Source organism: Halomicrobium sp. HArcht3-1 (assembly GCF_058933345.1).
Window position 1 is genome coordinate 52,831 of sequence record NZ_JBZYDM010000009.1, and the last position, 100,465, is coordinate 153,295.

A 100,465-nucleotide genomic window follows, 5' to 3' on the forward strand; every position below is an offset into this window, starting at 1 on the left:
GCGAGTCCGAGCGCCGCCGCGATGACGTTGACCGCCCAGAACAGCGCGAGCGAGGCGGCCGCGAGCGCAAGCCCGAAGACGAGCGCGTTACGGACTGGTAGCTGGTGGGTGGCGACCGGTCGGTCGGACGTTCGGTCCATCCGCTTGTCGATGTCTCGTTCGAGGACGTGGTTGAACGTCCCCGACGCACCGATAGAGAGGACGCCACCGCCGAGGGTCAACACGATAGTCTCGGTCGTCAGGTCGTGACCGACGCTTGCAGCGAGTGCCATCCCGGCCCCGGCAACGAGACAGAGCAGCCACATCAGCCGCGGTTTCATCAGTCGGAAGTACGCGAACGCCGTCGCAGTCAGTCGTTCACGGGTAGAGAGGGCAGTGGCGGGAGGGGTCTCGTTCGCTTCGTCTGCTGGCTCCTCGGACAGGTCGGGTACGTCCACCGTCTCGCTGACCGGCGTCTCGTCGTCGCTGCCCGTTTCGGCTTCGAGTTGCCACGCCAGCGCCGCGATCAGAGCGGCGAAGATCGCCATTCCGGCGACGAGGTGGGCACCCGGCAGTCCCATCTCGGCACCGCTCGTGGCGACGAACGCGCCCAGCGCGATCTGGACCGGGTACAGCACGAGACCGACAGCCAGCGCGGCGAGTACTCGCCGGCTCGCACCGGCTCGAACGCCGCTGACCGTTGCCACGACGATCAGGAGGCCGACGACTGCAGCGAGCAGTCGGTGCGTCCAGGCGACGAGCAGATCCATGTCGCCGAGGACGGCACCTTCACAGGTCGGCCATGTCGAACAGGAGTGGACGACCTCTGCGATCGACGCCGTCGCCCCGGCGACGACCAGCAGGTACACACCGATCGCACTGGCTGCGAGCAGGGTCGCGAACTGGGGGCGACGACGTTCCATCGTACGAATCACTCTTGTCTAGGTCTTTGCCCCACTCCACTTAGACCCCGCGTTTTCCGCGTCGGTCGCGCCGTTTCACTCCCCATATACTGCGGGCAGGGGCCGTATCACGGCACGGACACTGCCCACACCGGATCGAAGACAGCAGCTATTTACATACGAAATTCTAAGCGGCGAATACGCATGAAGAGACATCGAGTCGGGCTCGTCGCGCTGTTCGGTGCAGTGGTGCTCGCTGCGCTCGCACAGCCCGCTGCGGCCCAGACGTCTGCCTCACGGACGTCGGAACTCATCTGGGGGCTCAACCTGAACCTCCTGTACGTCGCCATCCCGATCACGGTGCTCGTCGAGGGCATCCTGATCTACACGGTCTGGCGATTCAGCAAAAACGACGATCCGCTGCCGACGATGGAGAACCGCCGCCTCGAAATCACCTGGACGATCGCGACTGCGATCATCCTCCTGTTCGTCGGCGTCGCCTCCTATCAGGTGCTCGCCGAACCGATGGTCACGGCGTCCTCGACGCAACAGCTGGACACCAGCGAGGAACCCGTCGAAGTCGAGGTCGTCGCCCAGAAGTACTTCTGGACGTTCAACTACAACGGCACGGCCGCGAACACCTCCCAGGAGTACAGCGCCGACAACCGACTGAGTACGAGTGGTGAGATGGTGATCCCGGCCAACCGCACAGTCAGGCTCTCGGTTACGTCGAAAGACTGGCTCCACGCGGTGCACGTTCCGTCGCTCGGTCTGAAGCAGGACGCCATGCCCGGGCAGCACAACGTGATCCAGACGACGGTGAACGAACCCGGAACCTATCAGCTCTACTGTGCGGAATACTGTGGCTCGGGCCACTCCGGGATGCTCGGGACGGTCCGCGTGCTGCCCCAGGACGAGTATCAGAACTGGGTCGAAAATCAGCAGACTAGCGCAGCCGACGAGTAACGACCCACTCCAACCGGGGCGTGGACCTTTTTTCTCCTGGCCGTCCTCGATACGGTATGGACTATTTCGAGGACCTCTCGATCGGCCACTCGATGTCGTTCGGCGAGTACGAAGTGACGGGTGACGAGATCGTCTCGTTCGGCCAGCAGTACGATCCACAGTCGTTTCACACTGATCCGGAGGCGGCATCGTCGTCGATGTTCGGCGGGCTAGTCGCCAGTGGCTGGCACACGGCAGCCATGACGATGCGGCTCCTCGTCGATAACTACATCAGCGAGTCTCGGGCGCTCGGTGCGGCCGGCGTCGACGAACTTCGGTGGCGTGAGCCGGTCAGGCCGGGTGACGCACTCTCCGTCGAGACCGAGATCGTCGACAAGCAGCCGTGGGACGAGGGGCGGGGCCTGGTCCACGTCGACGTGACGACGGTGGACGAGTCGGACCGGCCGGTGTTGACGATGACTGCACAGGTCCTCTGGGAGCGCAAGCGGTCGAACTGATACGGATTATTGTCGCCGTCTTCTCGTTCGACCGCACGACGGGGACGTTCGTAGAGTGAACTGTCGCCGCTGTCCAGTGACTACTCGATGGCGAGTCGCTCGCGTGTCGACCCCGGATCACGGTCGACGATCAGTTCGCCTCGCGCTGTGAGGCGATACAGCGGCTCCTCGGAGACGCGTTCGAGCACGCCGTTCTCGGTCAGGCGATCGCAGTACAGTTCGAACTCGGCGTTGTCCATGTCTAGCTGGTACGCGATCACTGGCCCGTACTCCGGTCCCGTTCGTGAAAGCGTCGCGAGGATGTCTCCATCGTTGGGTTTCATCCAGTCGACGACAGTGTCTGTCATGATCCGTAACCGTTCTTTCATGGGTGTTGGTAACACATAACAGTATCGGTGGGGCGGACCCACAGTCGCCACTGTCGAGTGGGTCCGTCACTGCAGGACCGACGACAGGGAAAAGTCGGTATCGTTACGCGCAGATCGCCGCCGAGGCGTACACGCGATTGTCGTCGGTAATCGTGACGCCGATGCCGATCAGTTCCGTCCCGTCGTTGAACAGCGGTCGCCGGTACGTCGTGGAGTCGATCCAGTTCTCGACGATGGCGGTCGCGACAGCCGATTCGTTCCCGTTGAAACGGGTCTCACCGTCGACCAGATACTCTTGACCGGCGACGGTCCGCCCGACTGCCTGGAATTTGTTGTCCGGTTCGTCGAGGTACCCCTCATCGGGGTCCTGATACTTACATCGGTCGTACAGTTCTGCACCCCGATAGCGCTGGGCGGCGTTCGAGTAGTTCTCGGTCGCGAACGACACGCGCTGTTCTGCAGCCATCGCCTTGCTGTGGGTTCGGGCCATCTGCGTGACCCGGTTCGAGGTCGTCGTCCCGTTGATGAACGCTTCGAGGTCGCGGTCTGCCCGAGCGCGGTTGATCTGCTCGAACATCTCGACTTCGATCTGTTCGGCACTGAAGTTCTCTGGTGGGATTGTCGTCGCCGTTGGTGTCGGTGTCGCCGTCGCCGTGGGCGTCGCAGTCTGGGTCGCGGTTCGGGTCACCGTCGCTGTCGGCGTGGCGGTTCGCGTCTCGGTCGCGTTGGTCGCCGTACCGTTGGCCGCTGTCTCGGCCGTGTCTGTGGCCGGCGTCTCTGCACCGCCTGTGTCGGTCGAGGACCCGTCACCGCCGTCTGCACCGTCGGTGGGTGCCCCAGCGTTGCCACCCCCTAGCTGTGTCCCGATGAGGACACCCACGCCCAGAGACGTGAGAACGATGAGAACGAGAATACCGACGATCGCCTTGTTCACCATATTATTCGACCCCTTGCAGGTGGTCCTTTGTAAGTCTATATCTCTCTGTGGCTGACGTGTCGAACGGGGTCTGGCTCCGTGGTCGCGACGGTCGTTGCCACGTCTTCGACCGACGCGTGCGTCGCTCGGGCAGTGAGGCGCTCGTACTCGCGACTACGCTGCTCGTCGGCGTGGTTGCGTTCCGAGAGTGGCCGGGTCTCGACGGCGATCAGCCCCGAGGCCTGTGTCGCGAGGTCGAGGTACGTGTTCGACGGCGTGAGAGTCAGGTCGGCGAGCACCGTCACGTCGGCGGCACCGATCCGCTCGCGCGCCGCCGCCAGCGAGTCGCCGTCGAGTGTCGCGAACGGCGGAACCGTTTCGGCGGGCACGTCGAGTGTCTCCGCGACGGTGAGCGCCGTGTCACCTTCGACGAGCGGTCCGGCGGTGACCTCGTGGCCGGCGGCGTCGAGTCGGGCGATCACGCGAGCACCGACATCGCCGCCCCCGAGGACGTGGACCCGTCGGCTGGCCGCTGTGGCGCTAGCAAGCGGCGTCACCGTCGGCGTTCCCGTGATCGGGTTCGTCGTGACGACACTCTCCACGTCGAAGGCCGCCGCGAGTGCGTCGGTCGTGAGGACTTCCGTCGGGGAGCCAGCCGCGACGATTCGGCCGTCCGAGATCAGCGCCAGTCGGTCACAGAACCGCGCGGCGGCTTCGAGGTCGTGAATCGCGCCCAGCACGGCCCGATCCTCGTCGACGAGGTCCCGGACCAGCGAGAGCGTCTCCGTCGCGTGGTTGATGTCGAGGCTGGCCGTCGGTTCATCGAGGACGAGCGCCGGGGCGTCCTGTGCGAGCGCCCGGGCGACGAACACGCGCTGGCGTTCGCCCCCGCTGAGCGTACTGATCCGTCGGTTACGCAGTGACGCCGTGTCGGTTCGGTCGAGTGCCCGGTCGACGTGGGATGCTGTGTCGTCGCTTCCACCGAAGCGCTCGCGGTGGGGCGTCCGGCCCATCGCGACCACGTCCTCGACACTGAACGCGAATCTGACGCTCGTGTCCTGTGGCACCGTCGCGACGCGTCGACTTCCCGCACGCGATGAGAGGTCTGCCATCCGGTCGCCGTCGACGCGCACGCTGCCGCTGTCGGGGGCGAGTGCACCGTTGATCGTCCGAAGCAGCGTCGTCTTGCCGGCACCGTTGGGACCGACGAGACCGACGAACTCGCCGGCCTCGACGGTGAGTGACACGTCGTCGAGAATCTCGACCTCACCCAGCGCGACGCTGACGCCGTCGGCTTCGATCATACGGTGTGGACCTCCCGGCGGCGAAGGAGATACAGGAAGAAGGGTGCGCCGACGGCGGCGGTGACGATGCCGACGGGAATCTCCGCTGCGCCGCTTCGCGCCAGCGTGTCGGCGGCGACCAGGAATGTTGCTCCCGCGAGCGCGCTCGTGGGGAGCAGGATTCGGTGATCGGGACCGACCAGCAGTCGCATCACGTGTGGGACGATCAGCCCAACGAAGCCGATGACGCCAGCCACCGCGACGGCCGCCGCGGTGACGATACTGGACAGTGCGAGCAGGAGTCGTTTGGTCCGCTCGACCTCGATGCCCAGCGCGTGTGCGTCCGCCTCACCCATCAGCAAGACGTTGAGGTCGTGGGCGTAGGCATAGAGGACGCCGACGGTGAGCACGGCGAGCGGGAACGTCACCTCGACTTCTGCCCACGTGCTGTTGTGGAGATGGCCCATCAGCCAGAGCACGGCCTCGCGGAGGCTCTCGCCCGACTGGACGAGCAGAAAGGAGATGACGGCACCGAGGAACGTCTGGATCGCGACGCCAGCGAGCAGGAGCGTCGCGACCGGCGTCTCGCCGTTCTGGGTGGCGATGGCGTAAACGGCGAAAGCGGCCAGCAGCGCCCCCACGAAGGCCATCACCGGGAGCGGGAGCGCGATTGCGAAGACGATGGCGGCGACCGCACCGACCGCCGCCCCGGAGGAGACGCCGATGATCGACGGATCGGCCAGCGGGTTCCTGAAAAACCCCTGCATGACGGTCCCGGCGGCGGCCAGCGCGAACCCGACGACGGCCCCGAGGACGATCCGCGGGAGCCTGATCTGGCGGACGATGATCTCGTTGGTCTCGGCGACGGGGAAGTCGAACGGATAGACGTAGGTGACCGACGGCGTCGGGACCGGAATCCCAACGCCGAACACGGTCCCCGTCTCGACTGGGAGGGAGAGACCGACCGGGACGGCGACGGCGTTGATCGTCGCCTTCACTACGGTGGGTAGATCGATCGGGATCGGCCCGGTGGTCGCGCTCGTCAGGGCCGTCAGGACAAGCACCGCGAGGAGTCCTGCGAGAACCGGCAATCGTCTGTTCGACACGGTATCAATCACACTTTCAGTAGTCAAGTATTTATTGTACACGGTCCGAGCGGCCACACGATGAAAGCTACGCGGACACTCACCGTCGTCGCACTGTTGCTTCTGACGGCCGCTGCGGGACCGGGAATAGCCCCAGCGAGCGCGAACACGGCTCAGTCGTCCTGTGACTATCCGTACACTGTCACCGACACGACCGGGACCGAGATGACCATCGAGGAGGCACCGGAGACCGTCGCCACACTCCAGCCAAGCGACGCCCAGACGATGTGGGAGATCGGTGCCAGCGAACAGGTCGTCGCGATGCCACAGAATCAGTACACGTCCTACCTCAACGACACCGAGGGGCGGACCAACGTCGCCAACAGTGACGGATCGACCAACGTCGAGGCGGTCGTCGGTTCGAACCCCGACATCGTCCTCGCGGCCAACGTCACTCGTTCGAGCACGATCCAACAGCTCCGCAACGCCGGGCTGACGGTGTATCACTTCCCGCTGGTCGAGAGCATCGACGGGATCATCGAGCAGACCGAGACTATCGGTCGCCTCACCGGCAACTGTGATGGCGCGAGCGAGACGGTCACGGAGATGCAAGATCGTGTCGAGCAGGTCGAAAACGCAGTCGCCGACCGAGACTCCCCACGCGTTCTCTACTACTCCTACAGCTACACCACCGGCAACGACACGCACATCCACGATCTGATCGACACCGCCGGCGGGGACAACATCGCCGCGGCGGCCGGACTCTCGGGGTACGTCCAGATCAACCCCGAACTCGTCGCCGACCGTGATCCCGAATGGATCGTCCTCCAGAGCGGCGCCCCCGCTCCCAGCGGATCGCCCTACAACGAGACGACTGCGATGCAGGAAAATCAGATCGTCCGCGTCGACGCGAACTACCTCAGTCAGCCGGCACCGCGGTTCGTGATCGCACTGGAGACGCTGGCCGAGGCGTTCCACTCCGAGGCCTTGGCCGATAGCGACGCGACGAGCACCGAAACCACGACGGCGACGGAGACCGTGACCGACACGCCAACCGAAACCCCGACGGCAACCGCTGAGGCGACCGCGACGACGGCCAACGACACGCCGACCGCGACCACGTCGGCTGACGGCCCCGGTTTCGGCGTCGCCGTGACCCTGCTGGCGCTCGTCGGCACCCTGCTGCTCGCCGTCCGTCGGAAAGGCACATAAGGCCCGCCGCGCCACTCCCTGTATGGTCGAGAACGTCATCTGGCCGGCCGCGCTCGACGCGGACCTGACGCGCAAGCAAGGGCGTCGCGTGCCACAGGAGCAGGCCGTCTCCGAGCCGACGGTCGACGAGATCGCGAAAGCCGTCCAGCAAGTCGGCTACGACGCCGTCATCGAACGCGATAAGACGTATCCACGAGAGTACGAGGCTCGCGGGCGCGTCCTCGTGAAAGACGCCGACGACGCGGGCAAGAGCGACCTGCTCGGTGCCGTCGCCGCGTACATGCAGGCACTCCGGGCGTGATCGTCCGATGAAGCGCGTCGGCGAAGTGGTTCGGATCGCACAGGGCCTCGCGATCGTTCGCTGTCCCGACGAGGAGTACCCGAGCGTCGGCTCCGAAGTCGTCACCGACGACCTCGACACGGCGGGGTCGATCGTCGACGTGTTCGGCCCGGTCGACCGGCCCTACGTCGCGGTCACGCCGACTGACGGCATTCGACTGCCAACGCTGGTGGGCCAGCGCCTGTACGCCCGGTGATTTTTGGCCCGCCAGCCCCGCTCGCTGCTCCGAAATCCTGATACCCACGGCGACGGAGTCTCCGAGCATGGAGCAGCGACAGCGCGCCGCACTGGGGGTCGGGATCGTCGCCGCGATCTTCCTGTTCGTCCAGTTGGCCGCGCTCGCACTCGTCGAACCGTTCGATCAGGTGTACCAGCCCGTCGAGAACCCACAGGACCCGACCAACAGCATCTACTACGTCCTCGCCATCCTCGTCGCGACGGGTGTGATGCTCGCGGCGTTCAAACTCGGCGTCGACGAACTGATCCGCCTGCTCGTCGTCGGCTCGGGGGCGTGGCTCTCGCTGTACGTCTTCAGCGTGCTCGTCCCGCCGGCCCCGCTCGTCGCGGGTGTCAACGTCATCGCACTCGTCGGTGCGGTCGTCATCGGCGTCGCACTGTACGTCTACCCCGAGTGGTACGTCATCGACACCGCCGGGGCGCTGATGGGGGCGGCCGGTGCCGGGATGTTCGGGATCAGCTTCGGTGTGTTGCCGGCGCTCATCCTGCTGACAGTGCTGGCCGTCTACGACGCCATCAGCGTCTACGGCACCGAGCACATGCTTACCCTCGCCAACGGCGTCATGGACCTGAAGGTCCCGGTCGTGCTCGTGATCCCGTTGTCGCCGTCGTATTCGTTCCTCGACGCCGAGACGCCGGATCCGACGGCGGACGAGGAGACCGACGGAACGGGCGCAAACACCGACGGGGGGACCGGAAAAGCCGTCGCGGACGGTGACGGAAGCGAGCAGGCACCGGACGCCGAGACTGTCGCTGCCGACCAGGGACCGCTCGACCGCGACGCGCTCTTTATCGGACTGGGCGACGTGGTTATCCCGACCGTGCTCGTCGCCAGTGCGGCCCACTTCGCACCCGATGGGATTCAGACCGTCCTCTCGATTCCGCTGCCAGCCCTGACCGCGATGATCGGCTCGTTCGTCGGGCTGGCATTCCTGATGCGGATGGTTCTGAAAGGCAGTGCCCACGCCGGACTCCCGCTGCTCAACGGTGGTACGATCGCCGGCTACCTCGTCGGCGCGCTCGCCAGCGGGATCACATTGATCGACGCGCTCGGTCTCGGCCCGTATCTCTAACTGGGAGCGACGCTCCGAGGACTGTCCGTCTGTTTTATCGTCCGGTGAGTGCCTCACTGGCGGGCGCAAACTCGATCTCGCTACCCAGATCCGTCTCGATGGCACGGTCGTACAGCATCTTCGCAGCGGCGACCGTCTCGATGGCCGTGCCGCCACTGTCGAACAGCGTGATCTCGTCGTCGCTCGTCCGCCCGCGCGACGTGCCGGCGACGACCTCGCCGAGTTCGGCGTGGATGTCCGCTTCCGTGACAGCACCCTCGTCGACGGCGTTGATGAACGACCCGGCGTCGTTCATCACGCGGTCACGCAGGTCGGGGATGTAGGTCGCGCGTTCGATCGTCTCCGCATCTACCTCGTGTTTCTCGGGGTGGTACTGCCCCATGATCGTGACGTGGGTGCCCGGTTCGAGCATCGATCCGTCGAACACCGGTTCGCTCGCGTTCGTCGCCGTAACGACGATGTCGGCCCCTTCGACGGCTGCCGAGGGTGATGCGACGGCGGCGACGGTCGCGTCCAGTTGCTCGTTCATCTCCGCGGCAAAGCCCATCCGGTGGTCGCCCGTCGGCGAGTACACCTCGACGCGTTCGAGTTCACGCACCGATGCGGCGGCTTTGAGCTGTGCCCGGGCTTGCGGTCCGCTCCCGAACAGCGCCAGATCGTCGGCACGTGCCGGGGCGAGTTCGTCGATTGCCACGCCACCGGTCGCACCGGTCTTGAATGGGTTCAGCGACGCCCCGTCGAAGACGGCGAGCGGGTCGCCACTCGCTGCGTCGAACAGCGGGAGCACGAAGTGGGCATCTTCACCGCCGAACCCGGCGGCGTACGTGTACCCACCCATCGCTCCGACATCGGGGAGGATCGCCGAATAGCCGGTGAGCATCCCCGGCGGGGACTCGGAGAGCAGTGTGGTCCGGGGTTCGGCCGGCGCGCCGCGGCCACGGTCACGATAGCCCGTCCGAACGGCCTCGACGTACTCAGCCATCGTCGCGAGCCCGGACACGTCGTCACTCGTCAAAAAGCGCGTCGTCTGTTCGGTGTCTGCCATGCTCACCCGTTTGTGGGGGCGGGATATGAAACGTCGTGACGGGACCAGTCGACTAGTCGGCAGCCTGCAACGATTCGGAGGTCGTCGCCGTGGTCGGAGGCGAGTCGACGGGGGCACGCACGAACATCGCGTGGCCGATCAGTGCCACGGCGACGAGGGAGGCCAGCGGGATAGCGGTCGTCAGTTCGAGACTCGCAAAGCCGGTGAGTGCGCCAGTGATCCCTGCCAGTGCGAGTGGAATGAGGCCGAGTACAAGATCGTAGTAGCCCGTCATGAATATACTCATTAATAAGTCGAATACCCTCATAAGTGTTTCCCATAATTCTCTGATAACGTTCTATGTAGGCACTCTGTACTTCCTCAGATTGTAATAGGAATTATCTCTATAACTTATGAGTGGCTACACAGGCCTAAAACCCCTTGCGCGTGCCGCTGACGGCCTGTTCGAATTGTGGGTCGCCGTGGCGTGGTATTCGGGGACTAACAGTTCTGCGCTGGTGGTGGAACAACCGCCCTGCCACCGCCGGGTCTGCGCGAGATTTCGTTGTTTTTCGCAAAATTTCTTTTCTGATAATCCCTTTTGGGGCAGTTAGCGGGCGCATTCGCCGGATTATTCGACGTGATAACTGGGGGGTCGTGTTTAAGTTGTATCACGACCTACCGATATATGGAGGGACAGAGGCATATCCTACTGCTCCCCCGTGACACTATGAGTACGAATGCCACGGATGACGTGACGGGCGCCACGAACGACGATCAGTCTCGGCGGTACGCCGAACTTACTATCGGTGACGACGAGTTCGTGATCTACGACCGGGAGAACCACCAGGCGTGGATCCAGTCGACAGTGGCACTCGACGTCGGCAATCTTCAGTAGCTCGGGCGAGTAGTAGACGATCCCTCCGGGACACTCTCCAATCGGGCATGGCACCGCTGGACGTTGTCCCTGTGAGGCGGCGGGATCGGTCTCCCCCGGTCGATCCCAGTACCGTTTCGTACGGGACACTCTCCGTCGTTTTTATCAAACCGTGAACCGACAGAGAGCGCCGCGTGGGGCCGGCACGTCGCCACCTAGAGGACGACCGAAGCGATCGATCGCCAGATCACCAGCAGCAACCCACCGACCGCCATCGAGACGAGCGCGAACGTCACGGCCGCGCTCCCGGGGAAAAAGGCCGTCGCCCTGAGCACCTGCGCGATCAACACGGCACCGATCCACGCCGGGACGATGAGCGATACCGCGCGCTTGGGACTCCTGATCGCGTCTCGTGTGTACAGCCCACCCAGCAGGGCGACGAGTAGCAAGCCCAGCAGGAAGGGAGCCAACACCCCGAGGACGCGCCCAGGCTGTGCGATCGGGTCGACGTTGTGCGTGATCTCACCGACGACCACGAACACGAGTACCGCAAAGAAGTCACCGACGGCCAGCGCGGCGATCGAAGGTTCGAGGTCGACCCGCCAGCGAAGCGACGACGTGGCTGACATAATCGACGGTCGGTCCCCCAGCGTCTTTGTTCTCCCGTTTTCTCCTACACGTCGGTCGAACGGACACCGGCGACGACGTAGCCGAACCCGTCCGTGACGGTCGTCGGCGCGAGACCGGCGTCTCTCATCCGGTCGCGCATCTGTGCCGGTGTGTCGAATCGCGAATCGAAGCCGACGAGTCGTTCGGCAAGTACGAGTCCACGGCCCCTGAGCGTCGACGGATCGAAGTCCGCGACGACGAGTACGCCCCCTGGCGCGAGCGCGCGAGCGGCCGCGGCGATGGCACCCCCACGGTCGGGGAGGTGGTGGAACGCGTCGACGATCACGACCGCGTCCGCACGGCCGTCTCTGATCGGCAGCGTCGCCCCGTCGCCCTGCACCACGGTGAGACCGTGTCTCCTCGCCTGTTCGAGCATGCCCCGCGCCGCGTCGACGACGACTCGTCGGGGTGCGTCCACTGCCCGACTCGCCCGCCCGCTCCCACCGCCGACGTCGACGACCAGTTCGACCGGTCGTTCGGCCCGAGCAAGTCCCGATGCGAGCGCCTCGGCGTCTGCCGGGGGCATGACGCGGTCGTATGCCCACGCGAACCGGTCGAACACTGCGGCATCTCCGTGCACGGCGTCCCGTTCGCACCACTGGCACTTAGCCGTCCCACCCGTCTGCGGTGACGAACTGACCGAACGTGTAGCCGTCTCCGGCCGACGTATTGAGAATATAATTAGTTTTAGGACACACATCATATGCTTCTGGTGAGAAGAACGGAATATGAGGCCGCAATTGTCAAAGGGAGTCGAAGAACTGTACGAATGTTTCGAATGTGGTGCCCGCGTCGAGGCTCCGACCGGACGGCGCTGTCAGTCCTGTGGCGGGACGCTGCGCAACATCGCCCGCTCACGAGACCTGTAGGGGACCATCGCGTACTTGCCGGCGGGGTCCCAACGCCGAGCATGGAGTTCGCCTTGCTCGGGTGGGCACCGGACGGTCCGACACTCGAACTCGACTACCGCACCTTTAGTTACGCCGGCAAGTTCGTCATGTCCTCGACCGGGAAAGCCGTCGCACGCGAGGACGAGACGGTCGTCGGAGCGGTCGCGTTCAACGACGACCGGACGGATGCTTCGACGCTGTGGCTCCGCTACGTCACCGTCCACGAGCAGCGACGCGGCGAGGCCATCGGTCCGCGACTCCTCGCGTTCACGCGCGAGCGGGCCGCCACGCGCGGATACGACCGGGTCAAAATCGCCGTCAACAATCCGTTCGCCTACGAAGCGGGCTACCGCGCCGGCTTTGCCTTCACGGGCGAGACCACCGGCATCGCCGAACTCGTCCTCGCGTGGCCGGGTGACCGGTCGACAGCGACCTATCAGTCCGGGCTGGATCGCTATCGTGACCGCGACCTCTCCGCCGAAGAAGCGTCGTTTCTGTCCCGCAAACAGGATACCGATCCGCCGTCGGTCGTCGCAGTGCCCGCCTCAGGCGACGGCGTCTGACTCGAACAGTCGCGTCTCACAGGTCTCACAGGAGACGGCAGCGACCTCTCGCGTCGTACAACAGGACTCGACGGTGTCGGTGCCGAAGGCGAGGTCGCCCCCACAGTCGGGGCAGGTCGTCAGGAACAGTCGAAGCCCGTTGAGCAACTGCCCGCGGTGGGCGACGTGGACCCCGTCCCAGTCGTCCAGCCACTCGCTCAACACGTCCGCGGCGGCGATGTCGGCGACGAACGCCGCCCGCGATTCCCACGTCCCGACGTACTGGCCGTCCACTCTGGCACGGAACGCCTCGCCGTGTTCTTCGACGGTCACGTCCTCGGCGGCGATGTCGAGAAGCGCCGGCAGTCGCTCGCGGCCCACGTCCTGCTGCTCGATCTGGTCCATCTGGTCGTGCCACGATTCACGAAAGGCGTCGGTGAGACAGAGGTCGGCCCCGCCCTGACATGGTTCCAGCGCACCGGCCCCGACAAGGACCTCTTCGAGATCGATCTCCTCGGGTGGCTCTGCGGGCGTCTCCTCGGGCGTCTGGTGTCGATCCCGATTCGTGGCCGACTCTCTCCCTCCCATCGCCGGTTCCGGGGCTTTTCCGAACGCGTCGAGCAACCACGGCGGGAAATACTGCTTGGTCAGCGTCGGTGTTCCCGGCACCAGATACCCCTTGAAGTAGATACTCGCAGCCGAGACGAGCAGGGCGAGGCCCCCGGCCACGCCACCGACCGTCGGCGTCGCCCAGATCACGCCCGCCGTTCCGATACCCCCAGCGAGCACCACTGCGATTAGACTGTTGACGAGTGTACAGGGGAGACAGCGGTTCGCACCGGTGTACTCCGGGTCCTGCCACCGTCGTAGCGTTCCCGTTGCCATACGATTCAGTTGCGACTGGGGCGATAATAAAGTTCGTGGCAATCGACCCGCAGTGTTCAGAGACGTAACTGGATCACCTGAGTGGGAGACACCGCTTTCTCTGCGCGTGACCGACCGCACAGATCGACAGTCGGTAGCCTCAAACCCCACTCGTCCTTACCTCGGGCCGATGGGAAACGCTGATCTGCGATCGCTGGCCGTGATCGATGACGTGACGTTCGAGGACGTGTCCGGGAGCGTCGTCGCCGTCGACGCCCACAACTGGCTCTATCGCTATCTCACGACGACGGTTCGCTTCACCAGTGACGCGAAGTACACGACCGCCGACGGTGCCGAGGTGGCGAACCTCATCGGCGTCGTACAGGGCCTCCCGAAGTTCTTCGAGCACGACCTGACGCCGGTGTTCGTCTTCGACGGCAGCGTCGCCGACCTCAAAGAGGACGAAGTCGCACAGCGACGCGAGGAACGCGAGAAGCGCGAAGCGAAACTCGAAGACGCACGCGAGCGCGGCGATGCGGAAGCGGTCTCGCGCCTCGACTCACAGACCCAGCGCCTGACCGACACGATCTTGACGACGACGCGGGAGGTACTCCGCCGTCTCGACGTGCCGATCATCGACGCACCCGCCGAGGGCGAGGCACAGGCCGCCCACATGGCCCGACAGGGAGCCGTCGACTACGTTGGCACCGAGGACTACGACGCGCTCTTGCTTGGCGCGCCACTGACGCTGCGACAGCTCACGAGCAGCGGCGACCCCGAGCTGATGGACTTCGAGGCGACGCTGGACCACCACGGCATCACGTGGGAGCAACTGGTCGACGCGGCGATTCTCATGGGGACTGACTTCAACCCCGGTATCGACGGCGTTGGCCCGAAGACGGCGATCACACTCGTGAAAGACCACGGCGACCTCTGGGGCGCGCTGGAAGCCAGAGACGAACACATCGACCACGCCGACCGCATCCGCGGGATGTTCCTCGACCCGACCGTCACCGACGACTACGACCTCGATCTGACGGTCTCCCCCGACCTCGATGCCGCCCGCACCTACGTCACCGAGGAGTGGGAGGTCGACGCCAGCGAGGTCGAACGCGGCTTCGAACGCATCGAGGAGAGCGTCGTCCAGACCGGGCTGGATAAGTGGACCTAACGTCGGCATATTCTGCGGTTCCGGGTTCTAACAGTTCGGTTGGTGACGAAGGCTGAGGAGAGTGGGCCGATAGCAACACAGGTCAGATGGTGGTTGTACATTACACCTTCTAGAGCTGGCATAAAATATTAATAACTATTATTTGATTACAACCTCATGAAGAATAATAATTGTCAAACTCGCAGGCGAGTCCTCAAGTCGATCGCGGCGACGGGGGTCGCCGTGGGATCGATGGGGAGCGTGTCGGGCCAATCGAACGGGCCAGCCGCCGATCTCGAAGACCGGATCACGACGTTTCGAGAGCACTACGACGTGCCCGGACTCTCGGTGGCACTGTCCGACGACTCGTCGAACGTCTTCGCACAGGGGTACGGAAGCGCGGGTGTCATCGGAGGGACGCAGGTCGACCTCACGTCCTGCCATCGATTCAGGATCGCCAGTCTCTCGAAGCCGATCACCGCAACGGCGGTCATGACCCTCGTCGACCGCGGCGAGATCGCTCTCGACGATCCCGTGTTCGGCTCCGACGGATTGCTTCCCGCCGACTACGGGACCCCGACGTTCAGCGACACCGTCCCAGCCGCGGACCCCAACCGTGTCACCGTCGAGTCACTGCTCACGCATCTGAGTGGCTTCGACTCCGATCAGACGAAGTACAGCACCGGAGAGGACAGCTTCGACGCCGTGTATCCAGAAGAGTGTCACGTTCCGAACGACGGCGCACACGCGATGAGCCGCCGGGAAATCATCGAATGGGTCCTCGACGACATGGAATTCGCGTACAATCCCGGGACGATTCCGCACTACGCTGATGGCTACCAGTACGAGAACCTCAATTACATGCTCCTCGGAGCGATCATCGAACAGGTCTCCGGGGAGAGCTACGAGCAGTTCACGCAGACAGCGGTCCTGGCAAACTGTGGTGTGACAGCCTTCGATGTTGCGGGAGACAGTCGCGAGGACCGCCACGATCGAGAGGTGGCCTACCACGAAACGATCGCGGACGATTCCGACGAGGAGCCGTACGGGCGTGATCTCGTCAGAGCACGTTCGCTCCCACACGGTAGCTGGGTCGCGTCACCGGCCGAGATACTCGAATTCGCCGATGCAGCCACGAACGGGGATATCCTTTCCTCATCCGCGGTGAAGAAAATGACCGAGATCTCGAAACCGGATCCTAGTTACGGGTTCGGGTGGGGAACCGCCAATGAGTACGTCGAGCATCACGGCTCTCTTCCCGGTTGTTTCTCGGTCCTGCGGTGTCGCGACGACGGCTACTCCATCGCCGCGTGTGCGAACCGCAATCCCGGCTCCGGACTGTCAGTGCCCCGTGACAAGATCGATATCGACCTGAGCGGTATCGACGACGATGACGATGACCACCACGTCGATGTCCTCGATGCGATCCTCACGGCGTTCGTCGACGATGTCGCCACAGCGGGACTGTCCACCGAGCGACCACCCCAATCGGACGATTCCTGTAATATTTCCGAGAACAACGAGTTCGCCGTTACCATCGACCCGCCCGAAGACACGTACCACAACGAGGAGTGTACGTTCTCGGCTACCACAGAGAACGCGCCTGGCCCGGTCGATCTGACCTGGGAGAAACGGCGGTGTCAGGATCGAACCGAAGTCGGATCGGGCGACAGCACCAGTATGAACGTCGGACTGGACCCGTTCTATCTCGTCGTCCGGGCGAACTACGGTGCATCCGGGTCAAATTTGGTTCCGACCGGTGACACGCCCCCGACAAACCGAGCCGTTGCGGTCGACCACCTGCACGTCGTCCCCGTCGAGAACCCGAACACGCTCGAGGTCTCCATCGAGGACCCGGCGAATCCGACCGTCGGAGAACAGAGCACGTTCGAGGCGATACCGACCAACGCCGAGGGCGAGGTGTCCTACTCCTGGACGCAGTACGGCTCCGAGATCGACACGGGCAAGACCCACACCGTCACGTTCGAGAGTACGGACAGCTACACCGTCGGCGTCGAGGCGATGGACGGCGACGGGGACGTGACCGCCGGTGACAGTACGACCGTCGTCCCCACGGAGGGGTCCACCGTCCCAGACCTTTCGGTCGCCATCGACGGCCCGTCCGACGTGACGGTGGGCCAAACGCGGACGTACTCGGCCGATCTCGATCACGAGACCGGGACCGAGGAGTTCGAGTGGCTCAACACCAGCGGTGATCGACCGGCGACGGTCGGGACCAGCAAGAGCGTCGACGTTACGTTCAACAACACGAACTCGTACGAACTCCAGCTACTGGTGACCCGCGGCGAGGACTCCGACAGCGCATCGAAGGTCATCCAGCCCGACCCAGAACAGACGCCGACGGCAACGGAGACCGAAACGGAGACGCCGACGCCGGTCCCCCTCGACGTGTCGATCGGCGGGGAGACGAACGTGACCGTCGGTGATACCGAAACGTACACCGCTCAGTTCGCGAGCGATCCGGGCACCGTCGAGTACGAGTGGCTCAATACGAGCGGCTCCCGGCCCTCGACGATCGGGACCGGCGACAGCGTCCAGATCACGTTCAACAACACGAATCCGTACGAACTCCAGCTACTGGTGACCCGCGGCGAAGACTCAGACACCGCGTCGAAAGTCATCCAGCCGGACCCGGAGCCGACCCCAACCCCGACCGACACGCCGGCAGATGACGACTCTGGCGGTGGTGGCGGGGACAGTGGCGGCGGGGACAGTGGCGGCAACGACGGTGGTGAGAGCGGTGGGGACGACGACTATCCCGATTACTGTGACGACCTTCCGACCGGGTACTATCCGCCCGAGTGTTGATCGATGTCGGCCCACGTCGCTTTGCAGTCCTGACACACGGACACGGGCGTCTCACCGTCTGCTGTCAGTTCTGCACGCACGTCGTCGCCACCACAGTCCGGGCACTCGACGATCGATTCGTGCCCGCACTCGGGACAGACGAGATGTGGTCCCGCGTCGAACACTCGCGGCTCCATTCTGTCGTGTCCACACGACGAACACCCCACGGGAACACGAAGCGCGTCGGAGTCCCGTGGCGCACCGATCGCCAGCACGCTCGCCGTCGTGGTCCCGTCGTTCTTGCCGGACTGGAACTCGCCTGGTGGGAATCGGACCGCTTGGCCGGCCTCGACAGCGTGCTCACCATCGAGCGTTTCGAAAGCGATGGCACCGTCGAGGGGGACGAAGATCTCTTCCTGATCCTCGTGGGCGTGCAGGCCTGCGAGTCGTTCGCCCGGCGGCACCTGATAGTGATTGATCGCGACGTTTGTCGTCCCCAGCGATTCGGTGAAGCGGTCACGAACCAGCGTCTCCGAGTCACGAGCGGACTCCTCAGTGTCGACAGTGACTCTCTCCATCGCTCTCCGTCCGTCGCTCAGGGCTGTAGCTTCGACTGCATCTCTGTCACGCGTTCCTGCAGTTCTTCGAGTTGCTCGGAAAAGTCGCCCTCGGCCGTCTCCTGTAGCTCCTCGATCTGTGACCGGGTCTCTTCGAGGAACGTTTCGGACTGTTCTTCTAGGTCTTCGTGGGCCGACAGCAGCACGTCGAGTTGCTGGTCCACGGAGTCGACGTAGGACTCGGAGAGTTCTTCGGCGCTCTCGATGCCCGCCTCGGTCGCTTCCAGCGCCTCGTCGCCGGCCTCCTCGATGGCGTCGAACTGCTGGTCGATGGCTGCGCGAACCTGTTCGATCCCCTCGGTCGATCCGGGGACCGATTCCTCGATGGTGTCCAGCGAGTCGTGCAGGGCCTCGCGGGTGGCTTCTGCCCCGCGCTGGTTCAGTTCGGCCTGACTCTCCAGGCCCGACAGCAGCGACTCGTTGACCTGCTGCTGGAACTCCATACTCCGGGTGAGCGCTTCGTGACTCTGTTCGACAGCCTTGCGCTGGAGTTCGAACGCCAGTGACAGTGGGTTGTCTCGTGCCATAGCGGAGGGGTCGGCCGCCGACACCATCAAACCCGGCGTCGGTGTCTCACTCGACGGTTGTACCGGCGTCGAAGCGGTGGGTTTTACGCGTCTCCGAGCCACGATCCACGTGTCATGACCGACGAATTCAGGACCGAACGCGACAGTCTCGGAGAGATGCAGGTGCCGGCCGACGCGTACTGGGGCGCACAGACCCAGCGCGCGGTCGAGAACTTCCCGATCTCGAACGAGACGTTCGGGCGACGATTCGTCCGCGCGCTCGGGGTCGTCAAGAAGGCCGCCGCACAGGCCAACGAGGACCTTGGAAAGCTGGACGCGGAGACGGCCGGCTACATCGTCGAGGCGGCCGACGAAGTGATCGCCGGCGAGCACGACGATCAGTTCCCCGTCGACGTGTTCCAGACCGGCTCTGGCACGTCCTCGAACATGAACGCCAACGAGGTCATCGCCAACCGCGCGACCGAACTCTCGGGCGGCGAGGTCGGGACGCGGTCGATCCATCCCAACGACCACGTCAACTACGGCCAGTCCAGCAACGACGTGATCCCGACCGCAATGCACGTCGCCGCGCTGGAAGCCGTCGAGAAGGACGTGCTTCCGGCGCTTGGCACGCTGCTGGACGCGCTCGCCGAGAAAGAAGACGAGTTCGACGACGTGGTCAAGACCGGCCGCACCCACCTGCAGGACGCGACACCGATCACGCTGGGTCAGGAGTTCTCGGGCTACCGGACCCAGATCGAGAAGGGGATCACCCGCGTCCAGAACACGCGTCCACACCTCGCAGAGCTTGCACTCGGTGGCACGGCCGTCGGGACGGGGCTGAACACCGATCCCGAGTTCCCGGAGAAAGCCGCCGAGTACATCGGAGAGGAGACCGGCATCGCGTTCCGGGAAGCCGACAACCACTTCGAGGCACAGGCCGCTCACGACGCCATGAGCGAGGCCCACAGCGCACTGCGCACGGTCGCCGGCAGCCTCAACAAGATCGCCAACGACCTGCGCCTGCTCGCCTCCGGCCCACGCAACGGTCTCGGTGAGGTCGATCAGCCCGAGAATCAGCCCGGCTCGTCGATCATGCCCGGCAAGATCAATCCCGTCGTCGCCGAGGCGGTCAATCAGGTCCACAAACAGGTCGTCGGCAACGACGCCGCCGTCTCAGCGGGTGCTGCGGAGGGCCAGATCGACCTCAATCTCTACAAGCCCGTACTCGCGAACGACTTCCTCCAGTCGGCGCGCCTGATCGCCAACGGCAGCGAGGTCTTCGCAGAGAAGTTCGTCGCCAAACTCGAAGCCGACCGCGAGCACTGCCGCGAACGCGTCGAGCAGTCGATGGCCCTCGCGACGGCGCTCAACCCCGCCATCGGCTACGACAAGGCCAGCAAGGTCGCAAAGCAGGCCCTCGAAGAGGACAAGACCGTCAAGGAAGTCGTCGTCGCCGAAGGCTATCTCACCGAGGAGGAAGCCGAGGAAGTGCTCGATCCGAAGAAGATGACGGAGCGAGTGGTTCTTGGCGAAGAGTAGTCTGCGAGGCGTTTCATCGCCGACGCCGTAGTCTTCGCCAAGAGTAGTCTGCGAGGCGTTTCATCGCCGACGCCGTAGTCTTCGCCAAGAGTTAGAGGAGAAGAGTGACCAACGAGCCGTTTCATCGGCGAGTCTCGGTCTTCTTCCAGTGTGGCGAAGAGTAGTCTGCGAGGCGTTTCATCGCCGACGCCGTAGTCTTCGCCAAGAGTTAGAGGAGAAGAGTGACCAACGAGCCGTTTCATCGGCGAGTCTCGGTCTTCTTCCAGTGTGGCGAAGAGTAGTCTGCGAGCCGTTTCATCGCCGACGTCGTAGTCTTCGCCAAGAGTTAGAGGAGAAGAGTAGTCTGCGAGGCGTTTGATCGCCGACGTCTACGTCCGTCGGGGATGACGCCGGCTACTCTCCGCAGTAGTGCAGCCTGTGATGTGGCAAGCATCGAACAGTAAGCTCGTCTTCGAGCCGTCCCGGTCTCGCGCTTTCAGGTCGTGAGCGCGGCCCGGACGTGAGCATCGAATCACACCCGGACAATCTCGCCTTTGTCGATCAGTAATCTCGTCGTACTCTCCAAACCGGCGACAACGGTCTGGGACGTTTATTCTAATGCTCGTAGTACTGAACAGTCGGAAGCCGGTGGACGTAACGGTGGCGCTGCTGGTACACCACTCGTACTACCGCTCTCGTTCGAGACAATGCACGATCCCGACTCGCAGTCAGATCCCGATTCGGTGCATCGATCGCTCACCACCAGCCGACGGCGGTTTCTCTCGGCTGCGGCAGTGGGTGGCGCATCACTGGCTGGCGTGCTCGGCACGACCGCTAACCAACAGGTCACCGAGATCCAACTCGGTGCACGGGCGAGGGGGTGGGTCGGCGCGGAACCGCCAGCGATCAACGACGTGACGAACCCCCTGATCACACTTCGGCCGGAGCAGCGGTACGCGGTCACCGTCGAGAATCTCGACGGTCTGACGCACAATTTCGTCGTTCAGGACGGCGAGAGTCAGCCAGTCGTAGAGAGTGCGGATCTGAGCGAGCGCGGCGAGACGGTGACCGTCGAGTTCACTGCGAGCGACGAGATGGCGTCGTACGTCTGCCAGTACCATCCGTCGTCGATGCGCGGCGTCATCAGAGTCGCGGCCGGTACGCTGACCCAGACCCAAACGGCGACGGCGACCGACACTCCGTCGCCGACCGAGACGACGACGGCAACAGAGACCGAAGTCGAGACTGAGACGGCGACGGAGACAGCCACGGAGACCGAAACCGAGACAGAAACCGACGAGCCGACAGAGACCGAGACGGAGGAGCCGACCGAGGAACCGGAGCCGCCGAGCTTCGATCAGGACCGCATCGAAGCCGTGCAAGGGGACACGGCGACGTTCACCGTCGATCTGGGTGGCCGTGAGGAACTGGCGCTCAGGATCGGATCGGAGTCCGTCAACTTCGTGCTCACGTTCACGGCCGTCGATGGCGACGGTGACGGGGAGGTGACAGTGGCGTTCGATACGTTCGTCGCGGGACGTGGGTCCGGGACGACCGTCAGCGCAGAGGGGGAGGACGACGAAATACGCGCGGTCGAGCGAGAAACCGAACAGCTCTCCGCTCCGCTCGATTTCGCACCGTATCCGATAGCGGCGCTGGCGGGTGGGCAGGTCGCAGCCTCGACCCTGCTCGTGCTCACCCCGCGGTCGCTGAGCAGTGCCGCCGCCGCCACCGCGCCCCGGGAGACGAGACCGGAAGCGACGAGCGACTTTCGCGACCAGACCACACAGCGCCAGTCCGTCGCGACCGGTGACTGGGCCATCCTCGCCGTCGAGATGACAGGCCTGTACGCGACACTCGATAGCGTCTCGGCGTTCGAGGACGATTCGCTCGGTTACGAGCTCGTGATCGAGAAAGCCGATGTGGTAAACGTCGAACCGTATCGGGTCCCGCTGTCGGATCTCACGCTACTGACGTTCCCCGAGGACGACCGCTTCCTCGCGCTCGTCGATAGCGGGACGCTCGAAGTCGGGGAGACGTACAACGCCTCGTTCACCATCACGGACGCGAACCCGTACGTGCCCGAGGACGGGGAAGAGCGCGTCGAAACCGAGTTTTCGGTCATCGAACGCACCGCGACCGTCGATTTCGAGGGCGAGGAACTCTCGGTGCCACCACAGGAAGCGACCATCTCCGGGACGACGACCGTCGCACCCGGGACGAAGATAACCGTCTCGGTGACTGGATCGACCGAAACGGCGTTCCAGCAGGTCAAACGGCCGACGGTTCAGGACGACGGTACGTGGTCCGCAACGTTCGACTTTGCCGAGCTAGAACCGGGGACACAGCTATCGGTCAACGTCTTGAACCTGAGTGAGATCGTGCCGGCGCGTGTCGGCTCGGAGTGAGCCGACGCCGTGTTCACCCGGTCTCGGTTGCACCGTTTGAGCGCGTGATCCGATTCCCGTCGTCGGCCCAGTGTCGGTCGACCCAGTCGGGTTCTTCGACGGTCGCATTGCCACGCTTCGAGTACCGGAACGCGTAGCTGATTCGCTGGCGTTCGCTTTCGAGCGTCCGGGTGTAACTGGCATCGAGCGAGCGTACGAAGCCGTCCGGCGAGACGAGCGCGCGGGCGGTGTAGTTTCGGATGCCGTACCCGTCTCCGAGAGGGTAGTCCGTCGCGACGACCTCGTAGAACCGCTCGCCGTCGACACGTGTCTCAGAGACAGTCACGTTCTCGCCCGTGAGATACTGCTCGATGGCCGACCCGGCGCGGCGCCCGATCTGTTCCCGTGCTGGCTGTGGGGATAGTCGTTCGTAGGTGAACGCTCGCCCCGATTCGAGTCTCGTGTATCGACCCGTGGGATCGGCATAGAGGTCGAACGCCCCGAGGAAGGTGAACTGTTCGTCCCGTGGTGCCTTCTTGCGGTTAGTGCTGAAGGTGTATACACGCTGGTTCTCGACGGTCGCGATCTGGTGCGTGTAATCGACGTACGTCCCGTTGCCGAATATCCGGGTTCGTGTATAGTTGCTCTCCCAGACGTACGACGTGCCGTTCGTCGCCCGACTGTGTGCCCGTGCTACCTGATCCAGACTGGTGATGTTTGCCCCCGTCACACCCGGTGGGAGCGGACTCGTCGCCGTCGGCTCCGACGGCTGTGGGACCGGGGCTGGCGTCACTGTGGTCGTGGTACCAGTGTCGCTCAGTGCCGAGCAGCCGGCCGTAAGCGCGAGGACGACGACGAGTACCAGTCGGGCCTTCACGCTCTGTACACAGGACTGCGGTGGTAAAAATCAGTGGGTCACCGGTGAAATCGAGGGGCTGCGGCCGCTCACGCGGTCCCGTGCGGTCGTCGCACTGTCGTCGTTCGGCCACTGCTGTTCGACCCACGTCGGCCGGTCGACGGTCGTCGTTCCGATGTCAGTGTAGGCGTACTCGTAGGTGACGCGTCGGGATCGGTTCGCCATCTCGACCCGGTAGCGAACGTCGAGTGACGCGACGAGTCCGTCCGGTCTGATCAGCGCTTCGACGGTGTAGTTCCCCACGCCACCCGGTGCGACCGGTGTCTCGATCCCGCTGCCCTGCAGTTCGTAGTACGGCTGGCCGTCGACGCGGACGACGGTCAGCGTCGCATTCGCCGCCGGCAGGTAGCGGTCGATCGCGGAGAGGGTGACTCGACCCACACGGACTCGCGCCGGTGCGGGGTCCGTTCGGTCGAACTGGGTGTTGTTTTCGGTGTCCTCGAAGTAGACGTATCGTGCCGAGGCAGTCGCGAATTCGGAGTAGTTACCCAGATAGCGTGGTCGCCCGTTCCGCCAGACGATGCGGTGGTTCGTCCAGTAGTTGTACGTCGATTCGTTTGCGACGCGGGCGACGTACCGGATGTCAGTTCCCGTTGGGCTGCCACGTCGGCCGGTCGTGTGTTTCCGTGCCTCCCACGTGTAGGACTGGTTCGTGATGACGGTCCGATGTGCTTGGCGGAGGCGGTCCACATTGACGACGCCGTCGCCGTTGACGCCCGGTGGGAGGATACTCGCCTCGGGCGTCGCCGTGGCGGGGGTCTGGACGGGAGCGGGTGTCACCGTCGCGGTTTCACTGTCCAGTCCGGTGACGCCGCCACAGCCGGCGAGCACGACGAGGACGACGAGCGCGACACCCGGTCGCATACGCGTGGTTGGGGGTCGAACGATAAAAATGCCACAGGCGTCCGTGCGCGGCCACCGCCGGGACGGCCCGGATCGGGCGACAACGGTGCGTTTTTTGCGGATGGGACTCGGACCGCTCACTAATGACCGATTACGACTACGAGGAACTGGGACTGGTCGCCGGTCTCGAGATCCACCAGCAACTCGACACGGCGACGAAACTGTTCTGTAACTGCCCGACGGCGATTCGAGAACCCGAGGAGTCGACGCGGTCGCTGACGCGCTATCTCCACCCGACCAAGAGCGAACTGGGCGAGATCGACGAGGCCGCACTCGAAGAGAGCATGGTCGACCGGGAGTTCGAGTATCTCGCCTACGACACGACCTGTCTCGTCGAGGAGGACGACGAGCCACCCCACCGCGTGGATCGGGAGGCGATGGACGTGGCCCTGGAGATCGCACAGCTACTGGACATGAACGTGGCCGATCAGGTCCACGTCATGCGAAAGATCGTCATCGACGGCTCGAACACCTCCGGGTTCCAGCGGTCGATGCTGGTCGCGAACGACGGCGCAATTTCGACCAGCGAGGGTGCGGTCGGGATCGAGGACATGCTGCTCGAAGAGGAGTCGGCCCAGCGCGTCGAGGAGACCGACGCCGGAGTTCGGTTCTCGCTGGATCGACTCGGCATCCCGCTGGTCGAGATCGGAACCAAGCCGGACATCCGCTCGCCCGAGCAGGCCCGCGAGGCCGCCGAACGGATCGGGATGTTGCTGCGCTCGACCGGCAACGTCAAGCGCGGACTGGGGACGATTCGACAGGACGTGAACGTCTCGATCGCCGACGGCGCACGGATCGAACTCAAGGGCGTCCAGAGCCTCGACGACATCGACGACATCGTCCGCAACGAGGTCCGCCGGCAGGTCGAACTGCTCGACATCAAGGCGGAACTGAACGACTGTGACGCGACCGTCGGCGAGCCACAGGACGTGACCGAGATCTTCGAGGACACCGACTCGGGCGTCATCCGCAGCGCGCTCGATGCCGGGGGCGAGGTGCAGGCCGTCCGTCTCGCCGGCTTCGACGGGCTGGTCGGCCGGGAGATTCAGCCCGACCGTCGCCTCGGGACGGAACTCTCCGACCACGCAAAGCGCCACGGTGCTGGCGGCATCTTCCACACGGACGAACTGCCGGCCTACGGCGTCACCGAGGCCGAAGTCGAGGCACTGCGCGACGCCGTCGACGCAGGCCCCGAGGACGCCGTCGCCATCGTCGCCGACGACCCCGAGACAGCCCAGCGAGCCATCGAGGCCGCCGCAGAGCGCGCCGAGACGGCAATGGAGGGCGTGCCCGAGGAGACCCGTGACGCCAACGACGACGCAACGTCGCGCTACCTGCGCCCGCTCCCGGGTGCGGCGCGGATGTACCCCGAAACGGACGTGCCGCCGGTGACGCCCGACCCGAGCGAAGTCGAGACACCGGAACTGCTGACCGAGAAGGTCGAGCGCTACCAGTCCGAGTTCGGGCTGGACGCCGGCCTCGCCGAGCAGGTGGCGTACGGCCAGCGCTGGCGGCTGTTCGAGGACGCCGTCGACCGGGGCGTCGACGCGACGCTGGCCGCTCAGACCCTCGAATCGACGGTGACGGAACTGCGCCGCGACGACGTGGCCGTCGAGCATCTGACGAACGACCACTTCAGCGAGACATTGGATCTGGTCGCCGAGGGCGAACTGGCGAAGGAAGGCGTGCCGGAACTGCTGGCTGCGCTGGCCGACGATCCGAGTCGCGACGCGGCGACGGCCGCCGAGGAGGCGGGACTCGGGAGCGCCGGCGAAGACGAGGTCCGCGAGGCCGTCGTCACCGTCGTCGAGCGCCACGCCGAGCAAGTCGCCGACGAGGGAATGGGCGCGTTCTCGGCGCTGATGGGCGAGTGCATGGGCGAACTCCGTGGGAAGGCCGACGGTGACGTGGTCAGTGACGTGCTCCGCGAGGAGATTCAACAGCGCGCGTAGGTCGCGTGGACACACGTCCACAGAAGCAACATCGAAACGGTTGTTCTGACCGTGGGTTTTGTATATGCGGCAGGTCTAGGTATGTCCATGCTAGACACCGGGGACCGCCTGCCACTCGATTCCGTCCCCGGTGGGACGACGTTGCTGTGCGTCGGCCCGCCGATGGCTGGTAAGCGACGACTCGCACTGCGACTGCTCGCCGACGGTGCGACCGACGACGATACGACCGTCCTCGTCTCGACCGACAGCAGCACGGCAGCCCTTCGGGCCGAGTACGAGAGCGCACTCGACGACGCATCTCCGGAAATCGGCATCGTCGACTGCGCTGGCGACGCCTACGGCGATCCGAAAGACAACGACTGGACACGACACGTCTCGATGCCGGCCGACCTCGGGAGCGTCGGAACGGCCGTCACCGGCCTGTACGATTCTCTCGGGTCGGGCCGGGCCGGCGGCGTCGACCGTCTCGGCGTCCTTTCGCTGACGACGCTCGCGCTCAACGCCGATCTCGATCGGACGATCAGGTTCGTCCACTCGCTGACCCACCTGATCGAAGAGCGCGACGGGCTTGCCGTCCTCACGGCCCATGCAGAGTCGTTCGAACAGACCGACCTCCGGCAGGTCGAAGCGTTCGTCGACGGCGTCGTCTACACCAGAGACGGCACCGACGGCCTCGAAATCCGTATCGACGGATTGGGGGCCTCGGACGAGTGGTACTCCGTCCCCATCTCGACTGCCCCGCGGAGCGAACTGGGCGTGCCACAGCCGACGACACCGGCACCCGGTACGTCGGAACCGACAGCCGCGGCGCGGAACCTCTCCTTCGACTCGCTGGCCGAACTGATCGAACAGGTCGACAGCGATCGTCCGACGCTGACGGTGTGCAACAGGGAGAGCCCGGACGACCGCCTCGAAACAGTTCGGTCGTTCTTCGAGGCGCTGAACATCTCGGTCAGGGAGACGACGCTGGCGACAGAGAACCCACGCGACGTGGCACTCCTGCACCGTGGTCCCGTCCAGATGGCTTCCTCACCGCTCTCACAGCTTGCAAGCGGTGTCGAGACCGCCAACGCCGACGACGATCCGTTCGCCGCGCGCCGTGGCCCGGACGTGCTGGAGGCGCTGCACGAACGTATCTTCGGCGCGCGTGGCGTCGAAAAGCAGTTCCTCATCGATGCAAGTACCGCCATCGAGATGACGGCGTGGCAGACCGGCGGTGGCCGTCTGCTTGCGGGCTTCCAGCAACTCTCCCGGTACTGGGAGAGTCCCCGCTCCCGGCGCGTGATGCACCGCATCGCCGACGTTGGCGTCGACGTACACATCTACGGCGTCCCGGACGTGGTCCCGAGTCCCGACCGACCGAACGTGACGGTCCACCCCGACAGTTCCCGCGAGATCGAAGAATCGTGGTTCGTCACCTACGACGGCGACGGTCGCACCGACCGGACTGGCTCGCTCGTCGTCCGCGAGACCGACCCCGAGGTGTACGAGGGCTTCTGGACCTACGAACCGTCGATCTCACGCGACGTGTTCCGCTACCTGCGTGACACCTACGGCGATGTCGAGGAGAGCGGCCAGCAGGCAACGTCGTAGCCCCCCGCGGCTCGCTGTCAGGACTCGTCGTCGCCGAGTCGGCGCGCTGCCTGTCGGAACAGCCCCCGGAGCGTCGTCGTCTCTCGGCCGGTGGGGTGGGCGCGCCCGAGCACTCGCCGGAACAGACGCTCGGTCTTCGCTCGCTTCTCCTCGGGGTGGCCGACCGCATCGAGGAAGTCACCGAACTGGTCCTGTAGCCCTTCGATCTCGGGCTGGTCGGCCCGGTCGTGGGTCGGGTCGGGCAGTTGCGTCTCGCCGACCGTCAGGTCCCGAAGTTCGTAGAGGACGATCGTCGCCGCCTGTCCGAGATTGAGCACGGGATACTCGGCGCTCGCCGGGATCGAACACACCTGATCGAGGCGTGCGATCTCCTCGTTGGTCAGCCCGACCCGCTCGCGCCCGAAGACGATGGCGGTGTCGGCCTCGATCTCGCCGAGTTCGTCGGCCAGTGCTCGGGGCGTCACGAACGGGTAGCGGACGTGCTTGCGCCCGTCCTCGTTCGTGATGGCGGTACAGCCGACGGTGTGGTACTCGTCGGCGAGTTCGTCGAAGCTGATCTCGCGGGCGTTTGGCAGGATGTCCTCGCGGGCCTGCCCGGCGTAGCCGTAGGCCTCGCTCTCGCGTGGCATGTCCGGCGGATCGACCAGCAGTAGCTCCTCCAGCCCGAAGTTCTTCATCGACCGGGCGATGGTCCCGACGTTGCCCGGCGTCTCGGCATCGACGACCGCGACGGCAACGTCACCCATCGTGTCCGTCCTCGCTCGTGCTGTCACTCACGATCATAGGTCCAGACCGTCGAGGTCGATGTCGAGCGCGTCGAGGTCTTCGTCGTCGATCCGTTCCAGTTCCTCTTCGAGGCCCGGGAGTTCCTCGTATGGATCGGGACTTTCCGGGACTGCGTCGGGGTCGCTGTCGACGTGTTCGACGCCGGCGTACCCCTCGGGTGCGCGCCCGCCGTCGAAGAACCACTCGTGGAACGCGTCCTGTAGCTGGACGGTCCCGATCACGTCCTCGTCGGCGATTTCGCGGAACCAGTAGACGAAGTCGGTCTCGTGATCGCCACAGAGGATGACCTCGCCGCGTGGCTCTCCGTAGATCACTTCCGCCGGTGCACACTCGTCGATGCGGTCGTCACCGTAGGCGAGCCAGCAGGCGTCACAGGGGTCCGTGAGTCGCTCGGTGAGGCGCAACACCCGGGCACGGGTATCCTCGTCCATCGTTCCGAGCGGTCTGATCCGACCATCGTCGCCGAACACTTCGTCTTCCTCGAATCGCCACCCCCGGAGACCGATGTTGACCTTAGCCATGTCCGTGCTTTGCCGGGGATCGACAAAAGCCACGCGATGCCGTTGGCAGAGTGTTTATTCGTGTGCCAGCGTATCACAACACATGGTGGCGTTCTGGATCGCGGTGGGGGTCGTGGCGCTCGTGTTCGTCGGTCTCCTGTGGCTGAGTCTGCGGTCGTCGACGCGCCGACGCGAACGACCGGTGTTGCCCGCACAGTATTACAGCTACATGTACACCGACCCGTCACGGTACCCGGGGCTGTGTTCGGCCTGTGGCACGGAGAACACACCCGGATACAATTTCTGCAGGGAGTGCGGTGAACGTCTCCCGGGCGGGACCCACACGCGGTCCGATATCGACGTGTCCCAGATCTTCAGGGACTGATGCTGCCGGGAGCGGACTGTTTTTGCGTCCTCACTCCTCAGTGTGGCTATGCACAACGTCGACGCCGCCGGTCTGGGCATCGGTGACGACTACCCGACGCGGATCATGGGTGTCCTCAACATCAGCGAGGAGTCGCCGTACGATCCCAGCGTGTTCAACGACCATGAGGAGGCCGCCGCCTACGTCGACGAGCAGCTCATCGACGAAGGTGCCGACATCGTCGACGTGGGACTGGAGTCGGCGAACAAGCGCTTCGACGTGCTGTCGGCCCAGCAGGAACTCGATCGACTGGAGACGGCCGTCGACACGATCCAGTCGGTCAGCGGCGACGCCGTCTTTTCCATCGAGACGCGCTACCACGAGGTTGCCGAGGCCGCAATCGAGGCGGGTTTCGACATGGTCAACGACATCGCCGGGTTCGCCGATCCGGAGATGCCCGAGGTCTGCCGCGAGTACGACGTGGCGGTCGGCAAGATGGCGAGTCCACCCGATCTGGAGCGCCCCGGCGCGGTCGAGGAGACCGACTGGGCCAGCCGACGGTCGCAGTCGTGGGCCGAGCAGGCCGACTACGTCGATCAGGTGTACGAGGCGCTGAAACAGCACGGGCTGACCGACAAGACCATCGTCGACCCCGCGTTCGGTGGCTGGTCGGAGGCCAAGACACTCGCAAACGACCGCGAGACCTTCCGGCGACTGCGGGAGTTTCGTGCACTCGATCGGCCGATACTCGTCTCGATCAACCGCAAGAACTTCCTGCGGTCGCTGGCCGACCGCTCGACGGAAGCGGCGTTGCCGGTGTCGCTTGCCGCCACGTCGATGGCGATCGAACGCGGTGCCCACGTCGTCCGCACTCACGACGTGGCCGAGACGCTAGACGCCGCGAAGATCGGCGACGCGTTCAGCGACACACCCCGTCGCGACGACACGCTCGGTGTCGCGGAACTCGACGTACAGAGCGGTCTCGACGTAGCGCGCTACCTCGACGTGACCGAGACCGACTTCGATCCCGACGACGGCGCGATGCGGGCCTTCCGCCTCGATGGGCTAGACGGCGAGACACGAGCGGCCCTTGACAGGGCGAGTACTGCCACCGGCGTCACAGTCGTCGACCAGCAGTCGACTCTGCTGTTCGGGACGGCGGCCGCGTTCGGCCGCCTCGCCGACGCCGTCACCGAACCGGAGCGACTCGTCGACGTAACTACGTGGCTAGCAAACGACGTATAGTAAGAGAAAACTTATACCCAATGCCCCAGAATGAGCGGATGAAGGCCGAAAGGGCACCCGGGTAGGGGTACACGGTCGTGCCATTTCGGCTCAAAACTCGGTTTATCCGGTCACTACTCTTCGAGCGACAGCTATGGAGTACGACGACTGGAATCCCGTCTACGAGGCGCTCTTGCGCGATTTCGGCTATCCACGTGACGGCGACGAGACCGCACGTGACCGCCTTCGCGATCTGATCGGTGACAGTCCGACGTTCGATCCGGCGACACTCGGGATCGACGACCGGCGCGTCGCCATCGCCGGTGCCGGCCCCTCACTGGCCGACGAGACCGCACTGGCCGCTGGCGCCGACCTCGTCGTCGCCGCGTCCACGGCCGCCGATCGATTACTCGACGCCGGCGTCGGCGTCGACCTCGTCGTCACGGATCTGGACAAGCACGCCGAGCGGGTCGTCGAACTGACACACGTTGGGACGCCGGTCGCCGTCCACGCCCACGGCGACAATCTCGATCTGATCGAGGCGACGGTCCCCGAGTGTGACCGCTCGTTCGTCGTCCCGACCACGCAGGCCGCGCCCGCGGGTCCGGTGGTGAACTACGGTGGGTTCACCGACGGGGACCGGGGGGCGTTCCTCGCGGACCACTTCGGGGCGGCGACGCTCGTCTTCCCGGGGTGGGACTTCGACGACGAGACCGTCGCGCCATCGAAGGCCCGAAAACTCCGCTGGGCGGAGCGACTTCTCTACTGGCTCGAACGCCGGCGGAACGACCACTTCGCGGTGCTCGACGGCCGGCGCGATGCGATCGATCGGACGGCGTTGCCACTCTCGTGACAGTGCCGACTACCACAGCAATCCGACGTCCTTGACGTGATGTTTCAGGGACGCTCGATCCTCGAACGTCCGCTCACAGGCGGGACACCGTACGCGGTCGTGCTCCATACGCCCGGGTTGACACCGCCGGCCGATCAATCGGGTGCCAGTGCTGAGAGGGTGGCGTCGATCTGGTCGGGGTCGGCCGCCCGTGGGAAGGACACGGAGACGGCATCGACGCCCTCGACGGTGGCGAAGTCGTCGAAGCGCTCGCGACACTCTTCGGGCGTGCCTGCCGCGCCCAGCGCGTCGAGCAGGTCGTCGTCGATGGCCGCCATGGCCGCCTCGTGGTCGCCGCCGGCCCACTGCTGTGAAATCTCGTGGGCGGTGTCCTCGTACCCCTGCCGGGCCAGTGCGTCGCGGTAGAACGTCCCCATTCCGCCGACGTAGAACGCGAGGTGCTGGCGTGCCAGTTGCCGGGCTTCGTCACTGTCGTCCAGCGCACAGCAGGGCAGCGACAGCGTGACCCGCTGCTCGCTGCGGTCTCGGCCGCCGAGGTCACCCCCGCGCTCGAAGTCTTCCAGACGGTCCTGTAACCCCTCACGAGTCACCATCAGGGCGTGCCAGCCGTCGCCGAATCGCCCCGCCAGTTCGACTGACTTCGGTCCCAGTCCGCCGGCGTCGATGCCGGGCACTGGCTCGGGGGGATCACACCGGAGCCGAAAGCCCGAGAGCTGGAAGATGTCGCCGTCGTAGTCGACGGTCTCGCCCGACAGCACGGCCTTGATGATGTCGATGGTCTCGCGCGTGTAGCGCAGCGGGCGCTCGAAGTCGACGCCGTGCCACCCCTCGATGACGATCGGTCCCGACGGGCCGAGACCGAGGCGGAGGCGACCGTCCGACACCTCCTGTAGCGTCGCCGCGGTCTGGCCGATCAACGCCGGTGTCCGCGAGTAGACGTTCATGATCGAGGTGCCGATGCCGATCTCGTCGGTGTGTTCTGCGATGGACGTCAGCGTCGTCACCGCGTCACGGCCCCACGTCTCGGGGAGCCACACCCGGTCGTAGCCGAGTGACTCGGCGCGCTGGCTCATCTCGACCAGCGTGTCGACGCTGGGCTGTGCTGCGACTGGCAGGAATACGTCTCGCTGTTGTGTCATAGTTCTGGAGTCTCCTCGATCGCTGGGACGCCGTGGGGCGTGATCGTCTCGCCGGTCAGAAAGCTCGCGGCCTCACTGGTCAGGAACTGGATCACGTCGGCGATCTCCTCGCTCGTGCCGACGGTTCTGTCCGGGTCGTCGCGCTCGATTGCGTCGGCTTCGATCCCCATCTGGGACGCCAGCCCCGGCGTCGCGACGTAACCCGGCGCGACGCAGTTGACTCGGACGCCCTCGCCGGCCCACTCGTAGCCCAGCGTCTTCGTGAGATTGATTACCGCCGCTTTGGCGGCCGCGTAGTGGCTCATGTACGGTGCGCCCTCGTGGCCGGCCGCGCTGGCGACGTTGACGACGCTCCCGCCGCCGTCGGCGAGTTCGTCGGCCGCCGCCTGTGTGCAGTGGTACGTGCCGGTCAGATTCACGTCGACGACTGACTGCCACCCGTTCTCCGAGATGTCGGTAAAGCCCGCCATGAACGAAGCGCCAGCGTTGTTGACGAGCACGTCGAGGCCGCCAAACGCCTCGCGTGCCGCGTCGACGACCGCTTCGACGGCGTCACGCTCGCGCACGTCACACTCGACGCCGACGGCGTCGCCGGTGTACTCGTCGGTGATCTCATCGGCGGCCGACTCGATCTCCGACTGATTACGTGAGCAGATGACCACGTCGACGCCGTCGGCGGCAAAGTGCTCGGCGGTCGCCCGCCCGATCCCCCGTGACGCGCCCGTCACGAGGGCGACGTCGCCGTCGACCCTGAACTGATCGGTCATACCCACAGATCGGGCGGTGCTGTGTTAAATCCCTACACAGTCCACGATCGTCAACGGAGTGGGTGTGGTCCCGGGAGACATGTTTAGCCGGTACGATCCGCAGAGAGGCGCGCCATTCGCGCACTCACGATCCATAATCCCAGCCCCATTGTCGCCACGACACCCAGACCGACGAACTCTCTCGGTTCGACGAGCGGGAAGTCGAACGCTGGGCCGAGCAAGTGAACGCTGACTCCGACGACGCTCGCGAGGGTCGCTTGCTGTATCGAGTACGTCCCCCGTGCGGTATCTGCGGCGAGTTTCAGCAGGCAGACTCCGTACACGACGAACGGTAGTTCGTACAGCCAGTAGACGAACGGGAACCCGGCCGTTGCGAACGTCGTCAGTCGGTACTGTCTCCCTTCGTGGACGATCACGTATTGACCGCTGCCGGGCGCGATCTGGTCACTGAAATGGAACGCCTCGGGCCATTGGCCACGACCATAAATGGTGACGTGTCCGTCGGGATCGTCGAGTGCGCGACCGACGACCTCGCGGGCGTCCTCGGGGAGCGACTCGTAGTGGAGTGTCGGCGTCTCTTCGTTGATCTGGGACGTGTCGATTGGCTCGACCGACACAGTCGCCTGTTCTGCCCAGTCGGCCATCGTGACCGGCGCTCCGACGAGCGATCCCGCAACGACGACGGTCAGCAGTGCCACGACGTACGGGGCGACCGTTCGATGATCCATGCTCTGTCCACTAGTGACGACTCAAAGTGTTTTCTGGTCGAATTATACGTGTCGCGCCGCCCCTGTAGCCGCTTCTGATCTTGCCCTCCCCGTTCCTGACCGATCCGCGACCGGTCACCCCAGTGGCACCTTTATACCGCCGGACGCCGTTGGTGTGTGTATGGTTGGCATAACCTACGAAGACTTCCTCGATCTGTCCTACGAGCCGACTGCCAGTGATCTGGTCTGTGACTTCTACGTCGAGCCAGCGGGCGATCAGGACGCGGAGTCTGCGGCGAGTCGGGTCGCAAGCGAGTCTTCCAACGGGACGTGGGCGGAGTTGCAGGTCGAGGGTGGGATAACGGACCTCTCGGCGACGGCCTGCGGGATCGAGTCGGCGACGGCGGGCGACCGCGAGGGGTATCGCGTGACGGTCGCATACCCCGACGCACTCTTCGAGCACGGGAACATGCCACAGGTGCTGTCCTGTATCGCCGGCAACATCCTCGGGATGAAGGCCGTCGACCGCATCCGGTTGCTCGACTGCGAGTGGCCCGAACCGCTCGCGACCGCCTTCGCGGGTCCGCAGTTCGGGACGAGCGTCCGCTCCGAGATTTTCGACGCCGACGACCGACCGATCACGGCGACGGTCCCCAAACCCAAGGTCGGTCTCTCGACCGAGCAGCACGCCCAGATCGGCTACGAGGCCTGGACCGGCGGGCTGGACCTGCTCAAGGACGACGAGAACCTCACCGATCAGGCGTTCAATCCCTTCGAGGACCGTCTGACCGAGAGCCTCGCCCAGCGCGACAAGGCGGCCGACGAGACCGGCGAGACCAAGAGCTACCTGCTGAACGTCACCGCAGGCGGGACGGAGATGCTCGAACGCGTCGATCTGGCCGCCGAGCACGGCTGTGAGTACGTCATGGTCGATGTCGTCACGTGTGGCTGGGCGGCCGTCCAGCAGGTCCGGGAACGCTGTGAGAAACACGGGCTGGCGATCCACGCCCACCGGGCGATGCACGCCGGCTTCGACCGCCTGCCCTCCCACGGCATCTCGATGCGCGTCATCGCACAGGTCGCACGGCTATGTGGCGTCGACCAGATCCACACCGGCACTGCCGATCTGGGCAAACTCGCCAACGAGGACACCGTCGGCATCAACGAGTGGCTCTACTCGGACCTGTACGGGCTGACCGACGTGCTGCCGATGGCCTCCGGCGGACTGCACCCCGGTCTCGTCCCGGAACTGGTCGACCGGTGTGGAACCAACATCGGTGTGCAGGCCGGCGGCGGCGTCCACGGACATCCCGATGGCACTCACGAGGGTGCGAAGGCCCTGCGTGCAGCCGTCGAGGCGGCCGCCAGCGGACGGGCGATCGAGGATGCGGCGGCCGAGGAACCGGCGCTCGCGACGGCACTGGAGAAGTGGGGGACCGAGACGCCACGGTAGGGCCGCTTCAGCCAGCGGTCCCGTGAGCCGCTGTAGCCGACCTACCGAAACTAACAGATTTTTGGCCGCCCCCGTCGTACTCGTGGCCGTGTCGACCCCCGTCACCGACATCGAAGCCGTCCTCGAAGAGTCCGGGCCGGACTACACCGACTTCACGTTCGAGATTCCCGGCGGCGGCCACCAGAGCGATGTCTTCATGGTGACACTGGAACGCGCCGGCCAGAGCTACGAGGTCGTCGTGAAGTTCGAACCGGCCGACATGGAGTCGTTCGCCGTCGAACCGAAGCTTCACGACTACGTCGCCGGTCGGACCGACCTCCCGGTCCCCGACATCCTCGTGTTCAAAGACGATCCCGAACTGGACGTGCCGCCGTACTTCGTCACGGCGCGGCTCGAAGGCGAGAACCTCGCCGAGCGCTACGCCACGCTCTCGACGGCCGACCGTGAGCGAGTCGTCCGACAGGCCGGCCGCATCCTCGGTGATCTCCACGCCGAGATCGCCTTCGAGGCGTTTGGCTGGCTCGACCTCTGGGAGGATCGCATCATCGTCCGCGACCTGACCGGTAGCTGGCGGGAGTATTTCGAACAGCTCACGCGCAGTCACCTCGACGGTCTCGCCCGGACGCCGTTCGCGGATCTGCGTGAGCGGGCCGAAGATCGGCTCGATCCGGCGCTGGCGCTCGTCCCCGAAGACGGTGTCCCTCGGCTGGTCCACGACGACTTCCGGCCGGCGAATCTCCTCGTCGATCTCGACCGGGACGCGCCGATCACGGCCGTACTGGACTGGCAGGACGTGCTGGCCGCGCTCCCGGAGTATCATCTCGCCCAGACCGAGTTCCTCTTTATCGACTCGTCGATCCAAGACCCGGACGTGCGTGACAGCCTGCGGACCGCACTCTACGAGGGGTACCGCGAGGAACGCCAGTTCGATTTCGACGCGCGGTACAGGCAGCGGCGCCCGATCTATCAGCTTTCGACGCTGCTGTGGCGGATGGGCGGGTTCGAGGGTGCCTTCGACGACGACTCGGGACTGGCCCGCGCACGGGCCGAGGCACAGTATCGCGAGCAGTTCGAGCGCCTGCTCTCGGCGCTCCCACAGCCCTGACTACGGTCCCGTCACACATCCGTGCCGATGTCCAGCAGCGCCTCCACGTCGCGCCATCTGGCGTCGAGGCGTGCGCCCGTCGTCCGGGCCGCCAGCGCGCCACAGGCGTTGCCCACCGCGAGTGCGTACTCGTCGCTCCCGACCAGACTCGCCGCGATGAACCCCGCCGCGAACGCGTCGCCGGCCCCGGTCGTGTCGACCGGATCGACGGCGAAGCCGGGGTGGTGGGTCGTGCCCGACGCCGTGCGCACGTCTGCACCGCCCGCGCCGTGCTTGACGACGACCCGCTCGACGCCGTCGAGCAGGTCCGCCTCGGCGGCGAGGGCTGCCTCACGCTCGTTGACAAAGAGGAGATCGGTGTGTTCGAGCACTGGCTCGTAGGCCCGCTCGTCCAGCCTGCGGCCGGGATCGAAACTCACCAGACAGTCTGCCTCGCTCGCCCGACGGGCCAGCGCGGTCGCGGTGGCCGGTCGCTGACTCGTCAGGTGGACCTGCTCGGCGTCGTCGAGCGTCCCGCCATCGACGGCCTCGGCCTCGAAGGCTTCGTTCGCGCCGTCGTTGCCAAGGACCATCACCTCGCCGTCCTCGTCGACGACGAGGTACTTGACCGCCGTCGGGCGCTCCGACTCGACGAGTGCAGTGTCGACGCCCGCCTCGTCGAGTTCGCGACGCACGAGCCAGCCGTGCTCGTCGGCCCCGACGCTCCCCAGCAGCGACGTGTCCACGTCGAGACCGGCGAGCACGACGGCGGTGTTCGACGCACTGCCGCCCCCGGACTGGCACTGACCGACGATCTGGGCTTCGCCGTCGGGGTCCGGCAGCCGGTCGACGTTGAGGGTCACGTCCCAGTTGACGTGGCCGGCACACAGCACTCTCGCCATTACGTCGCTGTCTGTCGGGCGTGGATAAATACGCTTGGGGCTATCGTAGCCACTGGGAGTCAATGCACACTCGACCGCACGACTGCAGTGCGATCGGTTTGTCATTCGGTCCAGTTGCTACTATCGGTGATTCTACTTCTACCGAATCACGACGTATCCTGTCACGAGTGTCTGTGTGGACCTGATTGATGAATACATTTGTGTCGAAGGGGTGTTGGTTGTATTGCAAATGAATCCGTCATCAGTGATTGGCACATTGCTTGTTTCGACAGGCGTCCTGATGATCGTCCGGCAGTATCTCGAACGGGGAATAGAACTGACGACTGAGATCGGACTAGGAATACTAATACTCGTCGCGGGAATCGCGTTTCTCGTTCAGTCAATTAAAGAACCACCGCTCGATGAGTTCACTGCTAGTGTGTCTCTTATAATTGGAGCGCTCTCCGCTGGTATCATATTTTTGATTATTCGTATATTATTACTAATTTAATAAAGCTGGCTGCGGAATATCGGGTCGACCAACACTACAGCTCTCTGCTAAAACCGTGTCCGGTCTGGTAATGGCTGAGTATCTCATTCGGGCAGGGACCGATACACAGGAACCGAACGCCAATGTGGGTCCAGATTCGATCTCTCGGCAGTCCCGCTCTCTTATTCCTTCTCGGTAAACAGTGGCTCTGCCCACGGTTCACGCGTCCCCTCGCCGAACAGTTCCCGCATCAGCGTGACGATGCTCTCGGGTGGGAACTGGCCTCGCTCGGTGACGATAGCGTCGACGTGGCGCGGCGGCGTCACGTCGAACGCGGGATTCTCGACGGTGATCTCGCCGATCTCGGTACGATGGTCGTCGTCGATCACCTCCGACTCGTCGCGCATCTCGATGTCGACCGTGTGGCCCGTCATCGTGTCCGGGTGAAGCTTGATCGTCTGAGCCGCGACCATCACCGGCGTCCCGCGCTCGCGGGCGTTGACCGCCAGCCCGGAGGTACCGATCTTGTTGACGACACTGCCGTCGGCGGCGATGGCGTCGGCCCCCACGAGCACGTGATCCACGTCGTCAAGGTAGCGTCGCGCCGCACTGTCGACGATCAGCGTCACCGAAACCCCCAGTTCCCGGAGTTCACGAGCCGTGATGTGGCCTTGCTTGCGCGGTCTGGTCTCTTTGACCACAGCGGTGAGGTCTTTGCCCTGCTCGACGGCGGCCTCGATACAGGCGACGGCGTCGGTCGAGTGACAGTGCGTCATCACCCGATCCCCATCGCGAAGTCGGTTCGCACCGATCTCGCCGAGGTCGTCCTGTGCGCGCTCCAGTTGCTCACAGAAAGCCGTCGCCCCGGTCTGGATCGACCGGCGCAGTGTTGTGACGCTTTGTCCCTCCATCCGTCTGAGGACGTATCGCAGCGCGTTGGGGAGGCTCACGGCGGTCGGACGCGTATCGAGCAAGTGCCGGGCCGCCGCCCGCATCTCGGCCCGGAACGCCTCGGGCGTCGCTGCGTCGCTCTCTCGGGCCTGCGTGCGCAGTGCCGACGCCGCGGCATCGGCGATCGTCGCCGCCCCCCGCGTCTCCATCGTCTCGATGTCGTCGGCGACAGTGGTGACTGTCGAATGCAACACGTCGTCGTCCATACGCTGTCCTTGTGTATCGTCAGCAATAAACAGGGTGGCTGCACCGTGGCGACCACGATGCCCTCAGCAGTCGCTCACCGGGCCCACTGATAGAACCGGATCAGTAGTTCGATCCCGAATCCGACGCCACTCCACTTCGAGGCGACGAGCGCGGCACCGACCAGCATCGCTGCGACCTTCCTGTTGCCACGACGCAGCGCCAGTCCCGCCTCGACGAGCATCGAGACGGTGCTCAGCCGCTTTGCCTGTGGTGATCGGAGTATCTGTGTGATCTCCATGCGCTGGGTTCGAGCGCGAAGCGGAAAAGGACGGACCCGGCGGGTGCAACGTCGGGACCGGAACGATGGGGCGCTCGCGGCGTCAGCACCGCTCTGGAGCGTGAAAGCAATCGATAGGCCGTCGTGTGCGTCCGTTCAGGCTTCCAGACCGGGTTCGAGCAACGGCTCGGTCCGGTCGACGGTGATTGCATCGAACTGCGCGAGCCACCCGTCGTCGCCGCGTTCGATCGCGTCCAGACAGTCGAGTACCCGATAGTTTCGCTCCTCGTCCGAGCAGGGGAACACGGCCTGCAGGGACGCACCCTCGTAGAGTGCGAGCGAGACGACCGGGAACACCACCACGTCGTCGACGCGGTTCAGCCCCACGTAGCTCCGCGTACGCTGTTCGAACGCCGGTTCGAGCGAGTAGCCGTTGCGCTCGGCCCACTCACCAAACTCGTCGTAGGTCGCCAATGCCCCGTCTCGTCGATCCTCGTCCATCGTACGGATACGCTGCCACTCGCCACCGACTGCCGACTCCGCGATGACGTCGTCGGCTTCGAGGCGTGTCACCCGTCGGAGCACGTCCTGCTGGGCATCGTAGGTCCCGTAGGTGTCGCCCCGAAGGTAGAGTTCCGCTCGGCGCTGCTGGTCGTGTGTTGTCTCTCTCATTCGAGTTGACATGCTCGCGGCTGGGTCAAAACTCTTTCCCGGGGATCGGCTGCAAAGTGGAAACCGAATCGCGACTGGACTGTTGGCCGAGTGCGACGTCCGATCAGTCGTCGGCGCTGGCCGGCGCACCGGCGACTACGTCGATCTCGCCGGCGTCGAGTTCCTGCTCGATCTCGCGGGCGGCCTGCACCATGTTCTCCATCTTGCCGTAGGCGACCTCGCGGGGCAGGAGCTTGATCCCACAGTCGGGCGAGACGGTCAGCTGTTCGGGCGGGACGACTTCCAGTCCCTTCTTGATGTTCGCTTTGATCTCCTCGACGGACTCGACCTCGGCGACGTGGGCGTCGACGACGCCCATCGCGAAGTCCTTCGTGAACTCGTCGGCCTTGAACACGTCGAGCTGTTCGTAGTCGCCGTTGGCGAGTTCGAGGTCGTACTCGTGGACGGGGTAGTCCAGCATCTCGGGGTAGATCCGCGAGTAGTCGCCGTAGCAGACGTGCAGACCGACGCGCACGTCCTCAGGGATGCCGTCGACGATGCGTTCGAGGGCCTCGCCGACGATGGCGTGATCGTCCTCGTACTGGGCCAGTGCTGGCTCGTCGATCTGGATGTACGTACAGCCGGCGTCGACGAGGCGTTCGATCTCCTCGTTGACGAGGTCGGCCAGCGCGTAGGTGGCGTCCTCGGTGGTCTCGTAGGCCTCGTTGAACGCCCAGCGAGCGAGCGTGTATGGCCCCGTGATCGGAACCTTGACCGGACGAGAGGACACGGAGGACGTGAATTTGTACTCGTCGACCAGCCACTCCTCGCCGTACTCGACTTCGCTGGCGATGGAAGGCTTGTCGAAGTAGTTGTGCCCCCACACTTTCACGCGGCCGTTGAACTCGTAGCCGTCGATCAGTTCGGCGAAGTACTCGACCATCTCGTTGCGGCGCATCTCGCCGTCACAGACGGTGTCGAGACCGCACTCCTCGTGTTCCTCGGTGATGAGCTTTGAAGCGTCGTCCTTGGCCTCTTCCCACTCGGCCTCGCCGAAGTCGGCGTCGGGGTCCTCGAACAGCTCCTTGGCGCGGTCGTGCCACTTGGGCTTGGGGTAGGAGCCGACGACGCTAGTCAGCAGGAAGTGCTCGTTCTCGTGGTCCTCGGGTCGGAACTGCTCGCGCGGACCGGTCATGCTTCCACCTCCTCGATCGCGGCGGCGTCAGCGAGCGCCGCGATCTTGGCCTCGAACTTGTTCTGCGGGAGGTAGAACAGCTCGGTGTTCGCGGTGGCGTAGACGGTGTCGTAGTCGCCGTCGGTCTGCTCGACGAACCACTCGACGCGCTCGCGGATTTTCTCGGGCGTCTCGACGAGCGTGTTCTGGCCGTCGACCAGTCCGAGGCCAACGTCGTCTTTCGTGCCGTACTCCTGGACGTTGTAGACGGTCTGTTCGTGGTCGGCGATCAGATCGAAGCCGATGGCGTCCACGTCTGCGTCCATCAGGTGGGCATAGACCTTTTCCTCGATTGCGCCCCAGTAGGTGTGGGCGACCACGTCGGCGTCGATGGCCGAGGCGACCGTGTCGATGGCCTCGCTGGCGCGCTCGTCGGCACCCTCGTCGGGTGCGTTCTCGACGAGCGACGGTTCCAGCAGGAACAGTGTGTCCACGTCGGGGAACTGTCCGGCCTCGGCTGCGAGGAAGTCGGCGACGGCGTCGAGGAACGCAGCCTCGTCGCCGTAGTGCTCGTCGGTCGCGAGGTCCGCGAGCGAGTAGGGACCGGGCAGGACGGCCTGTAGGTCCGCGTCGGTGAGTCCGGCCGCGGCGTCGAGTTCGGCGGCCACGTCGCCGCTGGCTTCGAGGTCGCCGGTGACGACCGGCTCCCTGTAGAAGTTGTTGTTGTTGTAGTACCGGACGATCCCGCGAGTCTCGACGTTGTCGGCGACCGCGAGCGGGTGGGCGATCATATCGTCCCACCGAAGCTGTCCTTCGGTGACCAGATCGAGACCGGCGTCGTCCTGCACGCCGACGACTTCCTCGCGAGCGCGCTCGTAGGCGTCGACGATCTCCGGCCCCTCGTCGCCGCTGATGAGGTCGGATTTCTGGTGGCCTTTTAGTCGAGACAGTTCGTCCTTCGCCCAGTCCGGGAGCGGGAACAGACCGGGTGTCGCGGAGACTACCTGTGTCATTACGACGGCCTACGAAATGACGGGCTTTAATATTTCCTATCTCGGAAAATGCACTGCGGTAATCTCTTCTACTCCCGTAACTCGAATCGAATCACGACCAGCCGTTCGTACGGGTGCTCCTCGTCGGCGACGATCTTGCCGGCTAGCCCCTTCTCGTGAGCGTAGCGCTGCACGTCGCCCACACCGGTGAGGCTGCTGATCAGCAGGAAGATGCGGCCGTCGGGTGTCAGCACGCGCGCCACCTCGTCGAGGAACGGATCGACGAGTCGCCGGCCGTCCTCGCCCCCCGAGAGGGCGTGTTCCATCCAGTCGTCCCACTCTTTGTCGGGGTCGGTCGGCAGATACGGCGGATTGAACGTCACCAGATCGAAGGTGTCGTCGGGGAACGGATCGAGCAGGTCGGCACGCACGGCCGGGACGCCGCGCTCAGTGGCCTGCCGGCACGCCTCGGGGTTGAGATCGGAGGCGACCACGTCGACACCGGCCTCGGCCAGTTTCTGGGCGACGTAGCCCGATCCAGTCCCCACGTCGAGGGCGCGCTCACCCGGCGTCGCGTCTTTCCGAGCCGTCCGGGCCAGCAGATCCGAGTCTTCTGCCGGCTGGTACACCATCTTCGTGTCGCGCTGGTCGGCCAGTGCGGGGCGACCGCTGTCCTCGCCGTCTGTCTCTCCCGTGTTCTCGTCCGCCATCTCAGTACTCACCCGGTGCGCCCACGTCGTAAGCCAGCGTCGCGAGTTCGGCGAACGTCGCCGGCGGCAGTTTCCCCGCGCGCTTGCTCATCAGCCCTTCATCGGCTGCCTCGACGACCGCGTCCGGATCGCCAAGCCCGGTGATGTGGGCCGTGTTGCGGACGGCGTTGCGCATCGTCTTCCGGCGCTGGGTGAACACGCCCTTGAGGAAGTCCATGAAGAAGTCGTCGTCGGGCACGGTGTAGTCGGGGTCGCGCGGCTCGATTCGAACGATGGCGCTGTCGACCCGTGGCTGGGGGGAAAACGCCTCTGGGGGGACGTGTTCGACGACCTCGACATCGGCGTAGTGGCCGGCCGTCACCGAGAGCCGGCCGTACTCGTCGGTTCCCGGCTCGGCGGCCATCCGCTCGGCGAATTCCTTCTGGAACATCAGGACGAGCGGCCGCCCGCGCGGAAGGAGGCGAAAGGCGATCTCGCTCGATGCGCCGTACGGGAGGTTCGAGACGCTGGCCGTGAAATCGGGCAGTTCCACGTCGAGTGCGTCGCCTTCGACGACGGTCAGCCTGTCCGCCGCGATAGCGTCGGCGAACTCCTCGCGGAGGTGGGCCGCGAAGTCGGGATCGCGTTCGATCACCGTCACACGGTCGGCGGCGGCGAGCAGGCGATCGGTCAGCGCACCCGGGCCACCGCCGACTTCGAGCACGTGAGACAGGTCCATCTCGATTTCGGCGGCGTACTCGGGAATCCGGTCCAGCACGCGGTCGTCGACGAGGAAGTGCTGGTCCTTGCGGGTGTCCGCTCGCGTGCCCGCGCGAACGACGAGTGCGTCCGGGTCCCGAGAGCCGAACGTGGCGTCGTCCGGTCCGGCACCACTGCTGCCGTCGGTAGTCATTACGCTCCGGTAACAGGGACGGCGGTAAAACGGTGTCACTTCCCGGCCGGCGTCACGACTCGTCGTCGCGCCGGGCGAAGGTCCGATACTTCAGGTCGTCTTCCTGTATCTCTTCGAGGATGCGCTCGACGAGGACTTCCTCGGGGTTGTGCAGTCCGCTGACTCGTTCCTGAATCTCCTCGAAGCTCTCGAAGGGTTTGCGCTTGCGCTCGTCGAGAATCGAGTTTCGTAGTTTCTTCCCGATCCCCGGAAGCAGATTCAGCTGGTGGAGCCGAAGCGTGATCGGCTGGGCGTCGTTGTAGAAGTCGACGAAGCGCTGGGCCTCGTCGGCGACGAGGTCCTCGACGGCGTAGTCCAGTTCCGACTGCGCGCCGCTTGGTAAATCCTCGTATTCGACGACGCTGACGCGCTCGAAGTCGGTGTCGTGGACGTCGATCCGGTCACCGAAGGTCACGTCGCCGTCGTCTCCGACGACGATCTCGTACAGCCGGAAGTCCTCGATTCCCATCGCGTACGCGAGCGGCTGTTTCTGGTACTGCGGCCGGTCGTCGTCGGCTTTGCCGTGGGGCAAGAAGTCCAGTACGACGGCCGACTCACCGTCGTCACCGCTCTCGGTATCGCTCATGTCAGTCGATATGGCTAGAACCCACTTAATGCCGTGGGTCCGGGCGGGCACGGCGGTGGGGGCGCGCCGATCTACGCGTACTGTTTGACGACGTTCAAAATCTCGTCGAGTTCGTCACCAGACAGCGAGTAGCGTTCCTGTGCGAAGACGGCCCGGAGTTCGTCCCGATCCAGCGGTCGCAGGTTCGCGATCTTGTAGGCGGTCGGCTCGTCGACCTTCTCCAGTTCGATGAGCTGCTCGACGAACTCGTCGGCTTCCTCGGGGGTGAGCAGCGCGAAGCGGTTGACGTGCTCGATGGCGCGCGCGAGTTCGTAGCGCATCTCACGCTCCTCGTCGGCCGCGCGTTCGCCCTCGATGTCTTCGAGGATCTCCTTGGTCTCTGCGAGGGTCAGGTACTCCTCGTCGAGCTTCTCTTTGAAGATCGTCATGCCTTACTCCTGCCGTCGGAGGTGTGCGGGCGTGACGATGATGGTCTTGTCCTTGCCGCCGTCGTTGATCTCGACCTTGTAGGCCTCGCCCTGTTTGCCGAGGACGACGCCGGTCGAGCCATCGAAGCGCGGGTGGAAGCGACCGTCGTTGACCGAGGGGTCGATCTTGAGGTGGACGCTGTCGCCCTCCTCGAACTGCTCGACGGCGCGCTGGGGCGGCGAGGTGCCACGCTCTCGGGGAGTGTTCTTCAGCTTGTTCCGCGTTCCTTTGAGGGGTCCATCCGAACTAGGCATTCGTGCGGAACGATAAATCGGTCGCCGTAATAAAACGTGCGTTCCCGTCCTGCCAGCGTGCCGGCGTCACACGGTGGCGAGCCAGTGGCTCGTCGGGAAACGATCGAAGGAGTCGAGCGAGGCGGTTAGATGCGGCCGACGTTCTCGACGGAGACCGATTCGACGCCCTCGACCTCTTTGAAGGCCTCTTCGACGGCTTCCGTGCCACCGCTGTCGTCGGGGACGATGACCGTCGGGAAGAGTGCGACGAGACCGAAGGCCACGTCGTCACGTTCGACGCCGTTGATTTTCGCGCCCTCGGGCAGGGAGCCTTCGAGGCGGTCCTGAAGCGCGTCGAGGTCGATGTCCGGACTGTTGGGCATGACCTTGATCTTGGCTGCGACTTTCCCCATGGTTATGGCCCCCGGAACCCGCAGTCTGGGCACTCGTAGAGGTTGCTCTGCTTGCGGCACGTAGCACAGCGGTAGATCTGCTGGCCGCAGTCCGGGCATTTGAACGCGGCGGCGTTCGTGCCAGCGATGTTGATGCCACACGAGACGCACTTCTGCGTGCGTTTGCGCTGAGTATCGCTCTCGCTCATACACGCAGGTATCCGACCACGGCTTTTAACGATTGTCAAATGCGCCAGCGGTGTGTGGCGTGTCGACATGCGCTCGTGTCGCGCTCAGCTTCCGGGCAGGATGTCGCCGAGCGCCGCACCGATCGCCATGGGGACGAACGCGACGCTGCAGGTGCAAAACGCGAGCCACGGGTCCGTCCAGTCGACCCGGCCCCACGCAGTTAGCAGCACGATCGACGTCAGGAACGACGAACCGAGGACGCCGGCGAGACGGCGCGGCACGAGTCCGAAAAAGGCGTAGGCGACGCGCACGTCCTGAATCTCAGCGACGTAGAGGACGCCGTAGACGATGCCGATGGCGGCAAGCACTGTCATCACGAGCGCGAGCGGGTGGGTTGCGACGTACGACCCCGCCTCGTTCGTCCCGCCCTCGACCGCCATCGGGATGCCAAAGAGGAGTGCCCCGAGGATCGCTTCCGAGAGGTCTGCCCGGTCGAAGCCCCAGATCACGCGGCCGAACACCGGAGGTTCGCCGTCCGTGACCTCGCTCGCGGTCTGCATCGCTTCACGGACCCGTTCGCGCTCTTCGGGTGAATCGACGAGCGTCTCCAGTTCCGAGAGGTCGTCAAACAGGTCGCTCATGTCGGGGTCCGCTTCGTCCTCGTGTTCGGGCGGTGGGGAGCGCCGTCTGCCGCCGTCCGTTCTACTCATCGGCCGTCCGGGTGCCCAGAGCGGGCTGTGACCGTGGGGTTCGGTTCGGCCGGCCCGGTCCGGTCGCCGTTCTCCCACGTGTAGAATCCCCGGGCACTCTTGCGGCCCAGGTCACCTTTCGACACTTTCTCGAACAGGAGGTCCGGGGGATCGAAGCGACCGCCAAGCGTCGCTGCCAGCGTCTGCAGGGCATCGAGGACCCTGTCGAGACCGAGTTCGTCGGCCAGTCCGAGCGGGCCGATGGGGTGGTCACGGCTCAGTTCGAGCGCGCGGTCGATGTCGGGGACGCTCGCGACGCCGTCTTCGACCATCCTGACGGCCTCGGCGATGGTCGCGAGATCGAGCCGCGTCGTCGCGAATCCGGGCGTGTCACGGACGACCAGCGCCGTTGCGCCGATGGTCTCCGTGAACGACAGTGCGCGCTCGCGCGTGTCGCTCGTCGTCTGGTCGGCGACGACGACTTCGACGACGCTACTGTCCTCGGGTGCGACGACGTGTAGTCCGATCGCTCGTTCTGGGCGTCTCAGTCCCGCCGCGACGGCGGTGATCGTGTCGTGGGTATCACAGAGTACGATCAGTGCGTCGTCGTCGACCAGTTCCTCGGCGTCGGCAAGCAGCGCGCGTCGGTCGTCCGTCTCGCTCTGTGTCGCATCGACGATCACGTCCGCACCGCTGACGGCCGCGTCGAGTCCCGTCGTCCCGTCGATGTCCGCGTCTTTCCCTGCGTCAACGCGGCGTTGCACGGCGTCGACATTGTCCATCACTGCGTTTGCGTCCGCACCGTAGAGGCGAACGGTCACGTCGGCCTGAACACCCCACCGCGCGAGCGCGCGTCCAGTGTCCGTCGTCCCGAGTACGGCAACGTCCATGCTCCATATGGCGATAGCACGTCAAATAAGCCTTTACCGGACGGGGAAACACCGGCGGGACCCGTGGTAGCAAGTCACTACTCGTGGAGACGCTCGACGAAAACGGCGGTAACTATAGAGTAACGGGATCGATTGGGGTTCCCTACACTCGGTATGTAGCGCCGGCAGGCAAACATTTATATGTCTGAATTGTTTCTCCATAAAAGGACACATGGAGCGCCCCACGCGCCAGCGCGAGCACGACGGGACGCAGGAGCAGGAAACGGAAGAATCCGAGCAGACCTGTCCTGAGTGTGACTCGACGGCAATATCGACAGACGGGAGCGGCGAACTCATCTGCGAAGACTGCGGACTTGTCATCGAAGATGAAAATATCGACCGTGGCCCGGAGTGGCGTGCGTTCAACCACTCAGAACGACAGAGCAAGTCCCGCGTCGGCGCCCCGACGACCCAGACGATGCACGACAAGGGCCTGACGACGACTATCGACTGGAAGGACAAAGACGCCTACGGACGGTCGATCTCCTCGAAGAAGCGATCACAGATGCACCGGCTACGGAAGTGGCAGGAACGCATCCGAACGAAGGACGCGGGCGAGCGAAATCTGCAGTTCGCGCTCTCCGAGATCGACCGTATGGCTTCTGCACTGGGCGTTCCTCGCTCGGTGCGAGAGGTCGCCTCGGTCATCTATCGGCGGGCACTGGACGAGGACCTCATCCGCGGGCGATCGATCGAAGGGGTCGCGACCTCCTGTCTGTACGCCGCCTGCCGGCAGGAAGGCATTCCACGCAGTCTCGAAGAGGTCTCCGACGTCTCCCGCGTCGAGCAAAAGGAGATCGGGCGCACGTACCGCTACGTCGCTCAGGAACTCAAGCTGAAGATGGAGCCGGTCGACCCAAAGCAGTACGTCCCGCGCTTCGCGAGCGAACTCGAACTCAGCGAGGAGGTCCAGTCGAAGGCCAACGAGATCATCGACGTCACCGCAGAGCAGGGCCTGCTCTCGGGCAAGTCGCCCACGGGCTATGCCGCCGCAGCGATCTACGCGGCCTCCCTGCTCTGTAACGAGAAGAAGACCCAGCGAGAGGTCGCCGACGTGGCACAGGTGACGGAAGTCACCATTCGGAACCGGTATCAAGAACAGATCGAAGCGATGGGCATCCACTAACGGCGCCCACCGTTCTCGTCGTTTTCTCCAGTCTCAGTGCTGCGTCTGCTGAAAAACCGTGACAGAAGCCGATCAGTCGGACGGCCGTAGGTCCTGTTCGACGGTGCGGGCGTCGTCGCGTCCGGCGAGGTCATCGATGGTGATCTCGCCGTGGAGCGCCAGCAGGCCGAACCCGACTTTCGTCACCACGTCGAGGTACGCGATGACCAGTGCAGTCGTCTCCATATCCATCAGGCCCAGCCCGGTCTGACCGAGGATCCAAATGACGGGGTAGACGGCCCAGAGGATGATAACGAAATTCCGTAGCGTCTCGAACAGGCCGATGCCGACTTCGGAGTGGGTCTCTCTCGCCGCGGCGGCGATGGGTCCGTACAGCAGGTAGCCCACACCGACGAACACGAGCGCGCCGAGTGCGAACAGCACCCAGCCGAGCAGGCCGCCGACGGCCGCACCGGCCATCCCGAAGACGATCGTCAGCGCTTGGAGACCGACGAGCGCGCCGGTCGTCCGCCGGTCGGCACCGGCGAACAGCGCAAGGAACAGGACGTTCAGGGGCGTCGTCAGCAGCCAGTCGACGTAGCGGGGCACCCAGACTGTCCGTCCGCCAATGTCGATACCCCCGATCCCCAGGGCCATGAGCGCGTACGCGAAGATCGCGATGCCCGGGATCGAGACGAGGACCGCGTACCGTTTGCGTTTGTCTGCCGGGATCAGCGTGAATCCGTAGGCGAGGATCGCCGTCCCGACGATCATGCCGAGCGTGCCGAGCGTGTACCAGTTAGTGATCGTACTCATAGATTAGTCGTCGTCAGTCGCCGCAGCCGAGTGCGCTCCCGTGTCGGCCGTCTGATCGACCGAGAACCGGTCGAGTGCGCGCTCCAGTTCGTCCGCCCGCTGGCGGAGGTCGCTCGCGGAGTCGGCCACCTGTCCGATCGAGTGGGCCTGATCGTCGGCCGCACCGGCGACGGTGTCGGCCTCGGTCGCCGTCTCCTGACTGATCTCGGTCAGTTCGTCGATCATCTGCAGGAGTTCGGTGGCCGTCTGGGCCTGTTCCTCGGTCGCGCGGTCGATCTCCTGAATGCCCGCGTCGACCTCCTCGGTGTACTCGACGATCGTCTCTAAGGCGTTGACGGCCTCCTCGACCGTCTCGACGCCGTCGGTGATCCGCTGGCTGGTGGCCTCCATCGTCTCGACCGTGTCGCCGGCCTGTGCCTGAATGCGTTCGATCCGTTCTTCGATGTCGCCCGCGGCCTCTTTGGTCTCTTCTGCGAGGCCCTTGATCTCGTCGGCGACGACGGCAAAGCCCGCGCCCTCCGCGTCGGCGTGGGCCGCCTCGATCGAAGCGTTCAGCGCCAGCATGTTGGTCTGCTCGACGATCTGTGTGATGACGGAGACGATCTCCCCGATCTCGTCCAGATCGTCGTCCAGGGCGTTGATCTCGCGGACCGTCTCCTCGGTCTCGGCGTCGATCGCGTTCATCTCCTCGATGGCCTCCTGTGCGGCCTGCCGTCCGTCTTCGCCGACATCGGCGGCCGACTGTGAGGTGTCTGCGACCTGCTGGGCGGAGGCAGCCATCTGCTCGGAGGCCGCAGAGAGGTTCTCCATCTCGTCGGCGGCGTCTTGGAGGCGCTCGCTCTGCTCGTTCGTACCAGCGAAGATCTCCTGAATCGATTCGCTGACCTGCTGGCTGGCCTGATCGACCCGCGCGGCGTTGGTTCCGACCTCGTCGCTGGCCTGCAGGACGCTCTGAGCGAACGATTTCATCTCGGCGATCGTCGTCGACAGGTCCGCCAGCGTGACGTTGATCTCCTCGCCGACCTCGCTCATCGCGTCGTTCATACTCTCCGTGTCGGCTCGAACCGTCAGATCGCCGTCCGCGGCGGCCGACAGCGTCTCGCTGTACTCGGTGGCTTTCAGTTCGAGGTGGCCGGTCAGTGCCTCCATCTCGGCCTGCTCCTCTTCGGCCTGTTCACGGGCCTGTTCGGCCTCGCTTCTGGCTTCCTCTGCATCTCTGCGGGCCTGTTCTGCGTCGCTGATCTTCTCCTGCAGGTTCGACCGCATATTGTCGAGGGACTGATAGAGCGACCCGATCTCGTCGCCGCGAGCGGTCGTCAGATCGACGGCCAGATTCCCCGACCCCATCTCCCGTGCTCTGTTCGACAGTCGCCGGAGCGAGACGATGGTGCCGCTCCCGATCGTCACGCCGACGAGACCGAGGTTGATGACGGCGAACAGCACGAGACCGAGCAGGTCGGAGTTGATCTGGGAACTCAGTGCGTAGGCCTCGTCGCGGTCGGCGTGGACCATCACGGTCCAGTCCGCCGTCTCCAGCGTCGTCATCCCCATCAACGTCTCACCCATCGCCATGAACCCGCTCTCACCGGACGGGGGCATCGTCATGCCGCCGCCGTGGTCGCTGTTGATCTTGCTCACGTTGGGGTGAGCGACGAAATTGCCATCGCTGTTGACGACGGCAGTGTACGACCCGTTCTGGCGATTCGAGATCGATTCCGTTCTCGCTTCGAGGTCGGTCATCAACACGAGGACGTGATCGGAGTCCCCTTCGACCGGCGAGAGGACGGCGATGATCGGGTGATCGGCGATCGGGACCTCGAACGGACGCGTCACGTGCGTGTCGTCGACCCCGTCGAACGACGGCGGATCCGTCGCGAAGGGTGCGCCTTGTTCGCTGGCGTTGACGCCGACGAACCGCTCGTTGGAACTGGCCTCGATCGTCATCGTCGTCCGATCGACGTAGTGGACCGCGACCACGTCGGCCGGGAGCCGATCGTTGGCCGCCAATTCGTCGAGTCTCGCCTGTGCGTCGTCCGTCGATCCCGACGCGAACACCGGCAACGCCGACGTGAGTCGTGCGCTCTGGCGTGTCGAAGAGAGCCACGCGTCTATCTGGTCGGCCTGTGTCGCCGAAATCGACTGCAGATCCGACTCGACGTCAGACTCCAGCTCTGCCGACGCTTGCACGCTGACGATCGCACCGACGGCGATGACGACCACCACCGCGAGCGACAGTGCAAGCCCCAGACGGAGTGCGTAGCTGTCCCCGACGAAGTCGGGTAGAAGAGATGATCTCTCAGAACTCATCGATTAATCCTCTGGGCTGCTGTTTGTAATAGGTTCGCGCGCAGTTTTCACGGCTGATAAACAGAACGGGTGCTGGCGCGGTCAGTTTCGACGCTACCGGCCGGTGTCGATGCGAACGTGCGCGTCCGACAGCGATGTCCGTCGTCGATCTCCTGTCCGAACCGTCGCCGTTCACGTTCGATCAGGGCCGGCACAACCGGGGGTCGTCGGTGATGATCCCGTCGACGTTCGCCGCCCGTGCTCGTTCCGCGGCCGACTCGTCCCGGATCGTCCAGCAGTTGACCGCCACGTCCGACGCGTGTGCCCTGTCGACGAACGCCTCGTCGACGAGCGTCCAGTGCGGGTGGACCGCGACCGCACCGACTTCGCGCGCGCTGTCGAGTCCGGCGGTCGGGTCCTCGGCGAATAGGGTCGCCAGCGGGAAGTCGGCGACGCTGGCGACCTCACGGAGCGCCCCGTCGTCGAACGACGAGACGAGCGTCTCGTGATCGTGGTCGGCGAGCACGTCGACCAGATCACCAGCGAGACCGCGTTCTTTGAGTTCTACGTTCACGCCGGTCGTCTCGGGCACAGCGGTCAGCACCGCGTCGATGGTCGGAACGCCTCGCCCAGTACCGAGCACGTCCAGCGCGGCGAGTGTCGACAGCGAGCAGTCCGCGACGCGACCGCTCCCGTCGGTGACCCGATCGACGGTCTCGTCGTGGATGACGACCAGTTCGCCCGTCCCACAGCGTCGCACGTCGAACTCGACCATCGAAGCCGTCTCGGCCGCACCGGCCAGTGCCTCGACGGTGTTCTCCGGCGCGACGCCAGCGAACCCCCGATGTGCCAGACAGTCCATGGGCGACTCTCGTGGCCCGAACGGAAAGCCATTGATCCCGTAGCGAGCCGTCGACCCGCCATCGAACGTTTCCTCTGACACACATTTATCTTCGTCCGTGACGATTGCTCACGTATGTCGGTGAGTTTCGACTTCGACGGTCGCGTGGTACTGGTCACGGGCGTCGGCGGCGCACTGGGCGGCGCTATCGCACGGGCGTTCGACGAGGCCGGTGCGACGGTCTGTGGGGCGGACATCGTCACACCCGACAGCGAGGACTTCTTGCTGTCCGAGACGGGCCGAATTGACTTCTACGAGGGCGACTTTACCGACGAGACCGCAGTCGCAGAGACGATCGATCGCATCGTCGACGACCACGGTCGCCTCGATCACCTCTGTAACGTCGCCGGCACCTGGCGCGGCGGTGACCCGATCCACGAGACCGACGTGGACACGTTCGATTTCCTGTTCGACGTGAATCTCAAGACGATGTTCCTCGCATCGAAACACGCACTCCCGCACCTCCAACAGACGGAAGGATCGATCGTCTCGATCTCTGCTCGTTCCTCGCTAGAGGGTGGGTCCGGTGACGGAATCTACCGGGCGACGAAAGCCGGCGTTCGGCTCTTGACCGAGACCATCGCCGAGGAAAACGAGGGGGTCGTCCGCGCCAACGCCGTCATGCCAAGCGTCATCGACACGCCGATGAACCGCGAGATGATGCCGGACGCGGACTTCGAGCAGTGGGTCGACCCGGCCGACATCGCGACGATGATCGTGTTCCTCTGTTCGGACGCCGCGTCGGTGACGAGCGGGGCTGCCGTGCCGGTGTATGGTGAGGCATGATTGAGGCAGCGAGCCGTCTCGTCGGCGAGAACTCAATCATGGCGAGTGAGGCATGATCTGCCCACTGAGCGGTTTCATCCGTGACGAGCGGAGCGTGGCGACTGAGGCATGATTGAGGCAACGAACCGTCTCGTCGGTGAGAACTCAATCATGGCGAGTGAGGCATGATCGAACCAAGAGCGGTCTCGTCAGCGAGTAATCGATCATGGCGAGTGAGGCATGATCGAATCAACGAGTGGTCTCATCAGCGGGCACGAGCGTATGGAACCGTACAGTGCGCCACGAGGCGCGTCTCGTGGGCTAACGGGCGTGCTGCTAGCCGCCCTCCAGCGAACCCTCGTCGTCGGATCGTAACGCGCCGTCGACGAAGACGGAGACGCGTCCGTCTTCTTCACTCAGCGTGACGGTCGCGACGACGCTTGGCCGGACCGAGGCCTCGACCGCACTCATGTGTCGGGTCCCCATCCAGTCGTCGTAGTGTACCTGGGGATGGGGCCGTCCGTCGTCCGACCGCAAGTCGTGGAGTCGGACCATCTGTTCGTCGATGGTCCCGTCGGTGCGGACGATGACCGCTCCGTCGCGGGTCGTGCCGACCGTCTTTGCCGTCTCGACGAACGCATCGAACGCGTCGCTGACGCTCGAACATCGCTCGACCGGCCAGCGGTTCGCTCCCATCGGATCGGTGTAGGTCGACACTTCGCCCTCGACGAGCAGAAAGTACAGCCCGGGACCACGGACGTGTCGTTCGCCCCAGCGGTCGAAGTCCTCGCTGACACGGTCGGCGGCGTCGACGATCGATGCCAGTACTTCGTCGGCCAACTGTCGCGGTTCCATCACACCCAGTTCGCTCCGTCGTGGTATAAATCGGATGGCCGAAAAGGCTCGCTACCGGCCATTTAGTGGCGTTTAACGAAGGATTACTCGATTTCGGTCGTCGCTTTGTTCCCGGATTTCTTCTCTTTGATCTGATCGACGACTGTGTCCATCGAATCTCGCTGCTGGGCGATCGTCACGCCGACGAGGGCACCGACCGCACCGCCGGTGCTCGCGAGGTTCCGACTCCACAGTGCGCCGACAGCGGCGCCGATCGCCGCACCAGTTGCCGCGTATTTCGACCGTCGGAGGATTCTGTTCAGACGACTTCGCATAGGTACTGTATCACTCGCGATCCTGATAAGTGTGTTTCCCGACCCCTCCATCGCTCTGTCTGTCATGTCGTTACAGCCGAAATATTTACGTTTCCAGCCTTCTATCCCGTAACTTGGATGTTTTCCCGAAGGTGTTTTGACGGTCAATACTGAAGTGGGGGCTATCGATGAGTGATCGTGCAACGTGGGCGTCGCGGCTGGGCTTTCTGCTCGCCGCAATCGGGAGTGCAGTCGGTCTCGGGAACATCTGGCAGTTCCCGTTCAAGACCGCGACAAACGGCGGTGCCGTATTTCTCGTGTTCTATCTGGTGGCCGTCGTCTTGATCGGTTTCCCGGCGATGCTCGCCGAGTTCGTCCTCGGCCGCCGGACACACCGGAACGCTATCGACGCGTTCGACCAGCTCGGCCATCGACAGTGGCGGCTCGTCGGCGCGCTCGGTATCGCGACCGGATTCTGGATCCTCTCGTACTACAACGTCGTCGGCGGGTGGATCATCCGCTACACCATCGGGAGCGCGACTGGGGCGTACTTCGATGCCCCGGCGGAATACTTCGGTGCTGTCTCGGCTGGCCCCGAGGCCGTACTCGCACAGGCGGTGTTCGTCGCTATCGTGGTCGGAATCGTCGCACTGGGCGTCGAAGACGGTATCGAGCGGGCGACGAAAGTGATGGTCCCCAGTATCGTCGTCATGATGCTCGCACTCGCAGTGTGGGCTGTCACACTCCCCGGTGGAACCGCCGGCTACGAGTACTTCCTCTCGCCGGATCTGGCGACGCTTTCGGCCAACGCGACCGACGTGATCCCCTTCGCCGTCGGGCAGGCCTTTTTCACGCTCTCGCTGGGGATGGCGATCATGATAACCTACTCGTCGTACATCGGCGAGGACGACGATCTGGCAATCGACGGTGGGGTCATCGTGGTCTCGAACACTCTTATCGGCGTCCTCGCGGGTCTCGTCGTCTTTCCGATCCTCTTTTCCAACGGGATCGATCCGGCGACTGAAGGCCCGTCGGCGCTGTTCGTCGCCGTCGCGAGCGGGTTCGCCGAAGTACCGGGCGGGCGACTCCTCGGGGTCGTCTTCTTCGGTGTCGTCCTGATCGCCGCACTCTCCTCGGCGATTAGCCTGCTGGAGGTCGTCGTCGCCTACGCGACCGACAACTACGACGTCTCACGGACCAGTCTCGCTGCCGTCGGCGGGTTCGGGCTGTTCGTCCTCGGACTGCCCTCCGCGTGGAAGACGGCGTGGCTGGGCTGGTTCGACTCGCTGGCCTATCAGCTATTCTTGCCCCTGTCGGTCCTGTTCGTGATGGTGTTCGTCGGCTGGGTGATCGGCGACGAAGCGCTGGCAGAGATTCGGGAAGGAACGCACGGCAGCGGGGGATTCAGTATCGCATGGCTCTGGACCGTCCGTACGATCGTCTTGCTCGGTGTCCTGCTGACGCTCGGGCTCGGGATTCAGACGCTGTTCCTCGGTCCCGACCCGGGGATCGTCCCGCCGATCTAGATTTTCCGCGCAATTACCGCACTAGATACGGATCGTCGTTCGGAAGGAAGCGCCCGAGATCGGCCTCACGCCGGTAGTCGGAGGCCAGCAGTGCTTCGAGCGCCTGCACGAGTCGTTGCTCGTCGTCGCCCGCCCACTCGGTCGGCTCTTTGATCGGGTAGACCAGCCAGCCGGCACCGACGACTTCGGTGGCGTGGCGCTCGTCCATGTCGATATCGTCGGTCGATTCGGCCGTCGCGATCGAGAAGACGTGTCTCGTCGCGCGCTCGCCCACTGGCAGGAGGACGTGGGCGGTGATCGCCCGCAGTTCGGAGTCGAAGAGCGGTTCGAGGTCGGCGTAGGAATCCTCGCTGGGCGTCCCGTCGGCGACGCACATGTGGAGATACGAGAAGTAGGTCTGGTCGACAGTGGGTGGGGTCCCCGCTTCCGAGAGCAGACCGCCGGCGACGAGTGCGCGCTGGAGGCGGTCGCCGGCCTCACTGTCGGTAAAGGGGATGCCCGACTCGATACCACCGTGGACGCCCGGGTGGTCGCCGACGACGTGGAAGTGGGCGTTGGCGTCGCCGTAGCCCGCGACGAAGCGATCACAGTCCGGCTCGAAGCCGAAGGGGTTGTCCGGTCGGTCTGCGACGTTTTTCACGGGCGAGAGGATGCGAGGGGCGAACTTTACTCCGACGATTCGTCCACAAGGCGTATGCCCGAAGCACACGCCTGTCCCCCTGATGCCCTCCAGACGTGCAGTCCTCGGTACGCTCGCGGCCGGCGGCCTCGCCGGTGCCGTGGGCCTTATCGTCGCGGACGACTCGGCGCCGCAACCGATCCCCGACGCCACGCCCGGCCCCGACGACTGGCCTGCTGCCGGCTACGATCGGCGCAACACCCGCCACAACGCCGCGGCGTCGATGCCCCGCTCGGAGCCGACGCCCCGGTGGTCGGCGGACTTCGACGCCTGTCACACGCCGTTCGTGCGCGGGACGCGGGTCGTCCTCAACGCCGGCCAGCGGACGGCCGGGTTCCGCGCCACCGACGGCGAGCGCGTCTGGCGCTCGGAGTCGAAGCCGTGGGGGTTCGAGACGCCGACGCTCGGTCCGGAACGTGCGTACGTGACGGGCGTCGACTGCGCCTTCGGCGTCGACCTCGACAGCGGGGAGGCGTCGTGGCACGGTCGCCCCTGCTGGGGCGCGAACACGAAGAGCGGCACCATCGCGAACGGCCGCCTCTACCTGCAGTATGGCGGCTACTTCTCGGCGCTCGATGCGACTGGGCAGGTCACGTGGGCCAGCCAGCACGACGCGCGCGGCTCCCCGGCGATCCTCGACGAGACGGCCTACGTCGCCACGGCGTTCACCGTCGAGGCCGTCGACCTGACCGCCACCGTTCGGGAGTGGCCCTGGGAAGACGGGGACGACGAACCGGCTCACGCCGAACGCGAGGCCGCCACCGTGTGGTCGGTCCCCGGCGAATCGAGGATCACCGGCCCGCGCTTCTATCGAAGCCCGGCCGTCCACGAGGAGACAGTCTACGCCACCGCCGAGCGCGAGGACGACCCGGGTGGGGAACTCCGCGCGCTTGACCGCGCGAGCGGCGAGGAGCGCTGGGTCGTCGCGTCGCCGCCACGCCGTCGTGTGGGCGAGGACCCTCGCGACGCGCCCGACCCGATAACGCGGCCGACCGCGCCGGTCGTGACCGACGACCTCGTCGTCACGTCGCTGGGTGATCGCGTCCTCCGGGCGTTCACACACGAGGGGGACAGTGAGTGGACGACGCCACTCGATCACTCGGTCACCGAACTGGCCGCCGCGGGCGAGACGCTCGTCGCCGTCACCCACGACCGGAGCATCGATCTCAAGGGACCGGGCCACGCGACGCTGGCCGCCTTCGATCTGCAGACGGGCGAACGGCGCTGGTCGTGGTCGATCGAGCACCACATCGAGGGGCTGGCACTGGCCGGCGGGACGATCTACACGACCCGCGGGATCGACCGACAGCGCGACGAGGATCTCGTCGGCCAGCGCCTGCTCGCACTGGGGTAGTCCCGCAAAGGTTTTTCTGCCGGTCGGTGTCTATGCTACCCATGACCAGCATCGCTGCGGGCGGTGGTGTCGCGTGACCCACGAGGACCGCGTCGAGGACCTGCGCGAGCGCAAGCGCGAGGCCGAACTGGGCGGCGGCGAGGACCGCATCGAGTCCCAGCACGAGAAGGGAAAGCTCACCGCACGCGAGCGGATCGACTACTTCCTCGACGACGACACCTTCGTCGAGATCGACACCCTGCGGGAACACCGGTCGACGAACTTCGACATGGACGAGAAACGGGTTCCGGGCGACGGCGTCGTGACGGGCTACGGCGAGGTCGACGGCCGGAAGACGTTCGTCTTCGCCCACGACTTCACCGTCTTCGGTGGCTCGCTGGGCGAGGCCTTTGCCCAGAAGGTCTGTAAGGTGATGGACAAGGCAATCGAGACCGGCTGTCCAATCATCGGGCTGAACGACTCCGCTGGCGCGCGCATTCAGGAGGGGATCGACTCGCTGGCGGGCTACGCCGACATCTTCCATCGCAATCAACAGGCAAGCGGCGTCGTCCCGCAGATTTCGGCGATCATGGGTCCTTGCGCCGGTGGCGCGGTGTACTCCCCGTCGATCACGGACTTCGTGTGCATGGTCGAGGGGACCAGCCACATGTTCATCACCGGCCCGGACGTGATCGAGACGGTCACCGGCGAAGAAGTCGGCTTCGACGAACTCGGTGGGGCCAAGACCCACGCGGGCGAGTCAGGCGTCGCCCACCTCACCGCGGCCGACGAGAAGGCGGCGATGGACGACATCCGTTACATGCTGTCGTATCTCCCCCAGAACAACGTCGAGGACCCGCCCCGCGTCGACCCCTGGGACGACCGTGACCGCCGGAACGAGGACCTGCTCGACGTGGTGCCCGACGCCCCACAGAAGCCCTACGACATGGTCCGAGTCATCGACGGCGTCGTCGACGAGGGGTCGTACTTCGAGGTCGCCGAGTCGTTCGCCCGCAATATCACGATGGGGTTTGCCCGACTCGACGGCCACTCGATCGGGGTCGTCGGGAATCAACCGCGGGTCAACGCCGGGACGCTGGACATCGACGCCTCGCGCAAAGCGGCGCGGTTCGTCCGCTTCTGTGACGCGTTCAACATCCCCATCCTCACCTTCGTCGACGTGCCCGGGTTCATGCCCGGCAAGGATCAAGAGCGCAACGCCATCATCAACCACGGCGCGAAACTCCTCTACGCCTACAGCGAGGCGACGGTGCCGCTGCTGACGGTCATCACACGCAAGGCCTACGGCGGTGCCTACGACGTGATGGCCTCCAAGCACATCGGCGCGGACGTGAACTACGCGTGGCCGACCGCCGAGATCGCCGTCATGGGGCCACAGGGCGCGGTCAACGTCCTCTACGACGACGAACTCGACGCCGCCGAGGACGTGGAAGCGCGCCGGCAGGAACTGATCGACGAGTACCGCGACGCCTTCGCGAATCCCTACACTGCCGCCGAGCGGGGCTTCGTCGACGACGTGCTCGAACCGCAGGACACCCGGCCACGGCTCATCGACGATCTGGAGACGCTACAGGGCAAACGCAAGCAACAGCCAGAACGAAAACACGGCAACATCCCGCTGTAATCGCTCGCTACCTGTCGAGGACGGCGATCATCTCGTCGGTGGTCTCTTCGACGTCCCAGTGATCGAGGAACTCCGCGATAGCCGACTTCAGGTCGACGAGCGTCATCGGCGTCACGCTCAGGCCGTGCGTGATCGACTGGGGCTGTTCGCGAGCGCGGTCTAGCTGTCGTTTCTGGGACTGGGAGAACTCGCTGAACCCGTCCATCGATACGTCGACTCTGGCCGGCAGCGATCCCTTCTTTTTGTTGAACGGCTCCTGTGCCTCCGGCGATCCCGCGAAGGTCAGGAACTCAGCGAGCGCGTCCGGGTCCGCGTCGACGTGTGGAATCACCGCGTCCATGACGACACCGAACTGATCTTCGGTCCCGGGGAACGGAATGCGTTCCCAGTCGCGTTCGAAGGTAAAGCCGTCCGTGTCCGAGAAGACGCCGGCCGCCCAGTCGCCCTGTGCATAGACCGGGGCAGTTCCGTCGATGAACTGTTGGTTCGCATCGGTCATGGCGTGGTACAGCGAATCGTCGTCGGCGAGGTCGGCGAATTCGACGACGTGTTCGAGCGCCCGACTGATCGCGCGTCGATTCGCCGCCGCCTTCCCGTTCGTGATCGCCTCGAAGGTCGAGATGTCTTCGAACCCGAGCAACGTCACCTCCCACAACTGCAACACCGTAAATGGGTCAGCCATCGGGAGCAAGAACGCCGGACCGTCACCGTCGATCCGTCGCAATAGCTCGATGAGTTCGCCCGGGTCAGCGGCTCGCTGTGGGTCGATACCGGCCGATTCGATAGCCTCCGTGTGGAGGTAGAGGTCGTTGTATCGGTGGACGGCGAGTGGGACCGTTCGGAACGCGCCGTTGATCTTCGAGACATCGACCGCCGCGTCGAGGAAATGTTGCTTCAGTCCGGCCGACTCCCAGACGTTCGAGATGTCCGCGACGACACCCACATCCGAGTAGGTCTGGACCTCGCCCGGCCACCCGGTCCACAGGTCCGGCGGGTCCTCGTCGAGAATGCGCCCTTTGACTTCGAGTCGCATATTCTCGTAGTGGGTCGTGTTCAATGTAATGGAGCTGTTGCTTTTGCGGAACTGCTCTGTGAACGACTCGAGTGCGGCAGCACCGTCTCCACCGACGTAGTGGTGAACGAGTTCGATTTCCTTCGCCCGGCGATCCTGAAGGCTACTGGACATTACCTCCTGCTTTCGTACTGTCGTGCTTAAGTGTTTGCCTGAAATTTTCTCACATGGTAATCGGCGGCTGCCGCGATCTGTCGCCGTTCGCACTGCAGCCTGAAACGTGTGACTCCGCATAGTTTTATGATGGGGTCGTTGGTACTGGGAGATATGTTCGATAAGGTTCTTGTCGCCAACCGCGGGGAGATCGCGGTCCGCGTCATGCGGGCCTGCGAGGAACTGGGGGTTGGAACCGTCGCTGTCTATTCAGATGCTGATAAGCACTCGGGCCACGTTCGCTACGCAGACGAGGCGTACAACATCGGCCCAGCGCGGGCGGCAGACTCATACAACGACGGCGAGACCGTGATCGAGGCGGCTCGGAAGGCCGACGCCGACGCCATCCATCCCGGATACGGATTCATGGCCGAGAACGCCGACTTCGCGGCCCGCGTCGAGGAGACCGACGGCATCACGTGGATCGGGCCGTCCTCGGGCGCGATGGAGCGACTCGGCGAGAAGACCCACGCACGGACGGTGATGCGTGACGCCGACGTGCCCATCGTTCCTGGCACCACCGAGTCCATCGACGAAGCCCAGCAGGTCGTCGAGTTCGGTGAGGAGCACGGCTTTCCCGTCCTCATCAAGGCGGAGGGTGGCGGTGGTGGGATGGGCCAGAAGATCGTCCGCAGCGCGGACGAGGCCGAAGAACAGCTCGAAACCGCACAGCGCGAGGGGGAGGCGTACTTCTCGAACGCGTCGGTGTATCTCGAACGGTTCCTCGACAACGCCCGCCACGTCGAGGTCCAGATCCTCGCGGACAAGCACGGCAACGTCCGCCACCTCGGCGAACGTGACTGCTCGCTCCAGCGCCGCCAGCAGAAGGTCATCGAGGAGGGACCAAGCCCCGCGCTGACCGACGACCTCCGGGAGCAGATCGCCGAGGCCGCCCGCAGAGGTGCCGACGCCGGTGACTACTACAACGCCGGTACCTTCGAATTCCTCGTCGAGGACGAGGAGCGCAACGACGACGGCCTGCTCGACGCCGACACCGACTTCTTCTTCCTCGAAGTCAACACCCGCATTCAGGTCGAACACACGGTCACGGAGGAACTGACGGGTATCGACATCGTCAAGTGGCAGATCCGGGTCGCCGCCGGCGAGGAACTCACCTTCGCACAGGATGACGTGGCACTCGACGGCCACGCCATGGAGTTCCGAATCAACGCCGAGAACGCCGCCAACGATTTCCAGCCCGCGACCGGCGGCTCGTTCGACCTCTACGATCCACCCGGCGGGATCGGTGTCCGGGTCGACGACGCCCCGCGGCAGGGCGACGACCTCGTGACCGACTACGATTCGATGATCGCGAAGCTGATCACGCACGGCGACGACCGCACGGAGTGTATCGCTCGTGGGAAACGAGCGCTGGCCGACTACCACATCGAGGGGTTCCCGACGATCATCCCCTTCCATCGCATGATGCTCACCGACGAGCCGTTCTTGGAGGGGCGACACACCACGAAGTACCTCGACGACGACGTCGGCCCCGAGCGCATCGACGCGGCACAGGAACGCTGGGGCACCGAGCCGGCCGAACCGAGCGGGGACGACGAGGAGGTCACCGAACGGGAGTTCACCGTCGAGGTCAACGGCAAACGCTTCGACGTGGAACTGGAAGAACGCGGCGCACCGCCGATCAACGTCGGGGACATCGACGCCGACGACGGCGGGAATCGACCGCAGCGGCCCGGCGACAGTGGCTCGTCGTCCGATGGCGCCAGTGGCGGTACGAGCGCCGAAGGCGACGAAGTCACCGCCGAGATGCAAGGGACGATCCTCGAAGTCAACGTCGCAGAGGGCGACGAGGTCGAGTCCGGCGACGTACTCTGCGTGCTCGAAGCGATGAAAATGGAGAACGACATCGTCGCCGAACGCGGCGGCACGGTCACGCAGGTCGCGATCGGCGAAGGCGAGTCGGTCGACATGGGCGATCTGCTGTTCGTCGTCGGATAGTCCCGGCGTCAGCCGAGGCTTCGTGCCGTCGTGGTGTGTGCGGAATATTCCCTCACCATCATGTCGGGAAATAATTTTCGACGACCGATAGACTCATGGCTGATAGCCAGACAGTACACACATGATCAGACGAACGACACTCGTTGCCATCCTTCTGGTGGCGATGATGGCCCTGAGTGGCTGCTCGGTTATCACTGGTGACGGTGCCAGTTACGTTTCTGAGGACGTGAGCATCGAGGAAGCCACGGTCTCCGGGACGAACTTCACGCTCGAACGGTCCGAGTGGCAGAACCGCTCGCGGGACGTCGAGATCGCCGGCGAGCAGCGGACGATCAACGTCTCGACGCAGGTCAAAGCCTACACCTGGGGTGAGCAACAGGGTGCCTTCGCCGTCCTCGCGACGCCCACAGTCGAGGTCGCCGGACAGGGGATGAATCCGGTCGCGGATATGTCCAACGAAGAACTGATCCGGCAGCTACAGAGTGGGTTCGAGGGACAGGGCGAGATCACGAATCTCGAACAGACGGAGACCTACACCGTCAACGCGAGCAGCGAGGACCGGAACGTCACCGTGTTCTCGGCGACCGCAAAGCGAGACGGCACACAGCGTCAGATCCTGATCCACGTGACGAAGTTCGTCGACGGCAGCGACATCGTGGTCGGTGCGGCAGTCCACGTCGAGGGCGACGACGCGGTCCGAACGGACACGGAGACGATGTTCGAAGGGATCGCTCACTGAGCGTTCCGACGACGACGCTTTTCTGACTGCTGTGACGATCCGTCCGGGCGCGAGACATCGGTCACCGAGTGCAGCGACCCGCTGGAGGCGGAGACGTTTTGCCCGTCGCTGTCGACCGGTCGTCCATGCAGGCAACACGCGAGCGGATTCTCGACGCGCTCGATGCCGGCCCGACCACAGGGCCAGCGATGGCAGATCGGCTGGACATCTCCCGTGCGGCCGTCTGGAAGCACATCGAGCAACTCCGCGAGGAGGGGTTCGTGATCGAGAGCGCAGGTGACGGCTACGAACTCGTCTCGATTCCCTCGTTCGGAGCCAGTGCCGTCGAGTACGGTCTCAACGCACCGTTTTCGATCGAGTACCACGACAGCATCGACAGCACGAACCGACGCGCTCGCGAACTCGCGACCGACGGCGAGTCCGACGTGGTCGTGCTGGCGGACGAACAGACCGGCGGCCGCGGGCGACTCGACCGCGCGTGGTCCTCGCCCAGTGGCGGCGTCTGGCTCTCGCTGGTCTGCCGGCCGGCCGTGCCGCTGGCTCACGCGCCCGCGTTCACGCTCGCCGCGGCCGTCGCAGTCACGCGTGCCGCACGCGAGGCCGGCGTCGACGCCCGGATCAAGTGGCCAAACGACGTGGTCGTCGGCGAGGAGGAACGAAAGCTGGCCGGTATCCTCACCGAAGTCGAGGGCGAGGCCGACCGCGTGGACTGGACCGTCGTCGGCATCGGTAGCAACGTCAACGTCGACCCAGCGGCGCTGCCCGGGGATGTCGACGCGACGAGCGTGCAGGCCGAAGTCGGCCCGATCGATCGCCGGGTGTACACCCAGCGGCTGCTGGAGACGTTCGACGAGCTACGAGCCGACCCCGACCAGATCGTCGACGCGTGGGTCGAGCACGCGACGACGCTCGGCAAGACCGTGCGCGTCGAGACACCGGGGGGAATCGTCGAGGGCGAGGCCGTCGATGTGACCTTCCCCGGAGCGCTCGTCGTCGATACGGGGACCGAAGAAGTGACCATCACCGCCGGCGACTGTGACCACTTGCGACCGGCGTGATGACCCGCCGCCCGACGCTGCCAGATCCGGCACTCACGCGGGCACGGCGTCGTCGACGTGGACTGTCAGGACGGGGACCGGCGACCGTCTGACGACGTGTTCGGCGACGCTGCCAAGCAGGAGTCGGTCGATCCCGCCGCGGCCGTGCGTGCCCATGACGATCAGGTCACAGTCGCTCTCGGCGGCGTGACCGACGATTTCGCGTTCGGGACTCCCCTCTAGCATCGTATGCTCGACGGTCGTCTCGGGCGAACAGATGCGTTCTGCGGCCTCGATCGCCAGTTCTCCCTCTTCGTTGAGCAGGCCTCGAATACCCTCGACGGACGCATCGACCGGGATCGTCGTCATGCCGGACGTGTTGACCACGTACAGCAGTTCGATCGTGGCGTCGTCTCTGCGCGCGATCTCGTCGGCGTGTTCGATGACCCGCTCCATGCCAGCAGACCCGTCCGTCGGCAGGAGCAGGTGGTCGTACATTGGTCTGTGCTAACAGTTCACTGGGTGGGCGCTTAAGCGTTACTCGCGTAGTAGACCCGCTCGATGTCGTCGACGCCGGCCCGGCGAACGATGGCCCGGACTGGCTCGCGCGCTCCTGCGAGGTTGTCAGAATCACCATCCAGCACCAGCAGGTCCGCGTCCCGCCCCTGCTCGATCAGGCCGCAGTTCAGGCCGGCAATCGCCGCGCCGTTGACCGTCGCCATCCGTAACACCTCGGTGGCGGGCACGTCCGAGAGCTTCGCCGCCCACTCCATCTCGCGAAACATCGACGGGCTGTTGGTCATGACGTTGTCCGTCCCGAGTGCAACCGTCGTCCGCTCGACGAGGTCGTCGATCGGCGGCCGACCGACGTTCGTGACGACGTTCGAGCGCGGGCAGACGACCACCGGCACCTCGCTGTCGGCGAGTCGGTCGAGGTGGAGGCCCTCGGCGTGGACCATATGGACGAGGAAATCGGGGTCCAGATCCAGCGCGGGGTTGATGTCGCTTTCGTCGACCTCACCTGCGTGGATGCCAAAGAGCTTCTCCGCTTGTGCCGTCGCGTTGCGCTCGCGGCTGAAATCGCCGTCGTTTGCTCCGCTGGCTCCGAACCCGTCGCTCGCTTCCATCGCGTCGGTCGTCTCCCGGCCGAGGACCACACTCTCGACCGGCGAACCGGTCATCGCGGTCTCGATGGCGTCGACACCCTCGACGCCGCCCTCGCGGAACTCCACGAAGGCGGCCGTGCCCGCCCGTTCCATGAAGCTGATCGTCCGCTCCATCCCGGCGACGAGGTCTTCGCGACTTGCCTGTCGGAGCAGTCGATGTTTCAGTCCGTCCGGCGGTGCGACGAGTTCTTCGAGCGTGAGGCCGCCGCCCGCCTCCTTGGCGATGGAGTCGCCGATGTGCGTGTGGGCGTTGACGAACGCCGGGACGATCCAGCGAGACGTGTCGACAGCGGTCTCCTCGATCGTCGTGATGACACCGTTTTCGACGACGATGCGCCCCTCGATCGGTTCGAACTCACGGCCCCGGAAGATCGTCCCCGAAATGATCGTCTGGTCGCTCATAGGTCCCTCACTCGCTTGCCTCAGTTGAATTCATCGAGTGTCGCATGGATGCCCGGACGCACGTCGCGGACGAGCGCCCCGTCCAGTTCCAGTCCCAGCACGCGGATCGCGGCCTCGCCGACGCGGTCAGAGACGGCCTCGGGTGCGTAGACGCCGAGTCGCCACTGGTCGTGCTGGGCCGCCCTGAGGGCACTGACCAGCGTCGACTGCGCGCCGAGTTCGCGGCTGTCGCCGTTGACGACGACGCGACTGGACGACTCTGTCATCGACGGCTCGCCGGGGATGTCGAGGAGGACGGCGTCGGTGTCGACGTTCGCCTCGTCGGCGATCGCGCGCTCGTGCTCCTGAACGGACGCGTGGTCCATCGACAGCAGTTCAGCCGGGACAGCGGCCATCTCCGCCCAGACGGCGCGTTTGTACAGGTCTCGTTCGGTGAGGCGGCGCGCGTACTCGGTCGTCTCGTCGGTCCTGCGCAGCGTCACCAGCAGATCGTCGTCGTTCCAGCGCCGGAGCCGCTCGGGGTCCGTCTCCGTCTCCGCGAGCAGGCGTTCGGTCGCACGCCGGAGCATCGTCTTGGCGATCCGAGCGACGTGGTGTTTGTAGACGGTGGGGTTCATCAGCGCCCGCGCCAGCAGGAGCGACTCGGCGGTCTGGACGTTCCCCTCGTCGAGGACGAGGTCGCCGTCGACGAATCGAAGTTCCCGGACGAGTCGCTCGTGGTCGATGGTGCCGTAGGGGACGCCAGTGTGGTGGGCGTCGCGCACGAGGTAGTCCATCCGGTCCACGTCGAGTTCGCCAGACACCAACTGTCCGAGTTCACCGTCACCGGCGACGAGATCGGCGACTGCATCGGGGTTCAGCCCGTGGTCGGTCAGTACTCGTGCGACCTCGCCACGGTCCAGCAGGTCGTGGACGTCGTCGTGGTACTTCCCCGTCTCGCGGTGGATGACCTGCTCGACGTTGTGGCTGTACGGCGAGTGGCCCACGTCGTGCAAGAGCGCGGCGGCCCGGACGCGCTCGGCTTGCTGGCCCTCGATGCCGAGGTGTGTCAGCGCCTCGTCGGCGAGGTGGTACACGCCCAGCGAGTGCTCGAAGCGCGTGTGGTTCGCCGACGGGTACACCAGCGTCACCGTCCCGAGCTGTTTGATGTGACGGAGTCGCTGGACGAGCGGGGTGTCGAGCAGCGCCTCGGCCACACCCTCGACGGCGATGTGGTCGTGGACGCTGTCCTTGATCGTCGTCATCGGTTCGTGCTTGGTCGCGTCCCGGCATAAGACTGGGCCTCGACCGTGCCATCGATAGCGTCCGCCTACTCGACCGAGACGGAGCCGTCAGAAAGCACCGTCACCAGGCACTCACAGTACGTGAACTGCACGAGCACGTCGGTCACTCGCGTCTCGTCGACCGACGCCACCAGCGTGTCGAGGGCTTTCGGATCGATCACGTCGGCGAGGACGGGTTCGAGCGTCCGCACGTCGGCGTCCAGTGCGTCGGCGACCGCTTCGACGACGGCGAGGCTGGGAACGAGGTCTGGCTGTTCATCGGGCACGTTCCTGTGCCCGGTCACGGCCCGCTCCTCCCCCGCCTGCTCCCGTCCCGTGTGGTGTTCCGTTCCGGGAACGGCGTTCGGTTGTGCCACCCGTCGAACTCCGAAGTGAGCGAGACGAGATCCTGCGCTTGATCCCACTCGATCAGTCCCGCCGCCGATAGTTTCGGGAGGTGTACGTGTGCCAGACGCACGCTCATCTGATGCCGTCGTTCGACGGTCGATGCGCCTCGTCTTGTCTCGTCGTTCGCCGCGAGAATTTCGTCGACGAGTACTAGCACTGGGACCGGTCGGTGCTGTCCCCCCAGATACTGTAGCGCCTCACGGCGGGTCGCGCTCGCGAGCGCCTCGTAGTATCGGTCCAGGTGTGTCGCTTCACTCGGCACGTCGCCCGGTGGTAGATCACCCATACCACTCCTTCCGTTGCAGTCGACAAAGCCTTCGTGCCGGTCAGGTCATGGCGCTTATACCCTCCGTAACGACACCGTTACCGACGGCTATCGCCGCCTTACCGTCGATCGTTCGACTCGCGCTGTCAGGCCGTCGGCGTGGTTCCCGACCGTTCGGTGAGGCGCTCCTGTAACGCGGTGTTCGTTCCTCGTCGGAGCCGTTCCGACAACGCCTGTACCGAGATGTCGAGTGTCTCCGCCAGTGTAGCGAGCGTCACGCGACGTGGGACTTCGAAGTACCCCTCTTCGAGTGCCAGTGCCAGTGCTTCGTACTGGGGCTGGGTCAGCGATGTCGTCTCGCGCTCGGTGACGACAGCCGACAGCGACGACAGCCGCTGGAGTCGGTACGTGATCCCGTGGGCCGTACAGTACTCGTCGAACGTGACGAGATCACGGTGGTCCTCGAACCGGACCCGGAGCGTCCACGCAGCGTCGCTGTGGGCTTCGAGGAGCGTCCCGTTGGCTTCGGCGAGACCGTCGAGCAACGCGTCTGCCGGGTCGTCCCACTCGACCCGGTACAGTGTCCGGTCTTCGAACTCGTCGAGAACGTCGACTGGTCCGACTGACTCGCTAGCCGCCATCGCGGTGGCGAACTCGTCGCGTCCGTCGCCGTACGCCCAGAGGTAAGGTACGAACCGCCGTCCTGTGGGCACGAGACACTCGATCTCGACCACGAGGTTCGGATTGTCGGCGACGAACCGACCGAGCAGGAACTGCTCGGCTTCGACCGACAGTTCTGCGATGATACTCATCGCAGAACGTAGGTCCCCACCGGGTATAGCCCAGTTTGCCAGCTACTCGCCCGTTCGGCACGTGTACCGACAGTATATCTACGTCGTCCGTGCAACGTCTTTGGAACCTGTATCTAATCAGTCCATCACTGAACCGACTATGCTGTTCATAACCAAGCCAGTAACTCACCAATCCCGCCACGAGACGAATGAGCGAAGAGATCCAGACCGGCCGCGGCCGGTCGTCGAAGTTGAACCGTCGACAGCTCCTGCAGACCGTCGGGGTGGCGGGCGCGAGCCTGACAGCACTGTCCGGTATCGCGAGCGCGCACCAGACCCAGTTTTTCGGCTGTAGTCAGCTCTGTACGGACACGCAGGGAGATTACGCCGTCGTCCGCTCCGATGGGGCCTACGAGTGTCGCCCGATCACCCGGTCCTCGAACCGCAACAATCTCCCGTGGGACTGGGGCGCGTACTGCTACGAGGCCAGCGGCGACGAGGTGATCGTCGGGATGGTCGAAGAGAACGTCCTCGTGGGCGAGGAGATTGTCGACGACGGGACCTGCACGCTCTGTCTGAATCCGAATCGGTGTGCCCAGAATTACTACGACGACCCCGAGGACATCGTCGACGCGCTGAACGAGGACGCCACCTGTACGCCCTGTCGCGGTCGTGTGGAACGAAGCGAGGACTGCGAAGTGTACGGGTCGAGTGGTCGAAGCGGCGGCGGGCCGCCCGGAGGCGACACTGGGAACGGAGAGCGTCCGCAGAAGGGCAACGGAAAGAAAACCGGCCGCGGACACGGCGACTGACCGACTTATACGGATTATTGTAGATCGTTACCGGATCGACCGCTCGACTACGTGCGGTCGACCGGGAAAACGGCGACAATAATCCGTATTACTCGAACCGGGAGAGCAGTTCGTGCAGTTCGCCGCGGCGGGCGTTGCCGGCGTCCTCGGCGTCGCCGGGGGACCGCCCCATCCGCTTGACCGTCTGGATCGCGTCGAGCGCATCGTAGTCCCGCCCGTAGACCAGCCACGCCGCCAGTGCCTGTCCGGTCCGTCCGATTCCGGCCAGACAGTGAACGACGACCGGCTCTCTGGCGGCGACGGCGTCTTCGATGAAGGGGAGCACGTCCTCGGCCAGCGTCGCTCTGCTCGCGAGGTGATGGTCGGCGATGGGGACGTGGGCGACGTTCTCGGCCCCGAACGCGGCCGCGTACCGACCAGTGTTGGCGTCCGTCTGTTCGAGCTGTGTCCCGGAGAGCAGACAGAGCACGCGCTCGACACCACGGTCCTGCATGAACTCGATCCACTCCTCGACTGCGTCGTCACGCGGCGCAGTCGAATGCCAACCGGGACAGCAAGCGCCGTAGACGTATCTCTCGTCGGGGGCAGCGGGGGCAAACCGGTGGGCGTCGACCCGGTCTTCGTTTCGAGATGTCGGCATTATCTTCCCTCAGACACTCTGGGGTCTTGAAACAATCCCCGCAGTTCTCAACGATGACAATCAGATGCCGTGTGGGTCACCGTCTCATCGCCCGACTGAGGGACTTCCGTCTGGTGGATCGACAGCACCATTTATCACGCCGGTTCCCCCTACTGAGGATATGGTGACGTTCCTCTCCGGTGGGACCGGGACCCCGAAACTGCTCGCCGGAGCCGACGCGGTGTTCCCCGCTGAAGAGACGACAGTCGTGGGCAACACCGGCGACGACGTGATGCTGGGCGGCCATCTCGTCTGTCCCGACATCGACACCGTCCTCTTTCTTGCCGGTGGCGTCCTCGACCGAGACCTGTGGTGGGGGATCGACGACGACACCGCCGAGACCCACGACGAACTCCTGCGCCTCGCAGACGCGGCCGACTTGCGCGAGGGACCGCGATACCTCCCCGCCAAGGCCCAGACTCGGGGCCGCGAGATCGCACGCTGGCGGCGGTTCTCCGGCGTCGCGGAGTTCATGCACATCGGCGACCGTGACCGGGCCGTCCACGTGACCCGGACGAGTCTGCTCGACGAAGGGAAGTCCCTGACCGAGGTCACGCGGACGCTCGCAGCGGCGTTCGACCTCGACTGCGACCTCGTGCCGATGAGCGACGATCCGGTCGCGACGCTGATCCACACGCCCGATGGCGTCCAGCACTTTCAGGAGTGGTGGGTCGCTCGCGGCGGCGAGCCACCGGTCGACCGCGTCGAGTTCCGCGGCGGCGAGCACGCCGAGACCACGCCGGCCGTCGAGGACGCGCTCGACGATCCGGTCGTGATCGGCCCGTCGAACCCGATCACGAGCATCGGGCCGATGCGGGCAGTTCCGGGCTTCGAGGCCGCGCTGGACGAGACGCCGGTCGTGGCCGTCTCGCCGTTCGTCGGCGACCGAGTGTTCTCGGGACCGGCCGACGACCTCATGGACGCCACGGGGTTCGAGGCCAGCACGGCCGGCGTCGCGGCCGCCTACCCATTCGCCGACGCCTTCGTCCTCGACGACGACGATCCGACCGAACTGGACCGCCCGGTCGTCCGAACGGACACGCGGATGGACGACGACGCCGACGCCGAGCGCGTCGCGAACGCGGTTGCAGACGCACTGGCGGTGGTCGGATGATCCCGACCATCTCGTCGGGAGGGCCACGATGACGCTGTTCGATCCGCCGGTCGCGCTGGCGAGTCTCAGTGGCCGGTCGGACGCTGACTGGGCCGAAGGCGGCGCGCCCTTCGCCGGCTGTGCCTTCCTGGGCGGCATCGCCATCGACGACGCGACCCGGCGAGCGGCCCGCCAGATGGTCACACGCGACCGCGAGGAGTACCTCCCGCCGGACCCGCACAACTTCGTCTATCAGCAACTCCGGGCGATGGATGACCTGCCGATGCGGGCCGCCGTCAACGTCCGCAGCGCCGCACTGGCACCGCTCGAAGACGCTGCCGACATCTGCCGGGATCACGACGCGATTCTTGAGATCAACGCCCACTGCCGACAGGCCGAGATGTGTGAGGCCGGCGTGGGCGAGGCGCTCCTTCGCGATCCCGACAGGCTCTGTCGGCAGGTCGAGGCGGCGACGGCGACCGGTGCGACCGTCAGTGTGAAAGTCCGAGCGGAGGTCGACGGCGTCGATCTGGTCTCGCTGGCCCCGAAGCTAGAACGTGCCGGTGCGGCCGCCATCCACGTCGACGCGATGGACGCAGAAGCCGTCGTCGAGTCGGTCGCCGACGCGTCGGGACTGTTCGTGATCGCCAACAACGGCGTCCGCGACGCCGCGAGCGTCCGCGAGTATCTGGCGTACGGTGCCGACGCGGTCAGCGTCGGCCGGGCGAGTGACGATCCCGACGTACTCGCGGCGGTACGAAAGGCGACCTACGAGTGGTTTCAGGGGGCTGCACAGTGAGAGACACCGCGCAGAACGCCGAACTCGCGCTGTTGCTGGAAGTCGCTGGCACGCCAAAACCGGGCAACGTCGACCGCCATCACGAGTACGACGACCTGCGCTTCGAGCACTTCCTCGCCGGTGCCGTCGGCGCTCGACCCGGCTTCGAGCGTGCTGCGGCGGGCGAGCCTCTGGGCGACGCGTTCGAGCACGCCATCGAGGGGATGGCCGATCAGCGCGGCGGCAACACCCAGTTCGGTGCCGTCCTCGTCCTGATGCCGCTGGTCGCGACCGCCGCGAGCGGTGCCCTCACCCCCGAGCGTGCTCGCGAGACCGTCGCGTCGACGACCGTCGAGGACGCCGCGGGGTTCTACCGTGCCTTCGAACACGTCGACGTGGCCGTCGACGACCCGCCCGACGGGATGGAACCGCTGGACGTGCGCCACGGGAGCGACGCCGTGCCGACGCTTCGTGAACGTGGGCTGACGCTCGAATCGATCATGGAACAGAGCGCCGACATCGACGACGTGGCCGCCGAGTGGGTCGGTGGCTTCGACCGCGTCTTCGGCGCGGCCGACCGGCTCGACGACCTGTCCGGCCCGGTCGCGGATCGTGCCTCGACAGTGTTTCTCGAACTACTTGCCGAACAGCCCGATACGTTCGTCGTCACGCGACAGGACCGTGCGACCGCCGAGGAAGTCACCCGACGAGCGCAGGCAGTGGTGTCGGGCGAGGAGAGCGCCGCGGCACTCGCCGACGACCTCGTCGCCCGCGACATCAATCCCGGGACGACCGCCGACCTGACGGCCGGCGCGCTCTTTGTCGCGCTGGAACGGGGGCTGGATCTGTGACCGAGACCGTCGACTGGCCGGTCGACCTGCGTGGCGTCACCGAATCGGTCGTGACGACGCTCGGCCCGAACGACCGCTGGAACGTCGCGGCGCTCGGCCTGCACGCCCCCGACGGCGAGACCGAACCAGTCACCGCGCGCACGTGGGGGCGCACCCGGACGTGGCGTAACTTCACCGAACGCGGCGAGGGATACGTCCAGTTCACGAGCGATCCCCTCGACTTCGCTGAGGCGGCCATGACCATCCGAGAGGAAGACCAGCCAGTGCTCGCGAGTGCCGACGCGTGGGCGCGAGTCGAAGTCGACGAGCGCGCGAGTGGCACGGACGGCGGGACCCAGTGGGTCGAGTGGGCGCTCCGGCCGGTCGAATCGGCCGTCGAACGCGAGACCGTTCCGACGACGAACCGGGCGTACTACGCCGTCGTCGAAGCGACCGTCGCGGCCTCGCGCCTCGACGTTCCGACGTACGACACCGACACGCTACTCGACCGGATCGACTACTTCGCGGACGTGGTCGAGCGCTGCGGTGGCGAGCGCGACCGGGCGGCCTTCGCTGTCGTCCGCGAGCAGACCGACGGTTCCCGGTGACAGCGCGTCGTGTCTACGGGGTAGCCGTGCCACAGCCCCGCACTCGGCTCTCGTTCCGAATCCTTTTAGGGGGCCAGTCCGGTACGAACCCCTATGGCAATCAAGCCCGCCTACGTCAAGAAGACAGGAACGCTGCTGATGGAACGATACCCCGACGCCTTCGGTGCCGACTTCGAGCACAACAAGGACGTGGTCACCGAACTCACGAACATCGAGTCCAAGGGCGTTCGTAACCGTATCGCCGGCTACATCGCACGCAAACAGTCTTCGCCCGCCGCGGAAGCGTAGACGGGCTTTCTCTCTTCGCTTTTCGACCCACACCAGCGGCGGCTGTCTGCGCTCTTTGAGTGCTCCGAGAAAGGAGACCGCGTTACTGCTCTGTGGTCATCCGGTCGGCGTGGCGCTTGCGGTGGACGATCCCCTGATTGATCGCGGTCCGGTGGACGAACTCACGGAACGCCTCACCGGTCTCGCTGTCCTCGTCTAACACCATCGGTTTCCCGTCGTCGCCACCCTCCCGAACGGCAGGGTCTAAGGGAATCTCACCGAGGAAGGGCAGTCCCGTCTCCTCGGAGAACTCCCGGCCACCCCCAGAGTCGAAGATGTCGTGCTGGCTGCCACAGTCCGGGCAGGTAAAGGTCGACATGTTCTCGGCCAGTCCCAGCACGGGCGTCTCGTGACGGCCGAACATCTCCAGTCCCTTGCGTGCGTCGTCGAGTGCGACCGTCTGGGGGGTCGTGACGATTGCCGCACCAGTGACGGGGACGCTCTGGAGCATCGTGAGCTGCGTGTCGCCGGTCCCCGGCGGCAGGTCGATCACCATGTAGTCGAGACTGCCCCAGACCACGTCCTCCCAGAGTTGCGTGAGGACGCTGTCGACCATCGGGCCACGCCAGATGACGGGGTCGTCCTCGCCGACGAGAAAGTCCATGCTCATCAGCTTGATCCCGTACTTCTCTGGGGGGATGATCTGGTCGTCCTCGGTCGCCTGCGGGTGCTCGTCGGCGGCGACCATCCGTGGGACGTTCGGACCGTACACGTCGGCGTCGAACAGGCCGACCTGTGCGCCCAGTTCCGAGAGTCCGACAGCGAGGTTCACGGCGAGCGTGCTCTTGCCGACGCCACCTTTCCCCGAGGCGACGGCGATGACGTTCTTGACGCCCGGCAACACGTCCACCTCGGGGTCGATCCCGCGGTCGATGTTGGCCGTCAGTTCGATTTCGGCCGCTAGATCGTCGAGTGCGTGGCGTACCTCGCCGGCCATCGCGGTCTCGTTGGGCGAGTACGGTGCCCCCAGCGCGAGGTCGACGTGGATCTCGTCGTCGCCCACCTCGATCTCGTTGACCAGCCCCAGCGACACGATGTCGTCCCGAAGGTCCGGGTCACGGACCTCGCGCAGGCGCTCGCGCACGTCTGCTTCGTCCATGCCCCGAGGTAGGAGAGGGACCGGCGATAAGGGTTGTGACCCCGAGAGACGACACTCGTCTCACGGGCGTCGGAAGGTGTAGACGAACGCATCGTCGCCCGTTCCGAACGTCACGTCGATGGCACCGCCGTCGTCGTCGAAGACGAGTCGCTCGGCAGGCCCATCGAAGTCATGCAGGGGCATCGCGGCGTCGACGCTGCCGTCGGGTTCAACGGCGAAGTGTGCGCTCCCGCCGAACTCGGCCACGAGCGTCCCGTCCCCGCGCTCGGTCACGGTCGGTGCGAACGCAGCCAGCGCGTCACGGAGCGCCTCGCGATCGGTCGGATCGATGGTCGTCGGTGCCATAGCTGCCGTTCGTCCGGGCCGTGCAAAGGCGTGACGACGCACCGGCCGTTTCGTGACGTTTTTATACACCCGGCGAGGAAACTGAGGTAGACTCGTGCAGGGGCGCGGTGTCCCGAGTCCTCGACGTGAGGGCGCGAGTACTATGCAAGCGTGTCGTGGTAGCCAAGCCTGGCCCAAGGCGCAGGGTTGCTAACTCTGTGGCGTACAGCCTCCGGGGTTCGAATCCCCGCCACGACGCTCACACACCCGATAACACACATGAGTGCAGAAGACCCAGAACTGGACGAAGACGTGGACGAGGAGGAGCTCCGCTACTTCGTTCGGATCGGACAGACTGACCTCGACGGCACGAAGTCCGTCGAGCGTTCCCTGACAGACATGAACGGCATCGGCAAGCGCGCCGCGCGCATCATCGCCGAGAAAGCCGGTGTCGACCGACAGGCCCTTTTCGGTGCCCTCGACGACGAGGACATCGAGGCCGTCGTCGAGAAGGTCGAGGGGTACGCTGACGAGGTCCCGGAATGGCTTACCAACCACCAGAACGACTTCTATTCGGGCGAGTCGACTCACGAGATCGGTAACGACCTGCAGATGCAGCGTCGCGCCGACATCAACCGGATGCAGATGATCGACTCCTACAAAGGCGTTCGACACCAGCGCGGCCAGAAGGTCCGCGGGCAGCGAACCAAGTCCACGGGTCGTACCGAGGGCACCATCGGTGTCAACGTCGAGGCCATCAAGGAAGAACAGGCCGAGGAGGCCGCTGCCGAGGAGGATGACGAATAATGGCACTCGGATCTAACACCAAGTTCTACGAGACGCCGAACCACCCGTATCAGGGCGAGCGCATCGCCGACGAGGCCAACCTCATCGGTCGCTACGGCCTGAAGAACAAGGAAGAACTGTGGCGCGCACAGTCCGAGCTTCGTAGCTACCGCCGCGAGGCCCGAAAACTGCTCGGCCGCGCAGAAGGTGAAGGCTCCCGGTTCGAAGCCGACGAGTTCCTCACCCGACTCAAGCGACTGGGCGTCCTCAACGAGACCGACTCGCTGGACGACGTGCTGTCGCTCGACGTGACCGACGTGCTCGAACGCCGCCTGCAGACGGTCGTCTACCGCAAGGGCTACGCGAACACGCCCGAGCAGGCCCGGCAGTTCATCTCCCACGGCCACATCGTGCTCGAAGACGCCCGTGTCACCCGACCCGGAATGAAGGTCGAGGCCGACGCCGAAGGCAAGGTCGGCTTCGACGAGCACAGTCCGATCTCGGACGAACTGCATCCCGAACGAGCGGAGGCCCAAGAATGAGCGAATCCGAAGACAGCAAGTGGGGCGTTGCCCACGTGTACGCATCGTTCAACAACACGATCATCACCATCACGGACCAGACCGGCGCAGAGACGCTGGCGAAGTCCTCCGGTGGGACCGTGGTCAAGCAGAACCGCGACGAAGCGTCGCCCTACGCCGCGATGCAGATGGCCGAAGTCGTCGCCGAGAAGGCCAAGGCCCAGAACATCGAGGGCGTCCACGTCAACGTTCGCGGTCCCGGCGGGAACCAGCAGAAGTCCCCCGGTCCGGGCGCACAGGCGACGATCCGTGCGCTCGCTCGCGCCGGTCTCGAGATCGGCCGTATCGAGGACGTCACACCGGTCCCTCACGACGGGACTCGCGGTCCGAAGAACGCTGGATTCTAACCAATGACACAGGACTACGAGGTCGAGTTCGTCGAACGCTCCGAACGTGAAGCACGATTCCTCGTGCGTGGCATCACGCCCGCGTTCGCCAACGGCATCCGCCGAGCGATGATCGCCGACGTGCCGACCTTCAGCATCGACACGGTTCGGGTCATCGAGAACTCCAGTGTGATGTTCGACGAGCAGATCGGTCTTCGACTCGGCCTGGTTCCGTTGACCACCGATCTCGACGACTTCGAGGTCGGCGACGAGGTGACGCTGTCGATCGACGTCTCCGGTCCCGAGACCGCGTATTCGAGTGATCTGGTGAGTTCCGATCCGCTGGTCGACGCCGCGGACGACAACATCCCGATCATCGACCTCAAGGACGGCCAGCGCCTCGAAGTCGAGGCCGACGCCGTCCTCGACCGTGGCCGCGAACACGCCAAACATCAGGGCGGCGTGGCCGTGGGATACCGACACCTCCAGCGCGTCGAGGTCGTCGGTGACAAAGGCGAGTTCGAGGACGACGACCCGCAAATTTTGCGTGGCGTCATCGAGGAGCAAGCGGCCGAACACGCCGAGGGAGACGCCGAGAACGGCGATCTCGTCCTGACCGAGACGTTCGACAGTGACCTCGGGAAGCGCTACCCCGGGAAAGAGCTCGAAGTCCACGACGTGGAGAACGCATTTGTCTTCCACGTCGAGACCGACGGCTCGCTGTCGGTCGAAGAACTGACGCTTCGCGCGGTCGATACGATTCGATCCCGCGCGGACGAACTACGCGAAGCAGTCCAACTATAAGATGACCCCTGCCCCAACCGCACCGATGATCGCGACGCAACCCCGCGCCAGCGTGAGGATCGAAAGCGGTTTTACGGGGCAAACAGAAACCAGTAATGCGAGCAGGGATAGCCAAGTTTGGCCAACGGCGCAGCGTTCAGGGCGCTGTCCCGTAGGGGTCCGCAGGTTCAAATCCTGCTCCCTGCACTTTCTCAAGGAGGAACGTCATGAGTAAGACTAATCCGAGACTCAGTAGTCTCATCGCCGACCTGAAGTCGGCCGCCCGTACGGGCGGCGACGTCTGGGGCGACATCGCCGAGCGTCTGGAGAAGCCACGGCGCACACACGCAGAAGTCAACCTCGGCCGTATCGAACGATACGCCCAGGAAGACGAGACCGTGATCGTGCCTGGCAAGGTGCTCGGTTCCGGCGTCCTGCAGAAGGACGTCACCGTCGCTGCAGTCGACTTCTCTGGTACAGCCGAGAAGAAGATCGACCAGGTCGGGCAAGCAGTATCGCTCGAAACCGCAGTCGAACAGAACCCCGATGGCTCGGAGGTGCGCATCATCCGATGAGTGTCGCAGAATTCGAAGCGGACGTCGTCGTCGACGCCCGCGACTGCATCTTCGGACGTGTCGCATCCAACGTCGCCGAGCGCGCGCTCGACGGCGAGACCATCGCGGTCGTCAACGCAGAAGACGCCGTCATCACGGGCAACGAAGAGCAGATCACGGCGAAGTTCCAGAAGCGCCGTGAAGTCGGGTCCGATCAGGGTCCGGCATACCCCAAGCGCCCCGACGGCATCCTCAAGCGTTCGGTTCGCGGCATGCTTCCCTACAAGAAGCCCCGCGGCCGTGAGGCACTCTCGAACGTCCGTGTCTACGTGGGCAACCCCTACGAGGACGACGACGATGTCGAGGCCGAGATCGTCGAGGGTACCTCGCTGGATCGACTGTCGAACATCAAGTTCGTCTCGCTCGGAGACGTCAGCGAATCCATCGGAGCGAACGTCACATGGTAACGAACACTTCAGGTAAGAAGAAGACGGCCGTCGCTCGCGCGACCGTTCGCGAGGGCGAGGGTCGCGTGCGTGTCGACTCCCAGCCGGTCGAGCTGGTCGATCCAGAACTGGCACAGCTGAAGATGCTGGAGCCGTTCCGCATCGCCGACGACGAACTGCGAGAGCAGGTCGACGTCGACATCACCGTCGAAGGCGGCGGTGTGATGGGACAGGCCGACGCGGCGCGAACCGCGATCGCACGCGGACTCGTCGACCACACCAACGACGCCGAACTCCGTGACGCGTTCATGGAGTTCGATCGGTCGCTGCTGGTCAACGACGTTCGCCAGTCCGAATCCAAGAAGTGGGGCGGCCCGGGCGCTCGGGCGCGCTACCAGAAGTCCTACCGCTAAGGTGATATGATATGATGGTACCGGTCCGGTGTTTCACCTGTGGTAACGTCGTCGGCGAGCACTGGGAAGAGTTCAAGGCACGCACTCGTGAGGCCGAGGACCCAGAGAACCCGGAGAAGGTTCTCGACGAACTCGGCGTCGAACGACACTGCTGTCGCCGCATGCTGGTCTCACACAAGGACCTCGTCGACATCGTGGCACCCTATCAATGATGGTTCAGGAAAATCGCTACGAGAAGGCGCGGATCATCGGTGCGCGAGCGCTGCAGGTGGCTTTCGGTGCGCCGGTGCTCATCGACACCGATCAGACCCAGCCGATCCTCATCGCGGCCGAGGAGTACGACGCTGGTGTGCTGCCCTTCACCGTCCGACGAGGTGACAACTAATGACGCTCATCACCGACATTCGACTGCGCCGCGTGCTCGATTCGCGTGGCAACGCGACTGTCGAAGCCGACGTGCTCACCGAGAGTGGCGGCTTCGGTCGTGGCAAGGCACCGAGCGGTGCGAGTACCGGCGAGTACGAAGCGATCGAACTCCCGGCCAACGAAGCGATCGCACGAGCACGGAAAGACGCGTTCCCGCGACTCATCGGCGAAGTCCACGCTGGTAATCAGCGCGATGTCGACGCCGCACTCCACGCGGCCGACGGCACGGACGACTTCTCCGAGATCGGCGCCAACAGCGCCGTCGCCATCTCGATGGCGGCCGCGAAGGCCGGTGCCGACGTGCTCGGTGCACCGCTGTACCAGCACCTCGGAGGGACTTTCCGCGGGAACGAGTACCCGACGCCGCTTGGCAACATCATCGGCGGCGGCGAACACGCCGCGGACGCGACGAACATTCAGGAGTTCCTCGCGGCACCCATCGGCGCGCCAAGCGTCGAGGACGCAGTGTTCGCGAACGCGGCCGTCCACCAGGAAGTCCACGACATCCTCGCCGAGCGGGACCTGCCCGCCGGCAAGGGTGACGAGGGTGCCTGGGCACCGTCAATCTCCGACGACGAGGCCTTCGAGATCATGGCCGAGGCGGTCGATACCGTCGCGGACGATGTTGGCTTCGCCATTTCGTTCGGGCTTGACGTGGCCGGCGCGGAACTGTACGACGATGACGAAGACGGCTACGTCTACGACGATCAGATCCGCTCCGCCGAGGAGCAGATCGACTACATCGCCGAGAAAGTCGAGGAGTACGACCTCGTCTACGTCGAGGACCCACTCGACGAGAACGACTACGAGGCCTTCGCCGACCTGACCGAGCAGGTCGGTGACCAGACGCTGATCTGCGGTGACGACCTCTTTGTCACCAACGTCGAGCGCCTCCAGACCGGGATCAACACCGGTGCGGGTAACTCCATCCTGATCAAACCCAACCAGATCGGCACGCTGACGGACGCCGTCGACGCGATCGAACTGGCACGCGACAACGGCTATGCGTCGGTCGTCTCACACCGTAGCGGTGAGACTGAAGACGCGACTATCGCACACCTCGCCGTCGCGACCGACGCGCCGTTCATCAAGACGGGCGCGGTCGGTGGCGAGCGAACAGCCAAGCTGAACGAACTCATCCGAATCGAGGACAACGCAGTATGAGCGGCAACGAAAACGAAGGTCTCGACGCGGAGGACTCCGACTTCGACCCCGAGGAAGAAGTCGAAGCCAACGCCGAGACGACAGAGACTGAGGAACCGGCCGCCGACGCCGAGGCCACCGAGGCCGACGCCGAGGCTGAAGAAGAGGACGAGGGCCCAGCCCTCGACGAGGACGTCATGCCAGACGACGAGGCAGACCTCCTCATCCCCGTCGAGGAGTACCTCGGCGCGGGTGTCCACATCGGGACCCAGCAGAAGACCAACGACATGGAGCGGTTCATCCACCGCGTCCGAACCGACGGTCTGTACGTGCTGGACGTCTCGATGACGGACACGCGGATCCGCACGGCAGCGGACTTCCTCGCGAACTACAACCCCGAGCAGATCCTCGTGGCCTCCTCGCGACAGTACGGTCGGTTCCCGGCCGAGAAGTTCGCCGACGCCGTCGGTGCCCGTGCCCGGACGGGTCGGTTCATTCCGGGGACACTGACGAACCCGGACTACGACGGCTACATCGAACCCGATGTCGTCGTCGTGACCGACCCGATCGGTGACGCTCAGGCCGTCAAAGAGGCGATCACCGTTGGTATTCCGGTCATCGCGATGTGTGACTCCAACAACACCACATCGAACGTCGACCTCGTCGTCCCGACGAACAACAAGGGGCGCAAGGCGCTGTCAGTCGTCTACTGGCTGCTCGCCAACGAGACGCTCGACCGCCGTGGTTCCGACACCGTCTACGAACTCGCCGACTTCGAGAGCGAACTGTAGACGCGGCCTTTTCCGTTCTCCCCGAGATCGAGAGCGGCTGCACTCACCAAGGCTTACTGTGCCCGCCGTCGAAGCCGTCGCCATGGCTGAAGGTGACACGTTGATCAACGCCCTGATCGGTGCCGTCGTCGGAACGATTGCTGGTGCCGTACTACCGTTCGGGCCGTTACTCGGTGGTGCAACGGCCGGCTATCTCGAAGGTGGCTCACGCTCGGATGGACTCAGAACAGGTCTGTACGCCGGCCTGATTGCATTGATTCCGCTCTTGCTTGGCGGATTCGCAGCCGCCTCGTTGCTTGGCTTCTTCGCTATCGGCGTCGGCCCCGACGCGCTCGCACTCGGCGCATTCGGATTCGTCATCCTGTTGTTCATCTTCGTCGGCTCGCTCGCATACGTCGTCGGCCTGAGTGCGATCGGTGGGTGGCTCGGCAACTACATCAAGTACGATACCGATATCGGATCGTAGGATGGCGGGATCGCTCGTCCGCGATGCAGGCTGGGGTGCAGCAGTCACGGTCGTCCTCTCGGTTCTCCCGTTCTCGCCGCTCGTCGGTGGGGCGGTGGCGACGAACCGCCGGGGTGGTGGGTACGCCGACGGCTTCGGTGTCGGAGCACTGTCTGGCATCGTGGCAGCGATCCCGCTGCTCGCACTCTTCGTGCCGGCGCTGTTCGTCGTCGGTCTCTTCGGCTACGGTATTCCACCGTCGTCGCCGGGCTACGACGTGTTCCTTGCGATCGTGTTCGGTCTGTTCGGTCTGTACACGGTTGGCCTGAGCGCACTGGGCGGACTCGGCGGCGTCTGGGCACGAGACAACACCGACTGGAATCTTGATCCGGCCCGGTGGCTCTGATCGGTCGACAGCCCAACCGGGGCCGTCGGTTCGCCGGGTGGTATTTTCGATGTCCAGCAAGGCTACTGTCGTCCCGTTTGGCATACGATTCAAACGTGTGCGCCCCCTATCTCGATCGATGGCAGAGACGCCGCCCGGTCCGAAAGGAGAACCGCTGTTCGGGAGCAGCAGGACGTACTCGAACAATCCGTTCCGGTTCGTCGAGGCGCTGGAGCAGGCCTACGGTGGTGTCGCCCGCTTCGATATGGGGCCGATGGACACGTTCCTCGTGACCGAGCCGGCACTGATACAGCGGATACTGGTCGACGATGCCGACCGCTATCGCAAGCCCGACTTCCAGGGGGATGCGCTCGGTGACCTACTGGGTGACGGGCTACTGCTGAGCGAGGGCGAGACGTGGGAGACCCAGCGAAAGATGGCGAACCCCGCGTTCAGCATGGCACGACTGGCGAAGATGGACGACCGCATCGTCGACCACGCCGAAGCGATCGTCGCCGACTGGCAGACCGGTGAGACAATCGACGCCGAACGCGAGATGACGCACGTCACCCTCGACGTGATCCTCGATCTCATGATGGGCGTCGAGTTACCTGACGAGCGCGTCTCGACGGTTCAGGATCAGTTGTTGCCGCTTGGTGCGCGGTTCGAACCGGACCCGATCCGCTTTGCGATCCCCGAGTGGGTGCCGATGCCCGACGACGACGAGTTCGATACGGCCGTCGAAACGCTCGATGGCGTCCTCGACGACATCTTCGAGCAGCGCCGCGGGACGACCGGCACCGAGGACGACGGGCCGATGGACTTCCTCTCGATCCTCCTGCGAGCGCGCGACCGGGGCGACCAATCCGAAGAGCAACTCCGCGACGAGATGATGACGATGTTGCTTGCGGGCCACGATACGACCGCGCTCACGCTGACCTACACGTGGTTCCTGCTCTCGGAACATCCCGAGGTCGAGGCCCGACTGCACGAGGAACTCGACGCCGTCGTCGGGGACGAGCGCCCGACGATCGATCACGTACAGGAGTTGGAGTACCTCGACTGGGTGATCGACGAGTCGATGCGGCTGTACCCGCCGGTGTACACCATCTTCAGAACGCCGACCGAACCGGTCGAACTCGACGGCTACGAGGTACCCACGTCCGCGAACCTCATGCTTCCCCAGTGGGCGGTCCATCACTCCGAGCGCTATTGGGAGAACCCCGACGAGTTCGATCCCGAACGGTGGTCGCCCGAGCGCAGCGAGGGGCGACACCGCTTTGCCTTCTTCCCCTTCGGCGGTGGGCCACGCCACTGCATCGGGAAGCACCTCGCGCTGCTGGAGGCAAAGCTAATCATCGCGACGGTCGCCTCCGACTATCGGCTCCACTTCGAAGGCGAAACCCCGCTCGAACTACTGCCCTCGTTGACGGCGCATCCGAGACAGGAGATGCGGATGCGAATCGAGGAGCGGTAGAGAGCGAACTCACAGCGTCGTGGCGCGCACCGGCGGCTGTCGCTGACTTTTCAACGATTACTATACGGATGGCAACAGAGGGACGGGTATGGTAACAGCGAGTGCGCCCGGGAAGGTGTATCTGTTCGGGGAGCACGCGGTGGTCTACGGCGAGCCGGCGGTGCCCTGTGCGATCGAGCGTCGGGCCCGCGTCACCGTCGAGGAGCGTGCGGAGGGACTGACAGTCCACCTCGACGATCTGACCCTCGACGGCTTCACGATCGAGTACACGGGCGACGCGAGCAATGGTCCCGACGTGGACGTTTCCGAGTCACTCGTCGAGGCCGGCGTCGGCTACATCAACGAAGCGATCGAGCAGGCGACCGACGCCGCGGGTGTCGACGGCGCGGGTTTCGAGATCAGCGTCGAGAGTTCGATCCCGCTCGGTGCGGGCCTCGGTTCGTCGGCAGCGGTCGTCGTCGCCGTCATCCGTGCGGCGACGGCAGAACTCGGCGTCGAACTGACCGATCGCGAGGTCGCAGAGCGCGCGTATCAGGTCGAACACACCGTACAGGACGGCGAAGCGTCGCGGGCGGACACCTTCTGTTCGGCGATGGGTGGTGCGGTCCGCGTGGAGGGCGACGACTGCCGACGGATCGACGGCGTCGACACGCTCCCGTTCGTGATCGGCTACGACGGTGGCGCTGGCGATACGGGTGCGCTGGTGGCCGGCGTCAGGCAACTCCGCGACGAGTACGGTTTTGCGGCCGACACGGTCGCTGCGATCGGCGACATCGTCCGGCAGGGCGAGCGCGCACTGCATGACGGCGATCTGGCGGAACTTGGCGAACTGATGAACTTCAACCACGGCTTGCTGTCGGCGCTGGGGGTCTCCTCGCGCTCGCTCGACAGCATGGTGTGGGCGGCCCGTGACGCCGATGCACTTGGTGCGAAACTCACCGGGGCCGGTGGCGGTGGCTGTATCGTCGCGCTCGACGACACGGAAGACGCACTGACGGCGCTGAACTACACGCCCGGCTGTGAGGACGCTTTTCGGGCGGCACTGGACACCGAGGGAGTTCGGATCGAGTGATGGCGGTGGACGAACTCACAGCCGCCGATACGCTCGTGCTCAAACTCGGCGGGAGCGTCATCACGGCGAAAGATCAGCCAGAGACCGTCGACGAGACTGCGCTGTCCCGCGCTGTCGCGGCCGTCGCCGAGACCGACGCGTCGCTCGTGATCGTCCACGGCGGCGGGAGCTTCGGGCACCATCACGCCGCCGAACACGGCGTCTCGACGACCGAGGGCACACACGACGCCACGGGCGCGCTCGCGATCCACGAGGCGATGGTCGATCTCAATCAGACCGTCGTGGCAGCGTTACAGGACGCCGGTGTTCCGGCGATGCCCGTCCAGCCACTCTCGGCCGCCGCGCGCGACACGCACGACGATCTGTCACTGGCGACGGACGCCGTCGCGGGACTGCTCGCCGAGGGGTTCACGCCGGTCGTCCACGGTGATGTGATCGCCCACGCGGGCGAAGGTGTGACCGTCGTCTCCGGTGACGAACTCGTCGTCGAACTCGCACCCGCCGTCGACGCTGACCGCGTCGGTCTGTGTTCGACCGTGCCGGGCGTGTTCGACGAGTCGGGTGCTGTGGTCGAGCGAATCGACGCCTTCGCCGACGTTGCAGCGGCGGTCGGGGAGAGCGACGCGACCGACGTGAGCGGTGGCATGGCCGGCAAGGTCAGTGCGTTACTCGGTCTCGCAGTTCCGGCGCAGATCTTCGGTCCTGATGCACTGGCCGACTTCCTCGCGGGGGACTCGCCGGGGACGACAGTCGACGGCGAGTCCCAGTAAGCCGACCGATCGGTTCCCATCATCTCGCCGAAACCTATTTGGTCGCGTTGGCTTTTGTCCCTGATATGGCAGCAGTCGGACTCAGTGACGTGTTCAAGTACGGCACCCGGTTTCTCGCGCATCTCATCGTCGTGGTGCTACTCGGCGTCGTGCTGGTGTTGATCGGCAATCTCGTCGGCGACTTTCTGGTCGGGACAGCCACGGACCCAGCTATCAGGTCGACGCTCGATACGACGGCGTACGGCGGTATCGTCATCGCCGTCGCCGGCGTGCTCGTTACCGTCGCCGGGCTGAGCGGCCTCCTGTTCAAACTCGTGGCCGACGGGACGACCGTCGGGACACGGTCCGCTCTCGCCGCTGCGGACGGGGTCAGTGTGGCCGACGGGGAAGCAACCGAACAGCCTACCGACGACCAGTCCGCGGGCCCGGAGCAAGACGATGCGGCCGGCCCGGCAACACGATCGGACAGCACCGAGCAGGAGAGTACACAGCCAGAGCAACCGCCCGAGACGACCGACCCGACACGGCAGCCAGCGGCCGGACGAGCGGCGAGCAACCCCGGAGACGACGGACCCGCTCCGGGTCAGGGTCAGCCACCCGCTCAGACCCAGCCCAACACCGCACAGCCGCTGGACGAGTCGGGTGAACGAAGCGACGTGCGACAGGATTCCCAGCACCAGACCGAGCCTGCTCGGTCGGTCCAGCCCGAGACCGAACCGTCGGGAGCACAGCCAGCCCAGAATCCGTCCACACCGCCGTTCGAGGAAGCGACTGCTCCACAGTCCCAACAGCCATCGACCGAACGGTCGGGCGCCGACGAGGACACCGTGAACCCGACCGGCGATGACGAGAGACCCAGCGTGGCCGTCGGCGACGGGAGCGAGGGGACGGCCGACGGTGACCCGGCCGACGGTGACCCGGCCGACGAGCAGTCGGATCCGGACGATCCACCGACGTGGACGCCGCCGGACCCGGACGAGTTCGAGCAACAGCAGGCGGCGAAAGCCCAAGAACAGGCACAGCAGGAGACCGCAAAGGAGTCCCCGGACCCGCCACGAGAGGAGGACTCCACCTCCTTCGACGACGGCCACGAGACCGACTTCGACGACGACACGCGCGTCGTCGACGAAGCCCAGTTCGACGAGTCGTCGAGCAGTGCGACGACGTGGGACGACCTCCAGTCGTCGGCCGAGTCGCCGACGCCGGACCCGACCGAGGAGCACGTCACCGACGAGTCGGCGTCGTCGGCGGACGACTGGGGAAGCCCGGAGCGGCTTGCCGGTGAGCAGCCGTCAGACCCCGAGACGACCGACGACGAATCGGCGACCGACGCCGATCCGGCAGACGACGTCGACGACGAAGACACGTCCGACTCCGGTGGCACGTTTACTTTCGAGACCGGGAGCGACAGTGATCCACTCTCGGATGCGCTCGACGACGAGTGAGTCGCCGGTGGAACCCATCAGTTTTTAACAGCGGCCGTCGTAGCCCCGCATAACCGAGCGTACGGCCGCCCGGCGAGCGGGAGGCGGCCGGCGGACGACGAAACGGGGACACGCCGTTCCCGTCCACTGACGTGGTCCGGGGCTACGGTGCACCCGGTTGGCCTGCGGACCACAGGACCTGTCGCGCACGCGACCTGCGGACTGTCGTAGCCGGTACCCCCCCCGCGTCTGGGCGGCTTCTACTCGGAGAGACAACTATGGAAGTAGAAATCGCAACAATCGGCGGATACGAAGAGGTTGGCCGACAGATGACGGCCGTTCGCGCGGGCGACGACGTCGTCGTCTTCGACATGGGCCTGAACCTCTCGAAGGTACTGATTCACGACAACGTCGAGACCGAGCGGATGCACTCGCTCGATCTCATCGACATGGGTGCGATCCCGGACGACCGCGTCATGTCCGAACTCGAAGGTGACGTGAAGGCCATCGTGCCCACGCACGGTCACCTCGACCACATCGGTGCGATCAGCAAGCTCGCACACCGCTACGACGCGCCCATCGTCGCGACGCCCTTCACGATCGAACTGGTCAAACAGCAGATCAAGGGCGAAGAGAAGTTCGGCGTCCAGAACGACCTCGTCAAGATGGAGGCCGGGGCCACGATGTCCATCGGCGACAAGAACGAACTCGAATTCGTCAACGTCACCCACTCGATCATCGACGCCATCAACCCCGTGCTGCACACGCCCGAAGGATCGGTCGTCTACGGGCTGGACAAGCGCATGGACCACACGCCGGTGCTGGGCGATCCGATCGACATGAAGCGGTTCCGCGAGATCGGTCGCGAGGGCGAGGGCGTCCTCGCGTACATCGAAGACTGTACGAACGCGGGCCGCAAGGGCCGCACGCCTTCCGAATCGGTCGCACGCCGCCATCTCAAGGACGTGATGACCAGCGTCGAGGACTACGACGGCGGGATCGTCGCGACGACGTTCTCCTCCCACATCGCCCGCGTGAAGTCCCTCGTCGAGTTCGCCGAGGACATCGGGCGCAAGCCCGTGCTGCTCGGGCGCTCGATGGAGAAGTACTCCGGCACCGCAGAGCGACTGGACTTCGTCGACTTCCCGGAGGATCTGGGGATGTACGGCCATCGCAAGTCCGTCGATCGCACATTCAAGCGGATCATGAACGACGGCAAGGAGAACTTCCTGCCGATCGTCACCGGCCACCAGGGCGAGCCACGGGCGATGCTCACCCGGATGGGACGGGGCGAGACGCCCTACGAGCTGGAAGACGGCGACAAGGTCATCTTTAGCGCCCGGGTCATCCCGGAGCCGTCCAACGAGGGCCAGCGCTACCAGTCCGAACAGCTCCTGAAGATGCAGGGTGCACGCCTGTACGACGACATCCACGTTTCGGGCCACCTCCGCGAGGAAGGCCACTACGCGATGCTGGACGCCCTCCAGCCCCAGAACGTCATCCCAGCCCACCAGAACATGAAAGGGTTTGCCCCCTACGTGAGCCTGTGTGAGAGTCAGGGGTACAAACTCGGGCGTGACCTGCACGTGACGAGCAACGGGAACCGGATTCAGCTGGTCGAGTAGGATGTCCCGCCAACAGGACGTCGAGGCGGCGATCCTCGCCCGCCGCGAGCAGGTCAACGACGCGATCCAGCGAGAGCTGCCGGTCGACGAACCCGAACAGCTCTACGAGGCGTCGCGATACCTGATGGACGCCGGTGGAAAGCGACTCCGTCCGACGATGTTACTCCTGACTGCCGAGGCTATCGCAGACGTCGATCCGCTGTCGACCGACTATCGGTCGTTCCCGACGGTCGAGGGCGACGAGATCGACGTGATGCGGGCTGCCGTCGGCATCGAAACGATCCAGTCCTTCACCCTGATCCACGACGACATCATGGACGACGACGACCTGCGTCGTGGCGTGCCCGCGGTCCATCGAGAGTACGACCTCTCGACGGCGATCCTCGCCGGAGACACCCTGTTCTCGAAGGCCTTCGAGTACATGCTCGATACCGGTGCGAAGCCCGAGCGGTCGGTCGCAGCGACGAAACGCCTCGCCCAGACCTGCACCGAGATCTGTGAGGGCCAGTCGTTCGACATCGACTTCGAGAGCCGCGAGGAAGTGACCACTGACGAGTACCTCAACATGGTCGAACTGAAGACCGCAGTGCTGTACGCCGCCTCGGCGTCGATCCCGGCCCAGCTGATGGGTGCGGAAGACGCCGTCGAACCGCTGTACGGCTACGGGCTAGACGTGGGGCGGGCGTTCCAGATTCAGGACGACCTGCTCGACCTGACGACGCCCTCCGAGAAGCTCGGGAAACAGCGCGGGTCCGACCTCGTCGAGGAAAAGCAGACGATCATCACGCTGCACGCCCGCCAGCAGGGCGTCGACGTCGAGGGCCTCGTCGAGACCGACTCCGTCGAGGCCGTCACCGAGAGCGAGATCGACGACGCCGTCGCGACGCTTGAGGAAGCCGGGAGCATCGAGTTCGCCCGCGAGACCGCTCACGATCTGATCCGGAGCGGCAAAGAGCGACTCGAAGTGCTGCCGGACAACGAACCGCGGCGCTTGCTCGAAGAGATCGCCGACTATCTCGTCGAGCGCGAGTACTGACGCTGTCCGCGTCGATTTTTTCACGAGCGTATGAGATCGCGTGGTGAGACGACCGTGGCGGCGGCCCGATAGCGGTCGAAGCAATTGCTCGCCCACGCGTGCAACCGCTCGCCACTCGAATCGGCACACGCGACGAGCTGTCCGTCGTCGTAGGCGAGCACGAGTGTCCGATCGTCGGTGAGCGTGAGACCGAAGGAGATCGGATCGGGGTGGCGCGACAGTTCGAACCGGGGCACCGACACCACTGTCGCGAACTCCGTCGGGTTCCGATCCCGTGCGGCGCGGGTCGTCTCGGCGTCGAGGACGAGGTCGGTCGCGACGCCATCGAGGATGCGCTGGGCGTGGGCGTCGTGAAAGAGTCGGCTCAGGACCGGTGCGAGCATGCGAAAGCGATCGGTGTCGGCCGATTCGACGACCGAGACGTAGTGACTGACCGGGGCCTGTGGATGGTCGGGATCTGCGGTGACGACAGTCGCGTCGGCAAGCAGGTCCGGCGGCGGTGCGGCGTCGGCCGGGAGCTGCTCGTAGAGTGGCCCGTGTTCATCAACCGTCGCGAGTGCGTCGACGTACTCGCGATGGGTGCGTGCGACCACGTCTCCCTTCGTCGTCAGGTGGTACGTGCCGTCACGTTTCCGTGCCCATCCACGCTCTGTGAACGCACGGAGGTTCCGCTGGATCGAGCGCCGCGACTGGTCGAGGTCGTCAGCGAGGTCGCGAGGATCGCCGGGAGACTCGCGCAGGCATTCCAGCAAACGGAGGCGGTCTGGCGAATTTGCGAGAAACCGGGCGGGATCGCTCATATCCGACGTATCGATGCCGTTGGAAATAACGGTGGTGGGGTGGCGGTCGGTTCCGACGTAATTTTGACCCCGCCCCGCCGACGTGCGTGCATGGACGACGATCTACGCGCCCGCGTCGAGGACGCCGCAGAACAGGCGGCGCTGACGAACGCGGTCAAGCACGACAGCGAGGCACAGGTCGGGGCGATCATGGGGCCGTTGATGGGCGAGAACCCCGACTTCCGGGAGTACGGCGACGAGATACCCGGCGTCATCGCACCGGTGATCGACCGGGTCAACGGGATGGACACCGACGAGCGGCGGGAACGACTCGCCGAACTCGCGCCCGAAGTCCTCGAAGACCTCGAAAGCGAGGACGAAGAAGACGAGCAGCCACTGCCCGACCTTCCGAACGTCTCCGACTACGACCAGATTCGGATGCGTCTCGCCCCGAATCCAAACGGTCCGTGGCACCTCGGCAGCGCCCGGATGCCCGCCGTCATCGGCACGTACAAGGAGATGTACGACGGCTGGATGCTGTGTCGCTTCGACGACACTGACCCCGAAACCAAGCGCCCTGATCTGGACGCCTACGACGAGATTCTGGACGCCATCGACTATCTGGGCTTCGAACCCGACGAGGTCATCAAGGCAAGCGACCGCGTCGAGACCTACTACGAGTACGCCAGCGAACTCATCGAGAAGGGCGGGGCGTACACCTGTTCGTGCCCGCAAGGTGAGTTCTCCGACATGAAAAACAGCGGCGAGGCCTGCCCACATCGCGAGAAGGACGTCGAGCAGGTCCACGCCGAGTTCGGTGCGATGGTCGACGGCGAGTACGAGAGCGGCGAGATGGTGCTGCGGATCAAGACCGACATCGAGCACAAGAACCCCGCGCTGCGCGACTGGGTCGCCTTCCGCATGATCGACACGCCCCACCCCCGTGAGGAAGCAAGTGAGTATCGCTGCTGGCCGATGCTCGACTTCCAGAGTGGACTCGACGACCACCTCAAGGACGTGACCCACATCATCCGCGGGATCGACCTGCAGGACTCGGCCAAGCGCCAGCAGTTCCTGTACGACTACTTCGACTGGGAGTACCCGGAAGTGCTGCACTGGGGCCACGTCCAGATCGACGCCTACGACGTGCCGATGTCGACCTCGACGATCATCGAGCAGATCGAGACCGGCGAACTGACCGGGTGGGACGACCCGCGTGCGCCGACCATCGCCAGCCTCCGCCGTCGCGGCATCCGCGGCGCGGCCATCGTCGACGCGATGACCGGACTGGGGACCTCCACGTCGAACGTCGACCTCGCGATGTCGTCGATCTACGCCAACAACCGCGAACTGATCGACGACGAATCGGACCGCGCCTTCTTCGTCCGCGACAGCGAGGCGACTGGGGGCATCGTCGAGTCGCAGGTGTTCGGTGGTCCCGAGGTCGGCGAACCGCTCGTCCACCCCGACCACGAGGACCGGGGCCGGCGCGAAATTCCGATCAGCAACGCCGTCGTCGTCGAGGGCGACGACCTCCCGCCCCACGGCGACCGGGTCTGGCTGAAGGGCTTTGGCTGCGTGCGCCACACGCGCGACGCCCTGGAGTACACCGGCGACGACCTCGACGTGGTCAAAGAGGGCGACGTGGACGTGATCCACTGGGCACCCGCGGACGGCCCGAGTATCCGAATGCGAACGATGAAGGGTGACGTGACCGGGATCGCCGAACCCGGCGTCGCCGACTACGACCGCGACGACGTGGTCCAGTTCGAGCGCGTCGGCTTCGCCCGGATCGACGCCGTCGACGGCGAGGGCGACGAGGACGTACGCGCGTACTACGCCCACCCGTAACGGTTCGCGCCACCACGCTTTTCCCTCGCCCGCTGTGGGGACCAGATATGGACCCGATGCCAGGCGGTGAGTGCCAGCCCAGCGACGAATCCGACGGCAGCGACGACCGGACGTGTGATCGCTGCGGTCGCGACCTAGAGTGGACGCTCGACCCGGACGGCGTCCAGCGACGTGAATGTCCTCACTGCGAGTAGGGCGGCGTCCGACGGGCGTCTGACTGACCCTTTTGTGAAGCGATAGCAAAGACCGTCTCATGACTGGGCCAGCGCTCTTGCTCGCCGCAGAGCACGCCGATCCGCAGGTCGCCGCCCGCGAGGCACGCCGACGCCTCGACTCGACGAGAACGCCAGCGAACGACGAGCGCCTCGTCGCCGCCGTCGTCTCGGAGGGGTTCGACGAAGGGGTCGCTCGCGACGCGGTCGCCACGCTGTCGACCGACGACGACCCGACGCGCTCTTGTGCGAGCGGAGCCGACCTTGCGGCAAGTGACGACTGACACGCCCAACCGAGCAGTCCATCGCGACATCGACTTTCACGAGACACCCGAGCGCACGCTGTCGCTCGACGTGTACGAGTCCGCCGACGGCGGGCCACGGCCGACGATCGTCCTCCTATACGGCGGCGCGTTCCACTCGGGTGAGAAGACCCAGTTGGCAGCGCAGGCCAGTACGCTCGCCGACGAGGGGTACACCGTCGTCACCCCGGAGTATCGTCTCTCGGATGTGGCGACGTTCCCGGCCGCGCTGATCGACGCGAAGGCGGCCGTCGAGTGGTGTCGAACCGAGGGCGACGGCTACGGGATCGATCCGCGCCGGATCGCGACCGTCGGCCATTCGGCCGGGGCGAACCTCGCGACGCTGGTCTCGGTGACGGCCGACGAACCGGGCTTCGAACCCGAAGTGTATCCGGGCGTCTCCTCGGCCGTGCAAGCGACCGTCGGCTGGGCGGGCATCTACGACTTCAGGTGTTTCGACGCTGACCCCGACAGCCACGTCGACTACCTCGGCGGGACCCGGGAGGCAGTCCCGGCGGCCTACGATTTCGCGTCGCCGATGGGACAGACCGACGTGGACACGCCGCCGACGCTCGTCGTTCACGGCGACGCCGACGAGACCCTCCCCATCGAACAGGCCAGCAGATACGCCGATTCCGTCGACGCGCTCGCGACCAGTGAGTTCGTCGTCGTCGAAGACGGCACACACCAGTTTCCACACGAGCGTCTCGACTGGACGGTCGAGGAGACCACTCGATTCCTCTCGACACACCTCGGTGCTGGCGGACCAAACGGGACGGGGCTGGACGCTGATGGGCCGACGGATGTTGGCCCGGGAGAACTCGGAGAACCGCCCCGCGGCGACCGGATCGGTCGGTGAGCCATCGGCCGCCCAATCAAAAACTTAAGTAGATGCCAATGGTGGTGTTAGATACCAATGGCCATAGATCCCGAGTTCGAGAAGAACCGCGACGTGGTGGACGAACACGACGGCCACAAGGTGTGGGGTCCCGTCGAGGAACCGGAGACGCTTGGCATCCACGGCACGCACGTCGCCGTGGACTTCGACATCTGTCTGGCCGACGGCGCGTGTCTGGAGGACTGTCCGGTCGACGTGTTCGAGTGGGTCGACACGCCGGACCACCCCGAGAGTGAGATCAAGGCCGATCCGGCCCACGAGGACCAGTGTATCGACTGTATGCTGTGTGTCGACGTTTGTCCCGTCGACGCGATCGATGTCGATCCCGGCCGCGCCGGTCGTCTCTGATACGGATTCTTGTAGCGGTTTACCGGAGATCGTCTACCCCCTGGCGACGCTCAGTGGTACGCAACTACAATAAACCGTATGAGCTCTCTCACTTCTGCTGGTGTGTCGTCTCCACGAGAGACTGTGTGGACCGCCGAGACACCTGTCATCTAAAAATTAACCACAAAAGACTATTACGTACCCGTGGGTGTGGTTCTCACACGAGAGATGACAGCTATGCACACAGTCGTTCTGACCAAGGGCGTCCCCGACTTCCGAGAGGGGCAGGTGTCCTTCGACGAGGACGGGCACCTCGAACGGGGGAAGACACCGACGGTGATGAATCCAAACGACAAACACGCGCTCCGTGCCGCCTTGCAGACCAAGGTCCGCAACGGTGGGACGGTGTCACTGATGAGCATGGGGCCGCCGGGCTACAGGGAGGTCCTGCAGGAGGGGATGGCCGACGTGTACGCCGACGACCTCTATCTCCTCTCGGACCGTGAGATGGGGGCGGCCGACACGTGGGCGACGGCGATGACCGTCGCCACCGGCATCCAGAAACTCGACACGGAGCCAGATCTGCTCTTTGCGGGCTTCAAGACCGCAGACGGGGAAACCGGACACACCGGTCCCCAGACGTGCTGGTGTCTGGACATGCCGATGATCACTCACGTCGTCGCACTCGATATCGACGAGGACGAAGAGACAGTCCGGGCAAAGCGACTCGTGGAGGGCGACATCGAGGAGATCGAGACCGTCGAGACCGAACTGCCCGCGTTCATCGTCGCCGATCCCGAGTTCGAGCCGACCTATCGGAAGGCCGGTCACCGACTCCGCTGGAAGGACCTGCGGGCCGAGACGCAGGAACGCGCCGCGAACCTCGATCTGGAGGCGGACGTAACAGTGTGGAACCACGAAGACCTGAACCTCGACCCCGACTACATCGGTCTCGATGGCTCGCCGACCATCGTCGCCGGTGTCGACCCGATCCCGAAAGCCCCCTCAGAACGTGAGGCGACGATGGTCGACGGCGTCGACGACGAGGCGGGGATGGAACAGGTGTTCGACGAACTCGACGCGTACGCGGCAGGTGACTGATCATGCCCGAAATCGACCCCACAGAACACGAGATCGCGGCACTCGGACCGAAGATCAAGGACATCGAGGACCCAGACGAGATCGAGGCGATGCTGGACCTGGAGGCGGCGGGCGAGGATCGAGTCCCAGTGAAGACCCTCCTTGAGGATCGACTGGAGAAACTAACAGCGGCGGACGAGGCAGTCGATCCCAGCGAGGTCGACCTCTCTGACCTGACCGTCGCCGACGTGGCGAACCTCGTCCGGGACATCGACGATGCCGACGTATTGGGCGAGATGCTCGAACGGGAGAAAGACGGGCAGGACCGCAAGACGGCCAAGAGCCAGATCGAGAGCCGGATCGAAGCCGTCGAAGGCAGCGACGAGGCGGCAGGCGAGCCAGTCGAGTACGTCCCGCCCGAGGAGAAACATCCCGACCTCGATCACCCGACCAACGAGAAGCAGTGGGTCGAGGGGACCAGTGGCGGCACCTACCGAGATATGTGGGTCTACTGCGAGACCCAGCGCGGTGAACTGATCGACGTATCCCGCGAGATGCTCGGGAAGGCCCGACAGCTGATGGACGACTACAACGCCGACCCGAACGGCGAGCGCGGCGTCGCAGACGACGATTCGTCGGGCCACTACGGCGGCGACGAGAACGGCAACGAGGAGAACGTCGTCGCCGTCCTGATCGGTGACGCCGTCCGTGATCTCACCGACGAGGTGATCGAACTCGGGGCCGACCGCGTCGTCTATCACGAGGACGAGCGCCTCGAACGCTTCCGACACAAGCCCTACACGGAAATCTTCTGTGCGATGTGTCGGGACGCCGACTTCGAGTGGTTCGACTACCACGAGCCACGCTACACGCTGTTCCCGGCGACGAACAACGGCCGAGACCTCTCGGCACTGGTCCAGGGGGAACTCGACTCCGGGCTGGCATCGGACTGCTCGGGGCTGTACATCGAATCGGCGATGATCTCGAACCCCGCAAAGACCGGATCGGCCGGCGACAGCAAGGAGTTCGAGCGCATCCTGCACATGAAACGGCCCGACTTCTCGGGCTTCGAGTACTCGACGATCCTCTGTATCGACAAGCCCCACCGTGACTTCCACCCGCAGGGTGGTTCCGTGATCCCCGGGAGCTTCGAGATTCCCGAGGCCGATCCAGCGCGTGAGGGCGAGGTCGTCGAACACGAGATGGAACTGGACGATGCGTGGTTCTACACCGACGTGACCGACTACGACCAGCTAGACGAAGGCGTCGACCTGACCGGCCACGACGTGGTCGTCGCGATGGGGCGTGGCATCGGCGACGACCCCACCCGGGGGATCGAACTCGGTCTCGATCTGGTCAGCGCCTTCGACGACGCCGCCTTCGGTCTCTCCCGTGGCGTGATCACGTCGTCGTACAGCTTCGACGGCCACGTCGAGCAGTACATCGGCGAGGATCGTCAGATCGGCGAGTCCGGCCAGGTTGTCGAACCCGACATCTACGTCGCCGCGGGTATCTCCGGGGCGATCCAGCACAAGGTCGGGATGGACGAGTCCGACACGATCATCGCGATCAACACGGACCCGGAAGCGGACATCCGAAAGTTCTCGGACTACTTCATCGAGGGCGATCTGTTCGAGGTAGTGCCCCGTCTCACCGAGGCCCTGGAGACGGGTGAACTGGCGACGGTGATGCAGGAGGTCAGCGATGACTGAACACGAACACTACGAGGCTATCGTCGTCGGCTGTGGTCCCGGCGGCGCAGCGGCGGCGGCAACGCTCGCGAACAGCGGCATCGAGACGCTCGTCCTCGAACGCGGCGTCGATGCCGGCTCGAAGAACGTTTCGGGCGGACTGATCTACGCCGAGGAGTCCGCCCCCTACACCATCGACGACCTGTTCCCCGACTTCCGTGAGGAAGCCACGGAGCGGCCGGCGACGGAGAACTACATCCACAACATCGCCGGCCAGCAGGTCGCGAGCTTCGACATCTCCGATCTGCACCACCACGACACCGACTGGGCCGACGCCGTCCTCCGGCGGAAGATGGACTCGTGGCTCGGCGAGCGCGTCCACGAGATGACCCGCGAGACTGGCGGGGGCCTCCTGACAGAGGTCCGCGTGACCGGTCTCTTGCGCGAGCACGGCGAGATCGTCGGCGTCGAGTGTGCGGAACTCGATCCCATCGAGGCAGACCTGATCGTCGCCGCCGACGGCGTCAACTCCGAACTGGCCCGCGACGCCGGCCTGATGGACTGGGAGGAACCCGAAGAGTGGTTCCAGGGCGTTAAAGCGGTCGTCGACATGCCCCCCGAGGTGATCAACGAACGGTTCGATATCGACGACGACGAGGGCGTCGCACACCTGTTCTCCGGGGACCTGTTCGATGGCGTCCGTGGCGGTGGCTTCCTCTACACGAACGAGGACTCCCTGTCGATCGGGACCGTCTTCCACCTCGATTCGATCGCCGACGAGCGCGCCGAACCCCAGGAACTGCTCGACAATCTGCTCACCCATCCCCTGCTGGCACAGTGGCTCGGCGACGAGTACGACGAACGCGAGTACTCGGCGAAGCTGGTCCCCGATTCGAAGAAGGCGGCTCATCCGTCCCCGCACAAGGATCGGCTCGTCCTCGTCGGCGACGCGGCCGGCCAGATGCAGGCACAGGGACCGATCATCAAGGGGATGAACCACGCGGTGACTGCCGGTGCGCTCGCCGCCGAGGCGTTCGCGACCGCGAAGTCCAGAGGCGATCCCCACAGCGCAGGCGAGTTCTACGAACAGAAACTGAACGACGAAGGCGTGATGGACAAGCTAAGGCCCGCCAGCTACCGGACCCTCGGGCGCCTCGGCGAGACCGGTCCGATCGCCTCGCTGACCGACGCCATCGCCGACTCCGCCGTCGGTCGGTTCGCGATCAACGCACTCGGCGAGGGGACCATGGAGCGACTCTTCTCCTCGCCGCACCTGATGGCGATGATGCCCGACACGCGCACACCCTACGTGACGATTCCGACGATCATCGCCGAGGAGCTGGGTGACCCGATCACCGACGAGAACACCGTCCAGCCGCCGGCACTCGACGACCGGATCGGGGACCTGACCTACGACGTGGGCGACCCCCACATCGAGTTGGTAGACAACGACTTCGCCGCCTCTGGCACGGCCGTGACGGCCTGTCCGGTCAGTGCGATGGACTTCGGCGGCGGCTGTTACCGCGACGAACACGTCCAGACGAACGGCCACGAGGAACATCTGGTGAGTCTCGACACCCAGCCCTGTGTCGAGTGTGGCACCTGTGCCGTCGTCGCAGAGACACACTGGGAACACCCCGACGGCGGCAAAGGCGTCGAGTACAGACAGGGGTAGATCGGTGTGACGATGACCGGGACCGATCTCACAGAAACCGACCCATCGGCCGGATACGGCGAGCGAATCGAACGACTCGCCGAAGCGGCCGCCACGGCCAGCGAAGCGGACGCGCCGGTCCCGCCGGACGACGACCGGGCGATGGAACTCTGCCGGCAGGGACTTGGACCAACCGTGACGCTGTACTGCGAGGCGCGTACCGGGGGGTCGATGGTCCGCTTTACACAGCGCGAATTCGACCTGCTGCAGGACGCGCTCAACGACTGGCTCGTCGCCTACGCGGCCTGTTACGGGGTCGAGATCGATGCCGACTACACCATCCGAAAGGCCGCCGAACTCCTCGTCGAAACCCACAACATCCGTGACGTGGCCCAGTTGCTGACCGACGTGCCCGAACGCTGGTAAGTATCACGTAGCGTCGACTCGATCGATCGACGTTCTCGACAGGTAATAACCTGATAAATCATTAAGTATAGTGACGTGGTATCGTCCCACATGGAACTAACAGAGCCACTGCAGTTCGACCACAAAGACCGAAAAGACATCTACGAGTACGTCGAGCGCCACGGATCGGTCACAGCCGAGGAGCTTCGAACGGCACTCCACATGGAACCGCGGCCGTTCGGACATCACGTGGCGATACTCAAACGCAACGGCACGCTCAAAGCACACGACGACGAACTCCGCATCGCGTACGAGGACTCCGAAGAAGAGGAGTTCTCGGCACAGGACGTGGACTTTACCATCCGGCAGGCCCGACAGGAAGACCTGACGGGACTGGTCGGTGCGATCAGACAGGCCATCGGCGCCAAGACCTACGTCGACGCCGAGACGGTCGCCGACGTGGTCGACAACGAGGGCGTGCTCCTGCGACACAACGAACTCGAATCGCGCATCTTCTTCGTCGCCTGCGTCAACGACGAGGTCGTCGGCTGGGTCCACCTCAAGCACCCGGAGATCGACAAACTGAACCACACCGCAGAGTTGACGCTTGGCGTCCTCAAGCAGTATCGCCAGCGTGGTATCGGCAGTCACCTCCTCGAACGCGGTCTGGAGTGGGCCGCCCAGCACGGCTACGAACGGATCTACAACTCCGTTCCCGCGACCAACGAGGAGGGGATCGCGTTTCTCGAAGCCCACGGCTGGGCGGTCGAAGCCGTTCGCGAGGATCACTACAAACTCGAAGGGGAGTACATCGACGAAGTGATGCTGGCGACGGAACTCTGACATCCTCCCACGGCTAAAGCCGTGGGGTTCCCCCACTGGGGGTTGAACCCACGGATACGGAGAGGTTCGCAGGTTCGTCGTCACGTTGGACGATGACCTGCGTTTCGGGCTGTGCCAGTACAGCCCCCGCCTCGGACAGCGGTTTCGAGAACTTGCCCAAGGCTCGTTTGCCGATGTTGAGCGCACCGTTCTTGTCCGCGTTGTCGTCCAGCCCACACTCGGGACACTCAAAGCGTCCCTGCGTCGCTC

Annotated in this window: 115 protein-coding genes and 2 tRNA genes (1 of these 117 cut by a window edge); 65 read left to right on the top strand and 52 right to left on the bottom strand. The window is 65.0% G+C overall.

Translation table 11 applies throughout. The features are described 5' to 3' along the window. A protein-coding gene (gene cyoE / locus AC5FRW_RS14980) for a heme o synthase (RefSeq protein WP_493569270.1) crosses the window boundary here: on the bottom strand, positions 1-902 show its 5' portion. Its footprint begins 514 nt before the window's first position; only the first 902 of its 1,416 coding nucleotides appear in the window; its start codon is at positions 900-902; its stop codon lies beyond the left edge, outside the window. Positions 903-1,085: 183 nt separating this feature from the next. On the opposite strand from cyoE, the gene coxB reads away from it, so the two are divergent. Both coxB and AC5FRW_RS14990 read left to right on the top strand, forming a co-directional pair. Beyond that, a complete protein-coding gene (gene coxB, locus AC5FRW_RS14985) occupies positions 1,086-1,847 on the top strand; it encodes a cytochrome c oxidase subunit II (protein WP_493569271.1) in 762 nt (253 codons plus the stop codon). A gap of 56 nt (positions 1,848-1,903) precedes the next feature. Then, entirely contained in the window at positions 1,904-2,344 is a 441-nt protein-coding gene (locus AC5FRW_RS14990; RefSeq protein WP_493569272.1) for a MaoC family dehydratase, read from the top strand. Positions 2,345-2,424: 80 nt separating this feature from the next. On the opposite strand, the gene AC5FRW_RS14995 is transcribed toward AC5FRW_RS14990, so the two are convergent. The 4 genes from AC5FRW_RS14995 to btuC form a co-directional block, all read right to left on the bottom strand. Beyond that, positions 2,425-2,691, bottom strand: coding sequence for a winged helix-turn-helix domain-containing protein (locus AC5FRW_RS14995; RefSeq protein WP_493569273.1), 267 nt, complete (start codon positions 2,689-2,691; stop codon positions 2,425-2,427). A gap of 124 nt (positions 2,692-2,815) precedes the next feature. Continuing rightward, on the bottom strand, positions 2,816-3,649 hold the full coding sequence (locus tag AC5FRW_RS15000; protein ID WP_493569274.1) for a CAP domain-containing protein: 834 nt from the start codon (positions 3,647-3,649) through the stop codon (positions 2,816-2,818). A 35-nt stretch (positions 3,650-3,684) separates the two neighbouring features. Continuing rightward, positions 3,685-4,932 carry a heme ABC transporter ATP-binding protein gene (locus AC5FRW_RS15005; protein ID WP_493569275.1) on the bottom strand — a complete coding sequence of 416 codons (1,248 nt, stop codon included), beginning with the start codon at positions 4,930-4,932 and terminating at the stop codon, positions 3,685-3,687. Then, the gene (gene btuC, locus AC5FRW_RS15010; RefSeq protein ID WP_493569276.1) at positions 4,929-6,017 is read right to left on the bottom strand and encodes a vitamin B12 ABC transporter permease BtuC; all 1,089 of its coding nucleotides are present in this window, start codon (positions 6,015-6,017) and stop codon (positions 4,929-4,931) included. Before btuC ends, AC5FRW_RS15005 begins: the two co-directional genes overlap by 4 nt. Positions 6,018-6,077: 60 nt before the next feature. Here btuC and AC5FRW_RS15015 point away from each other — a divergent pair, with 60 nt between their 5' ends. The 4 genes from AC5FRW_RS15015 (at position 6,078) to AC5FRW_RS15030 (ending at position 8,858) form a co-directional block, all read left to right on the top strand. Further along, positions 6,078-7,208, top strand: coding sequence for a PGF-CTERM-anchored ABC transporter substrate-binding protein (locus AC5FRW_RS15015; protein WP_493569277.1), 1,131 nt, complete (start codon positions 6,078-6,080; stop codon positions 7,206-7,208). Positions 7,209-7,230: 22 nt separating this feature from the next. Continuing rightward, positions 7,231-7,509 carry a signal recognition particle subunit SRP19 gene (gene srp19, locus AC5FRW_RS15020; RefSeq protein ID WP_493569278.1) on the top strand — a complete coding sequence of 93 codons (279 nt, stop codon included), beginning with the start codon at positions 7,231-7,233 and terminating at the stop codon, positions 7,507-7,509. Positions 7,510-7,516: 7 nt separating this feature from the next. Beyond that, entirely contained in the window at positions 7,517-7,744 is a 228-nt protein-coding gene (locus AC5FRW_RS15025; protein WP_493569279.1) for an H/ACA ribonucleoprotein complex subunit GAR1, read from the top strand. 67 nt (positions 7,745-7,811) lie between these two features. After that, positions 7,812-8,858, top strand: a complete 1,047-nt coding sequence (locus AC5FRW_RS15030) for a presenilin family intramembrane aspartyl protease PSH (protein WP_493569280.1) — start codon at positions 7,812-7,814, stop codon at positions 8,856-8,858. A gap of 34 nt (positions 8,859-8,892) precedes the next feature. Here AC5FRW_RS15030 and AC5FRW_RS15035 read toward each other — a convergent pair whose 3' ends face one another. Together AC5FRW_RS15035 and AC5FRW_RS15040 are read right to left on the bottom strand one after the other, a co-directional pair. Beyond that, positions 8,893-9,903: an ornithine cyclodeaminase family protein gene (locus AC5FRW_RS15035; protein WP_493569281.1), complete on the bottom strand. Its 1,011-nt coding sequence runs from the start codon at positions 9,901-9,903 to the stop codon at positions 8,893-8,895. A gap of 52 nt (positions 9,904-9,955) precedes the next feature. Next, positions 9,956-10,177, bottom strand: a complete 222-nt coding sequence (locus AC5FRW_RS15040; protein ID WP_493569282.1) for a DUF8015 family protein — start codon at positions 10,175-10,177, stop codon at positions 9,956-9,958. Positions 10,178-10,612: 435 nt separating this feature from the next. Here AC5FRW_RS15040 and AC5FRW_RS15045 point away from each other — a divergent pair, with 435 nt between their 5' ends. Continuing rightward, positions 10,613-10,780 carry a DUF7331 family protein gene (locus AC5FRW_RS15045; protein WP_493569283.1) on the top strand — a complete coding sequence of 56 codons (168 nt, stop codon included), beginning with the start codon at positions 10,613-10,615 and terminating at the stop codon, positions 10,778-10,780. Between the two features lie 194 nt (positions 10,781-10,974). Here AC5FRW_RS15045 and AC5FRW_RS15050 read toward each other — a convergent pair whose 3' ends face one another. Next, positions 10,975-11,388: a DUF3054 domain-containing protein gene (locus tag AC5FRW_RS15050; RefSeq protein WP_493569284.1), complete on the bottom strand. Its 414-nt coding sequence runs from the start codon at positions 11,386-11,388 to the stop codon at positions 10,975-10,977. A gap of 44 nt (positions 11,389-11,432) precedes the next feature. Then, on the bottom strand, positions 11,433-11,954 hold the full coding sequence (locus AC5FRW_RS15055) for a class I SAM-dependent methyltransferase (RefSeq protein WP_493569384.1): 522 nt from the start codon (positions 11,952-11,954) through the stop codon (positions 11,433-11,435). A gap of 202 nt (positions 11,955-12,156) precedes the next feature. Between AC5FRW_RS15055 and AC5FRW_RS15060 the strand changes: the two genes are divergently transcribed. Both AC5FRW_RS15060 and AC5FRW_RS15065 read left to right on the top strand, forming a co-directional pair. Further along, positions 12,157-12,297 (top strand): rubrerythrin-like domain-containing protein, encoded by a 141-nt coding sequence (locus tag AC5FRW_RS15060; RefSeq protein WP_493569285.1) that lies wholly within the window; start codon positions 12,157-12,159, stop codon positions 12,295-12,297. A 41-nt stretch (positions 12,298-12,338) separates the two neighbouring features. Further along, entirely contained in the window at positions 12,339-12,881 is a 543-nt protein-coding gene (locus AC5FRW_RS15065; protein WP_493569286.1) for a GNAT family N-acetyltransferase, read from the top strand. On the opposite strand, the gene AC5FRW_RS15070 is transcribed toward AC5FRW_RS15065, so the two are convergent. After that, positions 12,864-13,745: a DUF8054 domain-containing protein gene (locus tag AC5FRW_RS15070; RefSeq protein ID WP_493569287.1), complete on the bottom strand. Its 882-nt coding sequence runs from the start codon at positions 13,743-13,745 to the stop codon at positions 12,864-12,866. The genes AC5FRW_RS15065 and AC5FRW_RS15070 overlap by 18 nt on opposite strands. 169 nt (positions 13,746-13,914) lie before the next feature. On the opposite strand from AC5FRW_RS15070, the gene fen reads away from it, so the two are divergent. Both fen and AC5FRW_RS15080 read left to right on the top strand, forming a co-directional pair. Further along, on the top strand, positions 13,915-14,895 hold the full coding sequence (fen, locus tag AC5FRW_RS15075) for a flap endonuclease-1 (protein WP_493569288.1): 981 nt from the start codon (positions 13,915-13,917) through the stop codon (positions 14,893-14,895). Between the two features lie 156 nt (positions 14,896-15,051). Next, positions 15,052-17,703: a serine hydrolase gene (locus tag AC5FRW_RS15080; protein ID WP_493569289.1), complete on the top strand. Its 2,652-nt coding sequence runs from the start codon at positions 15,052-15,054 to the stop codon at positions 17,701-17,703. Here AC5FRW_RS15080 and AC5FRW_RS15085 read toward each other — a convergent pair. Beyond that, a complete protein-coding gene (locus AC5FRW_RS15085; protein ID WP_493569290.1) occupies positions 17,685-18,260 on the bottom strand; it encodes a cupin domain-containing protein in 576 nt (191 codons plus the stop codon). The two genes, AC5FRW_RS15080 and AC5FRW_RS15085, sit on opposite strands and share 19 nt — an antisense overlap. A 17-nt stretch (positions 18,261-18,277) precedes the next feature. Then, entirely contained in the window at positions 18,278-18,826 is a 549-nt protein-coding gene (locus tag AC5FRW_RS15090) for a hypothetical protein (protein WP_493569291.1), read from the bottom strand. A 114-nt stretch (positions 18,827-18,940) separates the two neighbouring features. On the opposite strand from AC5FRW_RS15090, the gene AC5FRW_RS15095 reads away from it, so the two are divergent. Both AC5FRW_RS15095 and AC5FRW_RS15100 read left to right on the top strand, forming a co-directional pair. Continuing rightward, positions 18,941-20,347: a class II fumarate hydratase gene (locus AC5FRW_RS15095; RefSeq protein WP_493569292.1), complete on the top strand. Its 1,407-nt coding sequence runs from the start codon at positions 18,941-18,943 to the stop codon at positions 20,345-20,347. A 686-nt stretch (positions 20,348-21,033) separates the two neighbouring features. Then, a complete protein-coding gene (locus AC5FRW_RS15100) occupies positions 21,034-22,734 on the top strand; it encodes a BGTF surface domain-containing protein (RefSeq protein ID WP_493569293.1) in 1,701 nt (566 codons plus the stop codon). 13 nt (positions 22,735-22,747) lie between these two features. Here the strand turns inward: AC5FRW_RS15100 and AC5FRW_RS15105 are convergent, their stop codons facing one another. Next, a complete protein-coding gene (locus AC5FRW_RS15105; protein WP_493569294.1) occupies positions 22,748-23,590 on the bottom strand; it encodes a DUF7537 family lipoprotein in 843 nt (280 codons plus the stop codon). Between the two features lie 30 nt (positions 23,591-23,620). Continuing rightward, entirely contained in the window at positions 23,621-24,493 is an 873-nt protein-coding gene (locus AC5FRW_RS15110) for a hypothetical protein (RefSeq protein ID WP_493569295.1), read from the bottom strand. 122 nt (positions 24,494-24,615) lie between these two features. Here AC5FRW_RS15110 and gatE point away from each other — a divergent pair, with 122 nt between their 5' ends. After that, positions 24,616-26,484, top strand: a complete 1,869-nt coding sequence (gene gatE, locus AC5FRW_RS15115; RefSeq protein WP_493569296.1) for a Glu-tRNA(Gln) amidotransferase subunit GatE — start codon at positions 24,616-24,618, stop codon at positions 26,482-26,484. A gap of 81 nt (positions 26,485-26,565) precedes the next feature. Then, complete coding sequence (locus AC5FRW_RS15120; RefSeq protein ID WP_493569297.1) at positions 26,566-28,077, top strand: DUF7504 family protein; 1,512 nt, start codon at positions 26,566-26,568, stop codon at positions 28,075-28,077. A 17-nt stretch (positions 28,078-28,094) separates the two neighbouring features. On the opposite strand, the gene AC5FRW_RS15125 is transcribed toward AC5FRW_RS15120, so the two are convergent. Together AC5FRW_RS15125 and AC5FRW_RS15130 are read right to left on the bottom strand one after the other, a co-directional pair. Continuing rightward, on the bottom strand, positions 28,095-28,823 hold the full coding sequence (locus tag AC5FRW_RS15125; protein WP_493569298.1) for an RNA methyltransferase: 729 nt from the start codon (positions 28,821-28,823) through the stop codon (positions 28,095-28,097). A 33-nt stretch (positions 28,824-28,856) separates the two neighbouring features. Beyond that, entirely contained in the window at positions 28,857-29,384 is a 528-nt protein-coding gene (locus AC5FRW_RS15130) for a DUF8114 family protein (protein ID WP_493569299.1), read from the bottom strand. An 82-nt stretch (positions 29,385-29,466) separates the two neighbouring features. On the opposite strand from AC5FRW_RS15130, the gene AC5FRW_RS15135 reads away from it, so the two are divergent. The 3 genes from AC5FRW_RS15135 (at position 29,467) to AC5FRW_RS15145 (ending at position 31,804) form a co-directional block, all read left to right on the top strand. Further along, positions 29,467-29,748 (top strand): DUF7577 domain-containing protein, encoded by a 282-nt coding sequence (locus AC5FRW_RS15135; RefSeq protein ID WP_493569300.1) that lies wholly within the window; start codon positions 29,467-29,469, stop codon positions 29,746-29,748. A gap of 48 nt (positions 29,749-29,796) precedes the next feature. Further along, on the top strand, positions 29,797-30,972 hold the full coding sequence (gene folP / locus AC5FRW_RS15140) for a dihydropteroate synthase (RefSeq protein WP_493569301.1): 1,176 nt from the start codon (positions 29,797-29,799) through the stop codon (positions 30,970-30,972). Between the two features lie 133 nt (positions 30,973-31,105). Further along, positions 31,106-31,804 (top strand): 6-hydroxymethylpterin diphosphokinase MptE-like protein, encoded by a 699-nt coding sequence (locus AC5FRW_RS15145; RefSeq protein WP_493569302.1) that lies wholly within the window; start codon positions 31,106-31,108, stop codon positions 31,802-31,804. 134 nt (positions 31,805-31,938) lie between these two features. Here AC5FRW_RS15145 and AC5FRW_RS15150 read toward each other — a convergent pair whose 3' ends face one another. The 3 genes from AC5FRW_RS15150 to AC5FRW_RS15160 form a co-directional block, all read right to left on the bottom strand. Further along, positions 31,939-32,943 carry a TIGR04024 family LLM class F420-dependent oxidoreductase gene (locus AC5FRW_RS15150; protein ID WP_493569303.1) on the bottom strand — a complete coding sequence of 335 codons (1,005 nt, stop codon included), beginning with the start codon at positions 32,941-32,943 and terminating at the stop codon, positions 31,939-31,941. Continuing rightward, positions 32,940-33,710, bottom strand: coding sequence for an SDR family NAD(P)-dependent oxidoreductase (locus AC5FRW_RS15155; RefSeq protein ID WP_493569304.1), 771 nt, complete (start codon positions 33,708-33,710; stop codon positions 32,940-32,942). Before AC5FRW_RS15155 ends, AC5FRW_RS15150 begins: the two co-directional genes overlap by 4 nt. A gap of 83 nt (positions 33,711-33,793) precedes the next feature. Next, on the bottom strand, positions 33,794-34,438 hold the full coding sequence (locus tag AC5FRW_RS15160) for a DUF7979 domain-containing protein (protein ID WP_493569305.1): 645 nt from the start codon (positions 34,436-34,438) through the stop codon (positions 33,794-33,796). Positions 34,439-34,598: 160 nt separating this feature from the next. Here AC5FRW_RS15160 and rbcL point away from each other — a divergent pair, with 160 nt between their 5' ends. Next, a complete protein-coding gene (rbcL, locus tag AC5FRW_RS15165; RefSeq protein WP_493569306.1) occupies positions 34,599-35,870 on the top strand; it encodes a type III ribulose-bisphosphate carboxylase in 1,272 nt (423 codons plus the stop codon). An 88-nt stretch (positions 35,871-35,958) separates the two neighbouring features. Then, positions 35,959-36,975, top strand: a complete 1,017-nt coding sequence (locus AC5FRW_RS15170) for a phosphotransferase family protein (RefSeq protein WP_493569307.1) — start codon at positions 35,959-35,961, stop codon at positions 36,973-36,975. A gap of 11 nt (positions 36,976-36,986) precedes the next feature. Here the strand turns inward: AC5FRW_RS15170 and AC5FRW_RS15175 are convergent, their stop codons facing one another. The 15 genes from AC5FRW_RS15175 to AC5FRW_RS15245 all read right to left on the bottom strand — a co-directional run bounded on the left by AC5FRW_RS15175 (position 36,987) and on the right by AC5FRW_RS15245 (position 47,644). After that, entirely contained in the window at positions 36,987-37,856 is an 870-nt protein-coding gene (locus tag AC5FRW_RS15175) for an ATP-dependent ribose-1-phosphate kinase (RefSeq protein ID WP_493569308.1), read from the bottom strand. A gap of 651 nt (positions 37,857-38,507) precedes the next feature. Next, complete coding sequence (locus AC5FRW_RS15180; protein WP_493569309.1) at positions 38,508-39,482, bottom strand: ribose 1,5-bisphosphate isomerase; 975 nt, start codon at positions 39,480-39,482, stop codon at positions 38,508-38,510. 74 nt (positions 39,483-39,556) lie between these two features. Further along, positions 39,557-39,760 carry a hypothetical protein gene (locus AC5FRW_RS15185; protein ID WP_493569310.1) on the bottom strand — a complete coding sequence of 68 codons (204 nt, stop codon included), beginning with the start codon at positions 39,758-39,760 and terminating at the stop codon, positions 39,557-39,559. A gap of 135 nt (positions 39,761-39,895) precedes the next feature. Then, a complete protein-coding gene (locus tag AC5FRW_RS15190; protein ID WP_493569311.1) occupies positions 39,896-40,411 on the bottom strand; it encodes an HTH domain-containing protein in 516 nt (171 codons plus the stop codon). A 103-nt stretch (positions 40,412-40,514) separates the two neighbouring features. Continuing rightward, complete coding sequence (locus tag AC5FRW_RS15195) at positions 40,515-41,585, bottom strand: methionine synthase (protein WP_493569312.1); 1,071 nt, start codon at positions 41,583-41,585, stop codon at positions 40,515-40,517. Next, positions 41,582-42,577, bottom strand: coding sequence for a 5-methyltetrahydropteroyltriglutamate--homocysteine methyltransferase (locus AC5FRW_RS15200; RefSeq protein ID WP_493569313.1), 996 nt, complete (start codon positions 42,575-42,577; stop codon positions 41,582-41,584). The genes AC5FRW_RS15195 and AC5FRW_RS15200 overlap by 4 nt, the downstream gene beginning before the upstream one ends. A 68-nt stretch (positions 42,578-42,645) precedes the next feature. Continuing rightward, positions 42,646-43,266 carry a HemK2/MTQ2 family protein methyltransferase gene (locus tag AC5FRW_RS15205; RefSeq protein WP_493569314.1) on the bottom strand — a complete coding sequence of 207 codons (621 nt, stop codon included), beginning with the start codon at positions 43,264-43,266 and terminating at the stop codon, positions 42,646-42,648. Between the two features lies 1 nt (position 43,267). Then, the gene (locus AC5FRW_RS15210) at positions 43,268-44,158 is read right to left on the bottom strand and encodes a 16S ribosomal RNA methyltransferase A (protein WP_493569315.1); all 891 of its coding nucleotides are present in this window, start codon (positions 44,156-44,158) and stop codon (positions 43,268-43,270) included. A gap of 52 nt (positions 44,159-44,210) precedes the next feature. After that, on the bottom strand, positions 44,211-44,783 hold the full coding sequence (locus AC5FRW_RS15215) for a DUF655 domain-containing protein (RefSeq protein WP_493569316.1): 573 nt from the start codon (positions 44,781-44,783) through the stop codon (positions 44,211-44,213). 71 nt (positions 44,784-44,854) lie between these two features. Further along, positions 44,855-45,211, bottom strand: coding sequence for an RNA polymerase Rpb4 family protein (locus tag AC5FRW_RS15220; protein ID WP_493569317.1), 357 nt, complete (start codon positions 45,209-45,211; stop codon positions 44,855-44,857). 3 nt (positions 45,212-45,214) lie between these two features. Beyond that, a complete protein-coding gene (locus AC5FRW_RS15225) occupies positions 45,215-45,505 on the bottom strand; it encodes a 50S ribosomal protein L21e (RefSeq protein WP_493569318.1) in 291 nt (96 codons plus the stop codon). Between the two features lie 125 nt (positions 45,506-45,630). Continuing rightward, positions 45,631-45,897, bottom strand: a complete 267-nt coding sequence (locus tag AC5FRW_RS15230) for an elongation factor 1-beta (RefSeq protein WP_493569319.1) — start codon at positions 45,895-45,897, stop codon at positions 45,631-45,633. Between the two features lie 2 nt (positions 45,898-45,899). Next, positions 45,900-46,085 carry an HVO_2753 family zinc finger protein gene (locus AC5FRW_RS15235; protein WP_493569320.1) on the bottom strand — a complete coding sequence of 62 codons (186 nt, stop codon included), beginning with the start codon at positions 46,083-46,085 and terminating at the stop codon, positions 45,900-45,902. Positions 46,086-46,169: 84 nt separating this feature from the next. After that, entirely contained in the window at positions 46,170-46,775 is a 606-nt protein-coding gene (locus AC5FRW_RS15240; RefSeq protein WP_493569321.1) for a DUF2391 domain-containing protein, read from the bottom strand. Further along, complete coding sequence (locus AC5FRW_RS15245) at positions 46,772-47,644, bottom strand: 3-hydroxyacyl-CoA dehydrogenase family protein (RefSeq protein ID WP_493569322.1); 873 nt, start codon at positions 47,642-47,644, stop codon at positions 46,772-46,774. The genes AC5FRW_RS15240 and AC5FRW_RS15245 overlap by 4 nt, the downstream gene beginning before the upstream one ends. A 211-nt stretch (positions 47,645-47,855) precedes the next feature. On the opposite strand from AC5FRW_RS15245, the gene AC5FRW_RS15250 reads away from it, so the two are divergent. Then, positions 47,856-48,809, top strand: coding sequence for a transcription initiation factor IIB (locus AC5FRW_RS15250; protein WP_015763627.1), 954 nt, complete (start codon positions 47,856-47,858; stop codon positions 48,807-48,809). A 72-nt stretch (positions 48,810-48,881) separates the two neighbouring features. Here AC5FRW_RS15250 and AC5FRW_RS15255 read toward each other — a convergent pair whose 3' ends face one another. The 3 genes from AC5FRW_RS15255 to AC5FRW_RS15265 all read right to left on the bottom strand — a co-directional run bounded on the left by AC5FRW_RS15255 (position 48,882) and on the right by AC5FRW_RS15265 (position 52,833). After that, positions 48,882-49,604 carry a bacteriorhodopsin gene (locus tag AC5FRW_RS15255; RefSeq protein ID WP_493569323.1) on the bottom strand — a complete coding sequence of 241 codons (723 nt, stop codon included), beginning with the start codon at positions 49,602-49,604 and terminating at the stop codon, positions 48,882-48,884. Between the two features lie 3 nt (positions 49,605-49,607). Then, positions 49,608-51,911, bottom strand: coding sequence for a methyl-accepting chemotaxis protein (locus tag AC5FRW_RS15260; protein WP_493569324.1), 2,304 nt, complete (start codon positions 51,909-51,911; stop codon positions 49,608-49,610). 181 nt (positions 51,912-52,092) lie between these two features. Then, positions 52,093-52,833, bottom strand: a complete 741-nt coding sequence (locus AC5FRW_RS15265; RefSeq protein WP_493569325.1) for a glycerophosphodiester phosphodiesterase — start codon at positions 52,831-52,833, stop codon at positions 52,093-52,095. 33 nt (positions 52,834-52,866) lie between these two features. Between AC5FRW_RS15265 and AC5FRW_RS15270 the strand changes: the two genes are divergently transcribed. Then, positions 52,867-53,577, top strand: a complete 711-nt coding sequence (locus tag AC5FRW_RS15270; protein ID WP_493569326.1) for an SDR family oxidoreductase — start codon at positions 52,867-52,869, stop codon at positions 53,575-53,577. A 315-nt stretch (positions 53,578-53,892) separates the two neighbouring features. Here the strand turns inward: AC5FRW_RS15270 and AC5FRW_RS15275 are convergent, their stop codons facing one another. Then, positions 53,893-54,411 (bottom strand): diadenylate cyclase, encoded by a 519-nt coding sequence (locus AC5FRW_RS15275; RefSeq protein ID WP_493569327.1) that lies wholly within the window; start codon positions 54,409-54,411, stop codon positions 53,893-53,895. Between the two features lie 83 nt (positions 54,412-54,494). Beyond that, entirely contained in the window at positions 54,495-54,725 is a 231-nt protein-coding gene (locus AC5FRW_RS15280; protein ID WP_493569328.1) for a hypothetical protein, read from the bottom strand. 167 nt (positions 54,726-54,892) lie between these two features. Here AC5FRW_RS15280 and AC5FRW_RS15285 point away from each other — a divergent pair, with 167 nt between their 5' ends. Further along, positions 54,893-56,230 carry a sodium-dependent transporter gene (locus tag AC5FRW_RS15285; RefSeq protein ID WP_493569329.1) on the top strand — a complete coding sequence of 446 codons (1,338 nt, stop codon included), beginning with the start codon at positions 54,893-54,895 and terminating at the stop codon, positions 56,228-56,230. Between the two features lie 13 nt (positions 56,231-56,243). Here the strand turns inward: AC5FRW_RS15285 and AC5FRW_RS15290 are convergent, their stop codons facing one another. Further along, positions 56,244-56,870 carry a uracil-DNA glycosylase family protein gene (locus tag AC5FRW_RS15290; RefSeq protein ID WP_493569330.1) on the bottom strand — a complete coding sequence of 209 codons (627 nt, stop codon included), beginning with the start codon at positions 56,868-56,870 and terminating at the stop codon, positions 56,244-56,246. Positions 56,871-56,952: 82 nt separating this feature from the next. Here AC5FRW_RS15290 and AC5FRW_RS15295 point away from each other — a divergent pair, with 82 nt between their 5' ends. Both AC5FRW_RS15295 and AC5FRW_RS15300 read left to right on the top strand, forming a co-directional pair. Beyond that, entirely contained in the window at positions 56,953-58,263 is a 1,311-nt protein-coding gene (locus AC5FRW_RS15295; RefSeq protein ID WP_493569331.1) for an outer membrane protein assembly factor BamB family protein, read from the top strand. A gap of 73 nt (positions 58,264-58,336) precedes the next feature. Further along, positions 58,337-59,887: an acyl-CoA carboxylase subunit beta gene (locus AC5FRW_RS15300; protein ID WP_493569332.1), complete on the top strand. Its 1,551-nt coding sequence runs from the start codon at positions 58,337-58,339 to the stop codon at positions 59,885-59,887. Positions 59,888-59,894: 7 nt separating this feature from the next. On the opposite strand, the gene AC5FRW_RS15305 is transcribed toward AC5FRW_RS15300, so the two are convergent. Then, complete coding sequence (locus AC5FRW_RS15305; protein ID WP_493569333.1) at positions 59,895-61,073, bottom strand: ABC transporter substrate-binding protein; 1,179 nt, start codon at positions 61,071-61,073, stop codon at positions 59,895-59,897. Between the two features lie 153 nt (positions 61,074-61,226). Here AC5FRW_RS15305 and AC5FRW_RS15310 point away from each other — a divergent pair, with 153 nt between their 5' ends. The 3 genes from AC5FRW_RS15310 to AC5FRW_RS15320 all read left to right on the top strand — a co-directional run bounded on the left by AC5FRW_RS15310 (position 61,227) and on the right by AC5FRW_RS15320 (position 64,868). Further along, positions 61,227-63,071 carry an acetyl-CoA carboxylase biotin carboxylase subunit gene (locus AC5FRW_RS15310; protein WP_493569334.1) on the top strand — a complete coding sequence of 615 codons (1,845 nt, stop codon included), beginning with the start codon at positions 61,227-61,229 and terminating at the stop codon, positions 63,069-63,071. Positions 63,072-63,192: 121 nt separating this feature from the next. Then, on the top strand, positions 63,193-63,810 hold the full coding sequence (locus AC5FRW_RS15315; protein ID WP_493569335.1) for a DUF6517 family protein: 618 nt from the start codon (positions 63,193-63,195) through the stop codon (positions 63,808-63,810). 125 nt (positions 63,811-63,935) lie between these two features. Next, positions 63,936-64,868: a biotin--[acetyl-CoA-carboxylase] ligase gene (locus AC5FRW_RS15320; RefSeq protein ID WP_493569336.1), complete on the top strand. Its 933-nt coding sequence runs from the start codon at positions 63,936-63,938 to the stop codon at positions 64,866-64,868. Positions 64,869-64,901: 33 nt separating this feature from the next. Here AC5FRW_RS15320 and AC5FRW_RS15325 read toward each other — a convergent pair whose 3' ends face one another. The 6 genes from AC5FRW_RS15325 to AC5FRW_RS15350 form a co-directional block, all read right to left on the bottom strand. Then, positions 64,902-65,345, bottom strand: coding sequence for a universal stress protein (locus tag AC5FRW_RS15325; RefSeq protein ID WP_493569337.1), 444 nt, complete (start codon positions 65,343-65,345; stop codon positions 64,902-64,904). A 32-nt stretch (positions 65,346-65,377) separates the two neighbouring features. Further along, complete coding sequence (locus AC5FRW_RS15330) at positions 65,378-66,415, bottom strand: amidohydrolase family protein (RefSeq protein WP_493569338.1); 1,038 nt, start codon at positions 66,413-66,415, stop codon at positions 65,378-65,380. A gap of 20 nt (positions 66,416-66,435) precedes the next feature. Further along, complete coding sequence (locus AC5FRW_RS15335; RefSeq protein WP_493569339.1) at positions 66,436-67,659, bottom strand: HD domain-containing protein; 1,224 nt, start codon at positions 67,657-67,659, stop codon at positions 66,436-66,438. 65 nt (positions 67,660-67,724) lie between these two features. Continuing rightward, positions 67,725-67,982, bottom strand: a complete 258-nt coding sequence (locus AC5FRW_RS15340; RefSeq protein WP_493569340.1) for a HalOD1 output domain-containing protein — start codon at positions 67,980-67,982, stop codon at positions 67,725-67,727. After that, positions 67,979-68,371 (bottom strand): DUF7344 domain-containing protein, encoded by a 393-nt coding sequence (locus AC5FRW_RS15345; protein ID WP_493569341.1) that lies wholly within the window; start codon positions 68,369-68,371, stop codon positions 67,979-67,981. Before AC5FRW_RS15345 ends, AC5FRW_RS15340 begins: the two co-directional genes overlap by 4 nt. Positions 68,372-68,496: 125 nt before the next feature. After that, the gene (locus AC5FRW_RS15350; RefSeq protein WP_493569342.1) at positions 68,497-69,162 is read right to left on the bottom strand and encodes a helix-turn-helix domain-containing protein; all 666 of its coding nucleotides are present in this window, start codon (positions 69,160-69,162) and stop codon (positions 68,497-68,499) included. Positions 69,163-69,350: 188 nt separating this feature from the next. Between AC5FRW_RS15350 and AC5FRW_RS15355 the strand changes: the two genes are divergently transcribed. Next, a complete protein-coding gene (locus tag AC5FRW_RS15355) occupies positions 69,351-69,953 on the top strand; it encodes a twin-arginine translocation signal domain-containing protein (RefSeq protein WP_493569343.1) in 603 nt (200 codons plus the stop codon). 88 nt (positions 69,954-70,041) lie between these two features. Here AC5FRW_RS15355 and AC5FRW_RS15360 read toward each other — a convergent pair whose 3' ends face one another. Then, positions 70,042-70,593, bottom strand: a complete 552-nt coding sequence (locus AC5FRW_RS15360; protein WP_493569344.1) for a protein-tyrosine phosphatase family protein — start codon at positions 70,591-70,593, stop codon at positions 70,042-70,044. Between the two features lie 160 nt (positions 70,594-70,753). Here AC5FRW_RS15360 and cofD point away from each other — a divergent pair, with 160 nt between their 5' ends. The 5 genes from cofD to AC5FRW_RS15385 all read left to right on the top strand — a co-directional run bounded on the left by cofD (position 70,754) and on the right by AC5FRW_RS15385 (position 74,229). Further along, entirely contained in the window at positions 70,754-71,746 is a 993-nt protein-coding gene (cofD, locus tag AC5FRW_RS15365) for a 2-phospho-L-lactate transferase (RefSeq protein ID WP_493569345.1), read from the top strand. Between the two features lie 34 nt (positions 71,747-71,780). Further along, positions 71,781-72,524: a tRNA-dihydrouridine synthase gene (locus AC5FRW_RS15370; protein ID WP_493569385.1), complete on the top strand. Its 744-nt coding sequence runs from the start codon at positions 71,781-71,783 to the stop codon at positions 72,522-72,524. Continuing rightward, positions 72,521-73,354: a triphosphoribosyl-dephospho-CoA synthase gene (locus AC5FRW_RS15375; RefSeq protein WP_493569346.1), complete on the top strand. Its 834-nt coding sequence runs from the start codon at positions 72,521-72,523 to the stop codon at positions 73,352-73,354. The genes AC5FRW_RS15370 and AC5FRW_RS15375 overlap by 4 nt, the downstream gene beginning before the upstream one ends. Beyond that, positions 73,351-73,941: a DUF447 domain-containing protein gene (locus AC5FRW_RS15380; protein ID WP_493569347.1), complete on the top strand. Its 591-nt coding sequence runs from the start codon at positions 73,351-73,353 to the stop codon at positions 73,939-73,941. Before AC5FRW_RS15375 ends, AC5FRW_RS15380 begins: the two co-directional genes overlap by 4 nt. 93 nt (positions 73,942-74,034) lie before the next feature. Further along, positions 74,035-74,229 carry a 30S ribosomal protein S17e gene (locus tag AC5FRW_RS15385; protein ID WP_493569348.1) on the top strand — a complete coding sequence of 65 codons (195 nt, stop codon included), beginning with the start codon at positions 74,035-74,037 and terminating at the stop codon, positions 74,227-74,229. An 82-nt stretch (positions 74,230-74,311) separates the two neighbouring features. Here the strand turns inward: AC5FRW_RS15385 and AC5FRW_RS15390 are convergent, their stop codons facing one another. Beyond that, positions 74,312-75,367 (bottom strand): Mrp/NBP35 family ATP-binding protein, encoded by a 1,056-nt coding sequence (locus AC5FRW_RS15390; RefSeq protein ID WP_493569349.1) that lies wholly within the window; start codon positions 75,365-75,367, stop codon positions 74,312-74,314. Positions 75,368-75,427: 60 nt separating this feature from the next. Then, positions 75,428-75,712: a hypothetical protein gene (locus AC5FRW_RS15395; RefSeq protein WP_493569350.1), complete on the bottom strand. Its 285-nt coding sequence runs from the start codon at positions 75,710-75,712 to the stop codon at positions 75,428-75,430. A 152-nt stretch (positions 75,713-75,864) separates the two neighbouring features. Here AC5FRW_RS15395 and AC5FRW_RS15400 point away from each other — a divergent pair. The 21 genes from AC5FRW_RS15400 (at position 75,865) to idsA3 (ending at position 90,174) form a co-directional block, all read left to right on the top strand. Further along, positions 75,865-75,949, top strand: a tRNA-Ser gene (locus tag AC5FRW_RS15400). 21 nt (positions 75,950-75,970) lie between these two features. Then, positions 75,971-76,498, top strand: coding sequence for a 30S ribosomal protein S13 (locus AC5FRW_RS15405; protein ID WP_493569351.1), 528 nt, complete (start codon positions 75,971-75,973; stop codon positions 76,496-76,498). Further along, positions 76,498-77,019, top strand: coding sequence for a 30S ribosomal protein S4 (locus tag AC5FRW_RS15410; protein ID WP_493569352.1), 522 nt, complete (start codon positions 76,498-76,500; stop codon positions 77,017-77,019). Before AC5FRW_RS15405 ends, AC5FRW_RS15410 begins: the two co-directional genes overlap by 1 nt. After that, positions 77,016-77,405 carry a 30S ribosomal protein S11 gene (locus tag AC5FRW_RS15415; RefSeq protein WP_493569353.1) on the top strand — a complete coding sequence of 130 codons (390 nt, stop codon included), beginning with the start codon at positions 77,016-77,018 and terminating at the stop codon, positions 77,403-77,405. The genes AC5FRW_RS15410 and AC5FRW_RS15415 overlap by 4 nt, the downstream gene beginning before the upstream one ends. A 3-nt stretch (positions 77,406-77,408) precedes the next feature. Beyond that, a complete protein-coding gene (locus AC5FRW_RS15420; protein WP_493569354.1) occupies positions 77,409-78,188 on the top strand; it encodes a DNA-directed RNA polymerase subunit D in 780 nt (259 codons plus the stop codon). Between the two features lie 101 nt (positions 78,189-78,289). Further along, positions 78,290-78,374: transfer RNA gene (locus tag AC5FRW_RS15425), tRNA-Leu, on the top strand. A gap of 20 nt (positions 78,375-78,394) precedes the next feature. Further along, a complete protein-coding gene (locus AC5FRW_RS15430; protein ID WP_493569355.1) occupies positions 78,395-78,742 on the top strand; it encodes a 50S ribosomal protein L18e in 348 nt (115 codons plus the stop codon). Beyond that, positions 78,739-79,188, top strand: a complete 450-nt coding sequence (locus AC5FRW_RS15435; protein ID WP_493569356.1) for a 50S ribosomal protein L13 — start codon at positions 78,739-78,741, stop codon at positions 79,186-79,188. The genes AC5FRW_RS15430 and AC5FRW_RS15435 overlap by 4 nt, the downstream gene beginning before the upstream one ends. Further along, positions 79,182-79,580 carry a 30S ribosomal protein S9 gene (locus AC5FRW_RS15440; RefSeq protein WP_493569357.1) on the top strand — a complete coding sequence of 133 codons (399 nt, stop codon included), beginning with the start codon at positions 79,182-79,184 and terminating at the stop codon, positions 79,578-79,580. Before AC5FRW_RS15435 ends, AC5FRW_RS15440 begins: the two co-directional genes overlap by 7 nt. Positions 79,581-79,591: 11 nt before the next feature. Then, positions 79,592-79,792, top strand: a complete 201-nt coding sequence (locus AC5FRW_RS15445; protein WP_493569358.1) for a DNA-directed RNA polymerase subunit N — start codon at positions 79,592-79,594, stop codon at positions 79,790-79,792. After that, complete coding sequence (locus AC5FRW_RS15450) at positions 79,789-79,965, top strand: DNA-directed RNA polymerase subunit K (RefSeq protein WP_015763545.1); 177 nt, start codon at positions 79,789-79,791, stop codon at positions 79,963-79,965. The genes AC5FRW_RS15445 and AC5FRW_RS15450 overlap by 4 nt, the downstream gene beginning before the upstream one ends. Further along, positions 79,965-81,170 carry a phosphopyruvate hydratase gene (eno, locus tag AC5FRW_RS15455; protein WP_493569359.1) on the top strand — a complete coding sequence of 402 codons (1,206 nt, stop codon included), beginning with the start codon at positions 79,965-79,967 and terminating at the stop codon, positions 81,168-81,170. Before AC5FRW_RS15450 ends, eno begins: the two co-directional genes overlap by 1 nt. Then, positions 81,167-81,940, top strand: coding sequence for a 30S ribosomal protein S2 (gene rpsB, locus AC5FRW_RS15460; RefSeq protein ID WP_493569360.1), 774 nt, complete (start codon positions 81,167-81,169; stop codon positions 81,938-81,940). Before eno ends, rpsB begins: the two co-directional genes overlap by 4 nt. Before the next feature lie 82 nt (positions 81,941-82,022). Continuing rightward, the gene (locus AC5FRW_RS15465; RefSeq protein WP_493569361.1) at positions 82,023-82,406 is read left to right on the top strand and encodes a DUF5518 domain-containing protein; all 384 of its coding nucleotides are present in this window, start codon (positions 82,023-82,025) and stop codon (positions 82,404-82,406) included. A gap of 1 nt (position 82,407) precedes the next feature. Continuing rightward, on the top strand, positions 82,408-82,791 hold the full coding sequence (locus tag AC5FRW_RS15470; RefSeq protein WP_493569362.1) for a DUF5518 domain-containing protein: 384 nt from the start codon (positions 82,408-82,410) through the stop codon (positions 82,789-82,791). 118 nt (positions 82,792-82,909) lie between these two features. Next, entirely contained in the window at positions 82,910-84,247 is a 1,338-nt protein-coding gene (locus AC5FRW_RS15475; RefSeq protein ID WP_493569363.1) for a cytochrome P450, read from the top strand. An 88-nt stretch (positions 84,248-84,335) separates the two neighbouring features. Next, positions 84,336-85,319 carry a mevalonate kinase gene (gene mvk, locus AC5FRW_RS15480; RefSeq protein WP_493569364.1) on the top strand — a complete coding sequence of 328 codons (984 nt, stop codon included), beginning with the start codon at positions 84,336-84,338 and terminating at the stop codon, positions 85,317-85,319. A 5-nt stretch (positions 85,320-85,324) separates the two neighbouring features. Continuing rightward, positions 85,325-86,089, top strand: a complete 765-nt coding sequence (locus AC5FRW_RS15485) for an isopentenyl phosphate kinase (RefSeq protein WP_493569365.1) — start codon at positions 85,325-85,327, stop codon at positions 86,087-86,089. A gap of 65 nt (positions 86,090-86,154) precedes the next feature. Then, on the top strand, positions 86,155-87,534 hold the full coding sequence (locus AC5FRW_RS15490; protein ID WP_493569366.1) for a hypothetical protein: 1,380 nt from the start codon (positions 86,155-86,157) through the stop codon (positions 87,532-87,534). Positions 87,535-87,791: 257 nt separating this feature from the next. Beyond that, a complete protein-coding gene (locus tag AC5FRW_RS15495; RefSeq protein WP_493569367.1) occupies positions 87,792-89,138 on the top strand; it encodes an RNase J family beta-CASP ribonuclease in 1,347 nt (448 codons plus the stop codon). 1 nt (position 89,139) lies between these two features. Beyond that, a complete protein-coding gene (idsA3, locus tag AC5FRW_RS15500; RefSeq protein ID WP_493569368.1) occupies positions 89,140-90,174 on the top strand; it encodes a geranylfarnesyl diphosphate synthase in 1,035 nt (344 codons plus the stop codon). Positions 90,175-90,194: 20 nt separating this feature from the next. Here the strand turns inward: idsA3 and AC5FRW_RS15505 are convergent, their stop codons facing one another. Next, entirely contained in the window at positions 90,195-90,974 is a 780-nt protein-coding gene (locus AC5FRW_RS15505) for a helix-turn-helix transcriptional regulator (RefSeq protein WP_493569369.1), read from the bottom strand. A 90-nt stretch (positions 90,975-91,064) separates the two neighbouring features. On the opposite strand from AC5FRW_RS15505, the gene AC5FRW_RS15510 reads away from it, so the two are divergent. The 10 genes from AC5FRW_RS15510 (at position 91,065) to AC5FRW_RS15555 (ending at position 100,216) form a co-directional block, all read left to right on the top strand. After that, complete coding sequence (locus tag AC5FRW_RS15510) at positions 91,065-92,804, top strand: glutamate--tRNA ligase (RefSeq protein ID WP_493569370.1); 1,740 nt, start codon at positions 91,065-91,067, stop codon at positions 92,802-92,804. Positions 92,805-92,851: 47 nt separating this feature from the next. Then, entirely contained in the window at positions 92,852-92,998 is a 147-nt protein-coding gene (locus AC5FRW_RS15515) for a hypothetical protein (RefSeq protein ID WP_493569371.1), read from the top strand. Between the two features lie 59 nt (positions 92,999-93,057). Next, a complete protein-coding gene (locus tag AC5FRW_RS15520; protein ID WP_493569372.1) occupies positions 93,058-93,300 on the top strand; it encodes a hypothetical protein in 243 nt (80 codons plus the stop codon). Continuing rightward, complete coding sequence (locus tag AC5FRW_RS15525) at positions 93,290-94,177, top strand: alpha/beta fold hydrolase (protein ID WP_493569373.1); 888 nt, start codon at positions 93,290-93,292, stop codon at positions 94,175-94,177. Before AC5FRW_RS15520 ends, AC5FRW_RS15525 begins: the two co-directional genes overlap by 11 nt. A 57-nt stretch (positions 94,178-94,234) precedes the next feature. Beyond that, positions 94,235-94,564: a 4Fe-4S dicluster domain-containing protein gene (locus AC5FRW_RS15530; RefSeq protein ID WP_493569374.1), complete on the top strand. Its 330-nt coding sequence runs from the start codon at positions 94,235-94,237 to the stop codon at positions 94,562-94,564. A gap of 216 nt (positions 94,565-94,780) precedes the next feature. Then, positions 94,781-95,644 carry an electron transfer flavoprotein subunit beta/FixA family protein gene (locus AC5FRW_RS15535; RefSeq protein ID WP_493569375.1) on the top strand — a complete coding sequence of 288 codons (864 nt, stop codon included), beginning with the start codon at positions 94,781-94,783 and terminating at the stop codon, positions 95,642-95,644. A 2-nt stretch (positions 95,645-95,646) separates the two neighbouring features. Next, positions 95,647-97,335, top strand: coding sequence for an electron transfer flavoprotein subunit alpha/FixB family protein (locus AC5FRW_RS15540; RefSeq protein WP_493569376.1), 1,689 nt, complete (start codon positions 95,647-95,649; stop codon positions 97,333-97,335). Further along, positions 97,328-98,989 carry an FAD-dependent monooxygenase gene (locus AC5FRW_RS15545; RefSeq protein ID WP_493569377.1) on the top strand — a complete coding sequence of 554 codons (1,662 nt, stop codon included), beginning with the start codon at positions 97,328-97,330 and terminating at the stop codon, positions 98,987-98,989. Before AC5FRW_RS15540 ends, AC5FRW_RS15545 begins: the two co-directional genes overlap by 8 nt. A 12-nt stretch (positions 98,990-99,001) precedes the next feature. Further along, complete coding sequence (locus tag AC5FRW_RS15550; protein ID WP_493569378.1) at positions 99,002-99,394, top strand: DUF8055 family protein; 393 nt, start codon at positions 99,002-99,004, stop codon at positions 99,392-99,394. Positions 99,395-99,484: 90 nt separating this feature from the next. Then, the gene (locus tag AC5FRW_RS15555; RefSeq protein WP_493569379.1) at positions 99,485-100,216 is read left to right on the top strand and encodes a GNAT family N-acetyltransferase; all 732 of its coding nucleotides are present in this window, start codon (positions 99,485-99,487) and stop codon (positions 100,214-100,216) included. Positions 100,217-100,229: 13 nt separating this feature from the next. On the opposite strand, the gene AC5FRW_RS15560 is transcribed toward AC5FRW_RS15555, so the two are convergent. Beyond that, on the bottom strand, positions 100,230-100,465 hold a 236-nt coding region (locus AC5FRW_RS15560), incomplete at its 5' end, for a transposase family protein (RefSeq protein ID WP_493569380.1).

What these genes read in the sequence shown, in the direction of transcription:
- AC5FRW_RS15070 (WP_493569287.1), bottom strand. Translation starts at nt 13,745, where the DNA reads ATGGCAACGGGAACGCTACGACGGTGGCAGGACCCGGAGTACACCGGT.
- rbcL (WP_493569306.1), top strand. Translation starts at nt 34,599, where the DNA reads ATGGTTGGCATAACCTACGAAGACTTCCTCGATCTGTCCTACGAGCCG.
- AC5FRW_RS15515 (WP_493569371.1), top strand. Translation starts at nt 92,852, where the DNA reads ATGGACCCGATGCCAGGCGGTGAGTGCCAGCCCAGCGACGAATCCGAC.
- AC5FRW_RS15145 (WP_493569302.1), top strand. Translation starts at nt 31,106, where the DNA reads ATGGAGTACGACGACTGGAATCCCGTCTACGAGGCGCTCTTGCGCGAT.
- AC5FRW_RS15000 (WP_493569274.1), bottom strand. Translation starts at nt 3,649, where the DNA reads ATGGTGAACAAGGCGATCGTCGGTATTCTCGTTCTCATCGTTCTCACG.
- AC5FRW_RS15495 (WP_493569367.1), top strand. Translation starts at nt 87,792, where the DNA reads ATGGAAGTAGAAATCGCAACAATCGGCGGATACGAAGAGGTTGGCCGA.
- AC5FRW_RS15555 (WP_493569379.1), top strand. Translation starts at nt 99,485, where the DNA reads ATGGAACTAACAGAGCCACTGCAGTTCGACCACAAAGACCGAAAAGAC.
- AC5FRW_RS15125 (WP_493569298.1), bottom strand. Translation starts at nt 28,823, where the DNA reads ATGGGTGACGTTGCCGTCGCGGTCGTCGATGCCGAGACGCCGGGCAAC.
- AC5FRW_RS15350 (WP_493569342.1), bottom strand. Translation starts at nt 69,162, where the DNA reads ATGAGTATCATCGCAGAACTGTCGGTCGAAGCCGAGCAGTTCCTGCTC.
- AC5FRW_RS15465 (WP_493569361.1), top strand. Translation starts at nt 82,023, where the DNA reads ATGGCTGAAGGTGACACGTTGATCAACGCCCTGATCGGTGCCGTCGTC.
- srp19 (WP_493569278.1), top strand. Translation starts at nt 7,231, where the DNA reads ATGGTCGAGAACGTCATCTGGCCGGCCGCGCTCGACGCGGACCTGACG.
- AC5FRW_RS15190 (WP_493569311.1), bottom strand. Translation starts at nt 40,411, where the DNA reads ATGAGAGAGACAACACACGACCAGCAGCGCCGAGCGGAACTCTACCTT.
- AC5FRW_RS15405 (WP_493569351.1), top strand. Translation starts at nt 75,971, where the DNA reads ATGAGTGCAGAAGACCCAGAACTGGACGAAGACGTGGACGAGGAGGAG.
- AC5FRW_RS15250 (WP_015763627.1), top strand. Translation starts at nt 47,856, where the DNA reads ATGGAGCGCCCCACGCGCCAGCGCGAGCACGACGGGACGCAGGAGCAG.
- AC5FRW_RS15420 (WP_493569354.1), top strand. Translation starts at nt 77,409, where the DNA reads ATGACACAGGACTACGAGGTCGAGTTCGTCGAACGCTCCGAACGTGAA.
- AC5FRW_RS14995 (WP_493569273.1), bottom strand. Translation starts at nt 2,691, where the DNA reads ATGACAGACACTGTCGTCGACTGGATGAAACCCAACGATGGAGACATC.
- AC5FRW_RS15065 (WP_493569286.1), top strand. Translation starts at nt 12,339, where the DNA reads ATGGAGTTCGCCTTGCTCGGGTGGGCACCGGACGGTCCGACACTCGAA.
- AC5FRW_RS15335 (WP_493569339.1), bottom strand. Translation starts at nt 67,659, where the DNA reads ATGACGACGATCAAGGACAGCGTCCACGACCACATCGCCGTCGAGGGT.
- AC5FRW_RS15550 (WP_493569378.1), top strand. Translation starts at nt 99,002, where the DNA reads ATGACCGGGACCGATCTCACAGAAACCGACCCATCGGCCGGATACGGC.
- AC5FRW_RS15240 (WP_493569321.1), bottom strand. Translation starts at nt 46,775, where the DNA reads ATGAGTAGAACGGACGGCGGCAGACGGCGCTCCCCACCGCCCGAACAC.
- AC5FRW_RS15180 (WP_493569309.1), bottom strand. Translation starts at nt 39,482, where the DNA reads ATGGACGACGACGTGTTGCATTCGACAGTCACCACTGTCGCCGACGAC.
- AC5FRW_RS15305 (WP_493569333.1), bottom strand. Translation starts at nt 61,073, where the DNA reads ATGTCCAGTAGCCTTCAGGATCGCCGGGCGAAGGAAATCGAACTCGTT.
- AC5FRW_RS15440 (WP_493569357.1), top strand. Translation starts at nt 79,182, where the DNA reads ATGGTAACGAACACTTCAGGTAAGAAGAAGACGGCCGTCGCTCGCGCG.
- AC5FRW_RS15470 (WP_493569362.1), top strand. Translation starts at nt 82,408, where the DNA reads ATGGCGGGATCGCTCGTCCGCGATGCAGGCTGGGGTGCAGCAGTCACG.
- AC5FRW_RS15005 (WP_493569275.1), bottom strand. Translation starts at nt 4,932, where the DNA reads ATGATCGAAGCCGACGGCGTCAGCGTCGCGCTGGGTGAGGTCGAGATT.
- AC5FRW_RS15245 (WP_493569322.1), bottom strand. Translation starts at nt 47,644, where the DNA reads ATGGACGTTGCCGTACTCGGGACGACGGACACTGGACGCGCGCTCGCG.
- gatE (WP_493569296.1), top strand. Translation starts at nt 24,616, where the DNA reads ATGACCGATTACGACTACGAGGAACTGGGACTGGTCGCCGGTCTCGAG.
- AC5FRW_RS15435 (WP_493569356.1), top strand. Translation starts at nt 78,739, where the DNA reads ATGAGTGTCGCAGAATTCGAAGCGGACGTCGTCGTCGACGCCCGCGAC.
- AC5FRW_RS15320 (WP_493569336.1), top strand. Translation starts at nt 63,936, where the DNA reads ATGCAGGCAACACGCGAGCGGATTCTCGACGCGCTCGATGCCGGCCCG.
- AC5FRW_RS15150 (WP_493569303.1), bottom strand. Translation starts at nt 32,943, where the DNA reads ATGACACAACAGCGAGACGTATTCCTGCCAGTCGCAGCACAGCCCAGC.
- AC5FRW_RS15175 (WP_493569308.1), bottom strand. Translation starts at nt 37,856, where the DNA reads ATGGCGAGAGTGCTGTGTGCCGGCCACGTCAACTGGGACGTGACCCTC.
- AC5FRW_RS15200 (WP_493569313.1), bottom strand. Translation starts at nt 42,577, where the DNA reads ATGACACAGGTAGTCTCCGCGACACCCGGTCTGTTCCCGCTCCCGGAC.
- AC5FRW_RS15100 (WP_493569293.1), top strand. Translation starts at nt 21,034, where the DNA reads ATGCACGATCCCGACTCGCAGTCAGATCCCGATTCGGTGCATCGATCG.
- folP (WP_493569301.1), top strand. Translation starts at nt 29,797, where the DNA reads ATGCACAACGTCGACGCCGCCGGTCTGGGCATCGGTGACGACTACCCG.
- AC5FRW_RS15355 (WP_493569343.1), top strand. Translation starts at nt 69,351, where the DNA reads ATGAGCGAAGAGATCCAGACCGGCCGCGGCCGGTCGTCGAAGTTGAAC.
- AC5FRW_RS15040 (WP_493569282.1), bottom strand. Translation starts at nt 10,177, where the DNA reads ATGACGGGCTACTACGATCTTGTACTCGGCCTCATTCCACTCGCACTG.
- AC5FRW_RS15450 (WP_015763545.1), top strand. Translation starts at nt 79,789, where the DNA reads ATGATGGTTCAGGAAAATCGCTACGAGAAGGCGCGGATCATCGGTGCG.
- AC5FRW_RS15130 (WP_493569299.1), bottom strand. Translation starts at nt 29,384, where the DNA reads ATGGCTAAGGTCAACATCGGTCTCCGGGGGTGGCGATTCGAGGAAGAC.
- AC5FRW_RS15085 (WP_493569290.1), bottom strand. Translation starts at nt 18,260, where the DNA reads ATGGAGAGAGTCACTGTCGACACTGAGGAGTCCGCTCGTGACTCGGAG.
- AC5FRW_RS15025 (WP_493569279.1), top strand. Translation starts at nt 7,517, where the DNA reads ATGAAGCGCGTCGGCGAAGTGGTTCGGATCGCACAGGGCCTCGCGATC.
- AC5FRW_RS15015 (WP_493569277.1), top strand. Translation starts at nt 6,078, where the DNA reads ATGAAAGCTACGCGGACACTCACCGTCGTCGCACTGTTGCTTCTGACG.
- AC5FRW_RS15030 (WP_493569280.1), top strand. Translation starts at nt 7,812, where the DNA reads ATGGAGCAGCGACAGCGCGCCGCACTGGGGGTCGGGATCGTCGCCGCG.
- AC5FRW_RS15055 (WP_493569384.1), bottom strand. Translation starts at nt 11,954, where the DNA reads ATGCCCCCGGCAGACGCCGAGGCGCTCGCATCGGGACTTGCTCGGGCC.
- AC5FRW_RS15325 (WP_493569337.1), bottom strand. Translation starts at nt 65,345, where the DNA reads ATGTACGACCACCTGCTCCTGCCGACGGACGGGTCTGCTGGCATGGAG.
- AC5FRW_RS15185 (WP_493569310.1), bottom strand. Translation starts at nt 39,760, where the DNA reads ATGGAGATCACACAGATACTCCGATCACCACAGGCAAAGCGGCTGAGC.
- AC5FRW_RS15520 (WP_493569372.1), top strand. Translation starts at nt 93,058, where the DNA reads ATGACTGGGCCAGCGCTCTTGCTCGCCGCAGAGCACGCCGATCCGCAG.
- AC5FRW_RS15345 (WP_493569341.1), bottom strand. Translation starts at nt 68,371, where the DNA reads ATGGGTGATCTACCACCGGGCGACGTGCCGAGTGAAGCGACACACCTG.
- AC5FRW_RS15360 (WP_493569344.1), bottom strand. Translation starts at nt 70,593, where the DNA reads ATGCCGACATCTCGAAACGAAGACCGGGTCGACGCCCACCGGTTTGCC.
- AC5FRW_RS14990 (WP_493569272.1), top strand. Translation starts at nt 1,904, where the DNA reads ATGGACTATTTCGAGGACCTCTCGATCGGCCACTCGATGTCGTTCGGC.
- AC5FRW_RS15120 (WP_493569297.1), top strand. Translation starts at nt 26,566, where the DNA reads ATGTCCATGCTAGACACCGGGGACCGCCTGCCACTCGATTCCGTCCCC.
- AC5FRW_RS15490 (WP_493569366.1), top strand. Translation starts at nt 86,155, where the DNA reads ATGGCAGCAGTCGGACTCAGTGACGTGTTCAAGTACGGCACCCGGTTT.
- AC5FRW_RS15285 (WP_493569329.1), top strand. Translation starts at nt 54,893, where the DNA reads ATGAGTGATCGTGCAACGTGGGCGTCGCGGCTGGGCTTTCTGCTCGCC.
- AC5FRW_RS15195 (WP_493569312.1), bottom strand. Translation starts at nt 41,585, where the DNA reads ATGACCGGTCCGCGCGAGCAGTTCCGACCCGAGGACCACGAGAACGAG.
- AC5FRW_RS15210 (WP_493569315.1), bottom strand. Translation starts at nt 44,158, where the DNA reads ATGACTACCGACGGCAGCAGTGGTGCCGGACCGGACGACGCCACGTTC.
- idsA3 (WP_493569368.1), top strand. Translation starts at nt 89,140, where the DNA reads ATGTCCCGCCAACAGGACGTCGAGGCGGCGATCCTCGCCCGCCGCGAG.
- AC5FRW_RS15445 (WP_493569358.1), top strand. Translation starts at nt 79,592, where the DNA reads ATGATGGTACCGGTCCGGTGTTTCACCTGTGGTAACGTCGTCGGCGAG.
- AC5FRW_RS15540 (WP_493569376.1), top strand. Translation starts at nt 95,647, where the DNA reads ATGCCCGAAATCGACCCCACAGAACACGAGATCGCGGCACTCGGACCG.
- AC5FRW_RS15385 (WP_493569348.1), top strand. Translation starts at nt 74,035, where the DNA reads ATGGCAATCAAGCCCGCCTACGTCAAGAAGACAGGAACGCTGCTGATG.
- AC5FRW_RS15035 (WP_493569281.1), bottom strand. Translation starts at nt 9,903, where the DNA reads ATGGCAGACACCGAACAGACGACGCGCTTTTTGACGAGTGACGACGTG.
- AC5FRW_RS15510 (WP_493569370.1), top strand. Translation starts at nt 91,065, where the DNA reads ATGGACGACGATCTACGCGCCCGCGTCGAGGACGCCGCAGAACAGGCG.
- AC5FRW_RS15505 (WP_493569369.1), bottom strand. Translation starts at nt 90,974, where the DNA reads ATGAGCGATCCCGCCCGGTTTCTCGCAAATTCGCCAGACCGCCTCCGT.
- AC5FRW_RS15045 (WP_493569283.1), top strand. Translation starts at nt 10,613, where the DNA reads ATGAGTACGAATGCCACGGATGACGTGACGGGCGCCACGAACGACGAT.
- AC5FRW_RS15275 (WP_493569327.1), bottom strand. Translation starts at nt 54,411, where the DNA reads ATGGAACCGCGACAGTTGGCCGACGAAGTACTGGCATCGATCGTCGAC.
- AC5FRW_RS15410 (WP_493569352.1), top strand. Translation starts at nt 76,498, where the DNA reads ATGGCACTCGGATCTAACACCAAGTTCTACGAGACGCCGAACCACCCG.
- AC5FRW_RS15270 (WP_493569326.1), top strand. Translation starts at nt 52,867, where the DNA reads ATGTCGGTGAGTTTCGACTTCGACGGTCGCGTGGTACTGGTCACGGGC.
- AC5FRW_RS15295 (WP_493569331.1), top strand. Translation starts at nt 56,953, where the DNA reads ATGCCCTCCAGACGTGCAGTCCTCGGTACGCTCGCGGCCGGCGGCCTC.
- AC5FRW_RS15050 (WP_493569284.1), bottom strand. Translation starts at nt 11,388, where the DNA reads ATGTCAGCCACGTCGTCGCTTCGCTGGCGGGTCGACCTCGAACCTTCG.
- AC5FRW_RS15080 (WP_493569289.1), top strand. Translation starts at nt 15,052, where the DNA reads ATGAAGAATAATAATTGTCAAACTCGCAGGCGAGTCCTCAAGTCGATC.
- AC5FRW_RS15235 (WP_493569320.1), bottom strand. Translation starts at nt 46,085, where the DNA reads ATGAGCGAGAGCGATACTCAGCGCAAACGCACGCAGAAGTGCGTCTCG.
- AC5FRW_RS15215 (WP_493569316.1), bottom strand. Translation starts at nt 44,783, where the DNA reads ATGAGCGATACCGAGAGCGGTGACGACGGTGAGTCGGCCGTCGTACTG.
- AC5FRW_RS15220 (WP_493569317.1), bottom strand. Translation starts at nt 45,211, where the DNA reads ATGACGATCTTCAAAGAGAAGCTCGACGAGGAGTACCTGACCCTCGCA.
- AC5FRW_RS15390 (WP_493569349.1), bottom strand. Translation starts at nt 75,367, where the DNA reads ATGGACGAAGCAGACGTGCGCGAGCGCCTGCGCGAGGTCCGTGACCCG.
- AC5FRW_RS15430 (WP_493569355.1), top strand. Translation starts at nt 78,395, where the DNA reads ATGAGTAAGACTAATCCGAGACTCAGTAGTCTCATCGCCGACCTGAAG.
- AC5FRW_RS15160 (WP_493569305.1), bottom strand. Translation starts at nt 34,438, where the DNA reads ATGGATCATCGAACGGTCGCCCCGTACGTCGTGGCACTGCTGACCGTC.
- AC5FRW_RS15535 (WP_493569375.1), top strand. Translation starts at nt 94,781, where the DNA reads ATGCACACAGTCGTTCTGACCAAGGGCGTCCCCGACTTCCGAGAGGGG.
- AC5FRW_RS15395 (WP_493569350.1), bottom strand. Translation starts at nt 75,712, where the DNA reads ATGGCACCGACGACCATCGATCCGACCGATCGCGAGGCGCTCCGTGAC.
- AC5FRW_RS15415 (WP_493569353.1), top strand. Translation starts at nt 77,016, where the DNA reads ATGAGCGAATCCGAAGACAGCAAGTGGGGCGTTGCCCACGTGTACGCA.
- rpsB (WP_493569360.1), top strand. Translation starts at nt 81,167, where the DNA reads ATGAGCGGCAACGAAAACGAAGGTCTCGACGCGGAGGACTCCGACTTC.
- AC5FRW_RS15280 (WP_493569328.1), bottom strand. Translation starts at nt 54,725, where the DNA reads ATGCGAAGTCGTCTGAACAGAATCCTCCGACGGTCGAAATACGCGGCA.
- AC5FRW_RS15095 (WP_493569292.1), top strand. Translation starts at nt 18,941, where the DNA reads ATGACCGACGAATTCAGGACCGAACGCGACAGTCTCGGAGAGATGCAG.
- eno (WP_493569359.1), top strand. Translation starts at nt 79,965, where the DNA reads ATGACGCTCATCACCGACATTCGACTGCGCCGCGTGCTCGATTCGCGT.
- AC5FRW_RS15530 (WP_493569374.1), top strand. Translation starts at nt 94,235, where the DNA reads ATGGCCATAGATCCCGAGTTCGAGAAGAACCGCGACGTGGTGGACGAA.
- AC5FRW_RS15225 (WP_493569318.1), bottom strand. Translation starts at nt 45,505, where the DNA reads ATGCCTAGTTCGGATGGACCCCTCAAAGGAACGCGGAACAAGCTGAAG.
- AC5FRW_RS15090 (WP_493569291.1), bottom strand. Translation starts at nt 18,826, where the DNA reads ATGGCACGAGACAACCCACTGTCACTGGCGTTCGAACTCCAGCGCAAG.
- AC5FRW_RS15545 (WP_493569377.1), top strand. Translation starts at nt 97,328, where the DNA reads ATGACTGAACACGAACACTACGAGGCTATCGTCGTCGGCTGTGGTCCC.
- AC5FRW_RS15205 (WP_493569314.1), bottom strand. Translation starts at nt 43,266, where the DNA reads ATGGCGGACGAGAACACGGGAGAGACAGACGGCGAGGACAGCGGTCGC.
- coxB (WP_493569271.1), top strand. Translation starts at nt 1,086, where the DNA reads ATGAAGAGACATCGAGTCGGGCTCGTCGCGCTGTTCGGTGCAGTGGTG.
- AC5FRW_RS15135 (WP_493569300.1), top strand. Translation starts at nt 29,467, where the DNA reads ATGGTGGCGTTCTGGATCGCGGTGGGGGTCGTGGCGCTCGTGTTCGTC.
- AC5FRW_RS15060 (WP_493569285.1), top strand. Translation starts at nt 12,157, where the DNA reads ATGAGGCCGCAATTGTCAAAGGGAGTCGAAGAACTGTACGAATGTTTC.
- AC5FRW_RS15330 (WP_493569338.1), bottom strand. Translation starts at nt 66,415, where the DNA reads ATGAGCGACCAGACGATCATTTCGGGGACGATCTTCCGGGGCCGTGAG.
- AC5FRW_RS15475 (WP_493569363.1), top strand. Translation starts at nt 82,910, where the DNA reads ATGGCAGAGACGCCGCCCGGTCCGAAAGGAGAACCGCTGTTCGGGAGC.
- AC5FRW_RS15310 (WP_493569334.1), top strand. Translation starts at nt 61,227, where the DNA reads ATGTTCGATAAGGTTCTTGTCGCCAACCGCGGGGAGATCGCGGTCCGC.
- AC5FRW_RS15110 (WP_493569295.1), bottom strand. Translation starts at nt 24,493, where the DNA reads ATGCGACCGGGTGTCGCGCTCGTCGTCCTCGTCGTGCTCGCCGGCTGT.
- AC5FRW_RS15230 (WP_493569319.1), bottom strand. Translation starts at nt 45,897, where the DNA reads ATGGGGAAAGTCGCAGCCAAGATCAAGGTCATGCCCAACAGTCCGGAC.
- AC5FRW_RS15260 (WP_493569324.1), bottom strand. Translation starts at nt 51,911, where the DNA reads ATGAGTTCTGAGAGATCATCTCTTCTACCCGACTTCGTCGGGGACAGC.
- cofD (WP_493569345.1), top strand. Translation starts at nt 70,754, where the DNA reads ATGGTGACGTTCCTCTCCGGTGGGACCGGGACCCCGAAACTGCTCGCC.
- AC5FRW_RS15155 (WP_493569304.1), bottom strand. Translation starts at nt 33,710, where the DNA reads ATGACCGATCAGTTCAGGGTCGACGGCGACGTCGCCCTCGTGACGGGC.
- mvk (WP_493569364.1), top strand. Translation starts at nt 84,336, where the DNA reads ATGGTAACAGCGAGTGCGCCCGGGAAGGTGTATCTGTTCGGGGAGCAC.
- fen (WP_493569288.1), top strand. Translation starts at nt 13,915, where the DNA reads ATGGGAAACGCTGATCTGCGATCGCTGGCCGTGATCGATGACGTGACG.
- AC5FRW_RS15315 (WP_493569335.1), top strand. Translation starts at nt 63,193, where the DNA reads ATGATCAGACGAACGACACTCGTTGCCATCCTTCTGGTGGCGATGATG.
- AC5FRW_RS15255 (WP_493569323.1), bottom strand. Translation starts at nt 49,604, where the DNA reads ATGAGTACGATCACTAACTGGTACACGCTCGGCACGCTCGGCATGATC.